The organism is Prosthecobacter sp., from assembly GCF_044236155.1.
Lineage (GTDB): Bacteria > Verrucomicrobiota > Verrucomicrobiia > Verrucomicrobiales > Verrucomicrobiaceae > Prosthecobacter.
Window position 1 is genome coordinate 170,035 of the sequence record NZ_JBIIHA010000002.1, and the last position, 112,003, is coordinate 282,037.

A 112,003-nucleotide genomic window follows, 5' to 3' on the forward strand; every position below is an offset into this window, starting at 1 on the left:
CCGGTGCGCTTGAATTAAAACATGCGGTCGTATTCCGCGTGCGCGCCGATCCATAGCCAGGTGATGGTGTCACCGTTGCGTTGTCCCACAGCCCGATAGTCATGACCGACGCGCACAGACCAGAAATTACCAGCACCGTGCAGCTTTTGAAATTCAGGCCCGGGTGGTCGGGATTCGTCATGAACAGCTGGTAATTCTTCCGCGCCAGTTCGCGGACATCTTCCGGGAGCTTGCGGTAGAGCTGCCAGAAGACTTCGATCGACAATGATTTCACATTCTGGAAATGTCGAGTGGTTCCGCCGGCCCTTCCTTCATCGCCTGCTCAGCCCAGGCGGCGACCCGGGCGGTTTTTTGAGGATCGGACAGCAGCCGTTCCCAAATGGCGTCGCCATCCTCCTCGGGTTCGATTTTCGCACCAGACTGCTGCTTGATGAACAGCACATAGTCGAGCACGGAGGACTGCTTGTCCGCCGGAAGCGCGGCGGCTTCCTCGGCAATGAGGCTGGCTAGATCACGGGTGGCGACGGCGGGCATGTGTGAAAATACGCCCTTGGGGCAGGGTGTCCAAGTGCTTTCCTCAGGACACTCCCAGCTTCGCCCTTGCATCCGTCCGCGATTTCGGCTTTGGCTTGCCCCGTTCCGCCATGCCCAAATACATCGTCACCATCGGCCTCGAAGTTCACGCGCAGCTCACGACGCGCAGCAAGATGTTCTGCGCCTGCCCGGTCGAGTATGGCGCGGAGCCGAACACGCACACCTGCCCGACCTGCCTGGGATTGCCCGGAGCGCTGCCGGTGCTGAACGCGGCGGCGATCGAGAAGACGATCCTCACCGGGCTGATGCTCGGCTGCACGACGCCGCCGGTGGTGAAGTGGGACCGCAAAAACTACTTCTACCCGGACATGCCGAAGAACTACCAGATCACGCAGTTCGACCTGCCGCTCTGCCTTGGCGGCGGCGTGCCGCTGTATGATCTCGCGTATCCGAAGGATGCGCAGAAGAACATCGCGAACCCGGGCAAGGTGGTGAAGCTCACGCGCATCCATCTTGAAGAGGACGTGGGCAAATCCACGCATCACGAGAAGTTCACCACGCTCGATTTCAACCGTGCCGGCACGCCGCTGATGGAAATCGTCAGCGAGCCGGACATCGATAGCGCTGAGGAGGCTTTCGCCTACCTTACCAGCCTGCGGCAAATTTTGATCTACGGCGGCGTGAGCGATGCCGACATGGAAAAGGGCAACCTGCGCTGCGACGTGAACATCTCCGTGCGTCCCGAGGGCCAGAAGGAGCTGGGCGTGAAGATCGAGCTGAAGAACATCAATTCGATGTCCGCCGTGCGTCGCGCCATCAAGGCCGAGACGGAGCGTCAGATCGACATTCTGGAGGGCCGCAACCCCGAGAAGCTCGTGCAAAGCACCCGCCGCTGGGATGATGACCTCGGCGAGACGACGCTCATGCGTTCGAAGGAAGACGCGCACGACTACCGCTACTTCCCCGATCCCGATCTGCTGCCGGTGCGCACGCCCGATCTCGTGGCGAAGGTGAAACAGCACGTTCCCGAGCTTCCCCACGAAAAACGGGCCCGTTTTGAAAAGGACTACGGCTGCAGCGCCTACGATGCCGGTGTGCTGGCGAGCGAAAAAGAGCTCGCCGCGTGGTATGAGGCCGCCGTGGCAGCCGACACGAAAGTTCCGGCGAAAAAGATCGCCAACTGGGTCATCAACGATCTGCTCGGCGTGCTGAATGAACGCTCGCTCACCATCAGCGAGTGCCCGGTGAAGCCGGAGGCGCTCAGCGCGCTCGTTTCGACCGTGGAGGCTGGAAAAATCTCCAATAACCAGGCCAAGGAAGTCTTCGCCGAGATGTTCGAGACCGGGAAACCGGCCGCCGAGATCATCAAGGCCAAAGGCTTCGAGCAGGTCAGCGACACGGGTGCTCTGGAGGCCATCGTGGAGCAAATTCTCGCCGCGAACCCGGACAAGGTCGCCGAGGTCAAAGGCGGCAACGAGAAGGCCATGAACTGGTTCACCGGCCAGGCCATGAAGGCCAGCCAGGGCAAGGCGAACCCGAAGATGGTCACGGAGATCGTGCGAAAGAAGGTTCTGGGATAGGGCGGCTGCGCGGCAATGACGAAATCAGAATGAGGAATGACGAACGGGGGCAAAGAGCTTGCCATTCCGGGCGGCCTGCGAAAGACTCGCGCCCGCATGAGCCAGCCAGCCACCCAAGAAATCAAGCATCTGCGCGATCTCTCGCCGCATCAATGGAAGTCCGGCATCGCCGCTTGGCTTGGATGGCTCTTCGACGGACTCGACATGCACCTCTACACACTGGTGTGGACCGTGTTCGTGGCGCAGTTGATGAACCTTCCGCAGGACGCGCCGGACGTGGGCGTGAAGGGTTCGATCATCCAGGCCGCGTTTCTGGTCGGCTGGGCGGTCGGCGGCGGTTTCTTCGGCCGCATTGGCGATCTGCTCGGGCGCAGCAAGGCGCTGATGCTCACGATCCTGACCTACGCGCTGTTCACCGGCCTGTCCTACTTCGCCACGGAGTGGTGGCACCTCATGCTGTGCCGTTTCCTCTCCGCGCTCGGCATCGGCGGCGAGTGGGCGGTGGGCGCGTCGCTGCTGTCTGAAACCTGGCCGAAGAAATGGCGGCCGTGGATCGCGGCGGTGCTGCAGAGCGCGGTGAATTTCGGCGTGCTGCTCGCCGTGCTCGCGCATTGGATCCTGTCCGGCCAGGAGCCGAGATACCTGTTCCTCGTCGGCATCCTGCCCGCGCTGATCACCGTGTGGATCCGCAAGGCGGTGCCGGAAACGGACACATGGGAGGAAGCGCGTGGCAAGCAGGCCGCGCCGCGCGTCAGCGAGCTGTTCGGCCCCGCCGTGCGCGGCACGACATGGCGCGTGCTGATCATCTGCGGCGTGTCGTTGACCGCGCACTGGGCCTTCCTGTTCTGGCAGGCGAAAGTCGTGAAGCAACTGCCCGAGGTCATGGCGATGACCAAACAAGGCCAGGCGGAGGCCGCGGGCGCGGCGCTGATGTGGATCATGTTCGGCTCCATCATCGGAAATTTCATCGCCGGCGGCCTAGCGAAGCTCATGGGCTATCGGAACACGATCTTCTGGATGCTGCTGGCCTACTTTGCCGTCATGTTCGCCACGTTTTACTGGACGTGGAGCTGGAGCGCGACGCTGTGGCTCTTCGCGCTCATCGGCGCCTGCCAGGGCGTGTTCGGTTTGTTCACGATGTGCCTGCCGCCGCTCTTCCCCACGCTGCTGCGCACCACCGGCGCCGGATTCTGCTACAACTTCGGCCGCATCATCGCCGCGGGCGGCACGGTCTTTTTCGGCGTGTATCAAACCATCCCCGATGTGCGCGCGGCGATGCTTTGCGCGAGCTTTCTCTTCATCCCCGCCGCCTTCATCTCGCTCATGCTACCTTCGGAGCCGGAGCAGGCTGACGGCACGGCGAGCGCGCTGGAGTGATCACGCCGCTGGCGTGTAAAACTTGCACTTCGAGGAGAAGCCTTCCACGCCGCATTCGCCGACGAAACGCACCTCGTTCTCCGCCTGCATGCGGTTCATCGCGGCCTCGCTGAAAAGCACGGACTGCTTCAGCGACGAGGCCACTTTCTCGATGCGGAAGACGAAATTCACCTCCGGGCCGTGCAGGTTCAGCTCGTTCATCGTCGGCACGGTACCGAGCGCGGCGGCGCCAAAGTGCAGCACTAGACGGAAGGGCGGGCTTGCTTTGAACTGCGCCTCGTGCAGCCGTGCCACGGCCTGGCGCACCTGGATCGCGCTGTCGTCCGTGTCGTCCCAGTAGCAGAAGAAGCCGTCGCCGAGATACTTGGACATGTGGCCGCCGCAGTCGTCGATGATCTGGCGGCAGTTCTTGAACCAACTGCCCGTCATGCGCGGATATTCGGACGCGGAGAGGGTTTGCGCGAGCTTCGTGGAGCCGATGATGTCCGCCACCATGAACCAGCACTGCGCCTGCCGGATGTGGATCATCGTGGAGGCCATCGCCTGCTTACCGGCCGGATGCATGGCGCTGAGAATCTCCGTGGCGAACTCCAGCTCGTTGCTGGCGATGCGGATGATGTCGCCGTTGTGAAGGCGGACGGACTGCGACAGGCGGCGGCCGTTCACGTAGGTGCCGTTCGCGCTGCCGAGATCGACCAGCCAGAATTCGCGCTCCCCCTGCGCCTGGATGATGGCGTGGCGGCGGGAGACCTCGTTGTCCGGCAGCGGCAGGTGGTTGTCCGGCGAGCGTCCGATCGTGCAGGTCCCGTTCAGCTCATGGCGCTCCCCGTTGGGCAGGCGCAGCCAGGACTGGAGGAGGTTGTTGCTCATGAGGTTGGAATCGGGCGGCATTCTGGCAAGAGAAGCCGCCCGTGCCAAGAAAATCACGGCTTGTCATGGCGGCCCGGCCTTGGGACGATGCCGGCATGAGCGACGAGGAGGCGGACGCGTTTCACGCGGCTTTCAACCAGGCCGAGGCCTGCCTGTGGTTCGTCATCGCGCTGGTGCTCGCGATGAAGCTCCGCATGCCAGGGCCGTGGCGCTGGCTGCTGCCGTGCGCGTTCGCTGTGTTCGGCGTCTCCGATCTCATCGAGGCGCGGACGGGCGCGTGGTGGGAGCCGTGGTGGCTGCTGGTGATGAAGGCGGGCTGCGTGCTGGTCTTTCTGCTGGCATGGCAGTCGCATCGGCGGCACAGGAGGCCGCATGGCTGAGTCCCCCTTCAAATTTTGCAGCGATTGTGGCGCGAACGACTGGATCATCCGGAGCGACCGCGAGTTCGTCTGCGCCGGATGCGGCTTCCGCCATTTCATCACACCCATTCCTGCCGCCGTGGCGCTCATTCTCGACGCCCAAGACCGCATCTTGATCATTCGCCGTGCTCATGAGCCTGGACTCGGCAAACTCGGCTTGCCCGGCGGCGTGATCGAACCCGGGGAAACCGGCGAGATGGCCGCCGCGCGCGAAACACGCGAGGAAACCGGCCTCGACCTGCCCGCCAGCGCCTACACCTACGTCTGCACGCTGAACAACCGCTACCTGTTCCAGGGTTTCGTGTGGCCCACGCTTGACTTGTTCTACGTTGCCCGCGTCCCTGATTTCGGCGATCTGAATCCCGACCCCGCCGAGGTCATGGAGACGTTGATTTGCCCGCTCGATGAGGTGCCGCTCGCCGATTTCGCCTTTGAATCAAACGCCGAGGCCGTCAGGCGGATGCGGGCGCATCAAACCAGCGGCCGTGTTCTTTGATGAGGTCGATGAGGCGCTCGACGGCTTCTTCCTCGGGGATGTTGAACTTCACGGCGGTCTTGCCGACGTAGAGATTGATCTTGTCCGGAGCGCCGCCGACGTAGCCGAAGTCGGCATCGGCCATTTCGCCGGGGCCGTTGACGATGCAGCCCATGACGGCGATGCGCACGCCTTTGAGATGGCCGGTGGCGGCCCGGATTTTCTGCGTCGTGGTTTGCAGGTTGAACAGCGTGCGGCCGCAACTCGGGCAGGCGACGTAGTCGGTCTTGAAAATGCGCACGCCGGCGGCCTGGAGGATGTTGTAGCTGATGCGCAGGGACTGGCCGGGCGCTTCCTCGCCGTTCACGATGACCGCGTCGCCGATGCCGTCGCAGAGCAAGGAGCCGATGTTCGTCGCGGCGACGAGAAGGTTCTCGGTGAAGTCGTCGCTGCCGGTGGATTGCAGGGTGTCCTTGAGGAGGATCGGATGCTTTTTGTCGATCCTGGCCGCGAGCAGGCGGTAGGCGGCGATGACGGGCAGCTTGAGTCCGTCTTTGATCGTGACGAGCTTCGCGTCAGCACTGGCGTTGAGGTTGTGGATGGCCGCGTCGTCACGCGGGTCGATTTCGATCGCGCCGCTGTCCTCGATGACGATCTCCGGCTTGTAGTCGCCGAGCTTGTCGATCTTGTGGGCGACGGCGTCCCATTTTTTTCGGGAAGTGAAGACCGGAACGGTTTCGTGGCCGCCCAGCTTGACGCCATTGACGGTGACTGTCTGCGATTCGCGGCGCACATAGTCGAAGGGATCGTAGCTGACCGGCGGTGCGTTCTGGATGCGCTCAAATTGCGCCGGAAGTCCCTCGTTGTAGGGCTTCACGAGCTGCTGGGCCACAGGGATCTCAAAGATTGCGTCTTCCGTGAGTGAAACGCGCACGGTGTCGCCGATGCCATCCGCGAGCAGCGAACCGATGCCGATGGCGCTCTTGATGCGGCCGTCCTCGCCGTCGCCAGCCTCGGTGACGCCGAGATGGATCGGATAGTTCCAGTCCGCGCCGAGTTTGTTCAGATGCGCGACGAGCAGACGATATGCCTCGATCATGACCTTCGGGTTGCTGGCCTTCATCGAGAACAGGAAGTTGTGGTAGCCCTGCGCACGGGCGATGCGGGCGAACTCGAGGGCGCTCTCGACCATGCCGAGCGGCGTGTCGCCCCAGCGGTTCATGATGCGGTCGCTGAGTGATCCATGATTCGTGCCGATGCGCATGGCGCGGCCGAGGCGGATGCATTCCTTCACGAGGGGGACGAACTGCTCCTCCATGTAGGCAACCTCGGCGGCGTATTCCTCGTCGGTGTATTCCTTGACCGCGAACTTCTTCTTGTCGGCGTAGTTGCCGGGATTCACGCGGACCTTTTCGACCCACTTCACCGCTTCCATCGCGGCGTCCGGCTTGAAATGGATGTCGGCGACCAGCGGGACATCACAACCGGCCTTGCGCAGGCCGTCGCGGATGTGCTGGAGGTTTTCGGCGATGATGCGCGTCTGCGCGGTGACGCGGACGATCTGGCAGCCCGCCTCGGCGAGTCCGAGCGCCTCCTTCACGCAGGCCTCGGCGTCTCGCGTGTCGCTGGTGAGCATGCTTTGCACGACGATGGGAGCGCCGCCGCCGATCTGCACTTTGCCGACCATGACCGGGCGCGTCTCGCGGCGCTGGTAGTTGTAGAGATCAGGGCAGTAACGAAGCTGGGCGGAAGTCATGGGGGCGCTAGAATGACGGATTGAAGCCAAAGGCGCAAATGGGAAGCCGTCGGGCGCAGCTGCTCATTACAAGTTTCTTACATGTGCCTTGCCGTGCAAGGCCGCGCATGCTAAAAATCGACTCATTATGGCAAATGTCGTTGTTATTGAAGATCATCCACCTGTCCTGAAGCTGCTCTCCACCCTCTGCCAGTCTGAAGGGCACGATGTGATGGCCTTCGACAACGGACGCGCGGGGTTGGACGCCATCCGCGAGCTGAATCCCGAGGTGGCACTGGTGGATCGTCGTCTCGGCGATGTGGACGGCCTGGAAATCATTCGCGAAGCCCGGGAGGCATCCCCCGGCACGCGTTTCGTCATGGTTTCCGCCTGTTCCGAGACGAGGGACATCGTGACGGCGATCCGTCGTGGCGCGTGTGATTATGTGACGAAACCCTTCCAGCCCGAGGAGATCACCAGCGCGATCAGCCGTGCTCTGACCGAGCCCCCCGCTCCTCCCGCTCCGCGCCAGAAGCTCATCATCATCTGCCCGAAAAAAGCAGCGTGAGCCGGCTGCCTCGAAGGCATGTCATGGAAGTTTGATCTTGGAAGTTCTCCGCCGCTGGCGCATTTTTCGTCATGGAAAACATCCGCCGCCTGCTGTTCACCGCGCTCATTTTCATCCTGGCCGCAATGCTGTTTTCATGGTGGCGGCATGACAGCGAGGGGTATGGCCTGTCCGACTTCCTGAGCGGTGAGAAACCAACCGCCGCGAAGTTCACCGCGCCGGAGAAGTCGAAGCTGGCGCTCGACGAACTGCCGCTGATAAGCCGTCTGAATGACGAGTTTACCAAGCTTTCCGCTGCCGTTCTGCCCTCCGTCGTCAGCGTGACGACAAAGACCGTCCGGCCGGGAGAGATGCGCTGGCATCCTTTCTTTGGACTGATCGGCGAGCGCACGCAGGTCGTGCCCGGCCTCGGTTCCGGTGTGATCATCAGCAAGGAGGGCCATGTGGTCACCAATTTCCACGTCATCGAAGGCGTGGCGGAGATCCAGATCACCACGAACGACAACAAAAAGTACCCGGTGCAGATCCTCGGGGCCAGTCCTGACCGCGACATCGCCCTGCTGAAGATCGAGAGCAATCGCGTGGACTTTCAGGCGCTGAAATTCGCCAACTCCGACGAGGCGCGCGTGGGCCAGATCGTGTTCGCCGTGGGCAATCCCTTCGGACTCAGCGGCACCGTCACGCAGGGCATCATCAGCGCCCGCGACCGGCATCTCAGCGACAGCCAGATGGACTACCTGCAAACCGACACCGTCATCAATCCGGGCAATTCCGGTGGTCCGCTCGTGAACATCCGCGGCGAGATCATCGGTGTGAACGTGGCGATCTACCGCGGGGACGAGGGCGTGCGCGCCTGGCAGGGCGTGGGGCTGGCCGTGCCTTCCAATGAGGCCAAAAGCGTCGTGGACAGCATCATGGCGAAGATCCAGGAAGGTACCAAAAACGCCGCCGGGGTCAGCGGCACCACGGGCAAAGGGTATCTCGGGCTCGAGGTCAGCAGCGAGCCGGTGGAAATCGACCCGGTATGGGGCACCTCACGCCGTGGCGCTTTGATCACGGACATCAGCCCCGGCTCGCCCGCCGCCGAGGCGGGCCTGCGCACCGGGGATGTGGTCACCAAGTTTCAGGGCATGGCCTTCCGCTCTCCAGGGGATCTTTTGCAGATCATCCGCACGCAGCCGCCCGGCAGCGAGGTGAAGCTGGAGGTCATCCGCAACAACAAGATGGGCGACATCATCGCACGCCTCGGCACACGGCCGGACGCAGCGCCGTGAGGCTGTCACCGCAGGTCACCCGCGTGGTTTCAGGATGATTTTTTCCGCTTTGCCTGCCGGAAAGACATGCAGCTCATGCTTTTGAAAGCGCATCTCGACGCTGCCGTCGCTCCATGTGTCCAGCAGCGGGATGTGGTGTGCTTTGGCGTGCTGGAGGAGTGATTCGGGCATCTTCACCTCGGGTTGGCGCGCATCACCGCCGCAGATGATGAGCTGTGGTTGTGATCGGAGCAGAAATTCGGTCGTGGGCGCGAGATCGTGTTCATGCTGGCTGCGGATCAGCACGTCGCAGCGCAGGTCGGCGGCGCTGTTTACGAGGATTTTCTCGGCCAGCCAGCCCGCGTCGCTAACCCACAGCACGCGCCACGGGCCGAGATGCATCATCAGCACCATGGCGCGGTCGTCTCCGCGCGCGTTTTGAATCTCCTGCGAGGGATGCAGCAATTGCGCGGTGATTTTGAACGCCGGATCATCCGAAAGAAGCACCTGTTCATCGACCCGCAGCTTCCGCAGCATGGCTGAATGCGGTGAGTCCATCACCCTGCGCAGGGTGGAAAGCGACGAGTCGCTCCCGCCAGGCTCCTGCGTGCTGGTGAACAGGCGCGGCGTGCCGAAAACCTCGACGACTTTCTCAATCGCGCCGACGTGATCGGCGTCGTTGTGGCTGAGAAACACACCGGCGATCGAATTGACGCCGCTGGAGCGCAGGTAGGGCCGCAGCACGCGGCGGAAGCCCGTCTCATCTCCTGTGTCGAGCAGCCAGTGTGCGTCGGCGATTCGCAGATGATTGGCGGCGGCTCCATGCGGCAGCTCGAGCACGCGCCACACGGCGGGCGCTTCGTTTCGCGGCGCGTTGGGCTGGAAGTGGAAATTGGCGCCCGGCAAATCCGCGAACCAAGCCGCGCAGGCGATCATCGCCTTCGCCAGCGCCCAGTTCGCGTTGTTGAGGATGATTTGCACCCCGGTGAGATGCATCACCGACGCGCACAAGCTCAGGCAGGTGGCTCCCAGGCAGAGAAACGACAGCGGCACGAGCACGCAGTTCGCGATCACCGCCACAGGCGTCACGGATTGGAAATGGCCGAGGATGAACGGCAGGCTGCCGAGCCATGCGGCGGTGGAGACGCTCACATTCGCGGCGAGCCAGTGGCGCAACTGGCTCGATGCCCGCTGCCTGAAGCTGGCGAGCTGCGGCGGCAGAAAGGGATCGAGACGCGTGAAGGGCATGAGCCGCTCCAGCAGCGGCACGGAGCCGATGACGCTCAACCACAGCACCACGAACGAAAGCTGGAAGCCCGGCATGAAAAGCTGGTGCGTGTCCGCCGCGAGAAGCGCCAGGGCCGCCGCGCCGAGGCTGTTTTGCAGCGAGGACTCGCGGTCCAGCGCAGGCGCGCCCATGAAAATGGCAACCATCAGCGCCGCCCGTGCCGCCGAGGGACGCCAGCCGGTGATGAACGCATACGCGAACACGATGCCGATCATCAACCACAGCGAAAACCCGCGCCGCAGCCCGATCTGGCGCAGCAGGGCCAGCGCGATCACACCCAGCAGCGCCACATGCAGCCCGCTCACGGCAAAGACATGCAGCGTGCCGCTGTTGCGGAAGGCGTCCTCAATCTCCTCGTCGGCCTCCGCCGAGACACCGAGCGCCATCGCTCGGATCACAGCCGCAGTCTCCGGATCATCCTCCAGATCCTGGGTGAGCCTGGCCCCGATCCAGCGCCGGCAATGCTCCGCTGTCTCCAAAAAAGCGCACCAGAGCGCCTCGTTGTTGTCAGCCACACGGCGCAGGGTCTCCGCCTCGAAGCGCGCCACCCGCCCCATGCGCAGCGCGTATTCCTGGGCGTCAAACGCGCCCGGATTCGACGAGGCGCGCGGCAGGTAAATCTCCCCGCGCAGCTCAAAGACTCCCGCGCCGGGAAAGCGCGCGCCCTGCGGCAGCCGCACGAGCAGCACGGCCTGCTGTTCGCTCACAAGGCCGGTCTGCGGTATCTCGATTTGTTGTGTCGTGCAGAGCGCGTGCGCCCGTCCGTCCGCAGTCGTGTCGAAATCCGGCAGCAGGCTGCCGCGGATCGTGGCGGGCAGCGGAGTGTCCGCTTTTTGCAAAGCCAGTCTCAAATGGTGGCCGAAGGTTTCCGCCATCCGGGTGCTGTGGATGAAAGCAAACACCAGGACCGCGCATGGCGGCAGAAGCCCGGAACGCCCTGAATACAGCGCCACTCCCAGCATGAGCACGGCCGGAGCCAGGCACCATGCTGCTGCGGTGGAAAGAATCGTTTCGGCCGCGAGAATGCCCGCCGCAGCCATCACGGCCAGCACCATCAGCGGATTTGCCCGTGTCCATGAATGGAGCTTGGCGAGCATCGGCCGCTTTGATTTGGAAACATCAGGCGTTCGCCCCCTTCGCGCGCTGCTCCATCAGCAGCTTGTACTGGGCCTGTTCGATTTCGCTCATCTTGTGGTGCGCGTTCGCACTGTGGCGTGTGTTCGGGAAATTGCCGATCACCTGCTCCAGCATGTCGCGCGCGGCCTCAAAATCGTGCCGCTGGGTCAGATGCAGGTCGGCGATGCGGAACATGATGAAGGCCGCGTCATCCACCGGCCAGTCCTTGCTCTGCAAATGATCCGACAACACCTGAAGAGCGGTTTGCGCGTCATGCAGCCGTTCGGCGTGGATCTTCGCGATTTCCGCCACGGGGAAGGGGTCGTCCGGTTTTTCCTCCAGCATCTTCTCGTAATGGCCGATCGCGCCGGCGTAGTCGCCCTGCGAGATGCAGGCGGCCGCCTTGGTCATCTCGTCCTGCTCCACCTTCTCCCCGGAGGAGAACATGGCCTCCCCCATCGCGTCGCCGATCCACGGGATCACAAACTTCACGCATAGAATGCCTCCGACCACCCCCACCACGATCACAAAGACCAGCTTCATTCCGTCGCTGGCCTCCTTCAGTGCGTTCCAGAACAACATGATGATCAGAATGCCCAGCGCGGCCAGGCAGAGGCGGATGATAAGTTCGCGGTTCATCTTTTTCGTAAAGAACGCGACGCTATCAAAGCGGCCTCCTTCCGCCAAGCGGGAACTTCGTCCATTCTGCCAAATCTCCTGGAGCCAGCCCGTTAAGACCGCATGAAAATCGCGCACTGCCAGTTCGAGCCCTGGGCCGGCGACTTCGAGCACAATCTCGCCCGCTTCGAGGAGGGCCTCAAACGTGCCGACGCCGAGGGCGCGAAGATCGTCTCCTTTCCCGAGTGCTTTTTCACCGGCTACCCCGACACCGAGGACCTCGCTCGTAAAGGCGCCTTCGCCGCCGACTCACCGCAGATGCAGCGCATTCTCGATGTCACCGCCCGCCACGCCGCTGTGGCCATCGCGGGCTTCAACGAACTGCGTGGCAGCGATCTCTACAACACCGTCGTCGTCGCCCATCACGGCCAGAAGCTCGGCCTCTACAGCAAATGCGCCGCCTACCAGAAGTTTCACAAGCAAGGCCGCGACTTTCCCGTCTGGGAGATCGACGGCCTCAAGTTCGGCGTCCTCATCTGCGCTGACGGCGGCTACATCGAGCCCGCACGCATCCTCGCGCTCAAAGGCGCGCGCATCATCTTCGCCCCACACTTCAACTACATCAGCGACAAGGGCCTCATCTCCCACTTCATGAAAGTCCGTGCCGATCACGCCGCCCGCGCCTGCGAAAACAGCATCTACTTCGTCCGCGGCAACAACGTCGTCCTCGATCCCGCCAAATCCGGCATTACCCGCAATCCTGGCATCGGCTACGGCGACAGCTACGTCATGGACCCGCACGGCGAGATCCTCGTCCAAAGCCGCCGCCACCAGGAAGACTTCATCACCGCCGAAATCGATCCGAATCACCAACAAGACACCGCCTGGGGCCTCAGCAAAAGCGCCTGGAGCTACCGCGAGTTCGCACCGTTCGTGGTGGAGGCGATGAAGAAATGAGTAGGTAGGCCTTGCGGGCCGGTTTGATGATCATTCTCCTCTCAAATCGAGGCAAATGATCCGCTCGCCGGTTTTCTGCATCAGATCCTTCTGCTGCTGGCGCACGTAGAGCAGGCCGTGGCTCAATGCGGGCAGACTCCATGTGTTGAGGGCGTAAAAGGGCTGTGCTTGGGCGATCACTTTGGCTCCGGCGGGGCTGAGGTCGAGCCAGTGCAGGGAGCCGATCTCGCCGAGGCAGAGGAAGGCTCCATCGACCTTCATCAAGCTCGCGCGGAGGATGCTGAGGCGGACGGGATTGGCGCGGCCGGTCTGCTTGCTGAACTCGGCATCGTCCCATTCGATCTTTTGCTCCCACACCTCCGCGCCGGTGTCGGCGTTCACGCAGACGAGGCGGGACTTCGGCTCCGTCTCGCCGTCGATGGCGTAGAGATGGCCGTCGTGATACACGGGATTCATCCAGTGCACGCCGAGCTTCTTGGACTGCCACACCTCCTTGGGCTGGAATTCGGCGTCGTATTCCACCATCGCGCCCCCGAGCGGGCGGCCCTTCGGATACGCGGTGGTGATGAAAGCGCGGTTCTTCTCCGGAATGACCACGGGCGAGGTGCCGATGGCCTGGATGTATTCGTCATCACGCCACGCGAACTTCGAATGCAGCTTCCCGCTGGCCGGATCGATGCACATGAGGCCGCCGGTGGCTGGATCGCTCTCGCCGCCGGCATAGACGAGCACTTTGAGCTGCCCGTGCAGCTTTGCGGGAATGGGTGACGCGTAACTCGCGCCCCACGCGTCCTCGACCTTCCACACGATGTCTCCGCTCTTCAAATCGAAGGCCGCCACGCTCACGCCGGGCTCAGCAAGTCGCTCTTTGCGATCACGCAGGCCTTCGGAGTCGTCGATCGGGCCTTTTTTGCCGCCGACGTTGAGAATGACACGACCATCAAGAATGAGCGGCGTGCCGCCCGCGCCGAAGAAATCCTGCGGCACGTGCATCTCGGTGCGCAGGTCGTGTTTCCAGAGCAGCTTGCCCGTTTTCAGATCAAGCGCCCGCAGCTCGCTCGTCACGCCATACGTCACCACGATGCCATCGGCGATCACCGGGCTGCCACGCGGGCCATTTCCGAAGCCGTAGCGGTCCTGATACGAGATCGGATACTCGTGGGACCAGAAGCGTTTTCCGGTCTCGCGATGCAGGCATTCGATGGTCTCCTTGCCTTCGAGCGCGTGGAAGATCACGCAATAATCACCGCTGATGGCGGGCGAATTGTAGCCCTCGCCCATTGCGACCTCCCACACGGCCTTCGGCTCGCCTGCGGCCCATTTTTTCGACAGATGCGTCTCCGGCGAGATTGCATCGTCGGTGGGGCCGAGCACGCGCGGCCAGTCGCTCGCCTTCGCATCTTTTGAGAGCGGCTTCGGTGCCGCGTGGAAGGTCAGGCGGTCAAAGGCCTCCTGCGCGGCGCAGGCGGAGAAGGCGAAAAGCAGCAGAAACAGTCTCGACGGATTTTTCATGTTGTGTCAGGCTACTGAACGCCATGAAGAACGCCACTCTCATCCTCACCGCCGCTGTTTCGCTGTTTTTGAGCTCCTGCACCACCTGCCCATTCGGCTGCAAGATGACCGCCAAGGGCAAAGTCGAGCACATCGTGCTCGTGTGGCTGAAGCGTCCCGGCAACGCCGCTGATCGCGCCACGTTGATCGCCACCGCGCGGAAGTTCCAGGCCGAGATCAAAGAGATCCAGCACCTCAGCGTCGGCACCACCGTGGCGAGCGAGCGTCCGATCGTCGATGACAGCTTCGACGTGGGCTTTGTGATGCGCTTTGCCAGCAAGGCGGACATGGACGCCTATGAGAAGCATCCGGTGCATCAAAAAGCCGTGAAGGAGACGCTCCTGCCGATCGCGAAGAAGGTGCAGGTGTATGATATCGGCTGTGAGTAAGCCCATTTTTTCATGAAGCACCTCCTCTACCTGCTGCTCGGTGCCGCATCGTGCCTCGCCGCCGACCTGCGGCTGCTCAGCGAACGCGTGAACGAGTTCTGCGAAAAGCATCGTGGCGTCGCCGAGATCGAAAAACGTCACGCGGAATGGATCAAGCAGGAGCCCGACAATCCAGATGCCTACATCCTGCCGGCCAATGCCTTGATGAAGGCTGCGCAGATGGTCAACATCGTGGCGGGAGATCAGAAAGATGCCATCGCGGTGCTGACGGATCCGAAAACGGGAAAACAGGTCGGCTCCATCGCGGAAGGGCCCGATCCAGAGGTGATCCGGCGTGCCGAGGCCATCCTTGAGGCGGCGGCGAAGAAGTTCCCTCAACGTCTCGACATCCTCGTGGGCCGCATGGCCATGGCACAACGTCGAAAAGACACGGGAACGGTGAAAAACGCCGCGCTCGACCTGCTGGCCATGACGGCCAAAGACCCGAAGTCGCTGCGCTGGATCGACAATGCGAAGATTGACGGCGATCCGCTCAAAAAGGCCCTGGATGAGGTCAAGGCGCGCATTCGCTGGCTGTACAGCTTCGAGAAGGATGACACGGACAAGGCCGCGCAGGACTGCGCGCTGAAGGCGCTCGAACTCGCGCCCGAAAATGTCGAGTTGCTCAACTTCGCCGCGATCCGCCATCTTTATCGCGGAGAATGGAAGGAAGGGCGGGAATATCTGCTGCGTGCCGAGAAGGCCGCGCCGCGTGACTGGATCGTGCAGCACAACATCGCCCGCGCCTCCGCCGAGCTTGGTGACAAGGCGGACGCGCTCAAACGGCTTCAAGCAATCATCAAAGCCGTGCCCGGCACGGATGACGCGAAGGCGGCTGAGGAATCCATCCGGTCTCTTGGCTTGGCTGCGGACAAGAAGTGACGTTTTCCGTGACGCAAGCGCAGCAAAAGCCAAGGATCGTTCGTTGAGCCGCTGGATTTCCAGCGTATGGAAGGCGCACCCCATCCAAGCCGACCATGCTCATCCCGACCTCGTTCCCGACCTCCAACGGCCCCACAGAATCCAAACCGCTCATCGCGCAGGAGGGCTGGACCGTGCAGCACCTGTTTTTCAACATCGACCACGGCTACTGGGCGGCATTGACGCCGGAGGAGCGGCAGGAGCGGCGGGAGAACTTCACGCGCACCATCGAAGCGATCCGCAGGCATCCAGGCACGCAGTTGCTCGCCTTCGCGATGGTTTCTCCGAAATCGGAGCTCGGTTTCATGCTCATCACGCCCGACCTGCATGACTCGCAGAAGTTTGAGAAGCAGCTCAGCTTGGCGCTCGGACCTGACGTCCTGACTCCGACCTACAGCTACCTTTCAATGACGGAATGGACCGAATATTCTCAGACGGAGGATGAGTTCAAAGCGCAGATCGAGAAGGCGGAAAACTTGGTGCCGGGCACGGAGGCCTTCGAGAAACGCCTCGCGGAGTGGAAGGGCCACATGACGAAGTATTACAACGACCGCCTCTATCCGAACATGCCGGACTGGCAGGTGTTCTGCTTCTACCCGATGAGCAAGCGCCGCAATGTGGGCGCGAACTGGTATGCGAACGAATTCGCGAAGCGCCGCGAGCTCATGGGCGGCCACGCCAAGACCGGCCGCAAGTATGCTGGCAAGGTCCGCCAGTTGATCACAGGCTCCACCGGCCTCGATGCCTACGAGTGGGGCGTGACGCTCTTCGCGCACGACGTGTTCCAGATCAAAAGCATCGTCTATGAAATGCGTTTTGACGAAGTGACTGCCCAGTATGGCGAGTTCGGCGACTTCTACATCGGCATCCAGACGCCGACGGCCGAGCTGCTGCAGCGGGTGATGCTGAGTTGATTTGGCCAGCCCGCAGACTAGTCTTGACGCATGACTGCCACGCTTCCAGCCCCGGTTGCTGAACTCAAAGGCCGCATCGACGAACTCTCTGTCGAGGACAGGCTTCTGCTGGAGGAGGTTTTGCGTGTCGAAAGTGAGGATGGGAAGTGGGCCGGACTGCCATGGCCTTGGGAAATGCTCGATAAACGCAAGGCCGCCCTGAACGCCGGGGAAAGCGCGGCCCTGCCTCTGGACGAGGTAGCAGACCGCCTGCGCGCACGCAGATCCGCCCGGTCATGAAGGTCATTGTCGATCTGGCCGCCGAGGCAGACATTGCGGAGGCAGCGGACTTCTATGACGACCAGGAACCCGGGCTAGGAGCCGAGGTGGAGGAATTTCTCATTGATTGTCTGCGCCGGCTGTCAACCCAGGCTGGAATCCACCCGCAAAGCCGGGGAATCTACCGCCAGGTGATCTCACGCGGCAGGTTTCCTTACTTTGTCGTTTACTATGAGATAATGGCGGGTTCAGAGGTGCTGGTGCGAGCCGTGCAGGATCACCGCCGTGATCCGCATGGCATTGCTGAAAGAATCGACCAACGTTTTTCTCCCTAGAGCATGTCCAATCAGCCCCTCACCATCGCCAACCGCCAGTTCAACTCCCGACTCATGCTCGGGACCGGAAAATTTGCGAGCGGCGAACTCATGCGTGATGCGATCATCGCCTCCGAGACGGAAATCGTGACCGTGGCGCTGCGCCGGGCGGATTTGACCGGGAAGGGGGATCCCTTTGCCAACATCCTCGACTTCATCCCGAAAAACGTCCTCCTGCTGCCAAACACGAGCGGAGCGATGAATGCCGAGGAGGCCGTCCGCCTCGCCAGGCTCGCGGTCGCCGCCGGTCTGCCGAACTGGGTGAAGCTAGAGATCCACCCCGACCCCCGCTACTTGCTGCCGGACCCGATTGAGACGTTGAAGGCAGCCGAAATCCTCGTGAAGGAGGGCTTCACCGTTCTGCCTTATATCAATGCCGACCCTGTTTTGGCCCGCCGTCTTCAGGATGTGGGCACCGCCACCGTGATGCCACTCGGGTCTCCCATCGGCTCGCATCAGGGCATCACGACGCGCCGGCAGATCGAGATCATCCTCACCCAGGCCACGGTTCCGGTCGTGGTGGATGCGGGCATTGGCGCGCCAAGCCACGCGGCGGAGGCATTTGAAATGGGGGCGGATGCTGTCCTGGTGAACACCGCCATCGCCGTGGCCTCCGATCCTGTGCGCATGGCGCAGGCCTTCAAAATGGCCGTGGAGGCCGGTCGTAGCGCCTATGAGATCGGTCTTAGCGAGGGCACAGAAGAAGCCTCGGCGACAAGCCCGCTGACGACTTTCCTTTATCAATAAGTTCTCAGAAGCCGCTCTCAGCCCTTGGCGAGGTAGGTGAAAACGAGAACCCCGAGAAACAGGAGGCAGCCGGCGAGAACCATTCCAGAAAAGATGACCATAGTGGCCGGGGATTTAGCGTGAAATGCCCTCTCCGCCAGCGGAAATTTAACTTGCCAATCAGGGGCTTTGGGGCAGACTCCGCGCCCCTATGGCAAAAACATGCTGGCTCGAGCGCGAAAAGCGCAAACGTAAAACCGTCGAAAAGTACGCAAAGCTTCGCGCTGAATTGAAGGCGAAGGGCGACTACGTCGGCCTCTCCCTCCTTCCCCGTGACGCAAGCCCGACGCGCCTCACCAACCGTTGCCGTGTTTCCGGCCGCCGTCGTGCTTTCATCCGCCGCTTCCAGATGTCGCGTATGACTTTCCGCGAACTCGCCTCCCAGGGCATGATTCCTGGTGTGACGAAGTCCAGTTGGTAATCCCCTCGTCCGAACTGGCGGTCCGGCGTTTTTCTGCCGGCCGCCTGGAGAGAGGCTGCGCATCGACGACCTCATGCCTACCTACTCCTACATCGCGGAAGCTCCCGAAAAGGGATGCGCTGCCTGCCGCAGAGGATTCGACCTGCGTCGTCCAATGAGCAGGCCCGCCTTGGAAGTTTGTCCTCTATGCAAGCAGCCGGTGAAGAAGCTGATTTCCACCTTCAGCACGCCGAAGATCACCAAACCTCTCTCTGTCTCCGACGCCAAGGCCGCCGGCTTCACCATCCTCGAAAAACGTTGTGATGGGAATTACGAGAAGCTGTAAGGCCCGACGCGTCCCCCAATGACCTTGCTCCTCGCCAACGCCACCGCCGAGCTCGCTCACGAATGGCATCCGGACCCCGCCTTCCACTTTTGGCGTGTCGTCATCATCCTCGCCATCGTGCTGCTGAACGCCTTCTTCGTCGCCGCGGAGTTCGCCATCGTCAAAGTGCGTGACAGCCAGATGCAGGCCGCCATCGACGACGGCGTGCGCGGCGCGAAATTCGCCCGCCAGGTCACGCGAAACCTCGACGCCTACCTCTCCGCCGGACAGCTCGGCATCACGCTTACCTCCATCGCGCTTGGTATTTTCGGTGAGCCGTATGTCTCCACCGTGCTGCAGCCGTTCCTTTTCAAAATCGGCATCACCAGCGAGGCTGCCGTCAGCCTCACCTCGATCCTCGTCGCCTACGCGCTTGTCACCTACATGCACGTCGTCTTTGGCGAGCAGGCACCGAAGGTGCTCGCCATCCGCAAATCGCTCACCGCCACGCTTTGGGTCGCCCGGCCGCTGCACATCTTCTACATCTGCACGCGTCCCGCCATCTGGCTGCTCAGCAACAGCACCAACCTCGTCCTGCGCCTCTTTGGCATCACCAGCGTCTCCGAGCACGAGATCGCCCACTCCGAAGAAGAACTGCGCCACATCGTCGCCGAAAGCCAGAAGTCCAAAGAAGTGACGGAAACTGAAAAAGACATCCTGCTCAACGCGCTCGCCCTCAACGACCGCTGCGCCCGCGATGTCATGACGCCGCGCAACACCGTCGTCTCCCTCGACGCCGATGACAGCTTCGAGGCGAACCTCAAAGTCGCCATCGACAGCAAGCACACGCGTTATCCGCTCGTCGAAGGCCACCTCGACCAGGCCATCGGCATCATCCACATCAAAGACCTGCTCGCCCTCGTCGGCAAACCGCAGCCCGACCTCCGTAAGATCAAACGCGAGCTGCACATGGTGCCCGAGTTGATGCCCATCGACAAGCTCCTGCGCTTCTGCCTCGACAAGCACGTCCACTTCGTGCTCGCCGTCGATGAATTCGGCGGTGCGGTCGGCGTCGTCACGCTCGACAACGTGCTCGAGGAGATCGTTGGCGACATCCAGGACGAGTTCGACCACGAGATCAGCGAGTTCCGACGCATCAACGAAAACGAATTCACCGTCGAAGGTACCTTCAACCTCTACGAACTCGCCGACCACGCCGGCATCGAGCTCGAAAGCGACGAAGTCACCACCATCGGCGGCTACGTCACCCACCTCCTCGGCCACCTGCCCAAACCCGGCGAAAAGGTCACCATCGAAGACTACGAAGTCACCACCACCAAGGCCGACCTGCGCCGCGTCCAGCAGTTGCACTTCAAACGTGTGGACAGGTCGGATGCGGAAGACGAAGAAGCCGTGGAGGCTTGATCCTGACACTACCTCCCCAGCTCCAGCCTTTGCGCAAAGTAGGCGGGCAGCCCGGCCTGGATGATCGCCTGCTGCGCCCCGGCAACGTCGTAGCTCACCCGCCGCCAAAGGATGTCCTGAGTATCCCGGCGATAGATCGCGTAGCAGGCGCGTTCGTCGCGGTCACGCGGCTGGCCCACGGCTCCCACATTCACGAGGCATTTGCGGGTTGGTTTCAAAGCTTCAATCGCAGTGATGTCCACGCCAAACTCATCACCTTCCACCCAAAACGCCGGACGGTGCGTGTGTCCGATGAAACACACCGGTCTTGTTTGATGCCGGAAACTCAGCGCGGCAGCGTCCGCCCGCAGCACATAGCCCCACTCGTCAGGGTGATGCAGGCAGGCATGCACCGCCTCGTAATCTTCGCCCTGCATCATCATCGGCAGCGCAGCGAGCCACCCGATTTGGTCCTCGCTCAACTGGTCACGCGTCCATTCGATCGACTGACGTGTGGCGTCGTTGACGTCATCTAATCCCGACCCGGTGCTCACCATGGCATCGTGATTGCCCCGCACACAAGGAATGCCCTGCTCCCGCAGAAGATCGACGCATTCGCCAGGGCTGCCGCCATAGCCCACCACATCGCCGAGACAGACGAGTTTGCTGATCCCCTGGTTCGCGATGTCTTGCAGCACAGCGCGCAGGGCATGGGTATTGCCATGGATATCGCTGATGATCGCCACCGAGTTGTTCATGCAGGCAACTACGGGCGTCGATAAATATCGTCAACCTGATGGGCTCATTTATGACACACTGCCAAGTTGTCAAAACGGCCAGATGGGTTCAATATCTCAGCGTTAGCATCAAGAACCGTCCGTTGGCAGCAACGGACGTGGCAACCTGGCAGTGAAAACTGCGAAGGTGCCGGGATGAAGGCTCCGGTCTTCGTCCGATGTGCAGGCTCTCACAGGCCTGAAGTCGGGTCCGCTCTTGGTGCGCAAAGTCGAACCAACCATCAGGAAACCCGATGAGCTCAGCACCACGCCACACCTTCCGCCTTTCACTGCGCACCTGTGCGCTGAATGCCGACCACCACCTGTGGAACAACAACGGCACTTACTGGTGCCACTTCACCCTGCACGGACCGCGAGGGACCAAGCAACGCGTCCGCCGCTCCCTCCGCACCACCGATCCCGCCACTGCCAGGAAGCGACGGGACGCGCTTATTTCACGCTTGGTTGCAGCGTCTATCCCGCCTGCCATGGCCCTTGCCGCCTGAGTCAAATGTTCAATCCACAACAAAGCCATGAAACGAACAACCAAACCTCGCCTGAAGGCGGCCGCAATCCACCCCGCTCCCTCTGCGGACGCGACACCCCGCCCGATCGTTTCGCTCGCTACAGAAGGCTTCAAGCCCATCACCCTCGACCAGCTCGGCCTCACAACGCGGGAGATGGAGATTCTAGCCGCGGGCGCGCGTCAGCTTTTCCCCTCCGACGAAGAAACCTCAACTTCATGATCTCCCATGCCATCCCTTGCCCCGACCGTTGCCGATCTAACCTTTGCCTACGCTGACCGCGAGGCCGCCTGGCTCAACCGCTACAACAAGGACGACAAAAGCCTCGAATGGGCCTTCAAGGAAGACTTTTACCAAAAGAGGATTCGCGAACTCCTGGTGTTGATTACCGATGAACGCCTGGAGAAGCTGCACGCCATCATCAAAGCCATGTTCGAGCAACCGGCGGGAGAGGCCATGAGACGCCGAAGCCCGGCGGCGACGATGGAATTGATCGGCCGATTCCGGCAGGCGTGCGAAGACCCAGCCTCTCCGGACACGGAGGCGCCCCATGAATGACGAGCAAGCCCGGCGTCAACAGCAAGCGCACGCTGGCTGTGGTTGCCGAGGCCACGGTTCGTGCCAAAATTTCACGCCATGCCTGACGCCCAAGCCCTGTTTCATGCACACCTGCCGCTGGCGGATAAAATCGCCGGTGGCTATGCGAACATCCCTGGCGTGAGCATGGACGATGTGCGGGCGGTGGCACAGGCAGCATTGCACCGGGCGGCACTGGCCTTTGAGCCGGCTCGTGGAGTCTTTGAGCCGTATGCGGCGCAGGCCATTCGGAATGCGCTGAATTCACTGCATCAAAAGGAGGCTCGCCACGCCCGGCAGTTTGTGCTGGAGCCGGACGCCGCTCTCTCAGCCTTCACCACGATGAGCAGCACTGCGCCCGGTCAGCGGCTGCCAGATGAGTTTCAGGATGTGCTGAGCCAGGTCCGCTCGCAGGAGAGTCGGCGTGTGCTGGAACATATGCTGGCCTCACTGCCTTCACGAACTCAGCAAATCCTCGCCCTCGTCGCTGAAGGCCACAGCTACGCCGAGATTGGTGAGCTGCTTGGCGTCTCGAAGCAGGCCGTCCACAAGGCCGCAGCCGCGGCCTTGGAGCGCCTCCGCGATCAACTGGCTGCTCAAGGTTTCGAGGGGCTCGACTCCAAAGGCTTTTTGCAAACAGCAGCCCAGCCACCGCATTGAACCTGCTCGCCGCTTCAGCAGGCAGCGCGATGCTTTCGTTTTTTGCAGAATAAATGATTGAAGTTTTGGCCCCGCTGAGGCTGACTCAGCCATGCCAGACATCCGGCTGGTCGGCGTGCTGCCAGACGGCCTCGGCATGCGGCTGGCAACAGTGCCGCCACTCGGGCACCGCCTGGGCCATCGCCGATGGCAGGATTGTGATGAGCGAGGTTCACCAGGGGAACCTCACAGCAGCCGGATGACACAATTTTGGTTATCGTCGTCACCCTGCGTCGGGCGAAGAACGGGATTTACAGACAGCTCAGCTCAAACGAATTTGGCGAAACTTATGGCATGGAGTAAATCGAGTCGGAGTGCTGTATGATTAAAAGTTCTGGTCTGGGCGCTGAATCAGACGAGCAATGCTTTGGTCGTAATGAAGAACAGTCAACTTCGTCAAGGAACGAATATCCAAATCAGTGATCGGGTTGTTGTAGCAAGTTAGCACGGAGAGCTGCGAAACTGCGGAAAGGTCTAACGCGGTTAGATGGTTGTCGTTGCAAACCAGATAGTATAGTTGCGACGCAGAGGATAGGTCTATATTCCTAATACGGTTATTATTGCACGACAGCAATTTTAATTGAGGCGCGGAGGCAATGTCCAATGCAGAAATTAAATTGTTTCCACACGATACATCTGTGATGTTCAAACATCTGGAGAGGTCAAGATCCGTTAGCTTGTTGCTATCGCAATATAGCTCAGTTAGCATTGGTACATTAGAGAGATCAAGCTTGGTCAAGCCCATGCCGTCACAGGACAAACGCTGAAGTTCAGGCAAGCGCAGCGTCATACTTATATGAGCAGGCTCTTGGTCAACAGGAACAAAAAAGATTACCGATCTTATGACAAGGTCACCCACCCACTCGAATGCCTTCAGCGGCAATAAACCAATATCCCATCCGAGCTTAATGATTCGCCCGTGTTCAATCTGTGTTTTATGTTGACGCTGCCAAGACTCTTGAGGTTCTGTCAGTAACCGCTCCAGCACAACCTCCGGTTCCAGCTTTAGAGCTTTCGCCCAAAGCATAATCTGCTGATAATCCGGTTTACAGAATTCAAACCCGCCAATGCAGAACTGAGAAACAGTTGAATCACGGGCTACATCGGGGGACCGAGACAATGGAAATACTTGATCGGCCGTTACTGCCTTTTCTAGGCAAGAGAGAAAATTTTTGACGGTAGGCGCAGGTCCGTAACCACAATTCTCATTTCCACCGTCAGCGATTATGCGTCGCAGTGTTGTATGTCCGCCTATGCGCTGACCAAGGACATAAACATCACGTTTATTTGTTAATGTGTTTTGAAGCACGCAGGCATAATAAGGACCCAGTGTCGGCGCACTTAATTCGGGCGAATTATTCTGAAGTTCCCCAGTTTTTGCTTTAATTGCAATCTCAATTGATTTATTAAATTCGTCATCACTGAATGGTGGCGGCTCGGGAAACTCCATCATATAATACCTTGTGGTATCATTAAGCGATCCACTGCTTTGCTTGAATTGATTCAATTGCTCCGCGTTTATCGAGGTCTTCAAGATAAGAGAACCACTCAGTGCGATGTATGTTGAAAAAGGGATACCAGGTTCCCAAAGTTGTACAAATTCATTCCACCTTCGATGTGCCAATTCTGGAATGAGTCTGTATGCAAGAAAGTATGAAACATGCCTCAGGCTGTTTATTGACGAACCAGCTTCTCCACAAACATTGAAGTAATTATCCAAAAAATGCGCGATCAACTTTTCTGCATCTTCAGAACGGCCGACCGCCATCATGTTGGCTGCTTGTTTAATTAGAAATTCTAATTCAGTCGCAAGGAAGCCCCATTTTAAAGCTTTATTTTTTCTCAGCTCATCAATTCTGCTCTTTTTAGGTTTCAAAAAATCGAAGAGTCTCATATCAAATTACCAATTAGCGATCTTGGAAAACCATCCTGTTGCGCGATTGTTCGCAGAAATAATTTCCTGCCTAAGCGACCGATAGTCTCTAGGTCGATCAGATGGAGTCCTTGCAACCATAGATAAAACAAGTCGTCCGACTGATTTAGGAACATTCGCTGAACGTAATAGTAAAGCAGCTTCGGTGAAGTAGGAGCCGGAGGTTAATGCACGGGCAGCAGACTCGGACGTATGAAAAGGAAGGCTGCCTGTAAGCATTTTGAGATAAATCATTCCAAGTGAAAATACATCAGAGGCAACTGATGAAGAGCGACCTTTCTGGAACCGCTCGGGTGCCATGTAGTTGGCTGTTCCAAAGTTGTTGAAAGTGTATTGTTCTCTATCGGCAGAAGGGGGCATGCCAGCTATTTTAGCTAGACTATGTTGCTTGATCGACGCTATTCCCCAGTCCGAAATCATGAACCTGAACTTGCAAGCGGAATCTTCCGAGGCAGCAGACTTATCATTCAGCGCGTCGACCTTGAGGTGATATAGCACATTGGCTGGTTTAAGATCCAAGTGAAGCACGCGATCTTTGATGTATGCATACGATAGGCCATCAACTAAATGGAGCATAATGTAGGAACTCTCAGCCAGTGATAATTTACCACGAGCTTTAAGCAAGTCCTCCAATGATCCTATGGCCCAGTCCATCGCAGCAGCCCAGCCGGCATCGCCTGTGTCCACAATGTCTAAAAGCCAGATAATGTTCCAGTGCCGAAATCCGCACCAGACGGTCAGTTCACGTTTGAACAAAGCCACTCCCTCTGCGTCTGCCGAGCCAGGTAAAACCACTTTGAGGGCTAGTTTCAATCCAAATGCGCTCGTTAGATTTGGGTTTTTCTCCGTGTCTAGATTTAACAAAAGAACATAGCCCATGCCGCCACGAGCAGCTTTTTCCACCACATAAGGCATGTCCCCCACCAAGACGCGATCATGACGAGAGAGATCGAAAAAGCTGTCTTTGGAATGAGTGAGACGAGTCATAGTTTGAGAATGGCAAGAAATTCTGAAGCCGAATCAAATCTCTGTTTTGTGTCAAGGTTCAGTCCTTTGTTGATCATCCGCGCTAGTCCGATTGGAAGCTCTTTATCCCGTTGTTCAATTGGCACCACTGGTTCATTCAAAATCACATCTATCGGGTCACGTTTGTTCGAAAACGGATACGGGAACGCGCCCGTAAGTATAAAGTAAAATGTGGCTGAGATGCTCCAGACGTCTGAGGCCGGTTTGAGGTGCTTGAAGTTGATGATCTGCTCCCGCGGCATAAAGAGCGGTGTGCCGGCGTAGTTCCCGGTGACGCTGAGGCCGCTGAAGCCGGCCTGCTGGAAGTTTTTGGCGAGGCCGAAGTCGGAGATGCGGGCCACGCCGCGGTCGAGCAGGATGTTTTGCGGCTTCAAATCGCGGTGCACGATGCCCTGCTCATGTGCGTGTGCCAAACCTGCCAGAGCGTCGAACATGATGGGCCGCGCGATTTCAAGCGGCACCTTGCCGCCGTGCTTCATGATGAAGTCCCACAGGCTGCCGCCCTCGCAGTATTCCATGACGAACCATGGGATGCCTTCGCTGTGGCCCTGGTCGTAGAGCTTCACGATGTTCGGATGGCGCAGCTGCGCGGTGATGGTCATTTCCCTCAGGAACTTCTCCAGCTCGGCCGGACGCACGGCGACGCGGGGCAGGAGCACCTTGATGGCGACGGGCACGCCGTCGCTCAAACGGCGGGCGCGGAAGACGACACCGAAGCCGCCACGGCCCAGCTCCTTCTCGATTTCATAGCCGGGGATGTCGAGGCGCGGTGCCTTGCCTTTTTTGGCGGCTTTGAGCAGCAGGTCGGCGAGCTGCTGCGGGTTCAACTCATCGAAGCTGCGCACCGGTGCGAGGGCTGGCGCGGCAGCGGCAGGCGCGGCCTGCTTCACCGTGACCTCCAACGCGGTGTCGCCCACCTGGATTCGGTCGCCATGCTTCAAGGTGATCTCGGGGTAAGCGCGGCGTGCGCCCTCCTCGGGTGATTCGCCTTCTTTGCGCCCGCCGACTTTGCGCCCGTTCACATAGGTGCCGTTCCGGCTGCCTAGATCGCGCACGCAGGCCTCCGGCGGGCAGACCTCCAGGATGAAGTGATGGCGGGAGACGCAGGCATCGTCCGGCAGATGCACATGGCAGTCCGGGTGGCGGCCCAGCAGGAAGGTATCGTGCGCTGCGAAATCGAAGACCTTGCCTTTGGCGGTGCCTTCGCTGATGCGGAGCTGGACGGAGGCGGGCATGATGGATTTAAGCGCATTCTCCGCTCGTGGCAGTGTGGTTGGCAAGTGCTTTGCTCATGGCGTGCTCAAAAGATTGCCGAGACTCCTGGCGCACAGCTTCGCACCATGTCTGAAAGGTGGCCTGCTGGGCTGGCGAGGCATCAGGACGTGGCACCCAGTTCATGGTGCCAAGATTGAGGCAGAGGAACCGGCGCAACCCGGGAGGCACATGGCCGATGCTCTCATAACTGAGCGGGCAGCGCAGCCCGACAACGACCGAAAGACGACGGTGCGCCGCCAGCGTCCTCAGCGCGGCGTTTTCCTCGTCAGTCAGCGCGTCAGAACGCAAATGCTGCCACAGCGGTGCAAAATCGAAGTCACTGAACAGATCACCACCAAAGGACTCGTCGCAGCAGTCGAAGAATCCTCTCAGGTAGCGAAGGCTGCGGCCAAACTGGTGGCACTGCGATGCATACGCGGCGGCTGAGAACCAAAGATGCGGACTCCTCTGAAATGCCGCATGCCTTAGTGCCTGGCGGCAAAGGTTCAACGCAGGCAACGGTCCCTGTACCACATTCAACGCTCGTGATGTCTGATTCACAAGCGACACCGAATAATGCCGCGTGCGCTTCAACGCCCGCGTCCCCACATCGACCGCCTCCTCTGCCCGTTTCAGACCGATGAGCAGGGACATCCTGGCCGACGATGCCTGGATGTCCAAGCGACCACCCGTCGGTTTCACATCGGCGAACCATTCGAGCGCGGTGACAAGTCGGCCGGCATTCTGAAAGGAGATGCCATTTTCCAAGGCGATCTGGTCGTCGCTTTTAGCGGCAGACTCACGGGTGTGTTTGGCGTCATTCATAGCGGTGTGGTTGGTTTCAACGGGCACCTACGGAACTCCGCAAAAATCGTCAACCTAGGCGCTGAAAATGGCTGCAATTGAGCTGTCTGGGTCGATGGATGCGACATGGTGGACGCCGCCCTGCTGTTTTCCCTTATTGCCCTGGTGCTAACCAAGGCGGCGGATTTTTGGACGACCGTGAAGCATGTGGGTCCGCACGCGGAGTGCAATCCGTTGGCGCGGAGGGTGTTTCACAAACTCGGTTTCAAAGGCGGCCTGGTGGTGGTGGCCTTGCTTTGGGCAATCATCGTGGCGGCGGCCTATGGATATGCGTGGCTGCTTGGAACCTCGTGGGAGAGATGGGTCACCATCGTGGTGGGCTTGGTGGTTGCCTGGGCGCAAGGAGACGCTGCCCGTTTCAACGTCACGGGAAAGTCTTCCTGGCTTACACGCAAAATGCTGAGGCTTTATCACCACTGGCATAAATGGTGGCGCTCCCGCTGATCCATCATGGTCGCATGGGCGGCTATGACACGGATGCCGTTTGCTGGATGAAATGCATCGACGAATCTCATGGGCAGTTCCAATCTCACATGAAAGCCGAATTCCACTCCACTGTCTTCCAAGTCATTCCTGATAACCTGCCATCTTCCTTCTTCATCCTGACAGGATGGAATCCGAACGGCAAGGATGGTGACTTTGGAGATAACTCGGACCGGGACAACGAAATTGAGAAAGAGATCAAAAAGCTCAGGCATTTTCGTGTGATCGGCATGTCTCCCGATGAGAAACACGTCGAGCCAGGTTGGGGCTTCGCGTGCTCGGAAAAGCGCGTGCTCGAAATGGCCCGCAGATACCAGCAGTTGGCAGTGTATGAGGTCAGGGATGACCACCTCACGTTAATCTCCGCCGATGGGAAGAAACGTGTCCGCCTGGGCAAGTGGTCGGACCGAGTGCGTGATCCACGCAACATCGTACACTTTAGCATCTATGTGGGCAGCCGTTCCCCAGCGGCAAGATTGGATGCTGGCGAGCGCCACGGTGTGATCATCCGCGTGGGGGCGCAGTTTCCGTCCTTCACGCTGCTGGACGCCGAGGGCTATTTCCGTTCCAACGCCGAAGACACTTTGGTGATCCAGATTGCCACTGACAAGCCAGAGCGTGTCCTGCAAGTGGCGCATGATCTGCGTTGCTTTCTCAATCAGGAAGGCGTCGGCGTTCTGTGCCGTGGCATCTACCAGCGGGTGAGATATTGGACGGATGACCGGATGATTCTTCAGGCCTGGGGCTTCCAGCCAGTGAGTAAGCAAGCGTGAAGTTCAGACCCCCTGTCGCCATGCAGATCATCAACCCTCATGCCTACGGCGATTTTTTCGCCCTTGAATCCTGGTGTTCGGAGAGAGGGCTGCGATTGGTTTGTCACACATCCATCCGTTTGCTCACTGACAAAAAGATTAACTGCACGCCAAGGAATCCTCAGGCAGCCGCGCATCTGCAGAGAATTAAGGCGCTGCGGTTTTACTCTGCCGATGAGCTAATTGAAGAATTTGCCCAGGATTCTTCCGTGCTGTGGTTTTCGGCAGCCAGTTACATCTCCGGCATGATCCTGCGTGAGGTGTCTTACATGCCAAGTGTGGATCGATGGTCGGCAGTTGCCGGTTTTTCGGCCTTTAGCGGCGCTTATGGTGGCATCAGCCTCTACCAATGGATCAAACCAAAGCTGGTGCGTCAGGAAATGGCAATTGAACGGAGCATGCTGCTTAATTTGGAGTGATCTTTATGCCAGCAGCTTCGGGACTAGATCGCCATGCGGTTTGTCAGGCGCATGTCGGTGTGATTGCAGAGGGGGGGCACGCGGCTGCTCTGGAGACGTCGTTCAATCTGTTTGAACGATTAATTCCTCGATAGGGCAATCGATAATGCATTCAAGCCCGTCGTCGGCCAGCACGGAGAAACTCCCATTTTGAAACTGCCAGCTGACGGAGAATCTCCCTCCTTCATACCAACCCCATGCTGTTGTTTCGTAGGCACCTCCTTCTGTGATCACTTTCCACCGAGAACGACTTACTTTGATGGTGCTCTCTGCATCGTCGTTTCCCCAATAGGTAGTTAGTTTGACGTGTGCTTTAGGTTTTGGTTTTTTGCTGTTCATGTTTTGCATGATGTGGTGAGCAGTGATTCACGTCACGCAAACGCCGTCGCATCCGCGACGAACGCGTCCACGTCCGCCTCGGTCGTGCGCCAGGAACACATCAGGCGCGAGCCGCCGCCGATGAAGCTGTAAAACACCCATCCGCGTTCCTTGAGCCCGGCTTTCATCGCGTCCGGCAGCTTCGCGAAGACCGCGTTCGCATCGACCGGATAGAGGATTTGCACGCCAGGCAGGTGACCGAGCGCGTCGGAGAGCTTTTTGGCGAGCGCGTTGCCGCTGGAGGCGTGTCTGCGCCAGGTGTCGTTCGTCAGCATGCGCAGCCATTGGGCGGAGATGAAGCGCATTTTCGAACAGAGCTGCCCGGCCTGCTTGCATCGGTATTGAAAGTCCTGCGACAGCTCCTTGTTAAAGAACACCACGGCCTCCGTCACCGCCATGCCGAGCTTCGTGCCGCCGCAGCACAGCACATCGACACCGGCGCGCCAGGTGATGTCCGCGGGCGCGCAGCCGGAACCGGCCAGCGCGTTGAAAAACCGCGCGCCGTCCATGTGAATTGCCAGACCATGTTGTTTGGCGACGGCGCCGAGGCCTTTGATCTCACCGGGGCGGTACACCGTGCCCAGCTCCGTGCTCTGGCTGATGCTCAGCGCACGTGGCTTTGGAAAGTGCAGGTCGTTGCGGCTTAGAACGATCCGCTCCACGTCGGCGGGGTCGAGTTTGCCGAGAGGGCTGCGGGCGAGGAGGATCTTCGAGCCGTGGCTGAAAAATTCCGGCGCGCCGCACTCGTCCGTCTCCACATGCGCCTCATGCGCGGTGATGATGCTGTTGTAGCTACGGCACAGCGTGGCCAGGGCGAGCGAGTTCGCCGCGGTGCCGTTGAAGACGAAATACACATCGCAGTCCGTCTCGAAGAAGCGGCGGAACGTCTCGCAGGCCTCGGCGGTGATGCTGTCCGCGCCGTAGCTCGGCTGATAGCCCTCATTGGCCTCCACGAGCGCCTGCCAGGCCTCCGGGCACACGCCGGAGGTGTTGTCGGAGGCGAAGTGGTATTTGGGTTCCATACTCATGGGCGAAGTTTCGGTTTTCCGTGCCACACGAGCACGATGCCGGCGAGCAGCAGCAGCAAGTCGCGCAGGATGAGGTCGCGATAGTTTGAGGTGGCGTCAGAATGGCCGAAACAGCCGCAGCGAATGTCGATGCCGCGCCACCATGCGATGGTGATGGCGATGAGAAACACGACGAGCGAACCGTTCAGGACCAGCATGCCGCCGGAGCGCAAAAAACCGCTCATCACGGCCAGTCCCGCGAAAATCTCCAGCCATGGCAGGCCCATGGCCACCCACGCGGCCCAGGGATCACCCAGCAGGTCGAAGCTGCGCACATCGTCGAGGAATGACATCGGGTCCGCCACCTTGAGGAGGCCCGCATAGACGAAGACAGCGCCGAAGACGAAATGAAGGATCAGTCGCAGCATGAGAAGCGCGGACTATGGCACCAGTTCGGTCATTGGCAGCAGGCAGATCACGAGTTTTTTCTCCTCGTAGGATTCTCCCGCCCGGGGCATGCCGCGCACATCCAGCGGTTTGCCGAGCAGCGTGGAGAGTTGTGTCGCAAATCCTGCGCGTGGTGGTTTGTCACCGCCGCCGAAGCTCAGATTCGCATCATCGAATACCCGCATCAGCCCGCCGCCATGCAGGACGACGGCTGATTTCGCGCTCGGCTCGATGCCCTGGATGGAGATCAGGTCTGCAGGCTCTGTGCCAAGCAGGCGGTCCGCATGTTGCGGGTCGAGTCTGCGGGCCAGGTCGCCCGCGTCCTCGTGTTCGAGGATGGTGGCGTTGATGATCGGCGTCTCGGTGCTGGCGAGGCGTGGAAATTTTTCACGCACCTGCTTGTTCACGGCCAGCGCGGCCGCCTTCATCGCTTCCGGCGTCCAATGGCTGTCCTGCGCGTAAAACACGGCCTGCCGGTCGCGAAAATCCCAAAACGCGTCAGTCATGTCCATCACGTCGGCACCCGCCGCCGTCAGTTCGGCCAGTCTGGCGGCTTCTTCTTTGACACGCACCGGACCTGAGTAGTCACCAGCGCGAATCTGCTCGGGATACTGCGCCGCCCGGCCGGGGATCGCGACGACAAGCAGCTTTACCTCCTGTTTTTTCAAATCGGCCGCCAGTTTGAGCATGCGCGCGTGCAGGTCGTTTTCAGCGCGCTTCACATGCACCAGGCGGTCGATCTCGTGCTGATCAAAGAGCCAGCCTTCGCGGCCCAGGTGCACGTCCTTGTTGCCTTCGCCCAAAACGTTCGTCAGCAGCCACTGCATGCCGCTGCGCATCGTGGCTGCGGCCAGGTTTGTCTTCGAGGCCGTGAAACATGCGGCAATCTCAAAAACCAGCGGCACCGCCAGCAGGCACGCAAACACGCGCACGATGTTCAGCGCCGCCTTGGCGCTCAGCTCAGGCGGAGGCGGCACGAAGGTGCGTTTCTTCGGGTCGATCGGCTGCGGGGTCGGTTTCATGAGATCGGGGCGGCACGAGTCCACAGCATCACGGTCGCGAGCAGGAAGGTGATCAGACAGACCACCGCCTTCCACGGTTGCGGCACGCGGAGAAAATCCCTGGAAAAGGGCAGGCCTAGCAGGCAGGCGAGCGCGGCGACCATCGTGACGACATGAAAATCCGTCAGGACGCGCGATTCCTGCAGCACGGTGGCGATGCTGCGCGGCATCGGCGCGAACAAAGCCTTCAATGGCAGCCAGGTGCCGTGCGCCAGTGTGCCGGCGGCGGCCAGAATGACCAGCAGAAGAAGGTGGCGCGTGATTTTGCCCCGGGTGATGGCGCGCATCTCGAACGTGTCCTCCACCTTCTCCGCCAGCTTGATGCCAAACATGCCGCACAGCCCCAAGGTCAGATCACCTGCTGCGGTGAGAAGAAAATGCAGCGCCAGCATCAACGCCAGAAACCCCATCCAGGCCACGCCGCCACTCAGGCTGTCAGCGCCGCCGCTTAGCACCATGCCCGCAAGATGCCAGAGGGGATCGAACAGCAGTACGCACTTGCTGAAACCAAGGCAGAAGCGCATCACGCCCTGCGCCACATCCAGCGTGGCCGGCCGAGGCCGGATCGCCAGACGCGCCGCCATTGCGAGCGGCAGCAGCACAAACAGCAGATGGTGGGTGGTCGGAAACACGGCGTATGGAAATGGCGATGGCAGGACGAACGTCAATCGGGGAATCTTGGGGCACTGCGGCAATTCGTCGAAGTGTTTGCAACACGTCCCGAACGGAGTTCCGTTTGAATGCCATGCACGATCTCGATCCCAGCCTGCCAGAGCACCTCGTCCGCCGCGATTTCCTCAAAAAACTCGCCGCCGCCTCCACGGCCGCTTGGATGACGGGCGAGCCGCGCGCCATCTGGGCCAAAACGGGCGACAAAGTCACCCATCCGCCTGCCAAGGCCGATGCGTGCATCCTTTTGTGGATGGCAGGCGGCATGGCCGCGCCGGACACCTTTGATCCGAAAGGCTACCTGCCTTTCGAAAAGGGTCTCGAAGTGAAGAAGATGCTCTCGACCTTCCCCGCGATCGATACCGCGGTCGATGGCATCAAAATCTGCCAAGGCCTCGAAAACATCGCGAAGGTCATGGATCGCGGCACGCTCATTCGCAGCGCCGTGCAGCCGGATCTGGGCAGCATTTTGCACTCGCGGCATCAATACCACTGGCACACCGGCTACGTGCCACCGCAAACCGTCGCCTGCCCGCACATCGGCTCCTGGATGGCCAAAGTGCTCGGCCCACGCAATCCGGTGATGCCCGCCTTCATCAACATCGGCCAGCGGCTCGAAGGCGTGGGCGAAAGCGAGGAACTGAAGGCCTTCACCACCGCCGGATTCTTCGGCAGCGAGTTCGGCCCGATGAATCTCCCCTTCCCCGAGGACGCCGCGCAGTCCGTGAAGCCACCGAAGGGCATGGACGCTCAGCGTTTCGCCAATCGCGACCGCCTCTTCCGCAAACTCGTCGATCAAAGTCCGCAACGCGACTTCATGAGCGACTACCAGCAGCAATCCATGCTCCGCAGCCTGGACAACGCCTACCGCCTGCTCAGCGCCAAAGAACGCGAGGCCTTCGACATCACGCTCGAGCCCGAGGAGAGCCGCAAAAAATACGACACCGGCCGCTTTGGACGCGGCTGCCTGCTCGCACGTCGTTTGGTCGAGGCAGGAACGCGCTTCGTCGAAGTCACCACCGAATACGTGCCCTTTTTCCAATGGGACACGCACAAGGACGGCCACACGACCGTGGACGCCATGCACAAGGAAATCGACGCACCCATCGCACAGCTCGTGCTCGATTTGGAGGCCAAGGGGCTGCTCGACCGCACGCTCATCGTCATCGCCAGCGAGTTCAGCCGTGACGCGCTCATGGAAGGCAAGCCCGGCTCGACCGCCAATGACCAGACCACCTTCAAAGTGGATCGCCTTGAAGAAATGAAGCACTACGGCCTGCATCGCCACTTCACCGGCGGCACCAGCGTCGTCATGTTCGGCGGCGGCGTGAAGAAAGGCTACCTCTACGGCGAAACCGCCGATGAACGCCCGCTCATCGCCACGAAGAACCCCGTCAGCGTCATGGACCTCCACGCCACGATCATGACCGCCATGGGCATCAGCCCGAAGACCGAGTTCGACATCGAAGGCCGCCCCTTCTACGTCACCGAAGACGGCAAGGGCAAAGCGGTGTTGGAAATCTTCGCGTAAACGATTGCCAGCGGCGGCAGGTTCCGTTTAGGCTGTCACCATGAACGCTCACCGCCTTCTTCGCATCGGGGTCACGACTCTCGTCCTGGCCGTTTCCTCCTCTCTTCGTGCTGCTGACGGCGATACCGAGTGGCAGAAGGTCAATGACGTCATCGAAGGCATCAAGAACCCCAAGGAGCGCCCGAAATCGCGTGAAGAGGCGGTTGCGTTCCTGAAGAAGGGCATCACCGATTTTGACACGGCTCATGCCGCCGCATTGAAGGCCGGGGCGAACCATCCCTCCCGTTGGGATTCGGCGCTCTTTGAGCTGATGATCGGCCGCGCTCGCGAGATGGCCGGCGTGGCCGCGCCCTCCAAGACTCCTGTCAAAGTCGCTGACATTCTCAGCGCCGGTGATGCGAAGCCGGAGACCAAGTCGCAGGCCAGCGTGATGGATGTGATGGAATCTCTCGAAGCGGCGGATGCTCCGGGCGGAGACATCAATGCTTGGATCGCGAAGGCGGAAAAGCATTTGAAGGACTATCCGGAGGAAAAGGCGAACCGCATGGTCGAGGGCAGGATCAAGAGCGTCAAGGCGACCGCCGACCTCAAGACCAAGCCGCTGGAGATGAAGTTCACCGCCGTGGACGGCCGCGAGGTCGATCTTTCCAAGCTTCAGGGCAAGGTGGTTCTCATCGACTTCTGGGCCACCTGGTGCGGACCCTGTGTCGCGGAACTGCCGAACGTGCTGAAAGCCTACAAGGAGCTGCATCCCAAAGGATTTGAGATCGTCGGCATCTCGCTCGACTCCGAGAAAGCCGAACTGGAAGCCTTTGTGAAGGAGCGTGGCATGGAGTGGCCGCAGTATTTCGACGGCAAAGGCTGGCAGAACGAGATCTCGACAAAGTATGGCATCAATTCGATCCCGGCCATGTGGCTGGTGAACAAGAAAGGCATGGTCGTGAGCACAAACGCCCGCGGCGGTCTCGAGGAGAAGGTGGCAAAGCTGCTCGCGGAGTAAGGCCATGATCCAGCGCTTCGTGTTCACGACGGTCTTCCTGGCCGTCTTCTCCCTGCATGCCCAGGAACCGGTCATCCATGTCGAAAAAAGCGTCATGGTGCCGATGCGTGACGGTGTGAAGCTCGCGACGGATGTTTACATCCCGGCTGGAAACACGGAGAAGCTCCCTGTCATCCTCACCCGCACGCCCTACAACAAGGACGGCGCGAAGAGCTACGGCGAATACTTTGCCGCAAACGGCTATGTCTTCGTCGCGCAGGACACGCGTGGTCGTTATGCTTCGGAAGGCGTCTGGCACTGGATGACGGACGATGGCAAAGACGGGGCGGATTGTGCGACGTGGATCGCCGCGCAGCCGTGGTCGAACGGGAAGATCGGCATGGTGGGCACTTCGTATGTCGGCGGCACTCAGCATGCGATGGCGCTGGAGAAGGTGCCGCAACTCACCACGGTCATTCCTGTCGATGCTGTTTCAAACATGGGGCGGCAGAGCATGCGCAACGCGGGCGCATTCGAGATGCGCTTCTGGAACTGGATCATGCTGAATGCGGGCAAGGGCAGCAACGCGGCGCTCGATCCCGCAACGCAGGCGGAACTGAAGGAAATGGCGGATCATCGCTGGGATTATTTGAATCATTTGCCGCTGCGGCCCGGCTCCACGCCGCTGAAACTCGCGCCCGAATATGAGGATTGGCTCATCCAGGCCATGCGTCACGGCAAGGACGACGCCTTTTGGGCGCAGAACAACATCCTGGCCGATCCATCACGCTACAAAGACATGCCGGTGTATCTGGTGGGTGGCTGGTATGACTCGTGGGCGGGCAACACGGCGGCAAATTTTACGGCGCTGTCGAAGACGCTCAAAAGCGATGTCTATCTCATCATGGGGCCGTGGATTCACGGCGCGCAGGGCAAATCGAAGCACGGTCAGGTCGATTTCGGTGCCGAGGCCGCGATTCCCAACGAACTCGCATGGCGCAAGGAGTGGTTCGACCACTGGATGAAGGGAATCGACAACAGCGTCGGCAAATCCGCGCCCTTCGCCTCGAAAGTCCGCATCTTCGTCATGGGCACGGGCGACGGCAGCAAAACGAAGGACGGCTTGCTCAATCACGGCGGACAGTGGCGCGATGAAAATGAGTGGCCTCTGGCTCGTGCGAAGCCGACGCCGTTTTTCCTGCATGCCGACGGCCTGTTGAGTGATTTGAAGCGGAAAGACGGCAGTGGGGCAGTGAGCTACGATTTCGACCCGAAGAATCCGGTGCCTACGATCGGTGGCAACATCTCCTCCGGCGACGGCATCATGCAGCAGGGCGCGTGGGATCAGCGTGGCGGCGAAAAATTCTGGAACTGGACCAAGCCCATTCCGTTGTCAGCCCGTAGCGACGTGCTCGTGTTCCAAACCGCTCCGCTGGCCGAAGATATAGAAATCACCGGCGAGATCGAGGTGAGGCTCTGGGCCTCGTCTTCAGCCCTGGACACCGATTTCACCGCCAAACTCATCGACGTCTATCCGCCCAGCGCCGACTGGCCGCACGGTTTCGATCTCAACCTCACCGACGGCATCGTGCGTGCCCGTTTTCGCGAATCGCTGAAGGAGGAGAAGCTCCTGGAGCCAGGAAAGGTGTATCCCTTCACGATCAAGCTCTATCCCACGAGCAACGTCTTCAAAAAGGGCCACCGCGTCCGCTTGGACATCAGCAGCAGCAACTTCCCGCGCTTCGACGTGAATCCAAACACGGGTGAGCCGCTCCAGCAGCATCGCCGGACGGTGATCGCCACGAACACGATCTACTACGGTGCCGAGCATCCCTCGCACATCCTGCTGCCGTGGGTTCCTCAGCGCTGAAGTGCGTCGCGCAGCATGCCCATGCTCGCATTGCCGCCGGTCAGGATGCAGGCCACGCGTTGGCCCTGCCATTGATCGCGATGCTTCTTCAGCGCCGCATAGGCGAGTGATCCTGCGCCTTCCGCGATGTTATGCGTGGCCTGGATGATCTCCCGCATCGCGGCGACGGCCTCATGATCGTTCACGGTCACAATGTCGTGCGCGTGGCGAATCACATGCTCCAGCGCGTCCTTGTTCGGTGTCTTGCACGCTACGCCTTCAGCCACGCGAGTGGTGCTCGATTGTTCGACGAACTGGCGCTGCTGGAACGACAGCGCGTAGGCGGGGGCGTGCTCGGAGACGACGCCGATGATCTTCGTCTTCAATCCCAGCGCCTCTTTTGCTGAAACGACACCGCAGAAGCCCGATCCGAGGCCGATCGGCACGAAAACCGCGTCCAGCTCACCCAAAGCTCGAAACAGCTCCAGCGCATAGGTGGCCACGCCGCGCACGAGCCACGGATGAAACGAGGGCACCGGGTGCAAGCCCTCATTCGCGGCCAATTCGCGTGAAAACTCCAGCGCGTCCTGAAACTGTTCGCCATGTTCGACCAACTCAGCACCGAGCGAACGCATGGCGGCGTTTTTCTCCGGATTGTTGCCATGCGGCACCACGATCACGGCACGCAGGCCGTTCAGCTTTGCCGCAAACGCGATGGACTGGCCGTGATTGCCCGTCGTCGCCGCGATCACGCCGCGCACACCGGGTTCAGCGCGTTTCAACTCGTCCATGTAAACCAAGCCACCACGAATCTTGAAGGCGCCTACTGGTGTGTGATTCTCGTGCTTCAGCCAAAGCTCGCAGCCGAGATCGTTCTCCAGCAGCGGCCAGCGATACGCGGGCGTCTCGTGGATGTGCGGACGGATCAAAGCCTTCGCGGCTTCGATTTCGCTGAGCGTGGGCAGTGGCTGCATGGAGCACGGCTAGGCATGAACTCCGCAAAGGCAAGCTCACGGGTCGCGTTATAGCCGCACCATGAACGCGCCCACCACATCCCGTCGTCGTTTCCTCGCCTCCTCGCTTGCTGGAGCTGTTTCATTGCCAGCTTGGGCCGCGCCGCTCGGTGCGAATGGAGATGTGCGTGTGGCCGTGATCGGTTTTCGCGGCCGTGGTGGTGGTCATATCAATGAGCTGCTGAAAATTCCGGGCGTGCGTCTCGTGGCGCTTTGCGACGCCGATCAGGCGGTCATCGACAAAAAAGTGGCCGATCTCGCGAAGCAGAACGTCACCGTGAAAACCTACCGCGATTTTCGCGAATGCTGCGCGGACAAGGATGTGGATGCGGTGACCATCGCCACCCCGAACCACAGCCATGTGCTGATCGCTTTGACCGCTCTTCAACACGGCAAGCATGTGTATGTGGAGAAGCCGGTGAGCCATAATCTCATCGAAAGCGCCAAACTGATGGCTGCGGCGACGAAAGCGGCCGCGAAGGGCCTCGTGGTGCAGCACGGCATGCAGCGCCGCTCCGATGAGGGCTGGGCTTCTGCGATGCAATGGGTCAAAGAAGGCCACATCGGCAAGACAACGCTATCCCACGCGCTCGTTCACGGTCTGCGCATGAGCATTGATAAAGTGGACGGACCGCAGCAAGCGCCTGCCACGGTCGATTACAAGCTGTGGTCCGCGCCGCGGCCAGAGCTGCCGATCATGCGCAAGCAGTTCCACTACGACTGGCACTGGCAGTGGCCGTATGGCAACGGCGACATCGGCAATCAAGGGCCGCATCAATACGACGTGGCACGCTGGGCGCTGGGCGATCCCGATGTGCTGCCGAAGCGCGTCATGAGCTTTGGCAATCGCTGGGGCTACACCGATGACGGCCAGACCGCGAACTGCCAGATCGCGTTTCATCCGTATGAGCCGACGCCGCTCATCATGGACAAGTTCGGCCTGCCCTTGAAGGACATGAACCCCAAACTCGGCTCGGCCCCCTACAAAGGCGTGCGCGACGGAAACGTGATCCACTGCGAGGGTGGTTACGTCGCTGAATCGAAAGCCTATGACAGTGAAGGCAAGGCGATCACGAAGTTTGAGAACTTCCTCACGGGGCCGGATCACATGAAGAACTTCATCGAAAGCGTCCGCGCCGGAAAATACACCAAGGAAGTGCTGCACATCCGCCACGGCCACCATTCGGCCTGTCTCGCGCATCTCGCGAATGTGTCCTACCGCCTCGGTAAAGCCATGAAGACCGAGGAACTCAAGGAACGCCTGCAAGGCGACAAAATGGGCCAGGAACTTTTCGCCGAGTTCCTCAAGAATCTCGCTGCCAACCAGATCGACCTCAATGCGCAGCAGATCGTCGTCGGTCCATGGCTCGACTTTGATCCCGCCACGCATCAGTTTACCGGCGAATTCGCCGCCGAGGCCAACAAGCTCTGCCAGGAGGAATACGCCGCCGGTTTTGAGCTGCCGGAGGTGTGAGTTTGCGCATCAGGGTTCCGGTTCTTGATCAAACGCGGCGTTTGCCGCGTTTGAGATGGCCCAACCGATATGAACCGACTCGTCCTTGTCCCGCTTCTCTTCGCCGCATCGTTGCAGGCGCAAAGTGCCGCCCCTGCGACCAAACCCGCCCCAAAGCCTAAACGTGCCCCCACCGTCGCGAACGTTGCCTACGGTACGCATGAGCGGCAGGTGCTCGACTTTTATAAGGCGGAGTCCGCCAATCCGACGCCGCTGCTGTTCTTCATCCACGGCGGCGGCTGGGTGAACGGGGATAAGGCGAATCCCGGCGAGCTCGAAGCGTGCCTCGCCGCGGGGATCTCGGTGGTGTCGATCAACTACCGCTACTCGTATCAGGCGCAGCTCGCGGGCGTCATGCCGCCGGTGAAATGGCCGCTGGACGACGCGGCGCGGGCCTTGCAGTTCGTGCGCAGCAAGGCGGGTGAGTGGAACATCGACAAACAGCGCATTGGTGCCAGCGGCGGCAGCGCAGGCGCATGCAGCAGCCTGTATCTCGCCTTTCACGACGACATGGCCGATCCGAAGAGCAGCGATCCGATCGCCCGCGAGTCCACACGGCTCTGGTGCGCGGCGGTGGTTGGCGCGCAGACCTCACTCGATCCGAAACAGTTGAAGGAATGGACGCCGAACAGTCGCTACGGCGGCCACGCCTTCGGTTTCATGGACCCGAATGACAAAAAGACCCGCGACACCCGCTTCGCCGAGTTTTTGGAGAAGCGCGAGAGCGTGCTGAAGTGGATCAAGATGTATTCGCCTTATGAGCTCGTCAGCAAAGACGACCCGCCGGTGTATTTGAAGTACAGCGACACCCCCGCGCTCGGCCAGCCGCAGAAGGATCCGACGCACACCGTGAACTACGGCGTGAAACTTCAGGAGCATTGCCGGGCCAACGGCACGGAATGCGAGCTCAACTATCCCGGTGCCCCGGACGTGAAGCATGCGGGTGTCGCGGAGTTCTTGATCCAGACCCTGAAGAAATAAGTTTTACTTCCTACACGACCATGAAACTCGCACTCTCCCTGCTCATTCTCACCAGCATCGCTTTTGCCGCCGAGACACCGGTGAAAAAAGCCGAAGCGCCCGCGAAGAAGGCCCCGGCCAAGAAAGTCTATCCAAAGAACCCGGCTCCGACCGTGGCGAACTTCAAGTATGGGCCGCATGAGCGGAACGTGCTCGATTTCTGGCAGGCGAAGTCCGAAAAGCCGACACCGCTGCTGTTTTTTATCCATGGCGGCGGCTGGATGGGCGGGGACAAGGCGGGCGTCGCGGTTGAGCCTTATCTGAAGGAAGGCATCTCGGTCGTTTCGATCAACTACCGCTACGTTTCCCAATCCCAGGACGAAGTGCCGCCGGTAAAAGGGCCGCTGCATGACGCGGCGCGTGCTTTGCAGACCGTGCGCAGCAAGGCGGCGGAGTGGAACATCGACAAGAAGCGCATCGGTGCCAGCGGCGGCTCGGCAGGAGCGTGCAGCAGCCTGTGGCTGGCCTTTCATCCCGACATGGCCGATCCGAAGAGCAGCGACCCGATTGCCCACGAGTCCACACGGCTTTACTGCGCCTCCGTGGCTGGTGCCCAGACGACACTCGATCCACAGCAGATGAAGGAGTGGACCCCGAACAGCCGCTACGGTGCCCACGCGTTCCTTCCGCTCGCCGGCAAAGAACGCCCGACTTTTGATGCCTTCCTGGCCGGGCGTGAGAAGATCCTACCCTGGATCGCGGAGTATTCGCCGTACGCTTTGGTTTCTTCCGACGATCCGCCCGTGCATCTGACCTTCAGCGGCCCACCGAACCTCGGCAAAGATGAGAAAGACCCGACTCACACGGCCAACTTCGGCGTGAAACTGCAGGAGCACTGCAAGGCTCACGGCGTGAGCTGCGAGCTCTACCATCCCGGAGTCGAGGGCGTTGCAAAAAGCGCGTTGGAGTACCTTGTCAAAAAGCTCAAGGAGTAGCAGTGAGTGGGGTTCTGCGACTCATCCGCACGCAGTTCCCGCATGTCCGCGCTCTTCATTCCTCCCGACCACTTCCGCGAACTCCGCCGCGAGGAGATTTTCCCTGACGTCACGCGTCCGCTGGAAATCGACCTCGGCTGCGGGGATGGCACCTTCCTCACCGGAATGTCCGCGCACTATCCGGAGCGTGATTTTCTCGGCGTTGAGCGCATGCTCGGCCGTGTGGAAAAAACCGCGCGGAAGATCGAGGCCGCGCGTCTTCCGAACGCCCGCATCATGCGTCTGGAGAGCGCCTACACCGTCGCGTGGCTGCTGCCGAAGAGCAGCGTTTCGCGCCTGCATTTGCTCTGCCCCGATCCTTGGCCAAAGAAAAAGCATGCCGCACGGCGTCTCGTGAATCAGGGCGAGTTTCTCGATGGTCTGGCGCGCATCCTCGCGCCTGGAGGCGAGTTTTTGCTCAAAACGGATGACCTGCCTTACTTTGAGGACGCGCTGCTGAGCTTTGAGTCGCGCGCGCATCAGTTCACGCGGCTGGAGTGGCCTGAGGACGCGTTTTTTTATCCGGTGACGGATTTCGAGCAAAGCTGGCTGAACATCGGCCGCGTCATCCACCGTGCGAGATGGCGGCTGGTCGCGCGTTAAGCCTCGCCAATGCGCTTTCTTCTCCTCGTGCTCCTCGCATCCGGCCTTCACGCCGACGAAACGAAAATTCGCGTCGCTCTCGTGGGTGACGGCACCGTCACCGACAGGGCGGGTTGGGGGGCTGCTTTCACGAAACTGCTCGGTCCGTATGCTGAGTGCATTAATTTCGCCGACGGCGGCCAGAGCAGCAAAAGCTTCCGCGAGTCAGGCAATTGGAAGAAAGTCATCGATTCCAAACCCACTCATGTCCTCATCCAGTTTGGCCACAACGACATGCCCGGCAAAGGACCGGATCACGAAACCGATCCCGCGACGACTTACCGCCAGAATTTGATCCGCTACATTGCGGAAGCACGTGCCATCGGCGCGAAACCCATCCTCGTCACCTCACTGACCCGCCGGGTTTTCAGCAAGGACAAAATTCGCGGCGAGTTGAAGCCTTGGGCCGATGCCGCCACGAAAGTCGCCGCCGAGCGGGAAGTTCCGCTTGTCGATCTCTTCACCCGCAGTGTCGCCTTGCACAACCAGCTCGGCCCCTTCAGTTCCGCCGCCTTCAATCCACCTTCCAAAAGAGGCGGAACCAAAACCAACGGAACCGATGGCGCCCACCTGAGCGAGCATGGCGCCGCGGTCATCGCGAAGATCATTGCCGAGGAATTGCGCAAGGTGGAACCGGAGTTCTCGAAGCACCTGCAGTGACCACCGGACTGGTTCTTGCCTCTTGGCTCGGGTGAGAAAGGCGTCTATGATCGAGGCGTGAAGTTCATGCCGCGCATCGCAGGCCAGTTGACGGTTTTCAGGCGTCTTGTGGGGACGCTGGCGCTGGCATTGGCGCTGAACGCGCATGCGCAGCAGACGGACAAGGCGTGGTCGGAGCGCGAGACAAGGCTGGCGAACGAGTATCTCTCCCTTCTCGTGCAGCAGCCGGAGTATGGACGGGTACTGGACCTGCTGTGGGCGCTGTATGAGAAGCATGACGCGACGAAGCTGCTGGTCGAAAATGTGTCGCAGCAGGCAAAGTCATCGAAGTTTCCGGCGGTGAGGCTGGTGGAGGCGCATCTCATCCGCCGCAGCGGTGATCTGAAGCGGGCGTCGCTTTTGTATGATGAGCTTCTGAAGCAGGACGGCAACAATCTGACGCTGCTGCAATCACGCGCCGCGGTGGCGCGGGAGCTGTCGGACTCGGCCAAGGCGTTCACGCTGATCAAGAAGGCGGCGGAACTGGTGCCGGCGGACGATCCGCAGGGGCCGCCGATGTGGATCGAGCTCGGCGGCCTGGCGCTCGCTGACGGGAAAAATGCCGAGGCCGCTGACGCATACGAACGAGCTGCGAAGTTGAGGCCGCAGGACATTGATCTGGCGCGCCAGGTGGCGCAGTTGCTTCTCCAGGCTGGTTTTCCCGAACGTGCGGCGGGCTTCTTCGCAAAGCTGGCTGATGAGAAGGATCCCCAGCGCAAACTCGAGGCGCTCTACGATCTGGCGCGAATTTACGAGCACGCGGACCAGTTTCCCAAGGCTGACAAGGCGTTGAAAGATGGTCTGGCGCTGCTGCATTTCCGCGACGGGCGCTATCTCGACTTTTTCCGTCGCCGCGTGCGCCTACATGAGCGTTTCGGCATGCTGGAGGAATTGCAGAAGTCACTCGTGAATGCCGCGAAGGCGGTCCCGCCCTCCGAGCAGGCGCTTTTTGATGCCTCGCGCTTTTTTGAGCTGACGGTCGATCTGGACGAGCGTCTGCGCTGGCTGCGGGAGCTGGTGAAGACGGTGCCGCAGGTGGAGGATTACCGCTGGGAGCTGGTGCGGGCGCTGCTCGACCACGAAGGCGCGGCGGAGGCGGCGGCGCTGCTGGACGAGCGGCTTAAAAACGACGGCAGCGACCTGCCGGCGATCGTGCTGCTGCGCTGTGAGGCCGACTTGCGCAGCGGGGACCAGGACAGCGCTTCGAAACGGCTGCTGCGCCTGCTGGAGTCGCAGGACAACGCGGATGTGGAGAAGCAGGCGCTGGTTTTCGCGCAAGCGCGGTCGCTGGACACGGTGGTGGAGAAAATCCTGCGGGCGCGTGTGGAGCGTGATCCGGAAAAAGCGGAGGCGGTGTTTGATCTGGCCGCGTTTTTCCGGGCACGGCGGGATCTGGCGGCGGAGGACAGGCTGCTGCGCGACTTCACCAACGGCGCGACGACCGAGGAGGAGCGCCAGAAGCGCCTGGGTGACGCGTCGTCATTTCTCGCCGCGAGCAACAACATCGACAGCGCGATCATCCTGGCCCGCGAGTCGGTGTCGAAGCCGGGCGCGGGCCGTGACGCCTGGCTGCGGCTGGCGGAGCTCCTCGCGGAACAGGGTGAGAGCGAGGAGGCGGCTGAGTGGGTTGAAAAGGCCTGGCAGGCGAGCGTGACGGATGAGGAGCGCGTGGACGTGGACGAGCGCATGCTGTCGATCCTGATGGGCGATCAGAAGCTGGATGCGAAACCGCAGGGGCTGGCTTCGGAATTCAAGCTGCCTGATTCGTTCACCGGCGCTGGTTTTGGCAGCGGTGAGGAGGAAGACGGGCCGAAACGCGAAAAGATGCCCGAGCGTGTCGTGCAGTTCGCCCGCAAGCAGGTGGAGGCGGCGCAAAACAAAGATTTGAAATTCCCGCAGTCGCTGGCGGTCGTGTTTCGCGGCTTTTGGTGGGCGTTGCGGGCGCATTTGACCGATGAGGCGTATGAGCTGCTGCACAGGCTGGAGTTTGATCCGGCCACGGGGAAGGATCGTGAGGTTTCGCTGGTGGTGGAGCAGTTGAAGCTGGATCTGGCGCAGGAGGATGAGAATCACGCGATGATGGAGCGCCAGTTGCGGCGGTTGTCGGAGCTGGATGCCGCCGGACGTGTGCGTTACACGCTGCGGCTGGCTGAACTGCTCATGGAGGCGGAACGGCGTTCTGACGCGGAGACGAGCAGCCCCGGCTGGAAGAGCGAAACGGCGCTGGCACCACCGGGCACCCAGGCGGCGCGGCTGCTGGAGCGGGTTTACCGCGAGTTTCCAGACTCAGGCCAGATTCTCTCCGCGCTGACGCAGATTTATTTCCTGCAGCGCCGCGCGGAGGACGCGCTGGCGCTCTGGAAGCAGGCGGTGAAGCGCGCCGACGGCCCGGCGGCGATGCCGCTGCTGGAGGACTACGCGGACATCCTGCTGCGGCAGCACCGCATCCAGGAGCATGTGGAGGTGCAGGCGCAGATCCTGGAGCGTGAAGTGGATGTGAAACGCCGCCGCGAGGTGCTGAAGCGCTGCATGGACCGGCTGACGTTTTCCGATGCGAGCGGCGGCGAACTGGCGCCCACCGTGGCACGCGACCGCCTGAAACTGCTGGAGCGCGCGCTGCTGGAGCGTGTGCAGCGTCATCCCTTCGACGGTTTTTACCATGAGGCGCTGGCGCAGGTCTTTGAGCGCGGCGGGGACCATGTGAAGGCCTTCGCGAGCATGAAGCAGGCGTATTACACCGCGCCGGACACTCCTTTCTCGCTGGATCAACTGCGTGACGCGGCGCTGAAGGTCTCGGATTTGAAATCGGCGATTTATTTCCAGAAGCAGATCGCCGCCTCGTCGCCGCCGAAGGAGGTCGCGGCGGAGACGCGGAAGCTGGTGGAGCTGCTGGAGCAGACATTTCAAATCACGGAGGCGGACCGTGTCCGCCGCCGCCTGGAAAGCCGCTTTTCCCAGGACATGTCGGCCTTGGAGGAACTGGCGCGGTATTATCAAACGACGGGCCAGGACGAGGCGGAGCGGCGTGTTTACGAGCAGATGGCACGGGTGCGCGCGTGGGACGGCCGCACGCGGTTGCGGCTGGCGCTGAAGTGCCTGCGTTTCGCGGACGAGGCGGAGGCGGAGCGTCATTTGCAGGCGGTGCTGGCCGCGCCGGTGAAGGTGCGGAATTATCCGGCCAGCGGCATCCGCGCGCCGCTTCCTCTGACGGACACACGCCGTTCCGGCGCCGGTGTGACGACGGGAGATCTGGCGCAGTTGCTGGACTTCGCGCCAGGGCTGGAACGCAAGGAGATGGACGCGTTGCGCGGTTTTCTCGGCCAGCCGCGGGCGGAATTCGCCGAACTGCCGGATGATGCCGCGCTGGTGCGTCTGCGCGCGATCGAGGAACTGTCGAAACTGCGCCGGACCCACGGCGGTGATGAATTGAACGCCTGGACTAGGCAGTGGCGTGACGATGCGAAGGCGCATCCCGTGGAAAAGCTCTGGGCGCTTTATTACTCCGGTGCTGGAGACGAGTTCCGCACGCTGCTGAAGGTGGTTTTGCCCGAGACAGAGACGCTGGAGGCCCGTTTCTGCCTCGTCTGGCTCATGCTGCGCGGCGGCGGCGTGGCCGAGGCGGCGCGCTGGGCGGGTGAAAAGGGCTGGTCGCCCGAGGTGCTGAAATCCCGCGCGGAACTGCTCCATGCGTGTGTCTCGATGCTGGTGGACGTGCCGGACTTCCGTTTCCGCGCGGAGGATTTGCGCGAACTCGGTGTCTCGCGCGCTCTGCGCAATTCGGCGGTCGTGGAGCTGACCCGCAAGCTGCAGGACAAGCAGCGCTACGACGAGGCGCTGGCGCTCGGCGAATGCCTCCCGCGAAACTCGCCCGAGATGGAGATGGATTACTCGCTCTTCCTCGCGCGCATCGCGGAAAGCGCGGAGCGCTGGGACCTCGCGCGGCGTTATCTCGAAGCCGCGGTGCGCGGACCGGTGACGGCGGAGAACTACCGCACGACTTACGATCCCTTTTTGCTGAGCCTCGTTTCCCTGAGCCGAGTGGCGGCCTCCGCGCAGGAACGGGAGGAGGCGCTGCAGGCCGCGTGGCGCAGGCTGCAAAGCACGCGTTCCTCGGCGATGACATCCATCCGCAAGGCGGCCGTGGCCGGACTCGCGGGCGCGGAGCAAAAAGGCGCGGATTTGCTGGGACGCTTCCTTTCCGGGCCTTTCGTGGCGCAGCGTGACATGATGCAGTCCAAGGGCAGCCTCATTCCGCAGGGTTCTTCCCGCTACGAGGAGCCGCTGCACCTGCGCAGCCTTTGGGAGGAGACACGCGAGATCCAGGCGCTGATGATCCAGCAGGGACTCGGCGGCGTGGTGGATGGCGCGAACGCGGTCATGGCCCAAAAATACGGCGCCACCATGCTCGGACCGCGCTCGGACTCGGAGTTTGGCGAATGGCGTGTGAATGAACTGCTCGGCAAATTGCGCGCGGTGGATTACCCGACACGGAAGCGCCTCATCCGCGAGCATCTGGCCGCCGTGGACCTCCGCACGGAGCACTCGGTGGACACGCTGGGAAATCTCGGCAGCCGGCTCGAGACCGTGGGCATGGCCCGTGAGGCGATCTCTGTTTACAGCATGCTGCCGGACCGCGCTCCTTCGAACCCGGATTACGCCATCTGGATGCTGCGCGTGTGCGAGAACGCGATGGAGATCGAGCCCGGGCTGAGTTTCGCGCTCAAGCTGCTGCTCGCCGAGCCGCCGCTGAAGCCGCCGCAGCCGGGCGATGACACCTTGCGTGAGAAACACGCCCTCTTCCTCGCCCGTGACTTCAATGTGGAGGAACTGCGCCGCCAGGGCTTCCGTGACAAGTTCACCCAAGTGCTCGAACGCCGCCGTCCGCACGAGGTGTCCTACCTGCGTGAACTCGGCCTGCTTCTCGAACGCATGCAGGATGACAAGGGCGCGCTTTCCGCTTGGGAGCGTCTGCATGCCTGCTATGTCGCGAATGATCAGGCTGGCGCGGACATTGATCCCGAGGCGAATTTGCACCGCGGGCAGATCCTGCACCGGCTCGGCCAGATGCAGGCCGCGCAGAAGGTGCTGCGCGAAGTACCGCTCACGGAGCCGCTCGACGGCATCGCTCAGGACGTCCTGAAGTTGCGTTGCCGGATCGCCGTGCAGGCGGGAGACTGGGACGCGGCGCGTGAGTTGATGGCGGTCTGCGTCGAGCGGAAGTCATTGTCCTGTGTGGTGACGCTCGCCGCCGAGCTGCGTGCGAGCGGACGCTACGCGGACGCGCTCAATCTGCTCACCCAGGCGGACCGCACTATCAAGGGGGACCACGAGCGTTTCACGTTGCGGCTGGAACAGCTCAAGGTGCTTGCCACCGACCAAGCCTGGTCGCCGGAGAGCGCCCGGGCGCAGATTTCCGCCTTGTTTCGCGTCACCACCCGGGACCGCGACACGCTCAAGAACATGCACGCATGGCTTTGCGAACAATCCGGCCGCAAACATGCCTCCGGCTGGATGTCTGTGCTGCGCGCCGAGGCGCGCGCCGGCGCGGATCGTCCGCTCGCGGCGCTGGCCCTGAGTGCGTTCGCGGGAGAGCTTCCCGCGGACTCTCGCGGAGATTTCCTGCATGCCTGGCAGAGGACGGAAGAAAAGGACCGCGTGTGCATCGAGCTCGCCGCGGAGGCCCTGTTGGCGCAGAGCCGTCTGACGTGGGCCTGGGACGCGTGCGAGACCGTCGCCGGAATCCCCACTCTGCGCGAGCAGGGGCGGAAACTGCCGTTGTCAGCGCGTGTGGCGCATGCCCTGGGTGATGATGCGGCGGTGCGCGAGCTTTTCAGCGAGACGCTCCGTCTCTCTTTCCCGGGCGGCGCGCAAACCATCGAATGGGCGCGTGCCTTTGAGGATGCCGGCCATCCCGGGCTGGCTCGCGAGCTTTTTGACGCCGCGGTGAAACGTCTCGACGCCACCACCGCCCTCCAGCCGGATCTTTACGCCGCCTATGCCCGGTTCCTCATCCGCCAGCGGGACTTTGAGGCCGCGGAGATGTTCCTCATGCGGATGAACTGGGCCATGCCCGCCGAGTCGGCCAAACTCATCTTTGAACTGCATCAAAACTGGGGCAGACTGGCCGGCATCGAGGCGGAGCTGCCGAAATTCCAACTGCCCGGCGCCGTCCGGAAGGAGGTTCTCTTCCTCGCCCGCCCGTCCGCTGCTCAAAACATCCCGAGACCATGAAACCGACTGTGAGATTTCTTTGGATCACCGCCGCAGGTCTTGTCCTGTGTCATTGCGCTGGCGATGGAAAGGCGAAAAAGGACACGGCGGGCATGTCGCTGGCCCAGCGCTCGATGCTGAAGCCGGATGAAAATCAGCGCAGTCGCTTCGAGAAATACATCACCAATCCCAAGTCCAAGGGCAACGCCGGGACCTGGTATCAGGACAAGATGCATCACTCCAAATCCTTCAACTGCGGAGACTCCTATGCCGGGCAGAAGCAGTTCAAGACGGATCAAAGCTGGTTTGGCAGGTCCAAAAACAAAAGCGCTGACATGACATACGCGCTCGGCGACAGGCAGGCCACGGGCGTGGACGGCACTTTCAAAACAGACAAATCAAAGCTGGGTGGCAGGCAGGCCACTGAGAACGGCTCCACTTTCAGCGGTGCTGACAGCGTCTTCAAAACGAACTCCGCCCTGCCGCGCTCTCAACGCGTCGCGCGTGAGCCGCTCATCATCGAGAATTACAATGACAAGGCCGGCAAGCCCGGCGCCTACACCGAGGCCGAGGTCAAAAAGCTGCTGAACCGCAACTGATCCGCCGATGGATGCGAGTCCATGAGCGCGTATTCGCTGGATGAAATCCGGCCTGCTTGCTCTTCTCGCGCTTGTTTCGACCTCGTTCGCCCAGGAACTTCCGAAACTCGACCTTCCCGGCGTGCGCGAAGAGCACGTCATGATCCCGATGCGCGATGGCATCCGCCTTTCGGCCTATCTCTATCTCCCGGAAGGCGATGGCAAGTGGCCCGTCGTTTTCGAGCAGCGCTACGCCAGCCTCACGAGCGCCGGAACGCGAAAAAACTCCGCCGATCTCGCACGTCGCGGCTACGCAGTGGCGATGGTGAACTTCCGCGGCTCGCAGAAGAGCGAAGGCAGATACGTCGGCTATCGCGCACTCGCATGGGGCGAGCAGAAGGACGGCTACGACACCTGCGAGTGGCTCGCGAAGCAATCGTGGAGCACGGGCAAGGTCGGCACCTTCGGCAGCTCGCAGGGCGGCTTCGCGCAGAACTTCCTCGCGGTCACACAACCGCCGTCATTGAAATGCCAGTACATGGTCGATACGGGATTGAGCCTGTTTCACGAAGGTTACCGCATCGGCGGCGTCACGCGGCCGGGACGTTTCGCCGACTTCGGCGCGAACTGCCGTGTTCCGTCCGACAACGCCGACCTGCTGCGCGAGTGGGACCAGCACCCCGACTATGACGACTACTGGCGTGCCGAGGACTGTACCCTGCATTTCGACAAGATGAACGTTCCCTGCTTCACCATCGGCAGTTGGTATGACTTCATGGTGCAGGGTAGCGTGCAGAGCTTCATTGGCCGCAAAAAGAACGCTCCGCAGCAGCTCCTGCTCGGCCCGTGGCTGCATGGCCGCCTCAACAAAGGCAGCAAGGTCGGCGAACTCGTCTATCCCGACAACGCCACTTGGCCGGAGGTCGATCACATGGTCCGCTGGTTCGATCACTGGCTCAAAGGCATCGACAACGGCATCGAAAAGGAGCCCGCCGTGCGTTACTACGTCATGGGCGCTCTCGGCGAGGCCAATGCGCCCGGCAACCAGTGGCGTGAAGCCAAAGACTGGCCACCGCAGGTCGAAAAAACCAGCTTCTACCTTCACGAAGGTGCTGCTTTGAAAAACGATGTGCCCTTCGTCGCCAGCAGCGGCACCAGCTACGACTGCGACCCGCTCAAGCCGATGGAAATGCCCGGTCGTGCCTTCCTCGGCGCGAAGGACGGCCAGGCCTTCGAAAAACAGAAGGATGTGCGCACCTGGACCACCGAACCGCTGACCAAGCCGCTCGAAATCACCGGCGAGATCAAGGCCGAGCTGTGGGTCAAATCCACCGTCAAGGACACCGACTTCATCCTCCGCGTCTCCGATGTCTATCCCGACGGCCGCAGCATCGTGCTCATGGATTATCCCATGCGCGCCCGCTATCGCGACGGCTTCGACCGTGAGGTCCTCCTCACACCCGGCGAGCCCGCGAAGCTCAAATGGCACGTCGGCTGGACCAGCATCATCCTCAACACCGGCCATTGCCTCCGCGTCACCGTCTCCAGCACCGGCGCACCACTTTACGAGCCCAACAACCAAACCGGCGGTCCCCAGACCATCGATTGGATGAAGGAGACGAAATCCGGCACGCATACGATCCTCCACGAGAAAGACCACGCCTCACGCGTGCTGCTACCAGTCATACCGTAGAGCAGCTGTGGCGCAGCCAGCGCATTCAACTTTGGTGCTCACGCACAGCCAAGTCGTTTAACCGCTAACCAGACGCTGATGAGACGCTGATAAAATCCAAGCTCTCATTGATTAGCGTTTCATCAGCGTCTTATCAGCGGTTAGATAGTTCCGCTTTCAGACGAAAAGATCCCCCCATGCGCATCCTCCACACCGCTGACTGGCACCTCGGCGCCCGCCTCATTGAGCGGGACCGCCTCGCCGAGCATGCGGCCTTCGTGGACTGGCTCATCGACACGCTGCGCAGCGAGAAAATCGACGCCCTGCTCCTCAGCGGCGATGTCTTCGATGCCGCCAATCCGCCGCAGGATGCCGTCGCGCTCTACTTCGACTTCTTGAAGCGCCTCGCCGATCTCAAAACGGTGAAGGCCATCATCACCGGAGGCAATCACGACTCCGCCTCCCACCTCAATGCACCGCGTGACCTGCTGCGTCGCTTCGACGTGCATGTCTTCGGCCATGCTGGTGCGGACAACCTCGTCGATCTCGGCGGCTGCGTCGCCGCCGCCGTGCCCTTCCTGCGTGAGCGTGACCTCCGCCAGGCCACCGCCGGTGAAACCATCGCCACCGTTCACGAACAAGTCCGCACCGCCATCCGCGATCACTACGCCGCGCAGCTCGCCGCCGCCCGCACGCTCTCGCAGGGTCGGCCCGTCATCGCCATGGGCCACCTCACTGTCCTCGGTGCCACCACCAGCGACAGCGAGCGCGACATCCACATCGGCAACCTCGGCTCCATCGGCGCCGATGTGTTTGAAGGCTTCGACTACACCGCCCTCGGCCACCTCCACCGACCGCAACGCGTCGCTGGCCACGAAACCATCCGCTACAGCGGCTCACCCATCGCGCTCAGCTTCTCCGAGGCCGCCGATGCGAAGTCCGTCGTCATCATCGAAACCTCTGACCATTCCTCTGCCCCCATTCCTCTGTCCTTAGACGCATCTGAAAGACAAAGGAATGGAGGCAGAGGAATGAAGATTGAACTCCTCCCGATTCCCGTCACTCGCCAGCTCATCCGCGTAAAGGCCGAGCGTGCCACGCTGGCCGCCGATCTCGAAAACGTGCCCGCCGGAGCCTGGGCCGAGGTCACCGTGAAGCTCGACGCCCCCGAGCCCGATCTCGACCGCCAAGTCCGCGAAGCCGCCGCCAGCCGCTTCGAAGTCCTCAAAGTCCTCGCCGACCTCCCCATCTCCGAAACCGCCCCCTGGCAAGCCAAAGCCCCCACCCTCAACGACCTCCAACCCCGCGACGTCTTCCGCGAACTCCTCACCGAAAAACAAATCGAAGGCGATGAACTCAGCGCCGTGTTTGATGAGCTGCTGGCTTTGAGGGAGGATAAAAATTGAGAAAGCCCGCGCAACATTCAAAGGGTTCTATCAAAAGCAGCAATGCTACATATCTGTATTTCCGCCGGAAGGAACTAATCATCATTAACTAACCCTCAATCCCAATGGCCTTATGACAGACAACATTATTGCAGGCCTCGTGTCGGGCGTGCTTGCCACGTTCATTGTTTTTGTTTTCACGAAATTGTGGACGTGCCAAATCATTCCCTGGTTTGAAAATCGCGTTTACAAAGACGTTAGAATAGAGGGAACATGGTTTAGCCTTTACCCAACCACTGTGGGTGAGCGGCAAGAAACAGTCTCTATAGAGCGCCATGGCCATGAAGTGAAAGGGACAATCATCTGCACCACGGCAGATGCCGATCAAGGTGAGCGTTACAATTTGAGCGGAAGCTTCCGAAATATGATTCTCACATTGGCCTATGAAACTGAAGACCAGCAAAAAACTGACCGAGGCACGATCACACTCAAGTGTGTGAAAAATGGGGAACGGCTGAAGGGGAAGATCGCAATTTATCATGACAGAACGGACTCAATCGATGTGTGCGATATCTTGTGGTTTCGCTCCCGCGAAGACCTTTCGCTTGTCTTGAGCGATGTTCGGAAGAAGGACGAACAGATGAAACAACTTCGTGAGCGGGCAATCGAGGCAGCCAAAGAAATGCGAATAATCGCTGAAAGCCCCTCAGCGTCCGAAGAGAGGGGAAACCAAGCCAACAGCGAAGAGTCGCTGTCGGATAAAGAAGCCAAAAATTCAGAGTCAACCGGCGCATAGATCTCACAGCAGCTCTATGCGCCTCCTCGCCGTCCGTCTGCAAAACCTCAACTCGCTGAGCGGGGAGCATGTGGTGCGATTCGATGAGGCACCGTTGAGCGCGGCGGGGGTGTTTTTGATCACGGGGCCGACGGGTGCGGGGAAATCGACCTTGCTCGATGCGATGACGCTGGCGCTTTACGGCCGCGCGGCGCGTTACGGGAACGAGAAGGCGGATGAGATGATGAGCCGGCACACGATGGAGTGCTTCGCGGAGGTGGACTTCGAGACGGGCGGGCGTCGCCTGCGGGCGACGTGGAGGCTGGGGAAGACGAAGTCGGGCAATTTGAAGCCCGTGCAGCGCACGCTGGCCGATGCGGACACGCTGCAAATCCTCGCCGACAAAGGCCGCGAGGTGGATGCGATGATCGAATCGCTCACCGGGCTGGATGCGCAGCGCTTCCTGCGCTCCGTGCTGCTCGCGCAGGGACAGTTCGCGGCGTTTTTGAAGGCGAAGCCGAATGAGCGAGCGGAGCTGCTCGAAAAGATCACCGGCACCGAGATCTACCGCGACCTCTCGATCCTCGCCCACGAGACGCATCGTGAGAAAGAGAAGCTTGCGGAGCAACTCAAGGCCGCGCTCGGAGCCGTGACCGTGCTCGACGACGAAGCCCGCGCGAAGATCGAAACCGACCTCATCGAGGCCCGCGCCGATGCCACGCGCCTGCAAACCGAGCAAGCCGCCGCCAGCCAGCATTTCCAAGCGCAGCAGGAGCAGTCGCGCATCGTCGCCGAGCTCACCAAGCTCGCCACCATCGCGCAGCAGCTCCAAGCCGCTCAAACCGAAGCCGCCGCGCAGGTTTCCCAAGCCAAAACCGCCAGCGATCACGCGAAGCAGCAGCGCACGCAGCGTGAGCCCATCTGGGAAAAAGCCGCCGGCATGGCCGCGCAAAGCGATCAGCTCGAAAAACAGCTCAGCGACAGTCGCGCGACCTATCAAACGTGGGCGAAGGATCAAAAAGAAGCCGCCGCCCGTCGCGAAGCGGCCGAGAAGAAGCTCGCCGCGCATCTCGATGCCGCGCAGGCACTCGAAGCCTGGCTCAAGCAACACGCCGCCGATGCCGAGCTCGGTGATCAATTGCCAAAACTCCGCGTCGCCGTGCGCGAGTGGCGCATGGCCCACGAAAAGCTCGCCGAAGGCCGCAAACGCCACGCGGAGGCTCAAACGCTCAAAACGCGATTGAACGAGTCCGAAGCCCAAGTCGCCGCTGGCACGAAAAAAGCCGCCGAAGGCCTCGCCAAGGTCCAGACGGATCGTGAGGTCTTGGAACAGCTCGCGAAGAAGCTCGAAGCGCAACGCGAGTTGGAACGCCAGGCGGCACTCGTGGCGGATTTGGATGATCACCGCCAAGATTTGGAGGAAGGAAAGCCCTGCCCGCTTTGCGGAGCCACCGAGCATCCTTTGGTGAAGTCGGCGGTGAATGCCGGAAGCCAGCTCCAAACCGCGCGGAAGCTGCTCGCCGCTCTCGAAAAGCAGCATGAGCAAGCCCAGCGTTCTCTCACGGCCCTCGAACGCGATCTGGTGAAGATCGAGACGGAGGTGAATGCGGAGAAGAAACGGACAGAGGAGGTGCGGAAGGCACTGGCGGAGATCGTCGTGCCGGATGTGCCCGCGTTGGAGGCGGAGGAGCGAAGGGCGGCATCTGGAGTGGCGACGATTCGTCGCCTTTCCAAAGAACCTTTGGGCGACGATTCGTCGCCACTCCAAATCGAACGTGAACTCGACGCGCTCGAGAAACGCGCTGCCGCTTTTGCGAAGAAGCAGCAAGAAGCCACGCAGCAGCGCAGTGATCGCCAGAAGCTCGAAGGCGAAATCCAGCTCGCGAAGGCCGATGAAGTGGCTAAGACGAAGCGATTGGAGGAACTGAAGGCCGAAGGTGTTTCGCTGCGAGCCAAGGCAGATGCGTTGAAGACGCAGTTGAGCGAGTTGCTCGGCGGCCAAACGCTCGCGGAAGATCGTCAGCAGAATGCAGCCCGCGTTTCAGCCGCGGAGAAAACGCAGCGCGAGGCCGAGTCGAAGCTCGCGAAGCTGCAAACCGACCTCGCGGCTACGCGAGCCAAGCTGGAACAGCTCGAAGCACGTCGGAAACCTTTCGCTGAGCAACCGGTGTTGAGCGTGGAAGCTCTCGCCGACCTCGAAACGAAAGCGAAGGCGCTGCATGAGGCTTTTGCGACGCAACGGACCGAGCTGGGCGTCCTGCAAGAGAAGATCAAAAACGATGATGAGGCGCGGAAGCGTCGCGAGGCCGGTGGAGCGGAGTTGCAGGCCGCGGAGGCAGAGGCGCTGAGGTGGGGCCGCTTGAAGGAGCTGATCGGCTCGGCAGATGGTGCGAAGTTTTCCCGTTTCGCGCAGTCGCTGACGCTGCGACAGCTCATCGGGCTGGCGAATGAGCACCTCAAAGTGCTAGCGGAGCGGTATCGCCTCATGGCCGCGCCGGGAGATGAGCTCGATCTGCGCATCGTCGATCTCTACCAAGCCAACGCGGACCGCCCGATGGAGAGCCTCTCCGGCGGCGAGAGCTTCCTCGCGAGTCTCGCACTGGCGCTCGGTTTGAGTGAGCTGGCGAGCCGGCATCATCCGATCGACTCGCTGTTCATTGATGAGGGCTTTGGCACGCTCGATTCGGAGACGCTGGAGATTGCCTTGAGTGCGTTGGAAAACCTGCGCTCACGTGGTAAGACCATCGGGCTCATCTCGCATGTCGATCTGCTTAAGGAGCGGCTGACCACTCAAGTGCGTGTGATTCGCGGGGCAGGGGGGGCTAGCCGGATCGAGGTAGTAGCATAAGTGGGCTGCGATTCCTTGGCTCAATTTTCATTGCTGCGAAGTTCTGGTTACAGCATGACTTTAATAAAGACTCAACAATGTTGGTTTATGTCAGCAATAGATCTAAAGCTTGATGGAGAGTTGCCGCTCGAGGCTCCGTTGTGGCGATATATGAAAATTAGCACGCTCCTTTATCTGTTGATAGAGGGCAGGAGCTTCATTCCCAAACTCTCACTGCTTCGTCAAGACGATGTCAATGAAGGGCGTGTGTCGTTTCAGGAGCCTAGTTGTCGAGTTGTATTGGAGAGACAGGAGGCTCTCAGAGAAGCAAGTGCCTGGCTGCTAAGACCTGATGGTAGAGATCCACATTGGAGAAGGGGCAGTTCTTTGCCGCCAAACTTAGTTCAGTGCTGGCACGACGAATTGGCAGGTCGTCGTTGTGTGTGGTGCTGGCACGAATCTCGACATGAGTGTATGGCCCAGTGGCGAATATATGCCCGAGAGGGTGTAGCAATCAGAAGCGATGCCCGATCTATATTGAACTGTTTATCCAGCGCAGGAGATGTTGTTTATGGTAGGATCAAGTATAAAAACCGCCAACATCAAACCTCTATAGATGATGACGACGGAATGATTTGGTTTCCATACTTTGTGAAGCAGGATTCATATTCACACGAACATGAAGTTCGGTTTTCTTTTCAAGACGATGAGCCAGGATGGAACGGGCGATCGCTCGAAACGAATGTTGGTGATCTGATAAAAGAAGTTCGCGTTTCCCCATATCTCGTGGATAGCGAGGCGACGTCGGTTGTGAACACCATCCGCAGACTCCTACCAACCAATCTCGAGATTGAAGTGAGTATTTCTGGCGAGAGATCGCAAGATCCATATCCTCGCCAAGACTCGACGTTCGAAGAACGGTTTCAACACGCACTCGGCGCGCCTATGGTTGATGAAACAATCCCAGGGTTGATGCGATTACACCCTCTTGTGTGAGGCCAATCAGGATTAACTTCATCACACAATCAACGCCTCCAGCCTCTTCACGCTGACAGGTTGCGCTGTTCCGAGTTCTTGGGCGAAGACCTGCACGCGGTATTCTTCGAAGAGCCAGCGGAAGGCTTCGTGGTTGGCTTTGGGGACTTCTTGGGGCCAGGTAGCGAAGTCGGTGATGAGCTGTTGCTTGTCCTTGTCCTTTGCGGGGTTGTTCATCCAGCGTTCGTTGCGGACTTGGATGGCTTTCAAATAGCGCGGCAGATGCTGGAGCTGCTCATGCGGGGTTTTGAGGAGTAAGTCCAACGGAACGAGGCGTTGCAGGTCGGCTTCGAGGCCGGGATAGCGTTTTGGCAGGGCGAGGAGTTTGGCGCGTTGATCGAGAATCTGAGCGTGGAGCGTGCGTGTGCGATGGACGACGGCGGGAAGATCGCGGCGGAAGGTTTCGGCGAGCTGCTGAAAGCGTTTTTCAGTGAGCGGGAAGAGCGGCGTGAGACGCAGCAGGTGCGCGAGGATGTGCTCGTGGGCTTGATCGGGCAGCGAAGCATTCGGAGCCGGAGTTTTGGCAACAGAATGAAGACAACAGAATGATTTTTGATTCGATTCTGCTGCCTTCATTCTGTTGCCATCAAAACTCTTCAGCTCCTTCACCAGCCACGCGATGTCTTTGGCCAAAAGGTTCTCCGCAAGCTTCCGCACGGCGGCGGGAGTGGTTTTGATGGCTTCGGCCTTGGTTTTGAAGAGGCGGACATCGACCTCGCCATCGCGCAAAACGAGGGCGGGATAGCCGAAGACCTGCGCGTGGCCGATTTGTTCGACGAGGATGCTTTCGGGCAGATCGCCGAAGCTCCAGCTTTGCAGGGCGAAACGCTCAAACTTCGGCAAAAGTCGATCCCAAGCATCGGTGCGGCGATGGGCCTCTTTTTCGACCTCGGCGTGCAGCGTGCTCAAATCACGACTGGAGGCGACGACGGTGTTTTTCTTCGTGTCGTGCAGTTCGATGCGCGGCTGCAAATGCGCGGGAATGCTTCCCGGGGCCCAATCGCTGGCTTGGATGCGCATGCGGTAGCGACTGGAGATGAACGCGGCCATCGCGGCGAGGAAATCACTCGTGCCGGGATCGAACTCAGTGGCGATCTCGCGTGCCTTCGGGTCGATGGGCATCAGATCGCGGCGGATAGACTTTGGCAGTGCCCGCAGCAGCGCGGCGGCGATTTCTTCGCGCATGCCGGGCACCATCCACTGCACCTGACCGGTGGTGAGATGGCCCGCGAGCTGCACCGGCACCTTCACGGTGACGCCGTCGTGCTCTTGACCGGGTTTGTAGCTGTAGGTGACGGGGATGACGGAATTCGCGAGCGAGACCTGATCGGGGAACTGCTGCAAATCGGCCTCAAAGTCCTCGCCACCGGCGAGATCGGTCTCGGTGGCGCAAAGGAAGCGCGGTTCGGTCTCGGTGCGTTCTTTGACGACGCGATTGAGGTCGTGGATCGACGAGACGTTCTTCAAACGGGCATCGTAAAAGCGAAACAGCCGCTCCTCGACGGCATAGACGAGGTTGCTGCGCACCCGCGTGAGCATGGTCTCGATCTTTTGTCGCAGCGCGTTGTTCTGCGCGTAGAAGCGCAGCGTGATGGCGGTGTCCTGATGCTCGACGAGGGCACCACGAATGAAAAGCTGCGTCGCGGCGACGGGATCGACCTTGAGGTAGTCGATAGAGCGTCGCGTGATCTCCAGGCCATGCAGCATCACTTTTTCCACGCAGGTCACGCGGCCGGCTTTTTCGTTCCAGTGTGGCTCGCTGTGCTTGTAGGTGCAGAGATGCGCTCCCAGTTCGGCGATCCAATCCGGCTGCACCTTCGCCACGGTGCGTGCGAAGAGCTGCGACGTGTGCACGATCTCCCCCGCGACGATCCACGCGGGTTGTTTGGCTTTGTCCTGGCCGGGTTTGGGCTTCGCGTTCTTCTCACGGCGTTCGTAAAGGTTGGAGCCGGGGAAGATCATCACCTCGCGGTTGCCGGAGGTTTTGTAGAGGTTTCGGTCTTCTTTGACGGCGATGTGACCGAGTTGCGCAACAAGGATGCTGCGGTGGATGGCGTCCTGTCTTTTGGAGAGGTCGGTCTGATCAGACGAATCGGTCCGATCATTCATGAGGTCACAAAGCTGCCTCCAAACATCCCGCCACTCCTGCATGCGGGTGAAGGAGAGGAAATTAGTGCGGCAGAATTTGCGCAGCGCATTGGCGGAGCCGTCGGGCGCGGCTTGCCAGATTTTGAGGAGGCTCAAAAAGTCGGAGTCGGGCGCAGCGAAGGCTTTGTGGGCGGCATTGGCGAGTTCCTTCTTCTCTTCAGGGCGTTCGCGAGGATCCGGAATGCTGAGGCCGCTGGCGATGATGAGCATCTCCGGCAGCACTTTTTCCACCCGGGCATGCATCAGCATACGGCCCAAAGTCGGATCGAGCGGGAGCTTGGCGAGTTCACGGCCGAGCGGCGTGAGCTCGTGCGTGTCAGTGAGACTGCCGAGTTCGTGAAGAAGATCATAACCGGCCCGAATGGCGGCGCTGCTGGGCGGATTGATGAAGGGGAAGTCTTCGATCTCGCCCAGCTTGAAGGCTTTCATGCGCAGGATGACCTCGGCGAGGTTTGCCCGCTGGATTTCCGGCATGGTGAAGCGGTCGCGCTTCTCAAAATCATCCTGTTCGTAAAGGCGCATGCACAAACCATCCCGCACGCGGCCTGCGCGGCCCGCACGTTGGTTCGCGCTGCTTTGCGACACGGCTTCCACGGGCAGGCGCTTGGTGCGCGTGCGTGGATTGTAGCGACTCATGCGGGCGAGGCCCGTATCGACCACCACGGCGATGCGCGGGATGGTGATGGAGGTCTCCGCGACATTCGTGGCGATGACGACACGGCGTTTGCGACCCGGTTCAAACACGCGCTGCTGCTCCGCCGAGGCCATGCGGCCAAATAGCGCTAAAACCTCGAATTCGCGGCCGAGACGGCCTTCGAGCAAATCGCGCGTATCGCGGATGTCGCGCTCGGTGGGCATGAAAACGAGCACATCGCCGTCATTGGTCTCGATGAGTGCGTTTTCGACCGCCGCGACGGCACCGTCGATGAAACCGAAATCGTCTTCTTCGGTGACGAGCGGCATGTAGCGAATCTCGACCGGATACGTGCGTCCTGAGACCTCGATGATCGGCGCACCGCCAAAGGCCTGCGAGAAGGCTTCCGTGTCGATGGTGGCCGAGGTGACGATCAATTTGAGGTCTGGCCGCTTTTTGAGCAAACCGACGAGGTAACCGAGCAGGAAGTCGATGTTCAGCGAACGCTCATGCGCCTCATCGAGAATGAGCACGGAGTAGGCCCGCAGCATCGGATCGCTTTGGATCTCGGCGAGCAGGATGCCATCCGTCATGAACTTCACGCGGGTCTCGCGGCTCGTGTCATCGCTGAAGCGCATCTTGCAGCCTACTTCGCGGCCCCACGGCACACCTAGCTCCTCGGCGACGCGTTTGGAGACACTCATCGCCGCCACGCGACGCGGCTGCGTGCAGCCGATGGTGCCTTGGAAGTCACCGAGTGCTTCGAGGCACATCTTTGGAAGCTGCGTGGTTTTGCCGGAGCCGGTCTCCCCTGCCAAAATGACCACCTGATGCTGCCGAATCGTCGCGACGATCTCCTCACGGCGGGCCGTGATGGGCAGATCGTCAGGATAGCGGATGCGGAACATGGGGCGCGGATGCTAGACGGAAAATGTCGAATGACGAATTCCGAATGACGAAAGCAGGCTCGTGCGACAGTCTCGCGGCTCTCACGCCATGAATGCCATTATATTTCGATTCACCGTCGCCTGCTGCTTGGTGCTCCCTTTGAATGCCGCTGAACCGCCGACTATCAAGCCGGGGTCGGAGGAATGGCGCATGGTGTATGAACCTGCCTTTGAAAAACCCACGGAGCTCGACGCGGACTCGGAGCTGCGGAAAAGCTTGTTCAAACTGCTCCGGCCGAGGGCCGAAAAGATCGCCAAGCAGGCGGTGAAGTTTCAAGGCAACCTGCGCGTGTATCGAAACTGGGCGTTCTTCAGCGGCAGCTCGATCGATGCGAATGGCAAGCCCGTCGAATACCCAGAACTCGGCAACAGCGACACTGTGGCGCTGTGGCTGCGGACCATCGACGGCTGGAAGCTGGTCGATTTCGCCGCGGGGCATAGCGATGCGTTTTTCCTCGTGTGGCCGGAGCAGTATGGAATGCCGGCGGAGCTGCTGAAGTGATCGAGCTAGACCGATCGTGGCAGCGGTCCTTGCGGCTTGAGTTTGATGTTATGCGCGGGGAGCTTCGCGCCTGACTTGATCCACTCGCGCAGGATTTGGACTTCCTTTTTGGAGATGGCGTGGCCGCTGGGTGGCATGGCACCGGGGATTTCATCGGGGAAGGTCACCACCTGGAAGAAGCGGCTGGCCTCCGGTTTGCCGGGAACGATCCAGCTCGTGCCGATGAGCTTCGACAGGGCCTGCGTGTCATTGATCGGCGGCATGGTGGAGAGGCGGTTGTCGCCGTGGCAATGCACGCAGTTGGTCTCGAGCACCGTGCGCACGGGAGCAAAGGCGGTGGCAGCATCGGATGTCGGAACCTGTGAGCATGAGGCGAGGCATGTGACGAGGGCTAGAACTGTGAGTGGTTTCATCATGCCGCAGCATGCCTGCAAATCGTGATCGCGAAATCAGAATGCTTGTGCCCGGCTTGGCTCACTCTTCGCCTTTGAAGTAGTCCGCCTCGTTCATCTCAAAGCATTTTCGTTGTGGTTTGACGAGCCATTTGCCGGAGTCGGGGTAGTGAATGACATCCGCCTGCGGCTGGTCGGCGATGACGAGGTAGGTGAGGTCCTCGGAACCGTTGTTGATGAGCTGATGGGCCTCACCGGGCGGAAAAACGAGGTAATCGCCAGCTTTGAGCGCCGCCTTGCCCTTCGGGCCACGCACCTGGCCGCTGCCGGAGAGGATGTAGTAGGCCTCCCACTGGGCGGAGTGTTCGTGCTGCGGGAAATTGATCTTTCCTGGCGGGAGGCGGTGAATTTCGAGGTCAAAGGGGTGTCCTCCGCCCCAAGTGCCGATGTCCTTCTGGCCACCTGCGGCCATGGAAAGCGAGCGGCGGGCGAGGCTGTATTTGCCCTTAGGCGAGTTTTGAGCGGTCCAAGGGAGGTCTTCGACGTGGGCGCGGGTCATGGAGGTGCCTTTAGCATGATCGAAGGGGAAATTCCGCTGTGGGAGAGACTTTTTTGAAGTTCGGCGGCATCCGGCCTTGCCAAAAAGACGTTTTAATAGAATTAGAATCATTCTAATTCTAAGCCCATGCCCCCTTCCTCCCGCCTACCTGCCAAACCCACCGGCCTCGAATGCCGGATGGCCGTGCTCGGGGCCGATGTGCGCCTCACGCCCCACCGTCGTGAGGTTTTTGACGTGCTGGCCGCCTCCACCGACCATCCAACCGCCATCGATATCTTCACCCGGGTGAAGGATCGCTCCCCGCACATCTCCCTGGCCACGGTCTATAACTGCCTGGACCACCTCACCTCCGCCGGGCTCATCAAGCAGGTCCACCTCGAACGCGGCCAGTCCCGCTACTGCGCGAATCTCCACGAGCACGTCCATTTCCACTGCGAAACCTGCGGCAAAGTCATCGACGCCCACCCGGCGACCGACTTCGACCCCGCCAAGTTCTGGAACCTCCCCAAAGGCACCCGCGTCACCCGCACCGACCTCGCCATCCATGGCACCTGCGATGCCTGCGCGGCGAAGTAGTTCGTCATTCGTCATTCTGAATTCGTCATTTTCCCCTCCCCCATGTCCCTCGAAATCAAAAACCTCCACGCCCAGATCCCCGGCCGCGAAATCCTCAAAGGCCTGAACCTCACCATCAACCCCGGTGAAGTCCACGCCATCATGGGCCCGAACGGCAGCGGCAAGAGCACGCTGAGCAAGGTCCTCTGCGGCCACGAAGACTACGAAGTCACCCGCGGCGAGGTCCTCCTCGATGGCGAAAACATCCTCGATCTGGCCGTGGATGCCCGCAGCCGCGCCGGCCTTTTTTTGGCCTTCCAATACCCGCACGAGATCCCCGGCGTCAGCAACGCCAACTTCCTCCGCGCCGCCCTCAAAGCCCGCCTGCCAAAGGGCGAGGACATCGACGCCGTGAAGTTTTACAAGCAGCTCTACGCTCGCATGGACCAGCTCGAGATGGACCGCAGCTTTACCAGCCGCAGCGTCAATGAAGGCTTCTCCGGCGGTGAAAAGAAGCGCAACGAGATCCTCCAGCTCATGATGTTGGAGCCGAAATACGCCATCCTCGACGAAACCGACTCCGGTCTCGACATCGACGCCCTCAAAATCGTCTCCCGCGGCGTCAACGCCATGCGCAGCGAGAACCGCGGCTTCCTCGTCATCACCCACTACCAGCGCCTGCTGAACTACATCCAGCCCGACATCGTCCACGTCCTCAAAGACGGTCGCATCGTCAAAACCGGCGGCAAAGAGCTCTCCCTCGAACTCGAAGAACGCGGCTACGACTGGGTCCATGAGGAGCCTTTGGCTGCTGCTGCTTAACTGAATTCATGAGCGAAGAGATTACAGCCTCCTATCGAAGTGATGCAGATACCAATCTGCAAGGACTCAAATGGGCGAATTACAAGCCTGTCTGGGTTTGGTGGACGGTGTGGATACTCATCGGACTCTTTTCGATAGGTGGTCTCCGTCACTTCACCACTAAGCAACACCCTTCGGTGCAAGATTTTGTTATATCCTTGTGTCCTATCGCCCTTGGAGTTTGGGTGGTTCTGCATCAAAAAAGTGAAGAGGCCAGAATGGTTCGTGAAGCCCAAGCATCCGAATCCGTCGGCCAATTAGTCACTTGGCATTTCTCTTCGGAAGGATTCACGTTCGATGAAGCAGGTCAAACAATGCCTTGGACCTCTATTCTTCGCAGCGATTCAAGCAAAGACGGGGTCATCATTAAACTACGCAACGAACTGTCGACTTGGCTCCCCAAGACCGCATTCACCTCCGAGGCCGAGTACAGCCGCTTCCTCGACCTCCTCGCTGCCAAAACCAAGCACTCGAAGCTCAGCTAACTATGAAGACGATTTCTGAGATCGAAGACAATCCCCTCGAATTTGTTCGCTGGTCACGCGGCCAAATCATGACCGAATGCGGCTACGATCTTGACCGCTTCAACGCGCACATGCGCCAAGTCGGCGAGCGTCTCAAACAAGAAGGCTGGGTCTTCGCCGACCGCCCCATCGTTCGCCGCAAGCCTGTCACCTACGAGGCTGGCACGACTGAATCCTTCGTCGTCCGCGAGGATCCACCCGCCTCCACCGAGCGCTGACTGCTCAAATCATAAGTCATAAATCCTAAATCATAAATCCCCATGGTCTCCGCCCCCGACTCCACCCTCGACCTCCCATCCGCCGTCGAAAACGACATCTCCGACATCCGCGTCGATAGCGTCGGCGATTTCACCTTCCCCGAGCGCAACAAGTTCGACTCCGGCTTCGGCATCACGTCGAAGACCGTCGATTACATCAGCGATGTGAAGGGCGATCCCGATTGGATCCGCGAGTTCCGTCACAAGGCGCTCAAAGTCTTCCAGGACAAGCCCATGCCCACGCATTGGGCCACGAAGGACCTCGAAAACATCCATTTCGACGAGTTCCGCTACTACCTCAGCGACGGCCAGAAGCCGAAGCGCTCCTGGGACGACGTGCCCGAGGACGTGAAGAAGACCTTCGATCGCCTCGGCATCCCCGAGCAGGAACGTAAATTCCTCGCCGGCGTCGAAGCGCAATACGACAGCGAGGCCGCCTATTCGAACATCAAAGCCGCCGTCGAAGAGCAGGGCGTCATCTTCGTCAACAGCACCGAAGGCCTGCACAAATACCCCGAGATCTTCAAGAAATGGTTCGGCAAGGTCATCCCCACGGGCGACAACAAATTCTCCGCGCTCAACAGCGCCGTCTTCAGCGGCGGCTCCTTCATTTACGTCCCGCCCGGCGTGAAGGTGAAACATCCGCTCCAGGCCTACTTCCGCATCAATAGCGAGCAGTTCGGCCAGTTCGAGCGCACGCTCATCATCGCCGATGAAGGTGCCGAGGTCATGTACATGGAAGGCTGCACCGCGCCGAAGTTTGAAACCGCCACACTGCACAGTGCCGTCGTCGAACTCGTCGCCATGAAAGGTGCGAAGATCCAGTATGTCACCGTGCAAAACTGGAGCAGCAACGTCTTCAACCTCGTCACCAAGCGCGGCATCGCGCACGAAGATGCCGAAGTGCGCTGGATCGACTGCAACATCGGCAGCCGCCTCACCATGAAATACCCCGGCGTCATCATGAAAGGCAAACGCGCCCGTGGTGAAGTCATCAGCATCGCCTTGGCGAACAGCGGCCAGCATCAAGACACCGGCGCAAAGATGGTCCACGCCGCCGACGAGACCACCAGCAACGTCATTAGCAAATCCATCAGCATCGGCGAAGGCCGCGCCACCTACCGCGGCCTCGTGCACATCCCGAAGCACCTCAAAGGCTGCAAAAACAACACCGAGTGCGACGCCCTGCTCATCAACCCCAACAGCCGCACCGACACCTACCCCGCCATCAGCGTCCGCGGCAATCAGCACGCCACCCAGCACGAAGCCAGCGTCAGCCAGGTCAGCGCCGACCAAATCTTCTACCTCATGCAGCGCGGCCTCACCGAAGCCGAAGCCATGAGTTTGAGCGTCAACGGCTTCATCAACGACCTCGTGAAGGAGTTCCCGATGGAATACAGCGTGGAGCTGAAGCGGCTCATTGATCTCGAAATGGAAGGCAGCGTTGGCTGACATTTCATTCGTCATTCTTTCCCATGCCCCCTCCCTACTCTATCCAGACCGGCCAGTCATCACGCGGCACCGTGATGTGGCGGTCCGTGCCTCTGGAGGAGGCCGGGCGGGAGTTTGATCTCGCCTACTGGCAATCCCAGCCTCCCGCCGCGCGCTTCACTGCTGCGTGGGAACTCGTCGAAACCGCGTGGCTTCTCAAAGGCCGTCCCGCTCATGAACTCCGACTTCAAAGAACTGCTCACCATCTTGAACGACTGCCAGGTTGAGTATCTCGTTGTCGGTGGTTACGCGGTCATTTTTTACGCCGAGCCACGCTACACGAAGGATATCGACCTATGGATCCTCCCCAGCGCAGAAAACGCTGTGAGACTGCGCGAGGCGTTGCTGCGCTTCGGCGGCTGGGTGGCCGGGATGACGCTGGAGCATTTCTCGACTGAGCGGACGATGTTCCAAATTGGACTGCCACCATGCCGCGTGGATTTTCTCACGTCTGTTCCAGGTTTGGAGTTTGGCGCAGCGCACCAAGCACGTGTGATCTCGGATGTAGGCGGTGTTTCCGTGCCTTTCGTCTCGCTCAACGATCTCATTCAGGCCAAACGCACCGCTGGTCGGCCCCAGGATATTCTGGATGTCGCCGCCCTCGAAAGTGTCGCCCAAAAATCGAGCTCATAGTTCCTCATTTCATTTTCACATGCTCTCTGACACTCCCACCGGCCTCCTCGCCATCGCCCCGACTGCTCTCACCGTCGCCCCCAACTGGTTCACTACCCGTTCCAAAGCAGCCTGGACCGAATTCCAGTCCTTGCCGCTTCCGGGCCTCAAAGACGAAAACTGGCGCTACTCGAACGCGAAGAAGATCGAGCTCGCCGATCACGCACCGGCCAAGGCACCGACAGCCGATCAGTCCAAAGCCGCTCTCGCAGCCACCGAAGGCCTCAAGGAACGTGCGGCACGCTTTGTCTTCGTGAACGACACCCTCGTCGAGTCCGACACGAGCGGCCTTCCCGCCGGTGTGGTCTGCGTGAGCTTTGAAGAAGCCCTCAAATCCCACGAAGCCGCCCTCCAGCAGCACTTCATGAAGGGTGAGCAAGCGCTGGGCTCGAACAAATTCGCCGCGCTGCATCTGGCGCATGTCAAAGCGGGCACCGTCATCATTGTGCCGAAAAACGTCGTCATCGAAAAGCCCGTCGAAATCTTCCATTGGGTCGTCGGCGACCACGCGGCCATCTTTCCTCACACGCTGATCGTCACGGGCGACCACGCCGAGGTCAGCGTCGTTGATCATTATCGCAGTCTCGAAGGTGAAGGCGGCCTCAGCATCGCCATCGCCGATCTCGTCGGCGGCAGCGGCAGCAAGATCACCTACGCCGCCTGCCAGGAACTGGCCGATGACGCCCAGGCGCTGCATCTTTCCAGCATCACCGCCGGACGCGATGCCAGCGTGAAAAGCTTCCAGGTGCAGCTCGGTGCCGCCTTCAGCCGCAGCGAGAGCGTCAGCGACCTCGTCGGCCAAGGGGCCCGCAGCGACATGCTCAGCGTCAGTTTGCCCATTGGCGATCAAATCGTCGATCAGCGCACTTTACAGCGTCACAAAGCACCGCACGCCACCAGCGACCTGCTCTACAAAAACGCCCTCTACGGCAAATCGCGCTCCATTTTCAGCGGCCTCATCATCGTCGATGAAGGTGCGCACTACACCGACGCCTACCAGACCTGCCGCAACCTGCTCAACAGCAACGAAGCCGAAGCCACCAGCCTCCCCGGCCTCGAAATCAACGCCGACCAGGTCAAATGCAGCCACGGAGCTACCAGCGGTCCGATTCCTGATGAAGAACTCTTCTATCTGAAGGCCCGCGGCATCCCCGATGGCGAAAGCCGAAAGCTGATCATCGAAGGCTTCCTCTCGGATGTGATCGAACGCTTCGGCAACAGCGAGGTGCTCGACACCCTCGTCGCCCGCATCGACGAGAAGCTGGAGCGGGCGGTGTGATGCTCAAACATACACCCGCGGTACCCGGCTGTGGATGTTCGTCAGCACCTCATACGGGATCGTGCCGGCCCAGTCGGCCACTTCTTGAGCCGAAATGCCGTCGCCGATGAGTGTGACGGCGTCGCCGTTGTAGGCGGTGCCCCATTCGAGGTTCACCATGAACTGGTCCATGCACACGCGGCCCACAATTGGGTGCCGCTGGCCGCGAATCACGACCTGGCCGCGATTCGACAGCGCCCGGAAGTAGCCATCGCCATAGCCCACGGGCACGGTGACGACACGCACGGGATGATCGGACTTCCAGGTGCCGCCGTAGCTCACGGCATTGCCGGGCTGCACGACTTTGAAATACACGACCTCCGATTTCCAACTCAGCGCCGGTTTCACGGCGATGCTTTGCCTTGTCTCACGCGAGGGATACACGCCGTAAAGCATAATGCCGGGCCGCACGAGGTCGAGATGGCTTTCCGGGAGCTGCAAAATGCCGCCGGAGTTCGCGATATGGCGCTGCGGCGGCTTCAGGCCGTGTTTCGGATAGAATTCGAGCACTTCGAGAAACCTCGCGAGCTGCTCCTTGGCACTCGAAAGGTCCTCCGCGTCCGCATTGGCGAAGTGGGAGTAGATGCCGGCGATCTCGATGTTTCGGAAGGTGAGGCTCGCTTCGAGCAATTTCTCCGCGCTGTACCAGTGCACGCCGATGCGCTCCATGCCGGTGTCGATCTTCAAATGCACGCGAGCCTTCTTTTTCGCGGCCGCGGCGGCTTCGTCGATCTGGCGCATCTTGTCGATGGACGAGGCTGCCATCATCAAATCGTGCTCAATGAACTGCGGAATCTGCCGCGCGACCACGCCGCCGAAGACGAGGATCGGCTGCGTGATGCCCGCCTGACGCAAAACGACGGCTTCTTCGAGCAAAGCCACGCCAAAGCACGTCGCGCCATGCGCGGCGAGATGCTGCGAGACCTCGACGATGCCGTGGCCATAGGCGTTTGCCTTTACCACAGGCATCACCTCCGCAGCGCCCACATGCGCCCGGATCGCATCATAATTCTGCGAGATCGTGCCGAGGCTGACTTCGACGTGGGTTGGGCGGATGGCTTGCATGGAGTGGCGACGAATCGTCGCCCAGCATTTTATGCCGACGAATCGTCGGCGCTCCAGATCAATCCAGCACTGCCTTCAACTTTGCGGCGATCTCTTCGAAGGCCTCATCGCTCAGCGCCGGCGTCGCGGCCGCCGCCATCGGCAATCCTTCCTCTGGCAGCGTGATCCAGGAGCGGCAGCCGCCGTAGCTCTTCGCATAGGGGAAGTGCCAGCGCTGCGGGAGTTTGTAGGCACGCACGAGGGCCACGTGGAGGCAGCTTTCGTCGTCGTAGATGAAGCGCTCTTTGACGACGTCTTCGTTCCAGATGTGTAGTGGGGCCAGCGCGGCGACTTTCTCCCAATCGGTGACCTTCCACACCTGCTCGAGCGTGGCGCAGCCGTCGATGTCCACCGTCTGGCGTTCTTCTTCCGGCGGAAAGGCGCGTTGGGTGTTTTCCGGCGTCCAGTTCAGGTCGGCGGCCTGATTGTGGAACCAGGTCGGAAACAGGAAGAACTGCTTGTGCTTCCACTCAAAGCCGCCGCGGCCCTCGTGGATGCCGCCTTTGCGCAAAATGAGGCTCAGCTTGCCCTGCGTCAGCGCATCGCAGACGAAGGACCATTCTTTGAAACCGGTGGGGGCGGGGAGTTGAGGCATTCGTGCGGATACAATGCCGTCACAGGCCGTGCAAGTGCTGGTAAGGTGCCGAAAGTGCGCCAAGATGCGCGTTGTTTGAGTTACGCTTACCACCGTGAAAACGCTTCTCGCCTTCCTTTGCCTCATCACCACGTCGGTGTGGGCGGATTTGTCCACGCATCCGGTGTTCAAGCACTACGTCGGCACGTGGAAGGCGTCGGGCGAGTTGAAGGGTGAGAACGGCCAGATCACAAAGGTCGTTGAGGAATGGACGGGCAAGGCGGACGGCGAGACGGGCTTTCTCATTGAGGGCACACGCACGATCAACGATGACACGCAGCCGTTTAAGTGGACGATCACTTACAATGCGGGCGCTGACAGCTTCGATGCGGTGCTTGGTGGCGCGGACGGGGCTCAAACGTTGCGGTTTGAGGGAAATGTCTCGACGGTGAACCTCACACTGGAGCTCAAGGCCGTCACGGGAAGCGGGCAGAGCGGCATCACCGTCAACGAATCCTTCGAAGGAGAGGCAAAGGAGGTGATCCTGAGCAAAGTGGTCTTCACAGGCGACGCGGGCCAAACCACCTTGGAAGGCACCATCAAACACGAGAAGCAAAAGAAGCCGTGAACATCACTAACTGGGATCAAGCCTATCAGGAGAACTTCACGCCGTGGGACAAGGGCGAACCTTCGCCGCCTCTGATGGAGTGGGTTTCACGCAATCATGTCGCAGGGCGTGTGCTCGTTCCAGGCTGCGGTGTGGGGCACGACGTGGCGCGCCTCGTGTCGATGGGGATCGATGCCATCGGCCTCGACATCGCGCCCACGGCGATTGAGCGGGCCAAGGCGAGGTATCCGGAGCTAGCGGAGCGGTTTGTGCTTGGAGACTTGTTCGAGTTAAAAGGTAAGTTTGATGCGGTGCTTGAGCATACCTGCCTTTGCGCCCTTCCGCCCGAGTGGCGGAATCGCTACCGCGACGCGGTGGTTTCGTTGCTCAAGCCTGGAGGCCTTCTGATCGGCATCTGGTTCGTGAATCCCGAGATGGACCCAGGTGAGACAGGTCCGCCCTTCGGCATTTCGCCGGATGAGCTTAGCACGTTGTTCACGCCAGGATTCGACATCGTCGAAAGCTGCACGCCAAGCACCGCCTATCCTGGACGTGAAGGGCGTGAGTTGCTGCGCGTGATGAAGCTCAAGGCCTCCGCTGCACCTTGAACGCAGGCGGAACCAGCGCATCAACCGCGCTGGAAATGATGTTCTCGATGCCCGAGGCAAACCGCGTGGGCCTGCCGTAGTAGATCATCGCGCCACCGCCTTCGTAGCCGCCTTCCTCCCACACACGCTGGGAGGGGATGTAGCAGGGCACGTCGTTGGTGTAGCCGTTCACCCAGGTGCGTTTGGGATCGAATTCCTTCTTGAATCGCAGGCTGTAGTCCACCACGACTTCGCCAGGTAGGTTGATCGCGAGCAGGTCGTCGCTGTAGCTCCACACCTGAACCAGGTAGGGCAGCGCAGGCGGGATTTTTTCGCCGCGTTCGAGCATCTCAAGATGCTTTTTCGCATGATACGCGATGTGCTTGTTCTTGTCTGAGAGTCGTGCCTGCCACTCCTCCTTGGTGGGAAGATGGTCGAAGGGGAGCATGACCTCCTTCGAGACGCACTCGAGCGGACCCGAGACCGGCTGCATGGGCTGGTTGATGAGCCTGACGATTTCCTTGGCAAGGCTGACGGCATGCTCGACGGCAAAGCGGTTTTCGCGACGTGGGTAAGGATTCTGATCCGCCCCGCAGCCGATGGAGATCAGGCAGACCGAATCGGGGAAGCGCAGCTCCATCTCCTCATGAGCTAGCCCCGCCCAGTCGCCATGGATCTCATTGATGCCGAGTGTCGTGCAATGGCAGGCATAGCTGACATGTGTGGCGATGAGTTTTTTGCCGTCGGCACTCTTCACGCGGAGCACCGGCAGCGAACGATCGGTGGGTCCGTTGAAATTCTGCGCGTTTTGGAAGCCGACGTCGGTTTTCAGGCGACGGTTGAAGGCGAAATAAACTTTGCCGCTACCCCAGTCGAGCCTGGCGGTCTCCATCTTTCCCAGCGCTTCGGTCACTGCCGCCACGATTTTCGAGGTGAGCTCCTCTGTGTAGCGTTCGACGCGCTGCTGCTGATCAGCGGGCAAGTCTTCGCCAAAAAGGAAGGGCAGCACGCCTTTGAGCATGGGTGCGCAGTGCGTGTGGGTGGAATGCAGGGAGAAGCGCTCATCGGCGACCGGCTTGCCACTGGCGACGAGGCGTTTGATGATCTCAGACCTCACGGCCGCGGGCACACCGCAGTTGTCCACGGTGACGATGATCGCTGGCTTGTCGTCTTTCCACTGCAAGGCCAGGGCGTTTGCATGCAGGCGTTGGGAGACCTTTTCAAACTCCGTGGTCCGGCTGCCGTAACCGCTCAGCCGGACCGGGTAATCCGGCGTGATGTCAATGTCGGCGGCTCCGGCCTTCCAGCCGGTGGACGCTGACTCCTGTGCGGGCAGGAAGGTGCCCAACAGGGCGAACAGCAGTAACAGGCAGCTTAATTTGAACATTGATTTAGCATGCAAAAAAAAACTCCAGCCTGGCAAGGCTGGAGTTTGCAGGAATGAAACCGTGGCGCTTTCCGCTACGCGTTCGCGTTGGCCCACTCGATGGCGGCGCGGCAGATCTCCCAGAAGGAGCCATGCTCCAGGCTGGCACCGCCGACGAGGGCTCCGTCCACGTCCGGCTGGGCGATGAGCTCGGCCATGTTGTTCGGCTTCACGCTGCCGCCGTATTGGATGCGGATTTTCACGGCCACATCGGCTCCAAACATATCGCCGAGCACCTTGCGGCAGAAGGCGTGGGCGTCCTGCGCCTGCTGGGAGGTGGCGGTGCGGCCGGTGCCGATGGCCCACACGGGTTCGTAGGCGATCACGACATCGGTGATGCGGCGCGGGCCGACTTCAGCGAGGGATTCGCGGAGCTGGCTTTCGAGCACCTGCTCGATCTTGCCGCTGTCGCGTTCTTCGAGCGTTTCGCCGATGCAGAGGATCGGGTGAAGGCGGGCTTCGAGGGCGGCGAGCACCTTGGCGTTCACGATGGCGTTCGTTTCGCCGTAAAGGCTGCGGCGCTCGCTGTGGCCGAGGATGACATGCTTGCAGCCGCACTCTTTGATCATGCGGGCGCTGATTTCTCCAGTGAAGGCACCGGCAGGCTGCGCGCTCATGTTTTGCGCGGCCAGTTCGACGCTTTGCTCGCGGGCGTTTTGCAGGGCGTTCATGGAACGCTCGAGGCTCACGAAAGGCGGCGCGACAACGATCTGGATCGGGCACTTGTCCGGCACGAGGCGGGCGAAGGAGCGGAGAAAGTCATCGGACTCCTGGGGAGTCATGTGCATTTTCCAATTGGCGGCGATGATGGGCTTGCGGAAGTGAGCGATGGGCATGGCGGGGGAAATGACGAATTAAGAATGACGAAGGACGAATTATTTGTCTTTGAGGCAGGCAACGCCGGGGAGGATTTTGCCTTCGAGGAGTTCGAGGGACGCGCCGCCACCGGTGGAGATGAAGGTCATCTTGTCGCCGAGCTTGGCTTTCTTGACGGCCTTCACGCTGTCGCCGCCGCCGATGATGTTTTTCGCGCTCGCATTGGCCGCCATGGCCTCGGCGATGTCGAAGGTGCCTTTGGAGGCCTCTTTGATCTCGAACACGCCCATCGGGCCGTTCCAGATGACGGTCTTCGCCTTGGAAATTTCTTCCGCGAAGAGCTTCACGGACTCAGGGCCGATATCGACGCCTTCCCAGCCATCCGGGATGCTTTCGTTGACGCCGGTGTACTTCGTCGCACCGAGCTTTTTGGCGTCGAAATCGAAGGCGTCGGTGATCATCGCATCGACGGGGATGAGGATCTTCACGCCGCGCTCCTTGGCTTTGTCGAGAGCGGCCTGCGCGATGGGTTCCCACTCGGCTTTGTAGAGGCTTTTGCCGATGGAGATGCCCTGCACGATCTTGCGGAAGGTGTAGGCCATGCCGCCGCCGATGATGATGGTGTTCGCCTTTTCGAGCAGGCGGTTGATGACGCCGATTTTATCGCTGACCTTCGCTCCGCCGAGGATGACGACGAAGGGACGCTCGGGGTTCTCAAGCTCGTCGTGCAGCCAGGTGAGCTCTTTTTCCATCAACAGGCCGGAAACGGCCGGGAGGTAGTCCGCGATGCCCGCCGTGGAACTGTGCGCACGATGCGCGGAGCCGAAGGCGTCGTTCACGAAGATCTCCGCGAGGTCCGCCATGCCCTTCGCGAGGGTGGCGTCGTTCTTTTCCTCACCGGCGTGGAAACGGGTGTTTTCGAGCAAAAGCACGTCGCCATTGCCGAGCGCGAGCGCCTTGGCCTTCGCCTCGTCGCCGACGCAATCGCTCGCAAAGGCCACCGGCTTGCCGATCAGGGCGCTGAGCGCCGGGGCGACGGGCGCGAGACTCTGTTTCGGATCACGCTGACCTTTCGGACGGCCGAGATGGCTAGCCAAAAGGATGCGGGCACCCTTTTCGATCAGGAATTTGATGGTCGGCAGCGTCTCCTGGATGCGTGTGGCATCCGTGATGACCATCTGGCCGTCCTTTTCCTCCAGCGGCACATTGAAATCGACGCGCACAAAGACGCGTTTTCCGGCGAGGTCGAGGTCACGAATGGTCTGCTTGGGCATGGCTTTTTTGGGGTGAGGGGCGCTATCCATCGCAAGTTTCGCGCCATGCGCAAGGGCGCAATAGGGCCTGTACGGGCCGTGTCTCGCGCACAGCCGCGGGGAAGCCATGCAAACCTGTCACCCGACGTGTTTCGGGCCACAGCCACCATCCCTCTATCGAAGGCGTGAATTTCGGTCGCGGGTATCCCAAGCTTCACGGTGCCGGTCAAATCGGCGGCAGCGTGAGCTTGGCGGGGATCACTTGTTCAGGACGAGGCGCAGCGTGCCGTTGTGGATTTCCATCGACTTGATGCCGGCGAGGAATTTTTGCAGCGCAGGATCGCTCTCCACGTTTTCGGCCACGAGATCGACGCCCTTGATGTCGCCGATCCAACTGTTCGGCAGGGAGATGCCGCCGAGGCTTAGATCGTCGAGTTTCAGCGACAGCTTGTGCTCTGGTGACAAACTCGTGCCGAAGGTGAGGCGCAGGCGGATCTTTTGGTTCGGGAACACCGGGAAGTCCTCCGGCGCGGTCAGGATGATGGCAGCGGAGACATTGCCCTCGCCGAATTTCACCTGCACGCTCTCGCCGAGTTCCTGCTTGGCGAGATAGGCGTTCACTTCGCGCTCGTTGATCACGATGGTGCGGCTGGCATCCTCCACGGCGGCGGGATCGTTGAGCGCTTGCAGTTTGCCGTCAAAGGCCGCCTGCTCGGAGGCAGTGAGGCTCACCGGAGTGATGGCGGAGGGATAAAAGGTGTGCTTCACCCAGAGACCGCCAGCGGCGGCGGCGATGCCCGCACAGCCTAGAATGACGGCGAGGGTGATGAGAACGGGGTTTTTCTTCGGACGGGCCTGCGATGCGGCAGGGGCGGCAGATTCAGGTGTGGTTTGCATGACGTTGTTTTGTCGGGTTCGGGCCGATTGTATTCATCCGCGCTAAAAAAGGCCATCTACATGTTCTCCGGCTGTTTGTAAGCCATTGACTCCGCTCCGCGCTCTTGGGAACATCGCAATTAACCATGAAATACATCCTCGCACTCGACCAGGGCACCACCAGCTCACGCGCGATCCTTTTCAACCACGACGGCGGCATCGTGGCCGTCGCGCAGAAGGAATTCCGGCAGATATTCCCGAAGCCTGGATGGGTGGAGCATGATGCGCAGGAAATCTGGGCCACACAGGCTGGAGTGGCCTCGGAAGTGCTGCAAACCGCACGCGCCAAGGCTGCGGATGTGGCCGCGATCGGCATTACAAATCAGCGTGAGACGACCGTGGTGTGGGATCGGAAGACCGGGAAGCCCGTTTGCAACGCCATCGTGTGGCAGGACCGCCGCACGGCGTCGATCTGTGACAAATTGCGCGCGCAGAAGCTGGATCGCGTGATTCAAAAGAAGACCGGCCTCGTCGTCGATGCCTACTTCTCCGCCACGAAGGTCCAGTGGATGCTGCAAAACGTGAAGGGACTCAAAGCCCGTGCCGCGAGGGGTGAGCTCGCTTTTGGCACCATCGACACCTGGCTGCTGTGGAATCTCACCGGCGGCAAAGTGCATGCCACCGATGTCAGCAATGCCTCGCGCACGATGCTCTACGACATCCGCAAAGGCGACTGGGACGACGAACTGCTGAAAATCTTCGGTGTGCCGCGCTCGATGCTGCCGGAGGTGAAGGATTCGAGCGGCGTGTTTGGCGAGACGTCGCTGCTCGGTGGCAGCATTCCTGTCGCGGGCATCGCGGGGGATCAGCAGTCTGCCTTGTTTGGTCAGGTTTGCACGAAGCCGGGCATGGTGAAGAACACTTATGGCACCGGTTGCTTCATGCTGATGAACACCGGCACCAAACCGATCGCGTCGAAGAACAAACTCCTCACCACCGTGGCCTGGCGCATCGGCGGGCGCACGGAGTACGCCTTGGAAGGCAGCGTGTTCATCGCCGGCGCGGCGATTCAGTGGCTGCGAGATGGTTTGGGCATCATCAAAAAATCCGCCGAGGTCGAGGCCCTCGCCGCGAGCGTGCCGGATACCTGCGGCGTTTATCTCGTGCCAGCCTTCGCCGGTTTGGGCGCGCCGCATTGGGATGCCTATGCGCGTGGCACGCTGGTGGGAATGACACGAGGCACCACGGCGGCTCACATCGCGCGTGCGGCGCTGGAAGGCATTGCCTTGCAGGTCATGGACATCCTGAAGGCCATGGAGGCCGACGCGGGCATCAAGCTGAAGGAACTCCGCGTCGATGGCGGAGCCTGTGTGAACAACCTGCTCATGCAGATGCAGTGCGATCTGCTCGGCGTGCCCGTGGTGCGTCCCAAGGTGAATGAAACCACCGCGCTCGGCGCTGCCTGCCTCGCGGGGCTTGCCGTCGGCTTCTGGAAGAACGTGGCCGACATTGCCAAGCACTGGCAGATGGATCACCAATTCAAACCCACTATGAAAGCGGCGGCACGCGCCAAAATCACGCAGGGCTGGAATCGCGCGCTTGGCCGAGCGAAGGGCTGGGAGGAGAGGGAGTCATGACGAATGTAGGAATGACGAATGACGAATGGGTGAATGCGACCTGTCCGCATCTACCAGATGTGGCGCGTCATTACGATCATACGGACATTGAGGCTGTGAATCACGAACGCGGGCCGCTGTTCTATGAAACGGCGTTGCATTATGCTCAGAGCCTGTGGCGCGAAGGTTTTCCGGCCAGAAGCATCCTGCTCATCAACCGTGCGCTCTCGCTGCCGTTGGAGGCGGGCGAATCCATTCTGGCGAAATGGCCGCTGCCGTATCAGGCGCTCGTGTGGATCATGCAGAACCGTGTGGAGGGCCAGTTCATCGGCAATCCGCGCCGTCACTGGCAGCATCTGGCCACGCGCATGGTCGAGCCAAACAAGGAACTGCGCACCTGGCGTGCCTGGGCCTGCTGGTATCTGGCGAAGACGATCCTACCTGAGATGCAATTCCCCGCCGATGACAAGCAAGTCCGCGAGGAGCAGGTTGTGGAGCCCACCCGGGATCAGATCGTCGCCAACTTGCAGCGCCTCTCGCCGACGAACGACCTGGAGGTGTGGCAGCAGACGTTGCAGACCATTCGAGATGCCACGCAGCCGCTATCCGTACGCATCCGCCGCATCGGGCCGGAGGAACTGGTCACGGTGCAGAAGCTCGGGCATGCCATCTGGTTCGCGTGCTATCCCGGCATCATCAGCGATGCTCAAATTCGCTACATGCTCTCCATCTGGTATCAGCCCGGCAACATGGCGCATGAGATGCAGGCGCGGGACGTGTGGTATGCGCTCGTCGAGGTCGAGGAGCGTGGCGCGGTGGGTTACATCTCGTTTGAGAAGCTCGCGCTGGAGCCCGTGCTGTTCATCAACAAGCTCTACCTCCTGCCCGAGGTGCATGGTCACGGCCTCGGCGGTCTCACCCTGCGCTGGGCCGAAGACCGCGCCCGCGACCTGCGCTGCAAACTCGTGCGCCTCCGCGTCAACAAACGCAACGCCCCCGCCATCCGCGCCTACCTCCGCCACGGCTTCCACTTCACCGAAGACGTCTGCAGCGACATCGGCAGCGGCTTTGTCATGGATGATTATGTGATGGAGAAGGCGGTGCACTGAGTTCGCCTTTGACACACTTACTCACGCATTCCATCTCACGCGGTGATTCCACTCGATCTGTCTCTCGCCGATGTTCCCAGCCTGCCTGCGCATGCGGCGCGGTTGTTGGCGAAGGAAGGCGTCAAAACGGTGGCGGATGTGGTGTGGCATCTGCCGTTCCGGCATGAGGACCGGCGGCAGATGCAGGCGCTGGCGTTTCAGGCGGGGCCGCTGCCGTCGTGTCATCATGTGTTGATCACGAAGACTGGGAACAAGTTCTTTGGCGGCCGATCCGGGGTGTTTGAGGCGGTGGTGCGGCATGCGACGGGGCTGCTGGGCCAGCAGCTCACGCTGAAGTGGTGGAACATGCCGTTCATGAGCCGGGTGCTGGCTGAGGGGCAGGAATTGATCGTTTATGGAGTGATCAAGGACTCGAAGGGCCGTCTGAGCATGTCGCACCCGGAGTATGAGATCGTCAAAGGCGGCGCGGATGACGATGCGGAGCAGATTCACACCGGGCGCATCACGCCGATCTACCGTCTGAAGGGCGCGATGACCCAGAAGGCGCTGCGTGTGGCGGCGTGGCATGTGTGTCAGGCTCTGCCGGGGGCGTTTTGCGAGGATCTGCTGCCGACGCCGAGCGCGGAAGGCGAGTTCGCGGGCCTGACGCGGTCGCTGGCGCTGCGGGAGGTGCATTTTCCTTCGAGCATGGAGAAACTGGAGCAGGCGCGGCGCTATCTAGCGCTGGAGGAGTTCTACGGCTACCAGCTCCGCGTGGCGCGGCGGAAGCGGCGGGTGATCGAATCCGGCGGTCGCAAACAAATCGGCACGGGCGAGCTGCTGCGTGATTTTTTCAACGAGCTGCCTTTCCAGCTTACGTCAGCGCAGCAGCGCTGCCTGGAGGAGATTCATCGCGACATGGCCTCCGGTGCGCCGATGAACCGTCTGCTGCATGGCGATGTGGGCAGCGGCAAAACGGTGGTGGCCTTCGCGGCGATGCTGAGGGCGGTCGAATCGGGACGGCAGGCGGTCTTGATGGCTCCCACGCAGATTCTGGCTGAACAGCATGCCCGCAATGCGCGCAAGTGGCTGGAGCCGCTGGGCCTGCGCGTGGCGTTGCGGACGGGATCGAAGCGCGACGACGGTGATGGTTTGGAATTGATGCGCGGAAAGAGCAGCTCGGATAAACCGGACATCGTCATAGGTACGCATGCGCTGCTCCATGACGCGGAACTGATGCACAACACGGGGATTGTGGTCATCGATGAGCAGCACAAGTTTGGCGTGGCCCAGCGTGCGAAGCTGATCCGCAAGGGCGACACCCCGGATGTGCTGGTGATGACGGCCACGCCGATCCCGCGCACGCTGACGCTGACGATTTACGGCGATCTGGAGGTCTCGACGATCGACCAGAAGCCGCGTGATGGCGTGAAGATCATCACGAAGGTGCGACCGAAGAAGAAACTGAAGGAGGCGGCGAAGTTTTTGCGGGAGCAGATCGAGGAAGGCCGCCAGGGTTATATCGTGTATGCGCTGATCGATGAATCGGAGAAGCTGGAGGCCGGTGCGGCAACGAAGGGACACGAGGAGTGGTCCAAACTGCTCGCGCCGTGCGAAGTCGGGCTGCTGCATGGCCGGATGAGCGCGGAGGAGAAGGAGGATGTGATGAAACGATTCCGTGCGGGCAAGCTGGACGCGCTGGTCTCGACGACGGTCATCGAAGTCGGCATCGACGTGCCGAACGCGACGGTGATGTTCATTCACGACGCGGGTCGTTTCGGGCTGGCGCAGCTTCATCAGCTCCGCGGGCGCATCGGCCGCGGGGCACACTCGAGTTACTGCGTGCTGTTTGTTGACGACAAGGACGAGGAGAACCGCCAGCGCCTCGCGATCATGGAGGAGACGAGCGACGGCTTCCAAATCGCCGAGGAAGACCTGCGCCGCCGTGGTCCGGGCGATGTTTTGGGGCATGCGCAAAGCGGGCAGGCACCGTTGCTGTTTGGTGAACTGCTGGCTGACACGCGTCTGGTGCGTTTGGCGCGGCAGCTTGCGGAACGCACGCTGGATGAAGATCCGCACCTGCAACGCCCCTCCCTTGCCGCCTTCTGTGACGAGCCGGTCATTGCTGAAAAAGCCCAGGCGATGATGCAATGAGCCGCCACCGGCTTGAGGCATCGTTTAGTTAAGAATGCTTGACGACCGGAGGTTTTACCCGGTCAGTACTGTGTGTTATGCATCCCATCGCCCCCAGTTGCGCGCCTGTCGCGCTTGTGGACCAGACCGAGGTCGTTCGCCACCGGCGTCGGCGAGTGGGGCGTGCCTTGTTGCTGACCCGGCTGTTGGTTTTGGGATCGGCGGTTGGGGGTGTTTCGCTGGGCGTGACGTGGCTGAAACAGGAGAGTCCGCATCCTGTCGCCGTGGAGGCCCGCCGCGAGTCGCCGCTGGTGGAGGCGCGGAGCCTGCAACCGCTGCTGGAGACGGCGAGCCCTTCACAACTCGCCCCTTATGCGATGCAGAAGAACGCGGTCGAGCCGGCGTCATCCATGTTTCTTGTCGAGCCCCCCCCATCCGCAACCGTTCAGATGCCAGTCTGGCTGGTGGCGGACGGAGCGAGCTCGGCGGAGCGGCTGCGGCAAATTTTGCGTGACCGTGGCGCTCGGCAGATGGGGCAAACGGTTCGCTTTGCCATGCTGACGGTGGGCGAGCTGCTCGGGATGACAGACAAGACATGGAGCGCGAGCATGGCGACCTCCGCGGCGAGCGAGAACGAGGCCTCGGCGCTGCTGCTGACCTTTTATCTTTATCATCTCGACCGTGGCGGGGACGGTGCGGGCATCCGGGCGTTCCTCCAGGCGCTGGAGCAGCGGATGCCACTGTCACGCGCGGTGAATGAGTTCATCCTTGCGGGGCGGAGCGTGGGGGAATTCGAGGAGGAAATGGGGCGATTGTATGGCAGCGCTGGAATCGAACTGCATTTCACACGGCGCGGCGGCGCGGTGTTCAAACCGTGACGTTTGAGGCGGGAGAGAATCCTTTTGCCCGGCCCCTGTTTTGCCCTTAATCCCTGCCCATCCTGAATGAAGACCTCCTGGCCCATCCGCCTCGTGCGCGCGCTGTTTTTCGCGTTTTCGGTCTTCATCGGCATGGCGATCGCCACCGGCTTGCAGCAGGAGGCGTGGACGGGCGCGGTGAGCGGGGCGTTGTTCATGGGTCTGCTCATGCTGCTGGATGCGATCCTGGCGCGCTTCACGCTGCGTGATTTTTCGCACGCGACGCTGGGCCTGGCGGTGGGATTGTTCTGCGCGTGGCTGATCACGCGCATCGGCGTGTTTCAACTCGCCTACTTCCAAAATCACGCGAACGGCGACACTCTGCAAAACATCGTGGAGATCTGCATCTACGGCACGCTGGCTTTCTTTGGGGTGACATTCGCGCTGCGCAGCGACCGCGACCAGTTCGCCTTCTTGATTCCCTATGTACGCTTCCGCCGTGATGGTTCGGAAGGCGAGCCGATGCTGCTGGACACGAATGTGATCATCGACGGACGCCTGCCGGGCGTGTTTGCCACGGGTTTCCTCAGCGGCGCGGTGGTGGTGCCGCGTTTCGTGCTGGATGAGCTTCAGCGCCTGTCTGACTCCGCCGAGCCGGCGAAGGTCATGCGAGGAAAGCGCGGCTTGGAGATGATGGAAAAGCTGCGCGCCATCCCGGGAATGACGGTTTCCATCCACGAGGAGGGCGGCGGTCCCTCCGGCGCCGCGGTGGACACACGCCTCGTCACGCTCGCACGGGAGCTGAACGCGCGCCTGCTCACCAACGATGACAACCTCGTCAAGGTCGCGCGGCTGCGTGGCATCACGGTGCTGAGTTTTCACGAGCTCGCCGTCGCGCTGCACCCTGAACTGAGCGCGGGGGATGAACTGAAGCTGTCGCTTGCCAAACCCGGCAAGGACAAGCATCAGGCCGTGGGTTACCTGCCGGACGGCACGATGATCGTGGTGAACAATGCCGCTTCTCAGATTGGCCAGACGGTGGATGTGGTCGTCTCCGGCACGCTGCCGACAAGCGCGGGCCGTTTGATCTTCGCGGAGATCAAGCCAACGCCGTGAGGCGTTTTCGGCGCAAAACGGTTCCGACCGCGGCAAACATCACCATCACAGCCGAACTCGCCTCCGGCACCACCGCGATGCTGGAGATGGCCGCCGCGTTCGTCGAGATGCGTGAGGCATACATGCTGGAGGGATTGTCCGGCGGCAGGTCGGGGATGTAAGACCAGCCAAACGCGTCCGAGCCTTGATAAAGGCCTCCACGATCAAACAAAGCGGCGTCGAAGTCGGAGCCGTCACCGGTGATGTTGTTCGTGTCGAATCGGCCGTCGATGCTGTAGTTGATGCCCGCGAGCTTCCACACGCCTTCGTCGTTCACAAAGACGCCTCCGCCGGAGTCACCGTTACTGAGCGTGGCCTCCTCCGCAGTGCCGCTGGCGCTGAAGGTGGCCGTGAGAAGGTCCCCGAGCGCGCTGGAGTAGATGCCGCCGACTGTGTTGCTGCCCCAGCGCGCGATGCCGTCGGGCGAGCCGCTTTCCCAGCCATGCAGCACGCTGCTGACGAGCACCTCCGCGCCACGCGGGCCCCCGCGTCCCATGGTCACCATAGTCATACCGACCTCCAGGGAGCCTGTGTAGAGCGGCGCATAGGTGGGAAAATACTCCTGCACCTTGAAGATGCGCAGGTCCGTGCCCGCGATGTCCCAGTAGCCCGCTCCGCCGTTGGCCGTTCCGTCGATGTTGTAGGTCACGTCGGAGCCGCCGTTGAAGATACCGCTGTGAGTAAACGTGCCCCCCTGCGTTCCAAAATGCTGCGCCGTGATGAAATACTGCGGCGCGATGATGGTGCCGAGATAAGCGCCATACAGGCCCTGATACTGCCAGCCGGAGTCCGCGAAGATGCCTCCGGGTGCGGAGATGTTATGATTGGAGTCTCCCGTGCCGTAAAACAAGATCGCTCCGCAGTTTGTCACGCACACCATCCATAGTGTGACGAGCACGGGCATAAAGCCCGTGCGCGTGGTCACAGCTGCGGCGATGCGTGAAGACATGAAGTACTTTCCCACCCTGATTTTTAATTGCCATAAAATCTTGCGGTGACTCTGCAAAATCATACCGCGTTCTTAATCATGCGGGCAGGATGATTCGGCATGCTATGCGTTCCACGTAAATCGAAACTCGACACATCGTTCATTTTTGTTATGGGAATCGCTTCCGTGACGCAGAAATGAAAAACAAATGGCTTAGCATGATGGGTGCGTGCGTGCTCCCGCCGCTTGTCGGTGTGGGAGTCTGCGGCGGCATCATCCATCTTCTGAAAAATCATGAGATGTTTCGTCCCGGCGCGGTCGTCCCGCCCTCCGCCTCGGTTGGCAAGACCCGCCAGGGCAGGTTGAGTGAAACTGCGGCGGAAATCCGTGCCGCGCTGCCAGTGGACACCACATTCACTCCCGTGGTGCCGCCGCGTATGCCGTCGAACGCGGAGAAGGATGCCATTCGTCGCGCCACTGAGGCGGCTGCCGCCAAATCACCGCCGCCGAAGCCTGCGAACATCGAACAGCCGGTCGTGCAGAAGGTGCTCCCCGCGAAAAAAACTCCCGCTGTGGTCATCCAGCCGCGACCATGGCGGCCGTTGGTCGATCCCATCACCGAGCATTGGACGAAGCTGATGCCGCGGACGGATGCGCTGCCTCAGGCGTATCAAGCTGTCCTCAATGACGATCCCGCGCACCTTGCCCGTCTTATCGCGCTCGGCATCTCGCCGCGTGAGGCGACTCTCGGTGGCGACACGCCTCTCTGCGCCGCCGTGCGCATGGGCCGCGCCGAATGTGTGCGTGTGCTGGCCCTTTCAGGCGTGGACATGAACGAGCCCGCGCACGAAAAGCAGCCGCCCATTGCCATCGCGTCACTGCGCCGCAATACGAATGTTCTCCAGGCGCTGCTTGATGCCGGTGTCGATCCCAACACACGCTTCAAAACGCCCGTCCTTAAATCCGTCATCGACCGCTGCCAGATCAAGGATCTGCGCAACGCGCTCGAAAGCGACCGCGGTATCACGCCCCTGATCTGCTGCGCCGCCCGTGGCGATGTCGAGGGCGCGGTGACCCTGATGCGTGCGGGAGCGCGCCCCGGCCTCGGCACCACACGTTACCATCGTTACCCGATCAATTTCGCCGCCACGCAGGGCTATCTCTTCCTCATGCGCGTGCTGTTGGGCCGCGATCCCGAGTCCGAGCCGGACACGCTCGTCACAGTCGATCTCTCCAGCCAACGCGCTTGGGTGACGAAGCAGGGCCGTATCATCAATCACACCCTGGTTTCCACCGGACGCGAAGGCTACGGCACGCCGGCGGGACGTTATGTCATCACTGACAAGCACACCTCGCATGTCTCCACGCTCTACCATGTGAACATGCCTTGGTTCATGCGCTTGAACTGCGGCGCCATCGGCCTGCACAGCGGCTATGTCACAGGCCGTCCGGCCTCGCATGGCTGCATCCGTCTTCCTTACGAGAAGGCGAAGGAGTTCTTCCACCAGGTGCGAGTGGGCGACGAGGTGCAGATCGTCTATTAAAGAGACTTCAGCAGCTTGTCGTGGATGCCGTCGAAGCCTCCGTTGCTGAAGACGACGATCACATCCCCGCTGCGGCTTTCGCTCTTCAAACGGCTCACGATCGCGTCCGTGCTCACCTCGAACCAGCACGGTTTGCCGCGTGCGGTCACGGACGCGGCGACTTTCGCGGTGTTGAGACGCTGGTCGGCTGCCACTTTCTCTGGATTCGCCACGGCGGCGATGACGGAGGCATCCGCCTCGGTCAAAGCGTCGATCAATTCGTTCTGCAAAACATTGCGGCGGCTTGTGTTTGAGCGCGGCTCGAACAAGGCCCACAAGCGGCGGCCGTTATAACGCTGCCGCAGGCCGCGCAGCGTCTCGCGGATCGCCGTCGGGTGGTGGCCAAAGTCGTCGATCACCGTGATGCCGTGAGCCGTGCCGCGTTCCTGCTGGCGGCGGCGGATGCCGCGGAAGCTCAGTAACCCGCTGCGGATATCATCATCGCTCAAACCGCCGAAACGGCCGACGCACACGCACATCGCGGCGTTGCGGGCGTTGAACTCACCGATCATCGGCACCTCGAAGGCGTCGCCGTTAATCGTGAATTTCGTGCTCTCCGGCGTGGTGCCGGTGATCTCGATGCGGTAGTCGCACGTCGGTCCCAGGCCGACTGTTTTCAGCGGCGCGGGGCATTTGGCACGCAGCGTCAGGCAGTTCGGATCATCGCCGTTGATCAGCACGAGACCGTTGCGCGGCACGGTGTTCAGGAAGCGCTGGAAGGAGAGAAGAATGGCGTCCAGGTCCGGGAAAATGTCCGCGTGATCGAACTCGATGTTGTTCACGATCGCGCATTCCGGCAGGTAATGCAGAAACTTGCTGCGCTTGTCGAAGTAGGCCGTGTCGTACTCGTCGCCCTCGATGACGAAGATGTCCGAATGCGTGAAGCGCGCCCCGGATTCGAAGTTTTCCGGCACACCGCCGATCATGAAGCCGGGATTCTTCCCCGCGTGCTCGAAGAGCCATGCCAGCATCGTTGTTGTCGTCGTCTTCCCATGCGTGCCGCTCACCACGAAGCTGCGTTTTCCTTGGATGACTTGCTGCTTCAGCATCTCCGCCATCGAGACATAGGGCAGCTTTTTCTCCAGCAGGGCCTCCAGCTCGGGATTGCCGCGGGAGATCGCGTTGCCGACGACATAGACATCGGCGTTGAGAGGCAGATTCTCCGGCTTGTAGCCTTCGGTGACGGTGATGCCAGCGTTGCGCAGCACATCGCTCATCGGCGGGTAAACCTGGGAATCAGAACCGCTGATCTGGTGTCCCAGGGCTCTCAGCGCCACAGCGGTGGAGCCCATGGCCGTGCCGCAGATGCCGATGAGATGAATATGCTTGGTGGTGGATGCCATGAAAATAAACGCCTGGAAATTAAGCCGGACTTTGCCTGTCCGTCCGCAAAAAAGTTGGCTTTCAGGGGGAATAATCCCGCCGACCGGCGCTCCCACAGGCCAATGGCTCGCATGCCCTCATGGAACTCGCCCTCGATTTCGGCTTTGAATGGCCCGCAGAACGCCCGATAGCTCGCCGCGTGACCGACTCCCCGCCCAGCTTCGAGCAGATCGTGGACGCCCATTACCAGGGACTCCACCGCTTCGCGCTCAGCATGTGCCGCAGCGAGGCCACGGCGCAGGATCTTGTGCAGCAGACCTTCCTGCAGTGGGCGAAGAAGGGCCACATGCTGCGTGACGCCTCAAAAGTAAAAACCTGGCTCTACACGACCATTTATCGCGAGTGGCTGAGCATTGCGCGTAGGGAGAAAAAGCACGAGCAGGTCGAGTTTGAGCCGGATCTGCATGGCGCTGCCGAGAGCGAAAGCGTCGATGAAAATCCGCGTGTGGACGGTGTCACGCTGCAAAAAGCGCTCGAACAGCTCGACCCGAACTACCGTGCTCCGCTGGTGCTTTTTTACCTCAAGGAGCTGTCCTATCGCGAAATCGCCGAATCTCTCGGCATCCCCATCGGCACCGTCATGTCACGCCTCTCGCGTGCGAAGGATCAACTGCGCGCCATCCTGCTCCGCCTCGAACAAAACACCATCCCAGCCTCATTCACCTCGTGAACCGCGAAGAAGCCAGACTCGAACTCGACGCCACGACGCTCCGCCCGCAGGATGCGTCGCCGGAGGCGCTCGCCTTCGCTGAAAAGGAAGCCGGACTGGCCGCGTGGGTCGAAAAACGCGCCGCTTTCGATGAAACCGTGGCCGCGGTTCTGCAAAACATGCCGGTGGCAGACGGCTTGCGAGAGAACATCCTCCGAGGTGCGCAAGCGCCCGCTAAACGCCCGGTGACGTGGATCACGCCCGCCGCTATCGCCGCCGCGGCTTGCGCGGTCTTTGGCTGGACGCTGCTTTGGCCTGCCAGCAGCGCCATGGCCGCGTGGGAGAGTGATTCGCTGAATGCCATCGCCAAGGTCGAGTACGGCGTGGTGAGGCTCGATCAAAAAGCCGCCACGTTCGAGGCGGTGAAGCAGCATCTCACCCAGAACGAATGCCCCTGTCCAAGCGCCCTGCCGCCAGGCCTCGCAGGACTCAAGACCTACGGTTGCAAACGCGTCAAAATCGAAGGCCGTCCTGCCACGATCATCTGCTTCGAACTCCAGCCAGGCCGCGAGGCGCATCTGCTCGTGCTCGACAACACCAACCTCTGCGACTGCCCCGCCGCCGACGCGCCCTGCTTCAAGGCAGCGAAAAACTGGCACTACGCCTCCTGGAGCCACGGCTCACATGCATTCATGCTCGCGACAACTGCGGACGAGGCGGTGCTCAAAAGGCTGTTCGGGCAGGCGTGACCTTGTTTCACGGAATCTCGCTCACCTGCGCCTGGGGCTTCCCCAGCACGGTGTGGCAGTTCACGCATTGCTGGCGTAGCGAGGCAAAGGCGGCGGTGGAGCGACTGGCATCCCTTTTTTGAAGCGCGGTTTTTAACTCGGCAAACGGGCCGTTTTCCCACGCGGCGAGCAGCGGCCGCGTGTCCACCAGCATTCCGGCGGCCGATTTTTGGTTGGGCGCGCTCGCGACCGATTTGGAGACGCTGGAGCGCATGCGCTCGGCCATTGCGAGGGATTCGTCCCACTGGCCGGCCTGCTGCAGCTTGCGCGTGTCGAGCATCTTCCGCTGCGCGGCCTTCATGCAGTGGCTGTTGATATTCATCATCGCACAGGAGGCCAGACTGAAAGCAGAGAGGATGACAAGAAGTCGTTTCATGAATGCGTCGATTCAATCACCGGCCCTCGAATCTGTCACGGCCTTTGGCGAGGGCGGCGATTTTGCGGTCGGCGATGCTGCGCTTGAGCATCCAGAAGCCGCAGTCGGGATGGATGAACTTCACGCGGCCTGCTCCGAGAATTTTCTCGGCTGCCTCAATGCGGCGGGCGATCTCGTCGGCGGTTTCGACATGGTTCACCTTAATGTCCACGACGCCAAGGCCGACGCCGATTTTCGGATCAAGCTCCTTCAAGGCATCCAGATCGGCGGCGGGACGGTGCGCGAGTTCGAGCACGAGGTGATCGGCATGCAGGGAGTTCAAGAAGGTGATGAGCGCGGCCCATTCGCCCTTTTGAATCGTCTGGCCGCCGTAGTTGCCGAAGCAGAAATGCACGGCTTTGCGGCCTTTGACGGCGGCGAGCACGCGATTGATGCCTGCGGCGGCGATCGGTGCATCGGCGGGATTGCCGGGAATGTTTGCTTCATCGACTTGGACACAGTCACACTGCAAATCGGCGGCCTGCGCGGCCAAAGCATCGGCGATGGCCATGTTCAGCGCTTCGAAGTCGTGATAGTGCGTGTCCAGCAGCGTGCGGGCGAGCATGTAGGGGCTGGTGAGCGTGAATTTGAACGGTCCGCCGGCGACTTTGCCTGCACGGGTGCAATCCTCGGCCAGATTGAGCACGCCTTCGGTGATCGGGCCACGCACCACGGCCGCAGGCTTGCTGCGGAAGGCCATTTCATGCTTCGCACGGAATGCAGCGGTGTCCGCACGACCGACACGGCTGTCGATGCCGCCGAGCTTGTGGACGAAGTACTCGATCATGCCGTTGGTGTCGGGATGATTGACGTCGAAGCGGTACAACTCACCATCGGTCGGCAGATCGATGCCCGCCTGGCGTTGGGTATCGAAGACGACGCGTGTGGCGTCGGTCACCGCTTGTTCGCTCGGCAGCGCGGAAAGCCAGTCGGGGACAGGATAAGAGCCGACAGTGGTGGTTTGGATGCTCATGCGCCGATTGTCCAATGCGAGGCACCACATGGGAATACCACGCTGCGATTGTCCAAAGGCGCGGAGGCTTCCGCCATGCGCCTCAGCGCTCTTTTTTCGGGCCCTTGCCCCGAACGCTCATGCGGAAGGGCACGCCGGGGGCGGGCCATTCCTCGCGGATGACTTTTTCGAGGTAGCGCGTGTAGCTTTCGGTGAGCTTGGAGGCGCGATTGGCAAAGAGGACGAAGTGCGGCACCGGAATCTCGAACTCTGCGGCCTCGTTGACCTGCGTGGCGTAGAGCAGCTTGAAGCTGTGCGTGCTGCGGCCGAGCGCGCCGGGCGTGTTTTCGATGGCGGTGTGCAGCAGGCGGTTCAGCGAGCCGGTGCTGATGCGGTTCTGCGAACCGGTGCGCACTTTTTCGATCTGCACGAAGAGCTTGCCGATGTGGTCCTTGTTCTTCGCCGAGATGGCGACGAGCGGCGCGTAGTGCAGGAAGAAGAACTCGCGGCGCATGATTTCCTCCAGGTGCTCGATGCGGTCCTTCTGCTTGCCATCGGGATGGAAGAGATCCCACTTGTTCATCACGAGGATGCAGGGCTTGCGCTCCTCCAGGATGATCTGGGCGATTTTGCGGTCCTGCATCTTCGCACCATCGGCGCAATCGACGACGAGCAGCACGAGGTCGGCGCGCTTGATGCTCTGGATGCTGCGTTCGACGCTGGAGATTTCGACATAGGTGTCGAGGTTCGCACGGCGGCGGATGCCAGCGGTGTCGATGAGCTGGTATGATTTGTTGTTCCACCGGGCCTGGATGTCGAGCGCGTCACGTGTGGTTCCGGCGACGGGGCTGACGATGGCACGTTCCTGGCCGAGAATGGCGTTCACGAGCGAGGATTTGCCCGCGTTCGGGCGACCGACGATGGCGAGCTTGAGCGGCTTGACGTTTTGGCCGGCCTTGGCGTCCTCGGTTTCGGTCGTTTCCTTCAAATCGAGTCGCTCGGAGATGGTGGCGACGAGTTCGTCGATGCCTTTGCCATGCGCGGCGCTGACTTCGATCATGTCTGCGAAGCCAAAGCGGGCGAACTCGCCGGCGTTGAGCTTGCGCTTCGGCGAATCGGCCTTGTTGCACACAAGGATGACTGGTTTGCTCGTTTTGCGCAGCTCGCGGGCGAGCGTCTGGTCGATCGGCGTCACGCCATCGACCACATCGACGACAAAAAGCAGCAGATCGGCCACGTCGAGCGCGATGCTGGCCTCGGTCTGCACCTGGTCGGTCAGAACGTCATCGGTGTTCGCGCCGATGCCGCCGGTGTCCATGATCTCGAACCAGGCGGGACCTTTGCGGCATTGCGCCGTGATGCGGTCGCGCGTCACCCCGGCCATGTCATGGACGATGGAGATGTTTTTGCCTGCGAGGCGGTTGAAGAGCGCGGACTTGCCCACATTGGGCCTTCCGACGATGGCGACGGTTTTGAGCATTGCTCAAGGAGCACGAAGCCCCCGCCGCGTCAATCAATGCCCGGCGGCCCGGATCTGCTTTGTGCCGTCCACGAGGTAAAACATGCCGGACCAGACGGTGAAGACTCCCGCCGCCGCCACAGGCCAGATGAGGGGAATCCATGTCACATCGAGCAGGATCCACAGAATGGCGATGATTTGCGTGAAGGTGGTGGCTTTCCCGGTCCAGTGCGGCTGAATGCGGCAGAATCCGGCGACGTGGTCGATCAGGAAGGCCGCGCCGATGCAGGCGAGGTCCTTGAAAATGACCAGGGTGGGGAACCACAGCGGGAAATGCTGCCTCCAGGCGGTGAAACTGAGTGTGATGATGGCGGAGAGCAGCAGCAGCTTGTCAGCAAGCGGGTCGAGAATGGCTCCAAGGCGCGAGCGCTGGTTGAAATGGCGGGCGATCCAGCCGTCCACCGCGTCGCTGAGCGCCGCGATGCCGAAGACGGCCGCGGCCCACAGGCGGAGCGATTCATCGGCCTTCCCGGCCTGCACGCTTTCGCCGTAGTAGATCACCAGCCCGATGAAAACCGGGATGAGCAGGATGCGGAAGATGGTGATCTGCGTGGCGAGTGTCATCGTTCGCAGCTTCAAGTTTCAGGTTCCAAGTTTCAAGTGATTCAAACTTTGAACTTTGAACCTGGAACTTTAAACTCGCCTCCATGCCGCGAATCGAGCCTGTGGATTTGTTAAACGCCTACTGCGAGGGGGCCTTCCCGATGGGGGAGGATGACGGCTCCATCTCCTGGTACAGGCCAAAGATGCGCGGCATCCTGCCGGTGGCGGAGTTTCATGTGCCGCGGCGGTTTGCACGATATTTGAAGCAGCATCCCTTCGAGGTGCGCTGGAACACGGCCTTTGGCGATGTGATGCGCGGTTGTGCCGACCGTGAGAGCACATGGATCACCGACACGATCCTCGACACCTACGAGGAGCTGCACCGCCTCGGCTTCGCGCACTGCGTGGAGGTGTGGCGTGAGGGCAAACTGATGGGCGGCGTCTATGGCGTGAGCATCGGCGGCGCTTTTTTCGGCGAGTCGATGTTCAGCCGCGAGCCGCAGGCATCGAAAGTAGCGCTGACGCATCTGCAATGGCGGCTGAAGGAGCGCGGCTACCTGCTGCATGACACGCAGTGGACCACACCGCATCTCGCGATGTTCGGCGGGCATGAGATCCCATGCGCGAGGTATCTGGAGCTGCTCCAGCGTGCGATTCCGCGAAAGGTATCGTTTATCTGAGCCAATCAGCTCTCGAAATACGTGTAGCCGCGCAGGCCGGCCTCGAAAACGTCCATGATCTCGCGGCGCTCGTTGGCGGTGATGCGTTTGGTGAGCACGGCGTTCTCGGCGAGGTGGCGGAAGCGGGTGACCATGTCCTTCGGCTCGTATTCGACGTAGGTCAGCACTTCGGAAACGCTGTCGCCTTCGAGTTCGCTGTATTTCACCTTGCCGTTTTCGATGTGCACAGAGACAACGTTGGTATCGCCGAGGAGATTGTGCAGGTCACCGAGGGTTTCCTGATACGCGCCGACGAGGAAGATGCCGAGCATGTATTCGTGGCCTTTTTCGATCTCGGGATCGTGCAGCGGCAGGCTGCGGCTGATGCCGTCGGCCAGGGCGAATTTGTCGATCTTGCCGTCGCTGTCGCAGGTGATGTCGGAGAGCACGGCATTTCGGGTGGGCTTCTCCTTGAGGCGATGAATCGGCATCACGGGGAAGATTTGATCGATGGCCCAAAGGTCCGGCAGGCTCTGGAAGACGCTGAAGTTCCCGTAGTAGTAATCAGTGAGGATGGTGTCGAGGCGTTCCATCTGGGAGCCGTCGTGCTCGCACTTCTCGCGCATGTCGGAGACCCACTTCATGATGTCCCAGTAAAGCTCCTCGCCGTGCGCACGCTCGCGGAGGTTCACTTTGCCATAGTTGAACTCGCTGCGGAGCTTGTCGCGGTAGTAAACGGCGTCGTTGTAGATCTCCTGCAGGCGGTCGCGGCTGGTCTTGGCGGCGTTGCGGGTGGATTCGACGCGCAGCTCATGCAAATTGCGCAGCAGGGCAGGGGAGTCCTTGTTGATCTGGATCTCGCTGATGTCCGAGCGGGACTCAAAGCGGTTGATGTCGAGGATGTTGATCACCAGCACGCTGTAGTAGGCCACGATGGCGCGGCCGGACTCGGTGATGATGTCTGGATGCGGCACGCCAGCCTCGGCGGTGACTTCGGTGATCGCCTCGATGACGTCGGCGCAGTATTCCTTCGTGCCGTAGTTGCTGCTGGCGGCGCTGGCGCCTTTCTGGCCGTCGTAGCTGATCGCGAGACCGCCGCCGAGATCGAGGATGCCCATGCGGGCGCCTTCTTGAACAAGGCCGCAATACACACGCGTGGCCTCGGTGACCGCCTGGCGGATGGCGCGGATGTTTGGAATCTGCGAGCCCTGGTGGTAGTGCAGCATGCGCAGGCAGTCGAGCATGCCCTGGTCCCGCAGGCTGTCCACGACGTGCATGAGCTGCGAGATATTGAGGCCGAAGACACTCGAATCACCTCCGCTGCCGCTCCAGTGGCCGGCGCTCTCGGCGCTGAGGCGGAAGCGCACGCCGAGCGTGGGACGTACGCCCATCTTCTTCGAGCGTTCGAGGATCAAATCGAGCTCGGTGGGCATCTCGAGCACGAGGATGACCTGCAGGCCCATTTTTTGCGCGTAGAGCGCGAGATCGATGAACTCCTCGTCCTTGTAGCCATTGCACACGATGTAGGCCTGCGGGTCGTGCATGTAGGCCAGCGCGGCGATGAGCTCCGGCTTGCTGCCGGCCTCGAGGCCGTAATGATACTTCCGACCGTAGCGCGTGATCTCCTCGATGACCTCCTGCTGCTGGTTCACTTTGATTGGATACACGCCGCGATAGACGCCCTGGTACTTTCCTTCCGCGATGGCGGAGGCAAAGCCCTCGTTCAGCTCGTCGATGCGGCCACGGAGCAGGTCGCCGAAACGGATGAGCAGCGGAAGCTGCGTGCCGCGCTCGCGCAGGCCGTTCACGATGGAGGCGAGCGACACGGCCTTGCTCTTCTTGCCATCCTTGAGGTTCACCACGACCTCGCCTTGCCTGGAGATGTCGAAGTAACCATGTCCCCACTCGCGGATGCCGTACAGATCAGCGGATTCTTCGATGGACCAGGCGGGGGCTTTCATTGTCGTGGATTGGAGGCGGGGTGGGATTGAGGGGGCGCGATTATGGGGCCAAAACGTGAAATGCAAAGCGACATGTCAGCCTTTGCTCTCCCGGAAGGCGAAGGGCAGGTAGAGCGCGGAGTAGAGCACGACTCCGAGTCCGATGGCGGTGAGATTGTGCCAAGGAGGCGGTCCCATGTGGTCAAACAGGCTCGCATTGACCGGCTTCGCGCACTGAAAAGCGTAGTTCGTGCCGAGCGTGACATTGGCCACCGCCGTGACCGCATACCATGACAGGGAGAAGCCCATCATCCGCGCCACCGCTCCCGGCGCGGGCCGCATGCGCATGCCGGTGACGACATAAAAAGCCGCGATGGTCACGCCGCTGTGCAGCGCAAAGAACGCGAAGAAGCGCGGATCGGGATAATCAAACTGCAGCGCGGGCGTGACGAGCCCCTGCAGCGTGCCCGCGAGACCGAAAAAGTACACCACCTCGCACCAGAACTGCTTTTTGAAGCACAAACCCAGCCCGCCCGCGATGGCGGCCACGTCACAAAACTGCAGCGGCAGGCAGGTCTGCGCGTTCAGGGAGCCGGTCATCAGGTGAGTGACCATCGTGCCGGGAAACTCCAGCAGCAGCAGAGTCCCGAGCGTCTTTTCAGCCATGCCCGCGAAACGCGTGCGCGAGAGCACGATCATCAGCACCAGCGCCAGCGCGGTGACGAGGAGCACGGCCTGGTGCGACGCGCCGAAGGGATGAAACTTGGGAGGCATGACGCGTGCATCATACGCGCCTGTTGCGGAAGTCAGCCGCTTTGTGCAAAGCTACGCCCATGCTGAAACTGACCCGCATCCCTTCCAGCGCAGCACGACCTGCCAAACAACTCGGAGGAGGCTGTGCCGTGCTGTTCGGCCTGCCGTTCATCATCGCCGGACTGGCGATCGGCTGGTTTCTCTACTTTCCCGCGATCAGCACCTGGTGGTCCGCTCGCGGATGGGAGGAAGTGCCGTGCTGGATTGAAAAGGCGGACATGAAAAGCTCACGCGGCAGCAAGGGCGGCACCACCCGCAAAGCGACCGCGAGCTATCGTTATGAACATCACGGCCGCACTTACCGCAGCGAGGAGGTTGGCCTCACGGGCGGCTCGGATAACATCGGCGACTTCCAGCAGCGCGCGCACGCGCAGATCCGCATGTTTGAGGGAAAGGACCGCCCCTTCCGCTGCTATGTGAACCCCGCGAAGCCGGAGCAGGCCGTGCTGTTTCCCGAGCTGCGCTGGGGTTTGATGCTCATGATGTCCATTTTCCCGATGGTCTTCCCGCTCGTGGGCGCGCTCGTCTCGCTGGGCGGCGCTCTGGAGGCACGGAAGACCATGGCGGAGGCAAAACTGGCGAAACAACATCCCTCCGAGCCATGGCGCTGGCGGCGGGAGTGGAGCGGAGACACGATCCAGGAGTCGAAAAACGGCCTGACGGCCATCCTCGTCGCCGCAGGCTGGATTTTGCTCGTTCAGGGGCCGTTGGCGCTAGGCATCATTGTCAGCGGCGAGCTGGTCCAATCATTCACGGCTGTGTTCGCGCTGCTGCCGTCGGCGCTTGCATTGATCCCGCTCTTCTTTGCCTGGCAGCGCTTCAAAACGCGCTTGGCGCTCGGCAGGCCGTCGCTCTGGCTCAAGCAAACACCGCTGCGGCCGGGAGCCTTGCTGGAGGGCGAACTGCGCTTTGACCGGGTGCTCTCGCCGCGTGAGGTCATTCAGGCGCGGGTGCTCTGCCAGCGCAAGATCACGCGTGGCAGCGGCAGGGGATCGAGCACCACGACAGAGACGATCTGGCAGCACGATGAAACACTCTCCGCAGGCGAGGCAAGGCGCGAGCTGAATGGCGTTGCGCTGCCGCTGCGGGTGGAGATTCCACGCGGTCTGCCGTGCGTCGTGATCGAGGACGCCGAATTCATGACGGGCGCGGTCGAGCAGCATCTCTGGAGCCTTGAACTGACCCCCGCCGGCGGCGGAAAACCCTCCGTGCTGCCGCTGCCGGTGTTTGTCAGCCGTGAAGAAGCGAAACTCGCCGAATCCGAGGCACGGCACGACGTTGAGGCCGTCGTTCTCGGCACGGAAGATCTGGCGGAGCGTCTGAAACGCTGCGGCGTGCTCACGGAGTTCGACGAGAACGGCATTCCAATGCTCATCGACTGCCCGCCGGGCCGTTTTCGTGCCTTGGGGTTCTTTCTGCTGCTCTTCGGTGTCATCTGGTTCGGGATTTTCATCGCCATGGTGCGCAGCGGAGACGCGCCGCTGATCTTCCGCTTCATCTGGGGCACCACCGCGCCTCTCATCATCGGCCTGGGCCTCTTCACCCTGCTGCATCGTCGCCGTGTCGAGTTCAGGGATGAAGAGATGATCATCCTGAACAGCATCGGCCCGTTTTACTCCTGGCATGAAACGTATGCACCGCGCCACATCGTCCGCTTCACGCACGACTCGAACATGCAGTCCGGCAGCCAGTACTACTACCGCGTCCGCGCCGAGACGACCTTCGGTAAAACCAAGACGCTGGCCGATGGCTTCACCGAATCCGTCACCGCTGAGACGCTAGCTATGCGGCTGGATGAGTGGAAGAAGAAATGATGGAGTCTAGCCCCCATCCCGTAACGCCACCGCGGGATCAACCCGCGCCGCGAACCATGCGGGAACCAGCGCGGCCATGAGGCAGAGGGCGACGGCGGTGGTGCAGATGGTGAGGAGGTCGCCGATGTTGGTGTGGGCGGGGATGCTGGAGAGGAAGTAGATGTCCTGCGGGAAGATGTCGCGGCCTGTGAGGTCGGCGATCTGATCCCGCAGCCAGTTGCGGATGCTGAGGAAGAAAAATCCGCCGCAAAGGCCTGCCACGACGCCCGCCAGCGCGACGATGCCGGCCTGCGAGACGAAGATGGCGATGATCTGCCAGGCGCGAGTGCCCAGGGCGGTGAGGATGCCGATCTCGCGGCGTTTTTTCACGGTGACGGTGATGGTGGTGTTCATCACGCAGATGGCGGCGACGAGCATGATGAAGAGCAGGATGAACCACATCATGACGCGCTGGTTTTCGACGGATTCGAGCATGAAGCCGTGCTCCTGCATCCAGGTGCGCCAGCCCCAGGTCTCGGGAATGATGCCGGAGCGGTAGATGGCGTCCATGACGGGCTCGGCGCCGTCGGCGTCCTTCAACTCCAGCTCGATGCCGCTGACGTCGCTTTCGAGGTTGAAGAACTCCTGCGCGATGTGCAGCGGCACATAGCCGCGCAGTCCGGCGGTGTCGGCGCGCAGCGTGGCGACGAGGGTGAGGTCCTTCGACAACACGGTGACGTTGTCGAGCGCCTCGGCACGTTTCGTTTCCTCGGCGTCCTCGGGAATCTCGCGCACCTGCTTGATGAACTGGTTCACGCTGTCGGCGGCATGGACGACGAGCGTGTCGCCGATCTTCGCGCCGATCTCCTTCGCGAATTTGTCGCTGAGGACGATGGAGTCGCCCTTGAGGTCGAATTTTCCGTCCTTGAGGTGCTTCCTGAGCTTTTGCAGCAGCCCGTTGTCCGCCTCGTCGTTCATGCCGATGATGCTGACACCTTGAAGATTGCCCTCGTTTTCGACGACGACGACGCCATCGGCCACGGGGACTGCGGAGACGACTTCCGGCAGCGCGGCGAGTTTTTTCCGGAGTTCGCGCCAGTCGGTCTTCGGCGCATCGTCACGCGTGGTCATGGGCTGCACCATGGCGTGCGGTTCGAAACCGATGAGCATCTGCCGGAATTCCCTCTGCCAGCCGCTGAACACGGACATCACAAACACCAGCACGCCGACGCCAAGCATGACGCCGAGCATCGAGATCACGGTGATGACCGAGATGAACGAGCGCGTGGGCCGCAGGTAGCGCAGGGCGAGGAAGAGGGGGGCGCTGGACATGAAATGAGGAATGACGAATGCAGAATGACGAATGGTGGGGGCGTCGTCCTCGTCCTCCTACTCGTCCTCGATCATGCAGGGTGGAAAGGAGTGATGGGTGACGAGTTAGGAGAGGCGTGTTGGCGTGAGATCGGGAGATGTGATTGTTAGCGGAACGGAAGAATCGAGGACGAGTTCGAGTAGGAGGACGAGGACGACTTTGAATCAGTCCCGCAACGCCACCGCAGGGTCCACCCGTGCCGCAAGCCACGCGGGCGGCAAGGCGGCGAGGAGGCAGAGGACGATGGCACCGACGGAGGTGGCGACGACGAACCAAGGCTCGATTTGCGCCGGGATGGTGGCGAGGAACATGTCGGAGGATGTGTCGGCATTGCCGCCGCTGAGCACGGCGATGGCCATGCGGATGTCATCGCGGAAGCGAAGCACCAGACCGCTCAAAACAAGGCCGCCTACGGTGCCGAGCGTTCCGACAAACGCGGCCTGCGAGACAAAGATGCCGATGATCTGGCCCTGACGCGAGCCGAGCGCGGTGAGCACGCCGATCTCACGACGTTTTTGCGTGGTGACGGTGATGGTGGTGTTCATGACGGAGAAGGCGGCGACGACGAAGATGATCAGGATCACGATGGTCATCATGACGCGCTCGTTGTTCATCGCGGCGAGGCGTGCGTCGCCCGCATCCGTCCACAGCGAGGCGCTCCATCCGGCGGGAATGATGCCGGCGGCCTCCAGGCGCTTTTTCACGTCCTTCACCTCCCCGGGCTGTTTCAATTCGATGAGGACGCCGCTGACTTGATCGCCGAGGCCGAAGATCTGCTGGGCGGTCTCGAGCGTGGTGTAGCCGTAAAGTCCGGCGGTTTCGGCGCGCAGGCTGCCCTGCACGATGATTTCGCGCGCATGCAGCTTGATCTCCTTGTAGGCGGCGTGGCGTTTTTTCTCGTCCTGCTCGTCGGAGGCGACGCGGAAGCGCTGCACGGCGCTGGTGACGTTCGTGGAGGCATAGACGCTGATTTTGTCCCCCGGATGCGCGTCGAGCTGCCCGGCGATAACATCCGCGCAGACCAGGCCGCCGTGACGCAGCGTCAATTCACCCTCCAGGCGGTGGCGGGCGATTTTTCCCATATAAAACTTCGCGCCGTCCTCCGGCAGGGCGATGACGTCCATGCCGGACTGCATGCCATCGCGCTCCGCATACATGGTGCCGCCGATGTAGGCGCTGGCAGCGAGCACGTCGGGCTGCGTTTGGACCCTGGCGGCGACCTCGGCGGCGGTTTTCGCCTGCGCGGGCTTTTTTCCCAGCGGATGCAGCAGCATGTGCGGCTCGGAGCCGATGAGCGTCTTGCGGAACTCGCCCTCAAAGCCTTTCATCACCGAACTGATGACGATCATGGCCGTGACGCCGACAGTGACGCCGAGGATTGAGATGATCGTGATGACGGACACGAACGAACGCTTCGCGCGCAAGTAGCGCCGGGCGAGGAAGAGGGTGGCGTTCGAAAACATGGAGACGCATCAAAGCGATGCGCTGACTACTTCGCAACTGCTTCCACCCCGAAGAGCGGCAAGGATTTTTTCACCGACTGGGTGACGCCCCAGAGCAGCGGGGTGGAGACGATGATCCAGATGAGGACGGCTTTCATGGCGTGAAATCAGGCGGAGGTAGCTTCTTTGACGTGATATTTCGGATCGACGGGGCGGACGAGCAGGTTGGCGACGAGGCCGATGCCGAGCAGTCCGCACATGAGGTAGAAGGTGCCGTTGTAGGCCTGGGCCTTCGGCACACCGGCGGCGACGCGGCTGTCATAGAAGCCGTTGATGAGCGAGGGGCCGATGACGGCGGCCATGCTCCACGCCGTGATGAGGCGGCCATGAATCGCACCGACCTGGTAGGTGCCGAACATGTCCTTCAAATAGGCCGGGATCGTCGCGAAGCCGCCGCCATACATGCTGATGATGAGGGCGGTGCAGATGACGAAGAGCGTGCGGTTTTGCGTCTCCTGCGTGTAGGGCAGGATGGCGTAGAGCACGGAGCCGAGGATGAAGTAGATGCAATAGACCGCCTTCCGCCCGATGAGGTCGGAGGTGGAGGACCAGACAAAGCGTCCGCCCATGTTGAAGATGCTCAGCAGGCCGGTGAAACCCGCGCCGATGGCGATGCCGACGCCAAACATGTCCATGCACATGTCCGCCGCGCGGCCGAGCACGCCGATGCCCGCGCTCACGTTCATGCACAGCACCGTCCACAACAGCCAGAACTGCGGTGTCTTCCACGCGGTGTCCACCGAGACGCTGGCGGTGGTGATCATGCCGTGGGACGCCGCGACCTTTGGCTCGTAGCCCTCCGGTTTCCAGCCAGGAGCGGGAACGCGGACGATGAAGGCTCCAAACAGCATGAAGCAGGCATACAGGCCGGACATGGTGATCAGGGCGCTCATAGCGCCGGTGTCCGGTGCCTTGGCGTAATGATTCATCAGTTCCTGCGCCAGGGGGGAGCCGATGAGCGCGCCACCGCCGAAGCCCATGATCGCCATCCCTGTCGCCATGCCGGGGCGGTCGGGGAACCACTTCACCAGTGTCGAAACAGGTGAGATGTAGCCGAGTCCCAGGCCGATGCCGCCGACGAACCCATAGCCGAAAAGAATCAGCCAGAGCATTTTCAGCTTCACACCGAGAGCAGCGAGCAGCAGGCCGCCGCAGAAGCAGCAGCAGGAGGCGAGCATGGTCTTGCGCGGACCGGAGCGCTCCACCCACTTGCCAAAAAAGGCGGCTGAAATGCCCAGCATCATCAGCGCGATCTGGTAGGCGATGTTGACCTTGGAAACCGGCACGCCCAGCTCTGCGCCGAGCGGCTTGTTGAACACGCTGAAGGCATACACCTGCCCGATGCACATGTGGACGGCGACGGCGGCTGGAGGGACGAGCCAGCGGCTGAATCCGGGGATGGCGACGGTGGCTTCGCGGGAGAGAAAACTCATGGCGGATCGGGAGTAGCGGTTTAGCCGCGTGTTTTAGCGGCCCGGCGGGCGGAATGGCAAGGAAAGATTCAGGATCGACAAGAAACGCGGGGTTTCATACGTTCTCGGAGCAAATTCCGGTAATTCCGCCGGTTTTGTCCCAAACACATACAAACACATCATCGATGAAAACTCTGCTCTCCATCGCCATCCTCTCCCTTGGCTCTGTCGCCTTCGCCGCTGACAAATGCCCGATCAGCGGCAAGCCTGCCGATCCAAGCATCACCAGCACCGGCAAGGACGGCAAAACCGTCTCCTTCTGCTGCGAGAAGTGCAAAGCCAAGTTCGACGCGAAGAACAAGTAAGCCTCGCCACGCCGTTCACACGGCGTTTGAAAAGCGGAGCCGGGAAACCGGCTCCGCTTTTTTGTTTTTCATCAACGCTTTCTGGGATTCTCCCGCTCGCGCAGGAATTTCTCATGACCGATGCGCACAAACTCCGCGTCACGGGCGCGGATGAGGGCGTCGTCGAGGCTGATGAAGCCGTGGTTCGCCAGATGCATGAGGCTGTCGTCAATCGTGTGCATGCCGTCCACCGCGCCGATCTGGATGAGGTTGGCGAGCTGGGAAAGACGGCGTGAGCGCACGCAGGAGGCGATGCCTGAATTCCCCACCAGGACCTCCGAGGCCATGACCCGGCCGGATTCGTCCCGCCGCGTCATGAGCGACTGGCAGATGACGCCGCGGAGGGAGCCGGCGAGTTGCGAGGCGACGAAATCCTGCTGCTCCTCCGGGAAGGCGTCGAGGATGCGCAGCACCGTTCCCGGAGCGTCCTGCGTGTGCAGCGTGCTGATGACGAGGTGCCCGGTTTCCGAGGCGGTCAGCGCCGTGCGGATCGTCTCCAGATCGCGCAGTTCGCTGATGACAATGACGTCCGCGTCCTGGCGCAGCGCGCTTTTGATGGCAGCGGCAAAGCTGTGCGTGTCCGCGCCCACCTGGCGCTGGCGCACGAGGCTGTTCTCGTGCGCGAACAGATACTCGATGGGATCCTCGATGCTGACGATGTTCGCCCGGCGTGTGCGTGCGATGTGCTGCGTCATTGAGGCCAGCGTGGTCGTTTTGCCGCAGTTGCTCGTGCCGGTGACGAGGATGAGCCCGTCACGCAACTGGGTGAAGCCCTCCACCGTCGGTCCGTGGCCGAGATCACGCAATTCGGGGATGACATTCGGGATGTAGCGGAAGGAGGCCTCGATGCGGCCGAGGACGTAGCAGGCGTTGCCGCGAAAGCGGCCGAGATTTTCCACCTGGATGGCGAAGTCGAGCTCCCACTCCTGCTCAAGCTTGGCGCGCTGTGTTTCTTTCAGCACGCCGAAGATCAGCTCGCGCAGATCGGCGACATCGAGCACCTCGTCGGTCATGGGCTGGAGGATGCCGTTGATACGGCCCATCGGCGGGCTGCCGGAGCTGATGTGCAGGTCCGAGCCACCGCGCTCGATGACCATGTAGAGATATTCGATGAGATCGTGCGAGCGCATGAGCGTGGGGGTGAGAATCAGGAGATGCCGCGTGCCGCGCGGCGGAACTCGGCCTCGTTGCCGCATGCCGCGATGGCGGTCGGCTCGTCAATGACGCCTGCCTCGTAGGCGGCCACGATGGACTGCAAAAAGGTGCGGCAGTTCGGGTCGTTCGCCCGCGACATGTAATCATGGATTTCCGACACGGCCCGGCGGGCGATCCAGTCACGCACCGCGCCGCCGTTTTGCAGGTGCTCGGTGAGCAGCGTCAGCCTGCCGTTCACGTCCGGCACGAGTTTCTGGCAAAGAACCCCGAGAAGCTGGTGCGAGAGAAGATGCAGGCCGATCGCCACCTCGTCCGCGGGAAAGAGGTTCACAAAACGCTCCATCGTGTCCGCCACCGTGGCGGAATGCATCGAGGCAAGTACGAGATGGCCTGTCTCGCAGGCCTGCAGCGCGGTGAAGGCCGTTTCGTGGTCGCGGATTTCGCCCACGAAGATCACATCCGGCGCCTGGCGCATCGCCGCGCGCAGACCGCGTGGAAAGCTCGGCGTGTCACGCCCGACCTCGCGCTGTGTGAACATGGAGCGGTTGTTCGTGAAGATGTACTCGACCGGATCCTCGATCGTCACGATGTGCCGGGCCACGTTCGTGTTCATCCAGTGCAGCAGACCGGCCAGCGTGGTTGATTTGCCCTGCCCGGTGGAGCCGGTGATCAGCACCATGCCGTGCTCCTGCGCTCCCCAGCGCGTCAGCAGCCACTCAGGCGCGCCCAGGGCGGAAAGATGGGGCATGTCCGTGCGGATGCGCCGCAGCGTCGCCGCGAGACGGCCCAGCACCTTGTGCAGGTTCACACGAAAACGGACGCCGGAGCGCGAGACCATGCCCGTGTCCACGTCCATGTCCTTCAGCGAATCTCCGCCGCACACCTGCCACAGTCCGGCGATGTGCGGCAGCAGCACCGGCTCGTCGCCGAAAATCATGAGTTGCTCGTTGATCTTCATCCGCGGCACCTCGCCTTCCTGGAGGAAAATGTCGCTCGCCTGGTGCTCTTCGGCTGCCTGGAGGATGTCGTCGATGGAAATGGCCATGCGGATGGAATGCTAGCGGTCGGTGCTCACCGGCTCAAGCCCGCGCTCCGCATTTCGTCACGTGTTTTTCGTCCCGCACGGTTCGTTTTCCAGCAACTGCCCGCAATACCACAGCATCCGCGGCAGGTGGAACGGCCCCTTCCACATGTTTCCCTTCAAAGTGACCGATGGCGTGCCATCGCGATGCAGATAGCCGAACCACTCGCCGTGCTGCGGATCCGGGAAGTGCGCGAAGCTCCAGTCATGCACCTGCTTGTGCCACCGCGCGTATTTGGCATCGCCCGTGATGTGCCAGGCGAGTTGCGTGGCGATGACTGCCTCGTTGTGCGGCCACCAGAATTTCATGTCGTGCCAGTATTCCTGCACCGGTTTGCCAAACACATCGCGGAAGTAGAAAATCCCGCCGTGCTCCGCGTCCCAGCCACGCTCCCACATGCAGTCGAGGATTTCGAGGCCGAGCTTGAGGTAGCTCTTTTCTCCACGCCACCGCCCTTCATGCAGGATGAACCACGCGCACTCCAGCGCATGGCCTGGATTCAGTGTTCGTCCGTCGAAGTGGTCGATGATCGACCCGTCCGGCGACACCACCTCCATCAGCGCACCGAGGTCAGGTTTGAAGAAGAACTGCTGAATCTCCAGGATGAAGCGGTCCACCCACTCCGAGCAGCTGTGGCCGGAGATCTTCACGTCGCCGAGGTTCACCCGCAGTTCCTGCGCCGTGGCGATGCCGATCATGAGCGCGCCGATGCCCATCATCGGCCGTGTCTCCGAGTCCACCTTCGGCTGCATGAGCCCCTTCTCGAAGGAATGCCTCAAATAGGTCGCGAAATCCTTCTTCGCCCGCTCCGCATAGCTCTCATCACCCGTCGCCTTCGCATACGCCGCATGTGCGATGGCCGCGAAGGCCTCGCTGAACACATAGCGCCGCATGCGCAGCGGTTTGCCCTCCCGCGTCACGGTGAAGAAGAGCTTTCCGTCCGTCGCATAACCATGCTTACCCAGAAACGCCAGGCATGAGCCCGCAGCGTCCAGCCAGTCGCTGCGCTTCTCCACCGTGTTGTAGAGCGTCGCGCACATCCACGCCGCGCGGCCTTGGAACCAGATGCTCTTGTCCGTGTCCAGAATCGACCCGTCGCGGTCCAGCGAGGTGATGATGCCGTCAAACTCACGGTCCATGCCGTTCTTCAGCCAGAACGGCATCACATCATGGAGCAACGTGTCACGGTAAAGCGTGCGCAAAGACTCGCGATAAGCCGGGTTCATTTCAGTTTATACCCCTCACTCATAAGAAAATATTTCGGTGAACCAGGTTTTTCCGGGAATAGCATCATCTATCGCATGGTGAAGTGCTGCGTCAGGGATTAATGTCCAACCATTCCGGGATAAGACTTGAGCAACCTTTTCAAGCATATCGGTATCGAATTTCTCTGCCTGAAGCAACACAGCAAGCTTGCCGTAATAACTCAGCCACAGCGATTCTTTGGCACCATCGAGTGTCATGTTAAAAAAGGAGTTCGATGGTCCGGTTGGTCCACTGATAGATGCCTTCTCACGAAGGACTTCAATAATCTGATCGCACGTTTGCTTTGCGCTATGCCTCAGTTTAGCAAAGTCCGACTCACTAATTTCTGCTCCATTTAACACGTTCCGCAGTTGGTCTGTGATAGCTTGAAAGTTCATGGTTCTGCAAACGCGATTATTTGGTCTTTAGCCCCACCTGTCTTGCAACGATGCGATGATGCCGTCAAACTCACGGTCCATGCCGTGCTTCAGCCAGAACGGCATCACGTCATAGAGCAATGTGTCGCGGTAGAGCGTGCGCAAAGAGTCGCGATACGCCGGGTCGGTCAGGTTGGGACTCATCACTGGACCTTTGTTGGGTTTCGGCCACGGTTCAACTGGCATGCGCCCATCCTGGTCGCTCGGCCTCGAACACCACGCGCTGCTTCGTCAGCGGATGCGTGAAGGCCAGTCTCCACGCGTGCAGGCACAGAGGCGGATCGGTGATGGCGAGCGTCTGCGTCTCGCCGACCTGCCCGCCGGGCAAGTAGGCGGCGTCACCGACGATGGGATGGCCCAGATGCCACAGATGGATGCGGATTTGATTCGTGCGGCCGGTGATGGGGCGCGCTTCAACGAGCGCGGTGCCATCGGCGTCGCGTTGGAGCACGCGGAACTCGGTTTTGGCCTCCTGGCCGTCCTCGGCGACGGTTCTGCCGCCGAGTTTGCCTGCCTCGGTGCTGAGTGGCGCATCGCAGATGAAACTGTCCTGCTCCGGATGGCCCTGCACGCGGGCGAGGTAGCGTTTTTCGACCTCACCACGCTCAAACTGCGGCTGCACGAGGCGCGCGAAGTGCTGTGTCTTGCACAGCAGCATCACGCCGGTCGTGTTCGCATCGAGGCGATGCACCGTGCGCGGGCGCAGCGGATGCCACACGAGGTCGAGGATGTATTGCAGCGTGTTGCGATTGAAACGACCGCCGACATGCACGGGCAGCGGCGCAGGCTTGTTCAGCACGAGGATGGCCTCGTCTTCAAATAGCACGCGGATGTCCGCGTTCACATCCGGCTCACGCAGCGCGGGCGTGTGATGCAGGTAGTGCTCCCCCGCACGCACGAGGTGATCCGCGGCGACGGGTTTGCCATCCTTGTCGGTGAGGCGGCCGTTTTGAGCGGTTTGCAGCCAGACCTCGCGCCCGATGTGCGGCATGACGTGATCGAAGGCATCCACGACGGTTTTGCGATCGCACGCGGCCGGAATGTGCAGCGGGCGCTCGTGATCATACGGCACGCTGCCGGGCAGCGGCGTCGTGGCGGCGCGGATGGCGGCGTGGCGTTGGTCGATCTGCTCGCGCTGCTGCTGCTCGGTCGTTTTGAAGCAATACGGACACGAAACATGCGCCACATAGCGCGCATCGGCCTGATCCTCGGCCGTGAGCGGCGTCTGGCAGACAAAACACTGCGCGGAGTCGGTCTCCGAGAGCGCGGGATCGACACCGACGCGCTGATCGAAGACAAAACACTCGCCGTCGTAGTGCGCGCCGCCGCATTCCTCGAAGTACTTCAAGATGCCGCCCTCAAGCTGCCACACGTGCTCAAAACCCGCGCGCTCCATGAACGGCGCGGCTTTCTCGCAGCGGATGCCGCCGGTGCAGAAGGACACGATCTCGGCTTTTTTGAGCTCTGGCGGCAGTTTGGCCACCGCGTCGGGGAATTCGCGAAAATGGTCGATGCCGGCCACCACCGCGCCTTTGAAGGTGCCGAGCTTCACTTCGTAGTCGTTGCGTGTGTCGTAGAGAATGACCGGGCGGCCTTCGTCGAGCCACTGCTTCAGCACCTTCGGCTCCAACCGCGGCGACGTATACTTCGCCGGATCGATGCCTTCGACACCGAAGGCGATGATCTCTTTCTTGATGCGCACGAGCATGCGGCGGAAGGGCTGCTCGGCGCTGAGGCTGTATTTTGGCTTCAGCCCTTCCAGGCCGGGGATGCGGCGCAGATCGTCCACCAGCGCGTCCACATCGTCGCGCAGGCCGGCGATGAACATGTTGATGCCTTCCTCGCTCAGCAGGATCGTGCCTTTGAGCCCGCGCTCCTTGCAGACGGCCAGCAGACGCGCGCGCATCTCCTTCAGGCCGGAAAGCGGCGCGAACTTGTAGCAGGAGATGTTCGTGATCGAGTCAGTGGCGGTCATGGGCGGTGGAAAAAGCACATGAAGCCCCGATGTGCGAGGCCAAACAGGCCTTGCCGGGCATGATGAAAGTCATCTTGCCAGACTGGAAGCCTGTGGTGCATCTTGCGGCATGCCAAGGAAAGAGCTGAAACATCCGCATCAGGTCATTGACTGGCTCCAGGACTGGGGCAGCCGGTTGCAGGAGCCTGCCTCGATGATTCTGATCGGTTCGGCGGGGCTGCTGTGGCACATCGCCCGCATCGGTCGTGATGATCCGCTGCCGGAGAACAGCATGGACGCTGATCCGGTGACCGATAGCGATGCCGTGGCCGAGTTGGCCTACGATGCGCTGATCGGCAGCGAGTTCGAGCGCGTGCATGGCTGGCATGTGAATCTGATGCCTAACATGGTTCTCGATCAACTACCCGCAGGCTGGCGTGAGCGAAGTCACACCGCTGCGTATGGGCATCTCACTGTTATCGTCCCTGCACCTGACGACCTGCTTGCGCCGAAACTCCGACGCAACGAACCTCGTGACCAGCAGCACGCCGCCTTGGCGCGCGAAATGGGCCTGATATGACCACCACCGTCACCAGCACAACACGCTGGCCGCTCCTGATGCACGATCAGGCGCGGCTTGAATACACGCGTCTCCTGTGGCGGCGTCCCGCCGCCCGTGCGCGCCTGCTGCGCCACTGGACGGACGCGCGGCATCCGTATGCTGCCCGCTTTCAATCGGAGCACCGCGCCGTTGTTGAGCGCGTTCTAGCCGCGCGTCCAGAGGATGACGATGCTTTGGATGCCGAGCTACGCGCGTCCGGCCGCAGCCTGCGCACCGTGGCGCGGGAGATTCCGCCGGTGTTCGGCTCGTTTTATTGATCACATCTGCTGACTTTCTCATCTTCGTTCACCCACCATGCGCCCACTCCTCACACTCCTCGTCCTTGCCACGTTCATCCACGCCCAGCAGCCTGCCGCGCCGAAACCCAAGCCGAAGGCGTTCCTGGACGCCGCCGAGGCGGGCGAGGATTTCGTCATTCAAGGCGAGTATGCGGGCGAAAACGACGGCAAGGCCTATGGCGTGCAGATTTGGGCGCAGGGCGCCGGGAAATTCGAGGCGGTCAGCTACAAAGGCGGCCTGCCAGGTGCTGGTTGGGATGGCGACCGCTCGACGATCACCCGTGTCGTCGGTTCGAGGCCTGAGGGCGAGAAGAGCGCGCATTTCACAGCCCCGGACGGCACGATCAAGGCGGAGGTGAACGGCGCAGGCATCTTGGTGAACAACGCCGACGGCGTGAAGATCATGGAACTCAACCGCGTGAACCGCGAATCGCCCACTTTGGGGGCTTTGCCTCCCGAAAACGCGGTGGTGCTGTTTGATGGCAAGGGCGTGAACCGTTTTCCGAACTCGAAGGTGGATGAAAAGCTCGGAGCTCTGGAGCAGGGCATCACGAGCGAGGACACGTTCGGCGATTGCAGCCTGCATGTGGAGTTCCTGCTGCCCTTCATGCCCGAGGCACGCGGTCAGGGCCGCGGAAACAGCGGCCTCTACCTGCAAGGTCGCTACGAGGTGCAGATGCTCGACAGCTTCGCTCTCGAAGGGAAGGACAACGAATGCGGCGGCCTTTACAAGATCGCGGTGCCGAAGGTGAACATGTGCCTGCCGCCGCTGACCTGGCAGACTTACGATGTTGATTTCACCGCCGCGAAATACGACGCCGAGGGAAAGAAGACCGCGAACGCGAAAATCACGGTCAAACATAACGGCGTGCTCATTCATGACAATCAAGAGCTGCCCGGCAGCACCGCCGCCGCGCCGAAGAAGGAGGAGAACACGCCGGGGCCGGTTTATCTGCAAAACCACGGCAATCCGGTGCGCTACCGGAACATCTGGGTGGTGCGGAAGTGACCCTTGGTCAGCCAACGTGGCGAGTTGTTCACAGGCATTTGTGAGCAACTAGGCCACTTGTGAATATAGCCCCGGTAATTTTCCGCGAATAATTATGGCAATCGGACTGGTAATCCGGTATTTAAGGCCCATTAAATACCGCGTTCTGCCAGCCGTGCTGCTGGCTGTTTGTGTCCGCCCGTCATGTCTGCCGTCAAAAAAGGCTCTCAAAAATCCGCCAAGCGCTCCGCCCGCAAGCGCAAGGGGACGGTCACCCACGTCATCGACTACGAGCCTGATTCACCCGTCATCCGCGAGCATGAGGCGGTGGAGCGTCGCCGTCGCGGTTTCCGTAATGCGATGCGCCTGATCGCCGCGATGCTCATCATCGGCATCGGCTGGGTGGCATGGCATGAGGCGCTGGAGAAAAACGAGCAGTTCCTGCTGAAGGAAGTGGAGGTGAACACGGCGGGCACGCTCACGCGGGAGCAGATCGTGGCCGCCACTGGGCTGACCACGGCCACAAACGTGCTCACGATGAACCTGCGCGATGTGCGCGCGAAGATCGAGCGGCTGCCGCAGGTGAAGTCGGCGGTCATCAAGCGCGACTACCACGGCAAGCTCACCCTTGACGTTGTGCAGCGCATCCCGGTCGCATGGATCGAGTGCGCGAAGCACAAGCTGATGGAACCACTCAGCGGCAAAGGCTGTCTGATCGATGCCGAGGGAGCGCCGGTGCCGTGTGAGGTGATCACAAAGGAGTACCTCGCCATGCCTCGCATCCTGTTCCCCGGCCTTAGCACGGCAGAACCGGGCATGCCGGTGCCGGATTTTCAAATCCACTCCGCCTTGAGGTTGATGGAAAAGCTGCAAAGCCGCGACCAGGACGGGCGCGCGAAGCTGGAGCGCATCGAAATCCCGAACGCGTGGTCGCTCGTCGCGCATTTCAGCGGGGATGCGAAGATCACCTTCGGTGTGGACGACATGGATCCGCAGCTTGTCCGTTTTGACCGCTTCATGCACGAGGCAAAGGCGAGAAATTGGCGTGTGGCCACACTCAACCTGCTCTCCCGCGTCAACACGCCCGCCACCTTTCACGAGCCGCCGGACGTCACCGGACTAACCCTGGCGGACAACGCCCCCACCACCCCCGCACGCTGAATTCCCATGGCCAGGAGCACCATCTACGCCGGACTCGAAATCGGAACGCACAAGATCTGTGTCGTCGTCGGCGAGGCGAAGCGTGATGGTGCGATCAAAATCCTCGGCGTGGGCCAGGCGCCCTCCCGTGGCGTGCGCAAGGGGGAGATCATCGATTTTGAAAAGGTGCAGACCTGCGTGAACGACGCGCTCGTGCGCGCCGAGGACCGCAGCGACGTGATGATCCGGAATGTCTTCCTCGGCGTGACCGGAGCGCACATCGAAAGCCTCAACAACCGCGGCCGCCACCGCCTGCCGGACGACCAGACCGAGATCACCGAGGACGATGTCGAGGAGGCGAAGGAGATCGCGCGCGGTGTGGCCATCCCGCAGTCGAATGTGTTTTTGCACAGCGTCACGAGGCAATACATCGTCGACGGCGTGGAGGCCGTGCGGCAGCCCATCGGCCGCGAAGGCCGTGTTTTGGAGGCGGATTACCACATCATCCACGGCATCCGCGGCCGCGTGCAGAACGCCATCCGCTGCGTGCGCGAGATTCCGCTCGAAGTCGAGGACGTGGTGTTCAATCCCGTCGCCGCTGCTCAAGTCGTGCTCACTCGCGAGGCGAAGATGCAGGGCGCGCTCATGATCGACTTCGGCGCCGGCACCTGCGACTACGTCTTATATGAAGACGGCATGATCACCGCCTCCGGCTGCGTGCCCCTCGGCGGAGACCACATCACGAATGACGTCTCCATGGCACTGCAGATTCCGAACGGCCGCGCGGAGCGGCTGAAGGTCGAGGAAGGCAGCGTCTTGTATGAGGACGTGCCGGAGGGCGAGATGCTCAGCATCGAGGACGACACCGGCTTGATCCTCGGCGAGGTCGAGCGCGCCTTCTTGAACGAGGTGATGAACCTGCGCACCAAGGAGATCCTCATGCAGGTGCGCGTGCGTGTGGAGGAGCATCTCGGCCGGCTCGGGGCGGGTGTTTTTCTCACGGGAGGCGTCAGCCTGATGAAAGGCATTGACGCCGTGGCGCGTGAGGTGTTTGGCATCAAAGTCACACGCGCCGGCTCGGCGCCCGTCAGCGGCATCACAGCCACGTTCGAAAATCCGCAGTACTCGGCACCCATCGGTCTCATCCGTTATGCGCAGATCCTCGACAGCGAAAAACCCGTGCTTTCCGCGCTCGGACGCCTCGGCCGTCGCATGCAGGAGCTGCTCTCCTCAGTAACCATTTAACCTCTCACGCAATCCAAACTCAACCACCCACGATCATGGTCGAATACGAACGCACCCAGTCACGCGAAGGTTCCGAAGGGACCGGACCACGCATCTGCATCGTCGGTGTCGGCGGCGCCGGTTCCAATGTCGTCGATCGCATCACGCTCGACCGCATCGTCGAGGCCACGCTGGTCTGCGCGCACACGGATGTGCGCGTGCTCGGCCACTCGATGGCTCCTGTGAAAATCCAGCTCGGCGCCGACCTCATGAAGGGCATCGGTGCCGGCGGCGATCCTGATCTCGGTCGTGAGGCCGCGCTTTTCTCGCGCGATCAGATCCGCCAGGCGATCGAAGGCCATGACATCATCTTCATCAGCGCCGGACTCGGTGGCGGCACCGGCAGCGGAGCGGCCCCGGTCATCGCCGAGATCGCGAAAAACACTGGCGC

Annotated in this window: 109 protein-coding genes (2 of these 109 running past the window's edge); 66 read left to right on the top strand and 43 right to left on the bottom strand. The window is 61.0% G+C overall.

Annotated features, from left to right (window positions below):
- Window positions 1-18: the 3' end of a hypothetical protein gene (locus ACILSE_RS02565; RefSeq protein ID WP_395715778.1), read on the top strand. The gene continues 858 nt to the left of window position 1, outside the view; only the last 18 of its 876 coding nucleotides appear in the window; the start codon falls outside the window, past its left edge; the stop codon is at window positions 16-18.
- 252 nt (window positions 19-270) lie between these two features.
- Here ACILSE_RS02565 and ACILSE_RS02570 read toward each other — a convergent pair whose 3' ends face one another.
- On the bottom strand, window positions 271-534 hold the full coding sequence (locus ACILSE_RS02570) for a hypothetical protein (RefSeq protein WP_395715779.1): 264 nt from the start codon (window positions 532-534) through the stop codon (window positions 271-273).
- Between the two features lie 110 nt (window positions 535-644).
- Here ACILSE_RS02570 and gatB point away from each other — a divergent pair, with 110 nt between their 5' ends.
- The gene (gene gatB, locus ACILSE_RS02575) at window positions 645-2,114 is read left to right on the top strand and encodes an Asp-tRNA(Asn)/Glu-tRNA(Gln) amidotransferase subunit GatB (RefSeq protein ID WP_395715780.1); all 1,470 of its coding nucleotides are present in this window, start codon (window positions 645-647) and stop codon (window positions 2,112-2,114) included.
- 96 nt (window positions 2,115-2,210) lie between these two features.
- Entirely contained in the window at window positions 2,211-3,491 is a 1,281-nt protein-coding gene (locus ACILSE_RS02580; RefSeq protein ID WP_395715781.1) for an MFS transporter, read from the top strand.
- Here the strand turns inward: ACILSE_RS02580 and ACILSE_RS02585 are convergent, their stop codons facing one another.
- The gene (locus ACILSE_RS02585) at window positions 3,492-4,361 is read right to left on the bottom strand and encodes an FHA domain-containing protein (protein WP_395715782.1); all 870 of its coding nucleotides are present in this window, start codon (window positions 4,359-4,361) and stop codon (window positions 3,492-3,494) included.
- A 65-nt stretch (window positions 4,362-4,426) separates the two neighbouring features.
- Between ACILSE_RS02585 and ACILSE_RS02590 the strand changes: the two genes are divergently transcribed.
- Both ACILSE_RS02590 and ACILSE_RS02595 read left to right on the top strand, forming a co-directional pair.
- A complete protein-coding gene (locus tag ACILSE_RS02590) occupies window positions 4,427-4,741 on the top strand; it encodes a hypothetical protein (RefSeq protein ID WP_395715783.1) in 315 nt (104 codons plus the stop codon).
- Window positions 4,734-5,276: an NUDIX domain-containing protein gene (locus ACILSE_RS02595; RefSeq protein ID WP_395715784.1), complete on the top strand. Its 543-nt coding sequence runs from the start codon at window positions 4,734-4,736 to the stop codon at window positions 5,274-5,276. Before ACILSE_RS02590 ends, ACILSE_RS02595 begins: the two co-directional genes overlap by 8 nt.
- Here ACILSE_RS02595 and ispG read toward each other — a convergent pair.
- Window positions 5,233-7,011: a (E)-4-hydroxy-3-methylbut-2-enyl-diphosphate synthase gene (gene ispG / locus ACILSE_RS02600; protein ID WP_395715785.1), complete on the bottom strand. Its 1,779-nt coding sequence runs from the start codon at window positions 7,009-7,011 to the stop codon at window positions 5,233-5,235. The two genes, ACILSE_RS02595 and ispG, sit on opposite strands and share 44 nt — an antisense overlap.
- A 127-nt stretch (window positions 7,012-7,138) precedes the next feature.
- On the opposite strand from ispG, the gene ACILSE_RS02605 reads away from it, so the two are divergent.
- Both ACILSE_RS02605 and ACILSE_RS02610 read left to right on the top strand, forming a co-directional pair.
- Complete coding sequence (locus tag ACILSE_RS02605; RefSeq protein ID WP_395715786.1) at window positions 7,139-7,558, top strand: response regulator; 420 nt, start codon at window positions 7,139-7,141, stop codon at window positions 7,556-7,558.
- A gap of 71 nt (window positions 7,559-7,629) precedes the next feature.
- A complete protein-coding gene (locus tag ACILSE_RS02610) occupies window positions 7,630-8,832 on the top strand; it encodes a S1C family serine protease (RefSeq protein WP_395715787.1) in 1,203 nt (400 codons plus the stop codon).
- A gap of 15 nt (window positions 8,833-8,847) precedes the next feature.
- Here ACILSE_RS02610 and ACILSE_RS02615 read toward each other — a convergent pair whose 3' ends face one another.
- Entirely contained in the window at window positions 8,848-11,196 is a 2,349-nt protein-coding gene (locus ACILSE_RS02615) for a ComEC/Rec2 family competence protein (RefSeq protein ID WP_395715788.1), read from the bottom strand.
- A gap of 22 nt (window positions 11,197-11,218) precedes the next feature.
- On the bottom strand, window positions 11,219-11,854 hold the full coding sequence (locus ACILSE_RS02620) for a tol-pal system YbgF family protein (protein WP_395715789.1): 636 nt from the start codon (window positions 11,852-11,854) through the stop codon (window positions 11,219-11,221).
- Between the two features lie 102 nt (window positions 11,855-11,956).
- On the opposite strand from ACILSE_RS02620, the gene ACILSE_RS02625 reads away from it, so the two are divergent.
- Complete coding sequence (locus tag ACILSE_RS02625; RefSeq protein WP_395715790.1) at window positions 11,957-12,790, top strand: carbon-nitrogen hydrolase family protein; 834 nt, start codon at window positions 11,957-11,959, stop codon at window positions 12,788-12,790.
- Window positions 12,791-12,820: 30 nt separating this feature from the next.
- On the opposite strand, the gene ACILSE_RS02630 is transcribed toward ACILSE_RS02625, so the two are convergent.
- Window positions 12,821-14,302 (bottom strand): PQQ-binding-like beta-propeller repeat protein, encoded by a 1,482-nt coding sequence (locus ACILSE_RS02630; protein ID WP_395715791.1) that lies wholly within the window; start codon window positions 14,300-14,302, stop codon window positions 12,821-12,823.
- 23 nt (window positions 14,303-14,325) lie between these two features.
- On the opposite strand from ACILSE_RS02630, the gene ACILSE_RS02635 reads away from it, so the two are divergent.
- The 9 genes from ACILSE_RS02635 to ACILSE_RS02675 all read left to right on the top strand — a co-directional run bounded on the left by ACILSE_RS02635 (window position 14,326) and on the right by ACILSE_RS02675 (window position 20,172).
- Window positions 14,326-14,730, top strand: a complete 405-nt coding sequence (locus tag ACILSE_RS02635) for a Dabb family protein (RefSeq protein WP_395715792.1) — start codon at window positions 14,326-14,328, stop codon at window positions 14,728-14,730.
- Window positions 14,731-14,742: 12 nt separating this feature from the next.
- Window positions 14,743-15,651, top strand: coding sequence for a tetratricopeptide repeat protein (locus ACILSE_RS02640; RefSeq protein ID WP_395715793.1), 909 nt, complete (start codon window positions 14,743-14,745; stop codon window positions 15,649-15,651).
- A gap of 95 nt (window positions 15,652-15,746) precedes the next feature.
- A complete protein-coding gene (hemQ, locus tag ACILSE_RS02645) occupies window positions 15,747-16,604 on the top strand; it encodes a hydrogen peroxide-dependent heme synthase (protein WP_395715794.1) in 858 nt (285 codons plus the stop codon).
- A 30-nt stretch (window positions 16,605-16,634) separates the two neighbouring features.
- Window positions 16,635-16,883: a hypothetical protein gene (locus ACILSE_RS02650; RefSeq protein WP_395715795.1), complete on the top strand. Its 249-nt coding sequence runs from the start codon at window positions 16,635-16,637 to the stop codon at window positions 16,881-16,883.
- Window positions 16,880-17,197: a type II toxin-antitoxin system RelE/ParE family toxin gene (locus tag ACILSE_RS02655; protein ID WP_395715796.1), complete on the top strand. Its 318-nt coding sequence runs from the start codon at window positions 16,880-16,882 to the stop codon at window positions 17,195-17,197. Before ACILSE_RS02650 ends, ACILSE_RS02655 begins: the two co-directional genes overlap by 4 nt.
- A gap of 3 nt (window positions 17,198-17,200) precedes the next feature.
- The gene (locus ACILSE_RS02660; protein WP_395715797.1) at window positions 17,201-17,983 is read left to right on the top strand and encodes a thiazole synthase; all 783 of its coding nucleotides are present in this window, start codon (window positions 17,201-17,203) and stop codon (window positions 17,981-17,983) included.
- A gap of 190 nt (window positions 17,984-18,173) precedes the next feature.
- Window positions 18,174-18,443, top strand: coding sequence for a 30S ribosomal protein S14 (rpsN, locus tag ACILSE_RS02665; RefSeq protein WP_395715798.1), 270 nt, complete (start codon window positions 18,174-18,176; stop codon window positions 18,441-18,443).
- 73 nt (window positions 18,444-18,516) lie between these two features.
- The gene (locus ACILSE_RS02670; RefSeq protein ID WP_395715799.1) at window positions 18,517-18,768 is read left to right on the top strand and encodes an FmdB family zinc ribbon protein; all 252 of its coding nucleotides are present in this window, start codon (window positions 18,517-18,519) and stop codon (window positions 18,766-18,768) included.
- Between the two features lie 18 nt (window positions 18,769-18,786).
- On the top strand, window positions 18,787-20,172 hold the full coding sequence (locus ACILSE_RS02675) for a hemolysin family protein (RefSeq protein ID WP_395715800.1): 1,386 nt from the start codon (window positions 18,787-18,789) through the stop codon (window positions 20,170-20,172).
- 8 nt (window positions 20,173-20,180) lie between these two features.
- On the opposite strand, the gene ACILSE_RS02680 is transcribed toward ACILSE_RS02675, so the two are convergent.
- Complete coding sequence (locus ACILSE_RS02680) at window positions 20,181-20,909, bottom strand: metallophosphoesterase family protein (protein WP_395715801.1); 729 nt, start codon at window positions 20,907-20,909, stop codon at window positions 20,181-20,183.
- A 272-nt stretch (window positions 20,910-21,181) separates the two neighbouring features.
- Here ACILSE_RS02680 and ACILSE_RS02685 point away from each other — a divergent pair, with 272 nt between their 5' ends.
- From ACILSE_RS02685 to ACILSE_RS02700, 4 genes are all read left to right on the top strand, one after another.
- Window positions 21,182-21,433: a hypothetical protein gene (locus tag ACILSE_RS02685; protein WP_395715802.1), complete on the top strand. Its 252-nt coding sequence runs from the start codon at window positions 21,182-21,184 to the stop codon at window positions 21,431-21,433.
- 27 nt (window positions 21,434-21,460) lie between these two features.
- Window positions 21,461-21,673, top strand: coding sequence for a hypothetical protein (locus ACILSE_RS02690; protein ID WP_395715803.1), 213 nt, complete (start codon window positions 21,461-21,463; stop codon window positions 21,671-21,673).
- A gap of 6 nt (window positions 21,674-21,679) precedes the next feature.
- Complete coding sequence (locus tag ACILSE_RS02695; RefSeq protein WP_395715804.1) at window positions 21,680-22,009, top strand: hypothetical protein; 330 nt, start codon at window positions 21,680-21,682, stop codon at window positions 22,007-22,009.
- Window positions 22,010-22,087: 78 nt separating this feature from the next.
- On the top strand, window positions 22,088-22,687 hold the full coding sequence (locus tag ACILSE_RS02700) for a sigma-70 family RNA polymerase sigma factor (RefSeq protein ID WP_395715805.1): 600 nt from the start codon (window positions 22,088-22,090) through the stop codon (window positions 22,685-22,687).
- A 364-nt stretch (window positions 22,688-23,051) separates the two neighbouring features.
- On the opposite strand, the gene ACILSE_RS02705 is transcribed toward ACILSE_RS02700, so the two are convergent.
- From ACILSE_RS02705 to ACILSE_RS02720, 4 genes are read right to left on the bottom strand one after another with little or no spacing between them, the layout of a single operon-like run.
- Entirely contained in the window at window positions 23,052-24,620 is a 1,569-nt protein-coding gene (locus ACILSE_RS02705) for a leucine-rich repeat domain-containing protein (protein ID WP_395715806.1), read from the bottom strand.
- A gap of 6 nt (window positions 24,621-24,626) precedes the next feature.
- Window positions 24,627-25,646, bottom strand: coding sequence for a serine/threonine-protein kinase (locus tag ACILSE_RS02710; protein WP_395715807.1), 1,020 nt, complete (start codon window positions 25,644-25,646; stop codon window positions 24,627-24,629).
- On the bottom strand, window positions 25,643-26,920 hold the full coding sequence (locus ACILSE_RS02715) for a protein kinase domain-containing protein (protein ID WP_395715808.1): 1,278 nt from the start codon (window positions 26,918-26,920) through the stop codon (window positions 25,643-25,645). Before ACILSE_RS02715 ends, ACILSE_RS02710 begins: the two co-directional genes overlap by 4 nt.
- Before the next feature lie 7 nt (window positions 26,921-26,927).
- On the bottom strand, window positions 26,928-27,764 hold the full coding sequence (locus ACILSE_RS02720) for a hypothetical protein (protein ID WP_395715809.1): 837 nt from the start codon (window positions 27,762-27,764) through the stop codon (window positions 26,928-26,930).
- 108 nt (window positions 27,765-27,872) lie between these two features.
- Here ACILSE_RS02720 and ACILSE_RS02725 point away from each other — a divergent pair, with 108 nt between their 5' ends.
- From ACILSE_RS02725 to ACILSE_RS02735, 3 genes are read left to right on the top strand one after another with little or no spacing between them, the layout of a single operon-like run.
- On the top strand, window positions 27,873-28,247 hold the full coding sequence (locus ACILSE_RS02725) for a hypothetical protein (RefSeq protein ID WP_395715810.1): 375 nt from the start codon (window positions 27,873-27,875) through the stop codon (window positions 28,245-28,247).
- Between the two features lie 14 nt (window positions 28,248-28,261).
- Window positions 28,262-29,059: a DUF3293 domain-containing protein gene (locus ACILSE_RS02730; RefSeq protein ID WP_395715811.1), complete on the top strand. Its 798-nt coding sequence runs from the start codon at window positions 28,262-28,264 to the stop codon at window positions 29,057-29,059.
- Between the two features lie 20 nt (window positions 29,060-29,079).
- A complete protein-coding gene (locus ACILSE_RS02735; RefSeq protein ID WP_395715812.1) occupies window positions 29,080-29,517 on the top strand; it encodes a hypothetical protein in 438 nt (145 codons plus the stop codon).
- 102 nt (window positions 29,518-29,619) lie between these two features.
- Here ACILSE_RS02735 and ACILSE_RS02740 read toward each other — a convergent pair whose 3' ends face one another.
- From ACILSE_RS02740 to ACILSE_RS02760, 5 genes are read right to left on the bottom strand one after another with little or no spacing between them, the layout of a single operon-like run.
- Window positions 29,620-29,895 (bottom strand): hypothetical protein, encoded by a 276-nt coding sequence (locus tag ACILSE_RS02740; RefSeq protein ID WP_395715813.1) that lies wholly within the window; start codon window positions 29,893-29,895, stop codon window positions 29,620-29,622.
- A gap of 32 nt (window positions 29,896-29,927) precedes the next feature.
- The gene (locus ACILSE_RS02745) at window positions 29,928-30,956 is read right to left on the bottom strand and encodes a threonine aldolase family protein (protein WP_395716030.1); all 1,029 of its coding nucleotides are present in this window, start codon (window positions 30,954-30,956) and stop codon (window positions 29,928-29,930) included.
- A 2-nt stretch (window positions 30,957-30,958) separates the two neighbouring features.
- Window positions 30,959-31,369 (bottom strand): MauE/DoxX family redox-associated membrane protein, encoded by a 411-nt coding sequence (locus ACILSE_RS02750; protein ID WP_395715814.1) that lies wholly within the window; start codon window positions 31,367-31,369, stop codon window positions 30,959-30,961.
- A 12-nt stretch (window positions 31,370-31,381) separates the two neighbouring features.
- The gene (locus ACILSE_RS02755; RefSeq protein ID WP_395715815.1) at window positions 31,382-32,410 is read right to left on the bottom strand and encodes a hypothetical protein; all 1,029 of its coding nucleotides are present in this window, start codon (window positions 32,408-32,410) and stop codon (window positions 31,382-31,384) included.
- A complete protein-coding gene (locus ACILSE_RS02760; RefSeq protein ID WP_395715816.1) occupies window positions 32,407-33,081 on the bottom strand; it encodes a hypothetical protein in 675 nt (224 codons plus the stop codon). The genes ACILSE_RS02755 and ACILSE_RS02760 overlap by 4 nt, the downstream gene beginning before the upstream one ends.
- 113 nt (window positions 33,082-33,194) lie before the next feature.
- Here ACILSE_RS02760 and ACILSE_RS02765 point away from each other — a divergent pair, with 113 nt between their 5' ends.
- Genes ACILSE_RS02765 through ACILSE_RS02775 form a run of 3 tightly spaced genes read left to right on the top strand, consistent with a single transcriptional unit; the run spans window position 33,195 to window position 37,498 of the window.
- Window positions 33,195-34,649, top strand: coding sequence for a DUF1501 domain-containing protein (locus ACILSE_RS02765; RefSeq protein ID WP_395715817.1), 1,455 nt, complete (start codon window positions 33,195-33,197; stop codon window positions 34,647-34,649).
- A gap of 40 nt (window positions 34,650-34,689) precedes the next feature.
- Window positions 34,690-35,649, top strand: coding sequence for a TlpA family protein disulfide reductase (locus ACILSE_RS02770; protein ID WP_395715818.1), 960 nt, complete (start codon window positions 34,690-34,692; stop codon window positions 35,647-35,649).
- Window positions 35,650-35,653: 4 nt separating this feature from the next.
- Window positions 35,654-37,498, top strand: coding sequence for a CocE/NonD family hydrolase (locus tag ACILSE_RS02775; protein WP_395715819.1), 1,845 nt, complete (start codon window positions 35,654-35,656; stop codon window positions 37,496-37,498).
- On the opposite strand, the gene ACILSE_RS02780 is transcribed toward ACILSE_RS02775, so the two are convergent.
- A complete protein-coding gene (locus tag ACILSE_RS02780) occupies window positions 37,489-38,442 on the bottom strand; it encodes a threonine dehydratase (RefSeq protein WP_395716031.1) in 954 nt (317 codons plus the stop codon). The two genes, ACILSE_RS02775 and ACILSE_RS02780, sit on opposite strands and share 10 nt — an antisense overlap.
- Before the next feature lie 70 nt (window positions 38,443-38,512).
- Here ACILSE_RS02780 and ACILSE_RS02785 point away from each other — a divergent pair, with 70 nt between their 5' ends.
- The 11 genes from ACILSE_RS02785 to ACILSE_RS02835 all read left to right on the top strand — a co-directional run bounded on the left by ACILSE_RS02785 (window position 38,513) and on the right by ACILSE_RS02835 (window position 56,806).
- A complete protein-coding gene (locus ACILSE_RS02785; protein WP_395715820.1) occupies window positions 38,513-39,964 on the top strand; it encodes a Gfo/Idh/MocA family protein in 1,452 nt (483 codons plus the stop codon).
- Window positions 39,965-40,033: 69 nt separating this feature from the next.
- Window positions 40,034-40,984 carry an alpha/beta hydrolase fold domain-containing protein gene (locus ACILSE_RS02790; RefSeq protein WP_395715821.1) on the top strand — a complete coding sequence of 317 codons (951 nt, stop codon included), beginning with the start codon at window positions 40,034-40,036 and terminating at the stop codon, window positions 40,982-40,984.
- A gap of 20 nt (window positions 40,985-41,004) precedes the next feature.
- Complete coding sequence (locus tag ACILSE_RS02795; RefSeq protein WP_395715822.1) at window positions 41,005-41,958, top strand: carboxylesterase family protein; 954 nt, start codon at window positions 41,005-41,007, stop codon at window positions 41,956-41,958.
- 42 nt (window positions 41,959-42,000) lie between these two features.
- Window positions 42,001-42,600, top strand: coding sequence for a tRNA (guanine(46)-N(7))-methyltransferase TrmB (locus ACILSE_RS02800; RefSeq protein WP_395715823.1), 600 nt, complete (start codon window positions 42,001-42,003; stop codon window positions 42,598-42,600).
- Window positions 42,601-42,609: 9 nt separating this feature from the next.
- Window positions 42,610-43,299, top strand: coding sequence for a rhamnogalacturonan acetylesterase (locus tag ACILSE_RS02805; protein ID WP_395715824.1), 690 nt, complete (start codon window positions 42,610-42,612; stop codon window positions 43,297-43,299).
- Between the two features lie 15 nt (window positions 43,300-43,314).
- On the top strand, window positions 43,315-49,569 hold the full coding sequence (locus ACILSE_RS02810) for a hypothetical protein (RefSeq protein WP_395715825.1): 6,255 nt from the start codon (window positions 43,315-43,317) through the stop codon (window positions 49,567-49,569).
- Entirely contained in the window at window positions 49,566-50,147 is a 582-nt protein-coding gene (locus ACILSE_RS02815; protein WP_395715826.1) for a hypothetical protein, read from the top strand. Before ACILSE_RS02810 ends, ACILSE_RS02815 begins: the two co-directional genes overlap by 4 nt.
- Window positions 50,148-50,187: 40 nt before the next feature.
- Window positions 50,188-51,819, top strand: a complete 1,632-nt coding sequence (locus ACILSE_RS02820; protein WP_395715827.1) for a CocE/NonD family hydrolase — start codon at window positions 50,188-50,190, stop codon at window positions 51,817-51,819.
- A gap of 176 nt (window positions 51,820-51,995) precedes the next feature.
- Window positions 51,996-53,204, top strand: a complete 1,209-nt coding sequence (locus ACILSE_RS02825) for an exonuclease SbcCD subunit D C-terminal domain-containing protein (protein WP_395715828.1) — start codon at window positions 51,996-51,998, stop codon at window positions 53,202-53,204.
- Window positions 53,205-53,316: 112 nt separating this feature from the next.
- Window positions 53,317-53,979, top strand: coding sequence for a hypothetical protein (locus ACILSE_RS02830; RefSeq protein WP_395715829.1), 663 nt, complete (start codon window positions 53,317-53,319; stop codon window positions 53,977-53,979).
- Between the two features lie 16 nt (window positions 53,980-53,995).
- The gene (locus ACILSE_RS02835; RefSeq protein WP_395715830.1) at window positions 53,996-56,806 is read left to right on the top strand and encodes an AAA family ATPase; all 2,811 of its coding nucleotides are present in this window, start codon (window positions 53,996-53,998) and stop codon (window positions 56,804-56,806) included.
- Window positions 56,807-57,802: 996 nt separating this feature from the next.
- Here ACILSE_RS02835 and hrpA read toward each other — a convergent pair.
- Window positions 57,803-61,510, bottom strand: coding sequence for an ATP-dependent RNA helicase HrpA (hrpA, locus tag ACILSE_RS02840; RefSeq protein WP_395715831.1), 3,708 nt, complete (start codon window positions 61,508-61,510; stop codon window positions 57,803-57,805).
- A gap of 88 nt (window positions 61,511-61,598) precedes the next feature.
- Here hrpA and ACILSE_RS02845 point away from each other — a divergent pair, with 88 nt between their 5' ends.
- The gene (locus tag ACILSE_RS02845; protein ID WP_395715832.1) at window positions 61,599-62,051 is read left to right on the top strand and encodes a hypothetical protein; all 453 of its coding nucleotides are present in this window, start codon (window positions 61,599-61,601) and stop codon (window positions 62,049-62,051) included.
- 5 nt (window positions 62,052-62,056) lie between these two features.
- On the opposite strand, the gene ACILSE_RS02850 is transcribed toward ACILSE_RS02845, so the two are convergent.
- A complete protein-coding gene (locus ACILSE_RS02850; protein WP_395715833.1) occupies window positions 62,057-62,467 on the bottom strand; it encodes a c-type cytochrome in 411 nt (136 codons plus the stop codon).
- A 58-nt stretch (window positions 62,468-62,525) separates the two neighbouring features.
- The gene (locus ACILSE_RS02855; RefSeq protein ID WP_395715834.1) at window positions 62,526-63,002 is read right to left on the bottom strand and encodes a cupin domain-containing protein; all 477 of its coding nucleotides are present in this window, start codon (window positions 63,000-63,002) and stop codon (window positions 62,526-62,528) included.
- A 126-nt stretch (window positions 63,003-63,128) separates the two neighbouring features.
- Between ACILSE_RS02855 and ACILSE_RS02860 the strand changes: the two genes are divergently transcribed.
- Genes ACILSE_RS02860 through sufD form a run of 8 tightly spaced genes read left to right on the top strand, consistent with a single transcriptional unit; the run spans window position 63,129 to window position 68,641 of the window.
- Window positions 63,129-63,578 carry a Fur family transcriptional regulator gene (locus tag ACILSE_RS02860; RefSeq protein WP_395715835.1) on the top strand — a complete coding sequence of 150 codons (450 nt, stop codon included), beginning with the start codon at window positions 63,129-63,131 and terminating at the stop codon, window positions 63,576-63,578.
- A gap of 42 nt (window positions 63,579-63,620) precedes the next feature.
- Complete coding sequence (sufC, locus tag ACILSE_RS02865) at window positions 63,621-64,379, top strand: Fe-S cluster assembly ATPase SufC (RefSeq protein WP_395715836.1); 759 nt, start codon at window positions 63,621-63,623, stop codon at window positions 64,377-64,379.
- 8 nt (window positions 64,380-64,387) lie between these two features.
- On the top strand, window positions 64,388-64,903 hold the full coding sequence (locus tag ACILSE_RS02870) for a YcxB family protein (protein WP_395715837.1): 516 nt from the start codon (window positions 64,388-64,390) through the stop codon (window positions 64,901-64,903).
- Between the two features lie 2 nt (window positions 64,904-64,905).
- Complete coding sequence (locus tag ACILSE_RS02875; protein WP_395715838.1) at window positions 64,906-65,160, top strand: hypothetical protein; 255 nt, start codon at window positions 64,906-64,908, stop codon at window positions 65,158-65,160.
- Window positions 65,161-65,202: 42 nt separating this feature from the next.
- Window positions 65,203-66,651, top strand: a complete 1,449-nt coding sequence (sufB, locus tag ACILSE_RS02880; RefSeq protein ID WP_395715839.1) for a Fe-S cluster assembly protein SufB — start codon at window positions 65,203-65,205, stop codon at window positions 66,649-66,651.
- A gap of 23 nt (window positions 66,652-66,674) precedes the next feature.
- Window positions 66,675-66,917 (top strand): hypothetical protein, encoded by a 243-nt coding sequence (locus ACILSE_RS02885; protein WP_395715840.1) that lies wholly within the window; start codon window positions 66,675-66,677, stop codon window positions 66,915-66,917.
- Entirely contained in the window at window positions 66,865-67,323 is a 459-nt protein-coding gene (locus ACILSE_RS02890; protein ID WP_395715841.1) for a nucleotidyltransferase, read from the top strand. Before ACILSE_RS02885 ends, ACILSE_RS02890 begins: the two co-directional genes overlap by 53 nt.
- 19 nt (window positions 67,324-67,342) lie before the next feature.
- A complete protein-coding gene (sufD, locus tag ACILSE_RS02895) occupies window positions 67,343-68,641 on the top strand; it encodes a Fe-S cluster assembly protein SufD (protein ID WP_395715842.1) in 1,299 nt (432 codons plus the stop codon).
- Window positions 68,642-68,644: 3 nt separating this feature from the next.
- Here the strand turns inward: sufD and alr are convergent, their stop codons facing one another.
- Window positions 68,645-69,745, bottom strand: a complete 1,101-nt coding sequence (gene alr / locus ACILSE_RS02900; protein ID WP_395715843.1) for an alanine racemase — start codon at window positions 69,743-69,745, stop codon at window positions 68,645-68,647.
- 58 nt (window positions 69,746-69,803) lie between these two features.
- Window positions 69,804-70,379 (bottom strand): DUF1802 family protein, encoded by a 576-nt coding sequence (locus ACILSE_RS02905; protein ID WP_395715844.1) that lies wholly within the window; start codon window positions 70,377-70,379, stop codon window positions 69,804-69,806.
- Between the two features lie 94 nt (window positions 70,380-70,473).
- Between ACILSE_RS02905 and ACILSE_RS02910 the strand changes: the two genes are divergently transcribed.
- Both ACILSE_RS02910 and ACILSE_RS02915 read left to right on the top strand, forming a co-directional pair.
- Complete coding sequence (locus ACILSE_RS02910) at window positions 70,474-70,986, top strand: hypothetical protein (RefSeq protein ID WP_395715845.1); 513 nt, start codon at window positions 70,474-70,476, stop codon at window positions 70,984-70,986.
- The gene (locus ACILSE_RS02915) at window positions 70,983-71,573 is read left to right on the top strand and encodes a methyltransferase domain-containing protein (protein ID WP_395715846.1); all 591 of its coding nucleotides are present in this window, start codon (window positions 70,983-70,985) and stop codon (window positions 71,571-71,573) included. Before ACILSE_RS02910 ends, ACILSE_RS02915 begins: the two co-directional genes overlap by 4 nt.
- Here the strand turns inward: ACILSE_RS02915 and ACILSE_RS02920 are convergent.
- The 4 genes from ACILSE_RS02920 to ACILSE_RS02935 form a co-directional block, all read right to left on the bottom strand.
- Entirely contained in the window at window positions 71,551-72,939 is a 1,389-nt protein-coding gene (locus ACILSE_RS02920; protein ID WP_395715847.1) for a neutral/alkaline non-lysosomal ceramidase N-terminal domain-containing protein, read from the bottom strand. The genes ACILSE_RS02915 and ACILSE_RS02920 overlap by 23 nt on opposite strands.
- Before the next feature lie 74 nt (window positions 72,940-73,013).
- Window positions 73,014-73,814 (bottom strand): triose-phosphate isomerase, encoded by an 801-nt coding sequence (gene tpiA, locus ACILSE_RS02925; protein ID WP_395715848.1) that lies wholly within the window; start codon window positions 73,812-73,814, stop codon window positions 73,014-73,016.
- A 39-nt stretch (window positions 73,815-73,853) separates the two neighbouring features.
- Window positions 73,854-75,068 carry a phosphoglycerate kinase gene (locus tag ACILSE_RS02930; protein ID WP_395715849.1) on the bottom strand — a complete coding sequence of 405 codons (1,215 nt, stop codon included), beginning with the start codon at window positions 75,066-75,068 and terminating at the stop codon, window positions 73,854-73,856.
- A 237-nt stretch (window positions 75,069-75,305) separates the two neighbouring features.
- Window positions 75,306-75,944 (bottom strand): hypothetical protein, encoded by a 639-nt coding sequence (locus tag ACILSE_RS02935; protein WP_395715850.1) that lies wholly within the window; start codon window positions 75,942-75,944, stop codon window positions 75,306-75,308.
- Window positions 75,945-76,069: 125 nt separating this feature from the next.
- On the opposite strand from ACILSE_RS02935, the gene glpK reads away from it, so the two are divergent.
- The 5 genes from glpK (at window position 76,070) to ACILSE_RS02960 (ending at window position 82,733) form a co-directional block, all read left to right on the top strand.
- Entirely contained in the window at window positions 76,070-77,560 is a 1,491-nt protein-coding gene (glpK, locus tag ACILSE_RS02940) for a glycerol kinase GlpK (RefSeq protein WP_395715851.1), read from the top strand.
- On the top strand, window positions 77,557-78,648 hold the full coding sequence (locus ACILSE_RS02945; RefSeq protein ID WP_395715852.1) for a GNAT family N-acetyltransferase: 1,092 nt from the start codon (window positions 77,557-77,559) through the stop codon (window positions 78,646-78,648). The genes glpK and ACILSE_RS02945 overlap by 4 nt, the downstream gene beginning before the upstream one ends.
- 42 nt (window positions 78,649-78,690) lie before the next feature.
- Complete coding sequence (gene recG / locus ACILSE_RS02950; protein ID WP_395715853.1) at window positions 78,691-80,781, top strand: ATP-dependent DNA helicase RecG; 2,091 nt, start codon at window positions 78,691-78,693, stop codon at window positions 80,779-80,781.
- 77 nt (window positions 80,782-80,858) lie between these two features.
- Window positions 80,859-81,638, top strand: coding sequence for a hypothetical protein (locus ACILSE_RS02955; RefSeq protein WP_395715854.1), 780 nt, complete (start codon window positions 80,859-80,861; stop codon window positions 81,636-81,638).
- A gap of 66 nt (window positions 81,639-81,704) precedes the next feature.
- Window positions 81,705-82,733 carry a PIN/TRAM domain-containing protein gene (locus ACILSE_RS02960; protein ID WP_395715855.1) on the top strand — a complete coding sequence of 343 codons (1,029 nt, stop codon included), beginning with the start codon at window positions 81,705-81,707 and terminating at the stop codon, window positions 82,731-82,733.
- Here the strand turns inward: ACILSE_RS02960 and ACILSE_RS02965 are convergent.
- On the bottom strand, window positions 82,717-83,721 hold the full coding sequence (locus tag ACILSE_RS02965) for a hypothetical protein (protein WP_395715856.1): 1,005 nt from the start codon (window positions 83,719-83,721) through the stop codon (window positions 82,717-82,719). The two genes, ACILSE_RS02960 and ACILSE_RS02965, sit on opposite strands and share 17 nt — an antisense overlap.
- Before the next feature lie 212 nt (window positions 83,722-83,933).
- Between ACILSE_RS02965 and ACILSE_RS02970 the strand changes: the two genes are divergently transcribed.
- The gene (locus ACILSE_RS02970) at window positions 83,934-85,244 is read left to right on the top strand and encodes a L,D-transpeptidase family protein (RefSeq protein WP_395715857.1); all 1,311 of its coding nucleotides are present in this window, start codon (window positions 83,934-83,936) and stop codon (window positions 85,242-85,244) included.
- Here the strand turns inward: ACILSE_RS02970 and mpl are convergent.
- Window positions 85,241-86,626, bottom strand: a complete 1,386-nt coding sequence (gene mpl / locus ACILSE_RS02975; protein ID WP_395715858.1) for a UDP-N-acetylmuramate:L-alanyl-gamma-D-glutamyl-meso-diaminopimelate ligase — start codon at window positions 86,624-86,626, stop codon at window positions 85,241-85,243. The genes ACILSE_RS02970 and mpl overlap by 4 nt on opposite strands.
- 119 nt (window positions 86,627-86,745) lie before the next feature.
- Between mpl and ACILSE_RS02980 the strand changes: the two genes are divergently transcribed.
- Both ACILSE_RS02980 and ACILSE_RS02985 read left to right on the top strand, forming a co-directional pair.
- Window positions 86,746-87,336, top strand: coding sequence for an RNA polymerase sigma factor (locus tag ACILSE_RS02980; protein ID WP_395715859.1), 591 nt, complete (start codon window positions 86,746-86,748; stop codon window positions 87,334-87,336).
- Window positions 87,333-88,064 (top strand): hypothetical protein, encoded by a 732-nt coding sequence (locus ACILSE_RS02985; protein ID WP_395715860.1) that lies wholly within the window; start codon window positions 87,333-87,335, stop codon window positions 88,062-88,064. The genes ACILSE_RS02980 and ACILSE_RS02985 overlap by 4 nt, the downstream gene beginning before the upstream one ends.
- A 7-nt stretch (window positions 88,065-88,071) precedes the next feature.
- Here ACILSE_RS02985 and ACILSE_RS02990 read toward each other — a convergent pair whose 3' ends face one another.
- The 4 genes from ACILSE_RS02990 to ACILSE_RS03005 form a co-directional block, all read right to left on the bottom strand.
- A complete protein-coding gene (locus ACILSE_RS02990; RefSeq protein WP_395715861.1) occupies window positions 88,072-88,479 on the bottom strand; it encodes a hypothetical protein in 408 nt (135 codons plus the stop codon).
- Window positions 88,480-88,495: 16 nt separating this feature from the next.
- Entirely contained in the window at window positions 88,496-89,491 is a 996-nt protein-coding gene (locus tag ACILSE_RS02995; RefSeq protein WP_395715862.1) for a cobalamin-independent methionine synthase II family protein, read from the bottom strand.
- Between the two features lie 82 nt (window positions 89,492-89,573).
- Window positions 89,574-90,950 (bottom strand): ribosome biogenesis GTPase Der, encoded by a 1,377-nt coding sequence (gene der / locus ACILSE_RS03000; protein ID WP_395715863.1) that lies wholly within the window; start codon window positions 90,948-90,950, stop codon window positions 89,574-89,576.
- A gap of 33 nt (window positions 90,951-90,983) precedes the next feature.
- On the bottom strand, window positions 90,984-91,553 hold the full coding sequence (locus tag ACILSE_RS03005; protein WP_395715864.1) for a CDP-alcohol phosphatidyltransferase family protein: 570 nt from the start codon (window positions 91,551-91,553) through the stop codon (window positions 90,984-90,986).
- Between the two features lie 83 nt (window positions 91,554-91,636).
- Here ACILSE_RS03005 and aat point away from each other — a divergent pair, with 83 nt between their 5' ends.
- Window positions 91,637-92,212, top strand: a complete 576-nt coding sequence (gene aat, locus ACILSE_RS03010) for a leucyl/phenylalanyl-tRNA--protein transferase (RefSeq protein WP_395715865.1) — start codon at window positions 91,637-91,639, stop codon at window positions 92,210-92,212.
- Window positions 92,213-92,217: 5 nt separating this feature from the next.
- Here the strand turns inward: aat and speA are convergent, their stop codons facing one another.
- Window positions 92,218-94,152 carry a biosynthetic arginine decarboxylase gene (gene speA, locus ACILSE_RS03015; protein ID WP_395715866.1) on the bottom strand — a complete coding sequence of 645 codons (1,935 nt, stop codon included), beginning with the start codon at window positions 94,150-94,152 and terminating at the stop codon, window positions 92,218-92,220.
- 75 nt (window positions 94,153-94,227) lie between these two features.
- Complete coding sequence (locus ACILSE_RS03020; RefSeq protein WP_395715867.1) at window positions 94,228-94,905, bottom strand: TIGR02206 family membrane protein; 678 nt, start codon at window positions 94,903-94,905, stop codon at window positions 94,228-94,230.
- A gap of 59 nt (window positions 94,906-94,964) precedes the next feature.
- On the opposite strand from ACILSE_RS03020, the gene ACILSE_RS03025 reads away from it, so the two are divergent.
- On the top strand, window positions 94,965-96,758 hold the full coding sequence (locus ACILSE_RS03025; RefSeq protein WP_395715868.1) for a DUF3592 domain-containing protein: 1,794 nt from the start codon (window positions 94,965-94,967) through the stop codon (window positions 96,756-96,758).
- Between the two features lie 6 nt (window positions 96,759-96,764).
- Here the strand turns inward: ACILSE_RS03025 and ACILSE_RS03030 are convergent, their stop codons facing one another.
- From ACILSE_RS03030 to ACILSE_RS03040, 3 genes are all read right to left on the bottom strand, one after another.
- Window positions 96,765-98,069 carry an FtsX-like permease family protein gene (locus tag ACILSE_RS03030; RefSeq protein WP_395715869.1) on the bottom strand — a complete coding sequence of 435 codons (1,305 nt, stop codon included), beginning with the start codon at window positions 98,067-98,069 and terminating at the stop codon, window positions 96,765-96,767.
- A 204-nt stretch (window positions 98,070-98,273) separates the two neighbouring features.
- Window positions 98,274-99,572, bottom strand: a complete 1,299-nt coding sequence (locus tag ACILSE_RS03035) for an FtsX-like permease family protein (RefSeq protein WP_395715870.1) — start codon at window positions 99,570-99,572, stop codon at window positions 98,274-98,276.
- 146 nt (window positions 99,573-99,718) lie between these two features.
- Window positions 99,719-101,044 (bottom strand): OFA family MFS transporter, encoded by a 1,326-nt coding sequence (locus tag ACILSE_RS03040; protein WP_395715871.1) that lies wholly within the window; start codon window positions 101,042-101,044, stop codon window positions 99,719-99,721.
- A 164-nt stretch (window positions 101,045-101,208) separates the two neighbouring features.
- Here ACILSE_RS03040 and ACILSE_RS03045 point away from each other — a divergent pair, with 164 nt between their 5' ends.
- Window positions 101,209-101,388 carry a hypothetical protein gene (locus tag ACILSE_RS03045; RefSeq protein ID WP_395715872.1) on the top strand — a complete coding sequence of 60 codons (180 nt, stop codon included), beginning with the start codon at window positions 101,209-101,211 and terminating at the stop codon, window positions 101,386-101,388.
- Window positions 101,389-101,459: 71 nt separating this feature from the next.
- Here the strand turns inward: ACILSE_RS03045 and ACILSE_RS03050 are convergent, their stop codons facing one another.
- Genes ACILSE_RS03050 through ACILSE_RS03075 form a run of 6 tightly spaced genes read right to left on the bottom strand, consistent with a single transcriptional unit; the run spans window position 101,460 to window position 107,321 of the window.
- A complete protein-coding gene (locus ACILSE_RS03050) occupies window positions 101,460-102,557 on the bottom strand; it encodes a type IV pilus twitching motility protein PilT (RefSeq protein WP_395715873.1) in 1,098 nt (365 codons plus the stop codon).
- A 17-nt stretch (window positions 102,558-102,574) separates the two neighbouring features.
- A complete protein-coding gene (locus tag ACILSE_RS03055; RefSeq protein ID WP_395715874.1) occupies window positions 102,575-103,627 on the bottom strand; it encodes a type IV pilus twitching motility protein PilT in 1,053 nt (350 codons plus the stop codon).
- A 57-nt stretch (window positions 103,628-103,684) separates the two neighbouring features.
- A complete protein-coding gene (locus ACILSE_RS03060) occupies window positions 103,685-104,890 on the bottom strand; it encodes an AGE family epimerase/isomerase (protein ID WP_395715875.1) in 1,206 nt (401 codons plus the stop codon).
- A 15-nt stretch (window positions 104,891-104,905) separates the two neighbouring features.
- Entirely contained in the window at window positions 104,906-105,307 is a 402-nt protein-coding gene (locus ACILSE_RS03065) for a hypothetical protein (protein ID WP_395715876.1), read from the bottom strand.
- A 27-nt stretch (window positions 105,308-105,334) separates the two neighbouring features.
- Window positions 105,335-105,490: a hypothetical protein gene (locus ACILSE_RS03070; RefSeq protein ID WP_395715877.1), complete on the bottom strand. Its 156-nt coding sequence runs from the start codon at window positions 105,488-105,490 to the stop codon at window positions 105,335-105,337.
- A gap of 31 nt (window positions 105,491-105,521) precedes the next feature.
- Window positions 105,522-107,321 carry a sulfurtransferase gene (locus ACILSE_RS03075; protein WP_395715878.1) on the bottom strand — a complete coding sequence of 600 codons (1,800 nt, stop codon included), beginning with the start codon at window positions 107,319-107,321 and terminating at the stop codon, window positions 105,522-105,524.
- 109 nt (window positions 107,322-107,430) lie between these two features.
- Between ACILSE_RS03075 and ACILSE_RS03080 the strand changes: the two genes are divergently transcribed.
- The 6 genes from ACILSE_RS03080 to ACILSE_RS03105 all read left to right on the top strand — a co-directional run.
- Entirely contained in the window at window positions 107,431-107,880 is a 450-nt protein-coding gene (locus ACILSE_RS03080; RefSeq protein ID WP_395715879.1) for a hypothetical protein, read from the top strand.
- Complete coding sequence (locus tag ACILSE_RS03085; protein ID WP_395715880.1) at window positions 107,877-108,179, top strand: hypothetical protein; 303 nt, start codon at window positions 107,877-107,879, stop codon at window positions 108,177-108,179. Before ACILSE_RS03080 ends, ACILSE_RS03085 begins: the two co-directional genes overlap by 4 nt.
- Window positions 108,180-108,216: 37 nt before the next feature.
- Window positions 108,217-109,209 carry a DUF1080 domain-containing protein gene (locus ACILSE_RS03090; protein ID WP_395715881.1) on the top strand — a complete coding sequence of 331 codons (993 nt, stop codon included), beginning with the start codon at window positions 108,217-108,219 and terminating at the stop codon, window positions 109,207-109,209.
- Window positions 109,210-109,392: 183 nt separating this feature from the next.
- Complete coding sequence (locus ACILSE_RS03095) at window positions 109,393-110,349, top strand: cell division protein FtsQ/DivIB (protein WP_395715882.1); 957 nt, start codon at window positions 109,393-109,395, stop codon at window positions 110,347-110,349.
- A 6-nt stretch (window positions 110,350-110,355) separates the two neighbouring features.
- A complete protein-coding gene (gene ftsA, locus ACILSE_RS03100) occupies window positions 110,356-111,573 on the top strand; it encodes a cell division protein FtsA (RefSeq protein WP_395715883.1) in 1,218 nt (405 codons plus the stop codon).
- A 35-nt stretch (window positions 111,574-111,608) separates the two neighbouring features.
- Window positions 111,609-112,003, top strand: the beginning of a protein-coding gene (locus ACILSE_RS03105) for a cell division protein FtsZ (RefSeq protein WP_395715884.1). 1,264 nt of this gene lie beyond the right edge of the window; only the first 395 of its 1,659 coding nucleotides appear in the window; its start codon is at window positions 111,609-111,611; the stop codon falls past the right edge of the window.

What these genes read in the sequence shown, in the direction of transcription:
- ACILSE_RS02570 (WP_395715779.1), bottom strand. Translation starts at nt 534, where the DNA reads ATGCCCGCCGTCGCCACCCGTGATCTAGCCAGCCTCATTGCCGAGGAA.
- gatB (WP_395715780.1), top strand. Translation starts at nt 645, where the DNA reads ATGCCCAAATACATCGTCACCATCGGCCTCGAAGTTCACGCGCAGCTC.
- ACILSE_RS02580 (WP_395715781.1), top strand. Translation starts at nt 2,211, where the DNA reads ATGAGCCAGCCAGCCACCCAAGAAATCAAGCATCTGCGCGATCTCTCG.
- ACILSE_RS02585 (WP_395715782.1), bottom strand. Translation starts at nt 4,361, where the DNA reads ATGAGCAACAACCTCCTCCAGTCCTGGCTGCGCCTGCCCAACGGGGAG.
- ACILSE_RS02590 (WP_395715783.1), top strand. Translation starts at nt 4,427, where the DNA reads ATGGCGGCCCGGCCTTGGGACGATGCCGGCATGAGCGACGAGGAGGCG.
- ACILSE_RS02595 (WP_395715784.1), top strand. Translation starts at nt 4,734, where the DNA reads ATGGCTGAGTCCCCCTTCAAATTTTGCAGCGATTGTGGCGCGAACGAC.
- ispG (WP_395715785.1), bottom strand. Translation starts at nt 7,011, where the DNA reads ATGACTTCCGCCCAGCTTCGTTACTGCCCTGATCTCTACAACTACCAG.
- ACILSE_RS02605 (WP_395715786.1), top strand. Translation starts at nt 7,139, where the DNA reads ATGGCAAATGTCGTTGTTATTGAAGATCATCCACCTGTCCTGAAGCTG.
- ACILSE_RS02610 (WP_395715787.1), top strand. Translation starts at nt 7,630, where the DNA reads ATGGAAAACATCCGCCGCCTGCTGTTCACCGCGCTCATTTTCATCCTG.
- ACILSE_RS02615 (WP_395715788.1), bottom strand. Translation starts at nt 11,196, where the DNA reads ATGCTCGCCAAGCTCCATTCATGGACACGGGCAAATCCGCTGATGGTG.
- ACILSE_RS02620 (WP_395715789.1), bottom strand. Translation starts at nt 11,854, where the DNA reads ATGAACCGCGAACTTATCATCCGCCTCTGCCTGGCCGCGCTGGGCATT.
- ACILSE_RS02625 (WP_395715790.1), top strand. Translation starts at nt 11,957, where the DNA reads ATGAAAATCGCGCACTGCCAGTTCGAGCCCTGGGCCGGCGACTTCGAG.
- ACILSE_RS02630 (WP_395715791.1), bottom strand. Translation starts at nt 14,302, where the DNA reads ATGAAAAATCCGTCGAGACTGTTTCTGCTGCTTTTCGCCTTCTCCGCC.
- ACILSE_RS02635 (WP_395715792.1), top strand. Translation starts at nt 14,326, where the DNA reads ATGAAGAACGCCACTCTCATCCTCACCGCCGCTGTTTCGCTGTTTTTG.
- ACILSE_RS02640 (WP_395715793.1), top strand. Translation starts at nt 14,743, where the DNA reads ATGAAGCACCTCCTCTACCTGCTGCTCGGTGCCGCATCGTGCCTCGCC.
- hemQ (WP_395715794.1), top strand. Translation starts at nt 15,747, where the DNA reads ATGCTCATCCCGACCTCGTTCCCGACCTCCAACGGCCCCACAGAATCC.
- ACILSE_RS02650 (WP_395715795.1), top strand. Translation starts at nt 16,635, where the DNA reads ATGACTGCCACGCTTCCAGCCCCGGTTGCTGAACTCAAAGGCCGCATC.
- ACILSE_RS02655 (WP_395715796.1), top strand. Translation starts at nt 16,880, where the DNA reads ATGAAGGTCATTGTCGATCTGGCCGCCGAGGCAGACATTGCGGAGGCA.
- ACILSE_RS02660 (WP_395715797.1), top strand. Translation starts at nt 17,201, where the DNA reads ATGTCCAATCAGCCCCTCACCATCGCCAACCGCCAGTTCAACTCCCGA.
- rpsN (WP_395715798.1), top strand. Translation starts at nt 18,174, where the DNA reads ATGGCAAAAACATGCTGGCTCGAGCGCGAAAAGCGCAAACGTAAAACC.
- ACILSE_RS02670 (WP_395715799.1), top strand. Translation starts at nt 18,517, where the DNA reads ATGCCTACCTACTCCTACATCGCGGAAGCTCCCGAAAAGGGATGCGCT.
- ACILSE_RS02675 (WP_395715800.1), top strand. Translation starts at nt 18,787, where the DNA reads ATGACCTTGCTCCTCGCCAACGCCACCGCCGAGCTCGCTCACGAATGG.
- ACILSE_RS02680 (WP_395715801.1), bottom strand. Translation starts at nt 20,909, where the DNA reads ATGAACAACTCGGTGGCGATCATCAGCGATATCCATGGCAATACCCAT.
- ACILSE_RS02685 (WP_395715802.1), top strand. Translation starts at nt 21,182, where the DNA reads ATGAGCTCAGCACCACGCCACACCTTCCGCCTTTCACTGCGCACCTGT.
- ACILSE_RS02690 (WP_395715803.1), top strand. Translation starts at nt 21,461, where the DNA reads ATGAAACGAACAACCAAACCTCGCCTGAAGGCGGCCGCAATCCACCCC.
- ACILSE_RS02695 (WP_395715804.1), top strand. Translation starts at nt 21,680, where the DNA reads ATGCCATCCCTTGCCCCGACCGTTGCCGATCTAACCTTTGCCTACGCT.
- ACILSE_RS02700 (WP_395715805.1), top strand. Translation starts at nt 22,088, where the DNA reads ATGCCTGACGCCCAAGCCCTGTTTCATGCACACCTGCCGCTGGCGGAT.
- ACILSE_RS02705 (WP_395715806.1), bottom strand. Translation starts at nt 24,620, where the DNA reads ATGAGACTCTTCGATTTTTTGAAACCTAAAAAGAGCAGAATTGATGAG.
- ACILSE_RS02710 (WP_395715807.1), bottom strand. Translation starts at nt 25,646, where the DNA reads ATGACTCGTCTCACTCATTCCAAAGACAGCTTTTTCGATCTCTCTCGT.
- ACILSE_RS02715 (WP_395715808.1), bottom strand. Translation starts at nt 26,920, where the DNA reads ATGCCCGCCTCCGTCCAGCTCCGCATCAGCGAAGGCACCGCCAAAGGC.
- ACILSE_RS02720 (WP_395715809.1), bottom strand. Translation starts at nt 27,764, where the DNA reads ATGAATGACGCCAAACACACCCGTGAGTCTGCCGCTAAAAGCGACGAC.
- ACILSE_RS02730 (WP_395715811.1), top strand. Translation starts at nt 28,262, where the DNA reads ATGGGCGGCTATGACACGGATGCCGTTTGCTGGATGAAATGCATCGAC.
- ACILSE_RS02735 (WP_395715812.1), top strand. Translation starts at nt 29,080, where the DNA reads ATGCAGATCATCAACCCTCATGCCTACGGCGATTTTTTCGCCCTTGAA.
- ACILSE_RS02740 (WP_395715813.1), bottom strand. Translation starts at nt 29,895, where the DNA reads ATGAACAGCAAAAAACCAAAACCTAAAGCACACGTCAAACTAACTACC.
- ACILSE_RS02745 (WP_395716030.1), bottom strand. Translation starts at nt 30,956, where the DNA reads ATGGAACCCAAATACCACTTCGCCTCCGACAACACCTCCGGCGTGTGC.
- ACILSE_RS02750 (WP_395715814.1), bottom strand. Translation starts at nt 31,369, where the DNA reads ATGCTGCGACTGATCCTTCATTTCGTCTTCGGCGCTGTCTTCGTCTAT.
- ACILSE_RS02755 (WP_395715815.1), bottom strand. Translation starts at nt 32,410, where the DNA reads ATGAAACCGACCCCGCAGCCGATCGACCCGAAGAAACGCACCTTCGTG.
- ACILSE_RS02765 (WP_395715817.1), top strand. Translation starts at nt 33,195, where the DNA reads ATGCACGATCTCGATCCCAGCCTGCCAGAGCACCTCGTCCGCCGCGAT.
- ACILSE_RS02770 (WP_395715818.1), top strand. Translation starts at nt 34,690, where the DNA reads ATGAACGCTCACCGCCTTCTTCGCATCGGGGTCACGACTCTCGTCCTG.
- ACILSE_RS02775 (WP_395715819.1), top strand. Translation starts at nt 35,654, where the DNA reads ATGATCCAGCGCTTCGTGTTCACGACGGTCTTCCTGGCCGTCTTCTCC.
- ACILSE_RS02785 (WP_395715820.1), top strand. Translation starts at nt 38,513, where the DNA reads ATGAACGCGCCCACCACATCCCGTCGTCGTTTCCTCGCCTCCTCGCTT.
- ACILSE_RS02790 (WP_395715821.1), top strand. Translation starts at nt 40,034, where the DNA reads ATGAACCGACTCGTCCTTGTCCCGCTTCTCTTCGCCGCATCGTTGCAG.
- ACILSE_RS02795 (WP_395715822.1), top strand. Translation starts at nt 41,005, where the DNA reads ATGAAACTCGCACTCTCCCTGCTCATTCTCACCAGCATCGCTTTTGCC.
- ACILSE_RS02800 (WP_395715823.1), top strand. Translation starts at nt 42,001, where the DNA reads ATGTCCGCGCTCTTCATTCCTCCCGACCACTTCCGCGAACTCCGCCGC.
- ACILSE_RS02805 (WP_395715824.1), top strand. Translation starts at nt 42,610, where the DNA reads ATGCGCTTTCTTCTCCTCGTGCTCCTCGCATCCGGCCTTCACGCCGAC.
- ACILSE_RS02815 (WP_395715826.1), top strand. Translation starts at nt 49,566, where the DNA reads ATGAAACCGACTGTGAGATTTCTTTGGATCACCGCCGCAGGTCTTGTC.
- ACILSE_RS02820 (WP_395715827.1), top strand. Translation starts at nt 50,188, where the DNA reads ATGAAATCCGGCCTGCTTGCTCTTCTCGCGCTTGTTTCGACCTCGTTC.
- ACILSE_RS02825 (WP_395715828.1), top strand. Translation starts at nt 51,996, where the DNA reads ATGCGCATCCTCCACACCGCTGACTGGCACCTCGGCGCCCGCCTCATT.
- ACILSE_RS02830 (WP_395715829.1), top strand. Translation starts at nt 53,317, where the DNA reads ATGACAGACAACATTATTGCAGGCCTCGTGTCGGGCGTGCTTGCCACG.
- ACILSE_RS02835 (WP_395715830.1), top strand. Translation starts at nt 53,996, where the DNA reads ATGCGCCTCCTCGCCGTCCGTCTGCAAAACCTCAACTCGCTGAGCGGG.
- hrpA (WP_395715831.1), bottom strand. Translation starts at nt 61,510, where the DNA reads ATGTTCCGCATCCGCTATCCTGACGATCTGCCCATCACGGCCCGCCGT.
- ACILSE_RS02845 (WP_395715832.1), top strand. Translation starts at nt 61,599, where the DNA reads ATGAATGCCATTATATTTCGATTCACCGTCGCCTGCTGCTTGGTGCTC.
- ACILSE_RS02850 (WP_395715833.1), bottom strand. Translation starts at nt 62,467, where the DNA reads ATGATGAAACCACTCACAGTTCTAGCCCTCGTCACATGCCTCGCCTCA.
- ACILSE_RS02855 (WP_395715834.1), bottom strand. Translation starts at nt 63,002, where the DNA reads ATGACCCGCGCCCACGTCGAAGACCTCCCTTGGACCGCTCAAAACTCG.
- ACILSE_RS02860 (WP_395715835.1), top strand. Translation starts at nt 63,129, where the DNA reads ATGCCCCCTTCCTCCCGCCTACCTGCCAAACCCACCGGCCTCGAATGC.
- sufC (WP_395715836.1), top strand. Translation starts at nt 63,621, where the DNA reads ATGTCCCTCGAAATCAAAAACCTCCACGCCCAGATCCCCGGCCGCGAA.
- ACILSE_RS02870 (WP_395715837.1), top strand. Translation starts at nt 64,388, where the DNA reads ATGAGCGAAGAGATTACAGCCTCCTATCGAAGTGATGCAGATACCAAT.
- ACILSE_RS02875 (WP_395715838.1), top strand. Translation starts at nt 64,906, where the DNA reads ATGAAGACGATTTCTGAGATCGAAGACAATCCCCTCGAATTTGTTCGC.
- sufB (WP_395715839.1), top strand. Translation starts at nt 65,203, where the DNA reads ATGGTCTCCGCCCCCGACTCCACCCTCGACCTCCCATCCGCCGTCGAA.
- ACILSE_RS02885 (WP_395715840.1), top strand. Translation starts at nt 66,675, where the DNA reads ATGCCCCCTCCCTACTCTATCCAGACCGGCCAGTCATCACGCGGCACC.
- ACILSE_RS02890 (WP_395715841.1), top strand. Translation starts at nt 66,865, where the DNA reads ATGAACTCCGACTTCAAAGAACTGCTCACCATCTTGAACGACTGCCAG.
- sufD (WP_395715842.1), top strand. Translation starts at nt 67,343, where the DNA reads ATGCTCTCTGACACTCCCACCGGCCTCCTCGCCATCGCCCCGACTGCT.
- alr (WP_395715843.1), bottom strand. Translation starts at nt 69,745, where the DNA reads ATGCAAGCCATCCGCCCAACCCACGTCGAAGTCAGCCTCGGCACGATC.
- ACILSE_RS02905 (WP_395715844.1), bottom strand. Translation starts at nt 70,379, where the DNA reads ATGCCTCAACTCCCCGCCCCCACCGGTTTCAAAGAATGGTCCTTCGTC.
- ACILSE_RS02920 (WP_395715847.1), bottom strand. Translation starts at nt 72,939, where the DNA reads ATGTTCAAATTAAGCTGCCTGTTACTGCTGTTCGCCCTGTTGGGCACC.
- tpiA (WP_395715848.1), bottom strand. Translation starts at nt 73,814, where the DNA reads ATGCCCATCGCTCACTTCCGCAAGCCCATCATCGCCGCCAATTGGAAA.
- ACILSE_RS02930 (WP_395715849.1), bottom strand. Translation starts at nt 75,068, where the DNA reads ATGCCCAAGCAGACCATTCGTGACCTCGACCTCGCCGGAAAACGCGTC.
- ACILSE_RS02935 (WP_395715850.1), bottom strand. Translation starts at nt 75,944, where the DNA reads ATGCAAACCACACCTGAATCTGCCGCCCCTGCCGCATCGCAGGCCCGT.
- glpK (WP_395715851.1), top strand. Translation starts at nt 76,070, where the DNA reads ATGAAATACATCCTCGCACTCGACCAGGGCACCACCAGCTCACGCGCG.
- ACILSE_RS02945 (WP_395715852.1), top strand. Translation starts at nt 77,557, where the DNA reads ATGACGAATGTAGGAATGACGAATGACGAATGGGTGAATGCGACCTGT.
- ACILSE_RS02955 (WP_395715854.1), top strand. Translation starts at nt 80,859, where the DNA reads ATGCATCCCATCGCCCCCAGTTGCGCGCCTGTCGCGCTTGTGGACCAG.
- ACILSE_RS02960 (WP_395715855.1), top strand. Translation starts at nt 81,705, where the DNA reads ATGAAGACCTCCTGGCCCATCCGCCTCGTGCGCGCGCTGTTTTTCGCG.
- ACILSE_RS02965 (WP_395715856.1), bottom strand. Translation starts at nt 83,721, where the DNA reads ATGTCTTCACGCATCGCCGCAGCTGTGACCACGCGCACGGGCTTTATG.
- mpl (WP_395715858.1), bottom strand. Translation starts at nt 86,626, where the DNA reads ATGGCATCCACCACCAAGCATATTCATCTCATCGGCATCTGCGGCACG.
- ACILSE_RS02980 (WP_395715859.1), top strand. Translation starts at nt 86,746, where the DNA reads ATGGAACTCGCCCTCGATTTCGGCTTTGAATGGCCCGCAGAACGCCCG.
- ACILSE_RS02990 (WP_395715861.1), bottom strand. Translation starts at nt 88,479, where the DNA reads ATGAAACGACTTCTTGTCATCCTCTCTGCTTTCAGTCTGGCCTCCTGT.
- ACILSE_RS02995 (WP_395715862.1), bottom strand. Translation starts at nt 89,491, where the DNA reads ATGAGCATCCAAACCACCACTGTCGGCTCTTATCCTGTCCCCGACTGG.
- der (WP_395715863.1), bottom strand. Translation starts at nt 90,950, where the DNA reads ATGCTCAAAACCGTCGCCATCGTCGGAAGGCCCAATGTGGGCAAGTCC.
- ACILSE_RS03005 (WP_395715864.1), bottom strand. Translation starts at nt 91,553, where the DNA reads ATGACACTCGCCACGCAGATCACCATCTTCCGCATCCTGCTCATCCCG.
- aat (WP_395715865.1), top strand. Translation starts at nt 91,637, where the DNA reads ATGCCGCGAATCGAGCCTGTGGATTTGTTAAACGCCTACTGCGAGGGG.
- speA (WP_395715866.1), bottom strand. Translation starts at nt 94,152, where the DNA reads ATGAAAGCCCCCGCCTGGTCCATCGAAGAATCCGCTGATCTGTACGGC.
- ACILSE_RS03020 (WP_395715867.1), bottom strand. Translation starts at nt 94,905, where the DNA reads ATGCCTCCCAAGTTTCATCCCTTCGGCGCGTCGCACCAGGCCGTGCTC.
- ACILSE_RS03025 (WP_395715868.1), top strand. Translation starts at nt 94,965, where the DNA reads ATGCTGAAACTGACCCGCATCCCTTCCAGCGCAGCACGACCTGCCAAA.
- ACILSE_RS03030 (WP_395715869.1), bottom strand. Translation starts at nt 98,069, where the DNA reads ATGTCCAGCGCCCCCCTCTTCCTCGCCCTGCGCTACCTGCGGCCCACG.
- ACILSE_RS03035 (WP_395715870.1), bottom strand. Translation starts at nt 99,572, where the DNA reads ATGTTTTCGAACGCCACCCTCTTCCTCGCCCGGCGCTACTTGCGCGCG.
- ACILSE_RS03040 (WP_395715871.1), bottom strand. Translation starts at nt 101,044, where the DNA reads ATGAGTTTTCTCTCCCGCGAAGCCACCGTCGCCATCCCCGGATTCAGC.
- ACILSE_RS03045 (WP_395715872.1), top strand. Translation starts at nt 101,209, where the DNA reads ATGAAAACTCTGCTCTCCATCGCCATCCTCTCCCTTGGCTCTGTCGCC.
- ACILSE_RS03050 (WP_395715873.1), bottom strand. Translation starts at nt 102,557, where the DNA reads ATGCGCTCGCACGATCTCATCGAATATCTCTACATGGTCATCGAGCGC.
- ACILSE_RS03055 (WP_395715874.1), bottom strand. Translation starts at nt 103,627, where the DNA reads ATGGCCATTTCCATCGACGACATCCTCCAGGCAGCCGAAGAGCACCAG.
- ACILSE_RS03060 (WP_395715875.1), bottom strand. Translation starts at nt 104,890, where the DNA reads ATGAACCCGGCTTATCGCGAGTCTTTGCGCACGCTTTACCGTGACACG.
- ACILSE_RS03065 (WP_395715876.1), bottom strand. Translation starts at nt 105,307, where the DNA reads ATGAACTTTCAAGCTATCACAGACCAACTGCGGAACGTGTTAAATGGA.
- ACILSE_RS03070 (WP_395715877.1), bottom strand. Translation starts at nt 105,490, where the DNA reads ATGAGTCCCAACCTGACCGACCCGGCGTATCGCGACTCTTTGCGCACG.
- ACILSE_RS03075 (WP_395715878.1), bottom strand. Translation starts at nt 107,321, where the DNA reads ATGACCGCCACTGACTCGATCACGAACATCTCCTGCTACAAGTTCGCG.
- ACILSE_RS03080 (WP_395715879.1), top strand. Translation starts at nt 107,431, where the DNA reads ATGCCAAGGAAAGAGCTGAAACATCCGCATCAGGTCATTGACTGGCTC.
- ACILSE_RS03085 (WP_395715880.1), top strand. Translation starts at nt 107,877, where the DNA reads ATGACCACCACCGTCACCAGCACAACACGCTGGCCGCTCCTGATGCAC.
- ACILSE_RS03090 (WP_395715881.1), top strand. Translation starts at nt 108,217, where the DNA reads ATGCGCCCACTCCTCACACTCCTCGTCCTTGCCACGTTCATCCACGCC.
- ACILSE_RS03095 (WP_395715882.1), top strand. Translation starts at nt 109,393, where the DNA reads ATGTCTGCCGTCAAAAAAGGCTCTCAAAAATCCGCCAAGCGCTCCGCC.
- ftsA (WP_395715883.1), top strand. Translation starts at nt 110,356, where the DNA reads ATGGCCAGGAGCACCATCTACGCCGGACTCGAAATCGGAACGCACAAG.